At 71.6% G+C, this 114,602-nt stretch carries 96 protein-coding genes and 4 pseudogenes; 47 read left to right on the forward strand and 53 right to left on the reverse strand.

Going from position 1 to position 114,602, the window contains the following annotated elements; genetic code table 11:
* Window positions 1-102 precede the first annotated feature (102 nt).
* The gene (locus tag ACH4S8_RS30980; RefSeq protein WP_398399857.1) at window positions 103-1,266 is read left to right on the forward strand and encodes an ATP-binding protein; all 1,164 of its coding nucleotides are present in this window, start codon (window positions 103-105) and stop codon (window positions 1,264-1,266) included.
* Window positions 1,267-1,515: 249 nt separating this feature from the next.
* On the opposite strand, the gene ACH4S8_RS30985 is transcribed toward ACH4S8_RS30980, so the two are convergent.
* Window positions 1,516-1,731: a hypothetical protein gene (locus ACH4S8_RS30985; RefSeq protein WP_398399859.1), complete on the reverse strand. Its 216-nt coding sequence runs from the start codon at window positions 1,729-1,731 to the stop codon at window positions 1,516-1,518.
* A 464-nt stretch (window positions 1,732-2,195) separates the two neighbouring features.
* Window positions 2,196-2,573 carry a hypothetical protein gene (locus tag ACH4S8_RS30990; RefSeq protein WP_398399861.1) on the reverse strand — a complete coding sequence of 126 codons (378 nt, stop codon included), beginning with the start codon at window positions 2,571-2,573 and terminating at the stop codon, window positions 2,196-2,198.
* Window positions 2,574-2,759: 186 nt separating this feature from the next.
* Here ACH4S8_RS30990 and ACH4S8_RS30995 point away from each other — a divergent pair, with 186 nt between their 5' ends.
* Complete coding sequence (locus tag ACH4S8_RS30995; protein ID WP_398399863.1) at window positions 2,760-3,440, forward strand: NADPH-dependent F420 reductase; 681 nt, start codon at window positions 2,760-2,762, stop codon at window positions 3,438-3,440.
* Window positions 3,441-3,458: 18 nt separating this feature from the next.
* On the opposite strand, the gene ACH4S8_RS31000 is transcribed toward ACH4S8_RS30995, so the two are convergent.
* Entirely contained in the window at window positions 3,459-4,244 is a 786-nt protein-coding gene (locus ACH4S8_RS31000) for a hypothetical protein (protein WP_398399865.1), read from the reverse strand.
* A 359-nt stretch (window positions 4,245-4,603) separates the two neighbouring features.
* Here ACH4S8_RS31000 and ACH4S8_RS31005 point away from each other — a divergent pair, with 359 nt between their 5' ends.
* Window positions 4,604-5,524 (forward strand): zinc metalloprotease, encoded by a 921-nt coding sequence (locus tag ACH4S8_RS31005; RefSeq protein WP_398399867.1) that lies wholly within the window; start codon window positions 4,604-4,606, stop codon window positions 5,522-5,524.
* 26 nt (window positions 5,525-5,550) lie between these two features.
* Here ACH4S8_RS31005 and ACH4S8_RS31010 read toward each other — a convergent pair whose 3' ends face one another.
* From ACH4S8_RS31010 to ACH4S8_RS31020, 3 genes are all read right to left on the reverse strand, one after another.
* Window positions 5,551-5,937 (reverse strand): GntR family transcriptional regulator, encoded by a 387-nt coding sequence (locus tag ACH4S8_RS31010; RefSeq protein WP_398399869.1) that lies wholly within the window; start codon window positions 5,935-5,937, stop codon window positions 5,551-5,553.
* Window positions 5,930-6,721 (reverse strand): hypothetical protein, encoded by a 792-nt coding sequence (locus ACH4S8_RS31015; protein WP_398399871.1) that lies wholly within the window; start codon window positions 6,719-6,721, stop codon window positions 5,930-5,932. Before ACH4S8_RS31015 ends, ACH4S8_RS31010 begins: the two co-directional genes overlap by 8 nt.
* Before the next feature lie 319 nt (window positions 6,722-7,040).
* Window positions 7,041-7,862 (reverse strand): alpha/beta fold hydrolase, encoded by an 822-nt coding sequence (locus tag ACH4S8_RS31020; RefSeq protein ID WP_398399873.1) that lies wholly within the window; start codon window positions 7,860-7,862, stop codon window positions 7,041-7,043.
* Between the two features lie 258 nt (window positions 7,863-8,120).
* Here ACH4S8_RS31020 and ACH4S8_RS31025 point away from each other — a divergent pair, with 258 nt between their 5' ends.
* Window positions 8,121-8,522 (forward strand): MarR family winged helix-turn-helix transcriptional regulator, encoded by a 402-nt coding sequence (locus ACH4S8_RS31025; protein WP_398400251.1) that lies wholly within the window; start codon window positions 8,121-8,123, stop codon window positions 8,520-8,522.
* A gap of 305 nt (window positions 8,523-8,827) precedes the next feature.
* Here the strand turns inward: ACH4S8_RS31025 and ACH4S8_RS31030 are convergent, their stop codons facing one another.
* Window positions 8,828-9,391, reverse strand: a complete 564-nt coding sequence (locus ACH4S8_RS31030) for a GNAT family N-acetyltransferase (RefSeq protein ID WP_398399875.1) — start codon at window positions 9,389-9,391, stop codon at window positions 8,828-8,830.
* Between the two features lie 298 nt (window positions 9,392-9,689).
* A pseudogene (locus ACH4S8_RS31035) lies at window positions 9,690-10,007 on the reverse strand (DUF4345 domain-containing protein); the annotation flags it as partial.
* On the opposite strand from ACH4S8_RS31035, the pseudogene ACH4S8_RS31040 reads away from it, so the two are divergent.
* Window positions 9,986-10,507: pseudogene (locus tag ACH4S8_RS31040) on the forward strand (TetR/AcrR family transcriptional regulator); the annotation flags it as partial. The pseudogenes ACH4S8_RS31035 and ACH4S8_RS31040 overlap by 22 nt on opposite strands.
* Before the next feature lie 51 nt (window positions 10,508-10,558).
* Window positions 10,559-10,945 carry a signal peptidase I gene (locus ACH4S8_RS31045; RefSeq protein WP_398399877.1) on the forward strand — a complete coding sequence of 129 codons (387 nt, stop codon included), beginning with the start codon at window positions 10,559-10,561 and terminating at the stop codon, window positions 10,943-10,945.
* Window positions 10,946-11,075: 130 nt separating this feature from the next.
* On the opposite strand, the gene ACH4S8_RS31050 is transcribed toward ACH4S8_RS31045, so the two are convergent.
* The 3 genes from ACH4S8_RS31050 to ACH4S8_RS31060 all read right to left on the reverse strand — a co-directional run bounded on the left by ACH4S8_RS31050 (window position 11,076) and on the right by ACH4S8_RS31060 (window position 14,960).
* Entirely contained in the window at window positions 11,076-11,849 is a 774-nt protein-coding gene (locus tag ACH4S8_RS31050; protein WP_398399879.1) for a YqjF family protein, read from the reverse strand.
* A 151-nt stretch (window positions 11,850-12,000) separates the two neighbouring features.
* Entirely contained in the window at window positions 12,001-12,903 is a 903-nt protein-coding gene (locus ACH4S8_RS31055) for a hypothetical protein (protein WP_398399881.1), read from the reverse strand.
* Window positions 12,904-13,400: 497 nt separating this feature from the next.
* Window positions 13,401-14,960 carry a hypothetical protein gene (locus ACH4S8_RS31060; RefSeq protein WP_398399883.1) on the reverse strand — a complete coding sequence of 520 codons (1,560 nt, stop codon included), beginning with the start codon at window positions 14,958-14,960 and terminating at the stop codon, window positions 13,401-13,403.
* Between the two features lie 89 nt (window positions 14,961-15,049).
* Here ACH4S8_RS31060 and ACH4S8_RS31065 point away from each other — a divergent pair, with 89 nt between their 5' ends.
* The 3 genes from ACH4S8_RS31065 to ACH4S8_RS31075 are packed head-to-tail and all read left to right on the forward strand — an operon-like array spanning window position 15,050 to window position 20,338.
* Window positions 15,050-16,807 carry an FHA domain-containing protein gene (locus ACH4S8_RS31065; protein ID WP_398399885.1) on the forward strand — a complete coding sequence of 586 codons (1,758 nt, stop codon included), beginning with the start codon at window positions 15,050-15,052 and terminating at the stop codon, window positions 16,805-16,807.
* The gene (locus ACH4S8_RS31070; RefSeq protein WP_398399887.1) at window positions 16,804-18,372 is read left to right on the forward strand and encodes a protein kinase; all 1,569 of its coding nucleotides are present in this window, start codon (window positions 16,804-16,806) and stop codon (window positions 18,370-18,372) included. Before ACH4S8_RS31065 ends, ACH4S8_RS31070 begins: the two co-directional genes overlap by 4 nt.
* 34 nt (window positions 18,373-18,406) lie before the next feature.
* Entirely contained in the window at window positions 18,407-20,338 is a 1,932-nt protein-coding gene (locus ACH4S8_RS31075) for a hypothetical protein (protein ID WP_398399889.1), read from the forward strand.
* A gap of 48 nt (window positions 20,339-20,386) precedes the next feature.
* Here ACH4S8_RS31075 and ACH4S8_RS31080 read toward each other — a convergent pair whose 3' ends face one another.
* The 4 genes from ACH4S8_RS31080 to ACH4S8_RS31095 form a co-directional block, all read right to left on the reverse strand.
* Window positions 20,387-20,611: a hypothetical protein gene (locus tag ACH4S8_RS31080; RefSeq protein ID WP_398399891.1), complete on the reverse strand. Its 225-nt coding sequence runs from the start codon at window positions 20,609-20,611 to the stop codon at window positions 20,387-20,389.
* 98 nt (window positions 20,612-20,709) lie between these two features.
* Window positions 20,710-21,078, reverse strand: a complete 369-nt coding sequence (locus ACH4S8_RS31085; protein ID WP_398399893.1) for a peptidase inhibitor family I36 protein — start codon at window positions 21,076-21,078, stop codon at window positions 20,710-20,712.
* A gap of 168 nt (window positions 21,079-21,246) precedes the next feature.
* Entirely contained in the window at window positions 21,247-21,480 is a 234-nt protein-coding gene (locus tag ACH4S8_RS31090; RefSeq protein ID WP_398399895.1) for a cold-shock protein, read from the reverse strand.
* 147 nt (window positions 21,481-21,627) lie between these two features.
* Window positions 21,628-22,341, reverse strand: coding sequence for an SDR family oxidoreductase (locus ACH4S8_RS31095; RefSeq protein WP_398399897.1), 714 nt, complete (start codon window positions 22,339-22,341; stop codon window positions 21,628-21,630).
* A 111-nt stretch (window positions 22,342-22,452) separates the two neighbouring features.
* On the opposite strand from ACH4S8_RS31095, the gene ACH4S8_RS31100 reads away from it, so the two are divergent.
* A complete protein-coding gene (locus tag ACH4S8_RS31100; RefSeq protein WP_398400253.1) occupies window positions 22,453-23,280 on the forward strand; it encodes a helix-turn-helix domain-containing protein in 828 nt (275 codons plus the stop codon).
* Between the two features lie 355 nt (window positions 23,281-23,635).
* Here ACH4S8_RS31100 and ACH4S8_RS31105 read toward each other — a convergent pair whose 3' ends face one another.
* Together ACH4S8_RS31105 and ACH4S8_RS31110 are read right to left on the reverse strand one after the other, a co-directional pair.
* Window positions 23,636-24,145, reverse strand: a complete 510-nt coding sequence (locus ACH4S8_RS31105; RefSeq protein ID WP_398399899.1) for a DUF2867 domain-containing protein — start codon at window positions 24,143-24,145, stop codon at window positions 23,636-23,638.
* A 221-nt stretch (window positions 24,146-24,366) separates the two neighbouring features.
* Window positions 24,367-24,471 (reverse strand): hypothetical protein, encoded by a 105-nt coding sequence (locus ACH4S8_RS31110; protein WP_398399901.1) that lies wholly within the window; start codon window positions 24,469-24,471, stop codon window positions 24,367-24,369.
* A gap of 173 nt (window positions 24,472-24,644) precedes the next feature.
* Here ACH4S8_RS31110 and ACH4S8_RS31115 point away from each other — a divergent pair, with 173 nt between their 5' ends.
* The gene (locus ACH4S8_RS31115; RefSeq protein ID WP_398399903.1) at window positions 24,645-25,574 is read left to right on the forward strand and encodes an ADP-ribosylglycohydrolase family protein; all 930 of its coding nucleotides are present in this window, start codon (window positions 24,645-24,647) and stop codon (window positions 25,572-25,574) included.
* Window positions 25,575-25,807: 233 nt separating this feature from the next.
* Here ACH4S8_RS31115 and ACH4S8_RS31120 read toward each other — a convergent pair whose 3' ends face one another.
* Window positions 25,808-26,917: an FAD-dependent oxidoreductase gene (locus ACH4S8_RS31120; protein WP_398399905.1), complete on the reverse strand. Its 1,110-nt coding sequence runs from the start codon at window positions 26,915-26,917 to the stop codon at window positions 25,808-25,810.
* Window positions 26,918-26,989: 72 nt separating this feature from the next.
* On the opposite strand from ACH4S8_RS31120, the gene ACH4S8_RS31125 reads away from it, so the two are divergent.
* Window positions 26,990-27,670: a TetR/AcrR family transcriptional regulator gene (locus ACH4S8_RS31125; RefSeq protein ID WP_398399907.1), complete on the forward strand. Its 681-nt coding sequence runs from the start codon at window positions 26,990-26,992 to the stop codon at window positions 27,668-27,670.
* 154 nt (window positions 27,671-27,824) lie between these two features.
* On the opposite strand, the gene ACH4S8_RS31130 is transcribed toward ACH4S8_RS31125, so the two are convergent.
* The gene (locus ACH4S8_RS31130) at window positions 27,825-28,706 is read right to left on the reverse strand and encodes an alpha/beta fold hydrolase (protein ID WP_398399909.1); all 882 of its coding nucleotides are present in this window, start codon (window positions 28,704-28,706) and stop codon (window positions 27,825-27,827) included.
* Window positions 28,707-28,801: 95 nt separating this feature from the next.
* Between ACH4S8_RS31130 and ACH4S8_RS31135 the strand changes: the two genes are divergently transcribed.
* Window positions 28,802-29,629, forward strand: coding sequence for a helix-turn-helix transcriptional regulator (locus tag ACH4S8_RS31135; RefSeq protein ID WP_398399911.1), 828 nt, complete (start codon window positions 28,802-28,804; stop codon window positions 29,627-29,629).
* 147 nt (window positions 29,630-29,776) lie between these two features.
* Window positions 29,777-32,473, forward strand: coding sequence for a lysylphosphatidylglycerol synthase domain-containing protein (locus ACH4S8_RS31140; protein WP_398399913.1), 2,697 nt, complete (start codon window positions 29,777-29,779; stop codon window positions 32,471-32,473).
* 142 nt (window positions 32,474-32,615) lie between these two features.
* Here the strand turns inward: ACH4S8_RS31140 and ACH4S8_RS31145 are convergent, their stop codons facing one another.
* Both ACH4S8_RS31145 and ACH4S8_RS31150 read right to left on the reverse strand, forming a co-directional pair.
* Complete coding sequence (locus tag ACH4S8_RS31145) at window positions 32,616-33,362, reverse strand: IMP cyclohydrolase (protein WP_398400256.1); 747 nt, start codon at window positions 33,360-33,362, stop codon at window positions 32,616-32,618.
* Window positions 33,266-34,489, reverse strand: a complete 1,224-nt coding sequence (locus ACH4S8_RS31150; RefSeq protein ID WP_398399915.1) for an RNA-guided endonuclease InsQ/TnpB family protein — start codon at window positions 34,487-34,489, stop codon at window positions 33,266-33,268. Before ACH4S8_RS31150 ends, ACH4S8_RS31145 begins: the two co-directional genes overlap by 97 nt.
* A 530-nt stretch (window positions 34,490-35,019) precedes the next feature.
* Here ACH4S8_RS31150 and ACH4S8_RS31155 point away from each other — a divergent pair.
* Entirely contained in the window at window positions 35,020-35,772 is a 753-nt protein-coding gene (locus tag ACH4S8_RS31155) for a hypothetical protein (RefSeq protein ID WP_398399917.1), read from the forward strand.
* A 114-nt stretch (window positions 35,773-35,886) separates the two neighbouring features.
* Here the strand turns inward: ACH4S8_RS31155 and ACH4S8_RS31160 are convergent, their stop codons facing one another.
* Window positions 35,887-36,486: a CGNR zinc finger domain-containing protein gene (locus tag ACH4S8_RS31160; RefSeq protein WP_398399919.1), complete on the reverse strand. Its 600-nt coding sequence runs from the start codon at window positions 36,484-36,486 to the stop codon at window positions 35,887-35,889.
* A gap of 115 nt (window positions 36,487-36,601) precedes the next feature.
* Between ACH4S8_RS31160 and ACH4S8_RS31165 the strand changes: the two genes are divergently transcribed.
* Window positions 36,602-37,945 (forward strand): MFS transporter, encoded by a 1,344-nt coding sequence (locus ACH4S8_RS31165; protein ID WP_398399921.1) that lies wholly within the window; start codon window positions 36,602-36,604, stop codon window positions 37,943-37,945.
* Between the two features lie 368 nt (window positions 37,946-38,313).
* Here the strand turns inward: ACH4S8_RS31165 and ACH4S8_RS31170 are convergent, their stop codons facing one another.
* On the reverse strand, window positions 38,314-39,219 hold the full coding sequence (locus tag ACH4S8_RS31170; protein ID WP_398399923.1) for a LysR family transcriptional regulator: 906 nt from the start codon (window positions 39,217-39,219) through the stop codon (window positions 38,314-38,316).
* A gap of 333 nt (window positions 39,220-39,552) precedes the next feature.
* Between ACH4S8_RS31170 and ACH4S8_RS31175 the strand changes: the two genes are divergently transcribed.
* The 4 genes from ACH4S8_RS31175 to ACH4S8_RS31190 all read left to right on the forward strand — a co-directional run bounded on the left by ACH4S8_RS31175 (window position 39,553) and on the right by ACH4S8_RS31190 (window position 44,397).
* Window positions 39,553-40,257, forward strand: a complete 705-nt coding sequence (locus ACH4S8_RS31175) for a type 1 glutamine amidotransferase domain-containing protein (RefSeq protein WP_398399925.1) — start codon at window positions 39,553-39,555, stop codon at window positions 40,255-40,257.
* A 246-nt stretch (window positions 40,258-40,503) separates the two neighbouring features.
* A complete protein-coding gene (locus ACH4S8_RS31180; protein WP_398399927.1) occupies window positions 40,504-41,487 on the forward strand; it encodes a TIGR01777 family oxidoreductase in 984 nt (327 codons plus the stop codon).
* 287 nt (window positions 41,488-41,774) lie between these two features.
* Complete coding sequence (locus tag ACH4S8_RS31185) at window positions 41,775-42,119, forward strand: hypothetical protein (RefSeq protein WP_398399929.1); 345 nt, start codon at window positions 41,775-41,777, stop codon at window positions 42,117-42,119.
* 1,174 nt (window positions 42,120-43,293) lie between these two features.
* On the forward strand, window positions 43,294-44,397 hold the full coding sequence (locus tag ACH4S8_RS31190; RefSeq protein ID WP_398399931.1) for a phosphatidylinositol-specific phospholipase C domain-containing protein: 1,104 nt from the start codon (window positions 43,294-43,296) through the stop codon (window positions 44,395-44,397).
* 125 nt (window positions 44,398-44,522) lie between these two features.
* Here ACH4S8_RS31190 and ACH4S8_RS31195 read toward each other — a convergent pair whose 3' ends face one another.
* Window positions 44,523-45,338 (reverse strand): endo alpha-1,4 polygalactosaminidase, encoded by an 816-nt coding sequence (locus tag ACH4S8_RS31195; protein WP_398399933.1) that lies wholly within the window; start codon window positions 45,336-45,338, stop codon window positions 44,523-44,525.
* Window positions 45,339-45,873: 535 nt separating this feature from the next.
* On the opposite strand from ACH4S8_RS31195, the gene ACH4S8_RS31200 reads away from it, so the two are divergent.
* Window positions 45,874-46,620 (forward strand): phosphotransferase family protein, encoded by a 747-nt coding sequence (locus tag ACH4S8_RS31200; protein WP_398399935.1) that lies wholly within the window; start codon window positions 45,874-45,876, stop codon window positions 46,618-46,620.
* A 345-nt stretch (window positions 46,621-46,965) separates the two neighbouring features.
* Here the strand turns inward: ACH4S8_RS31200 and ACH4S8_RS31205 are convergent, their stop codons facing one another.
* A complete protein-coding gene (locus ACH4S8_RS31205; protein WP_398399937.1) occupies window positions 46,966-47,961 on the reverse strand; it encodes a zinc-binding alcohol dehydrogenase family protein in 996 nt (331 codons plus the stop codon).
* Between the two features lie 120 nt (window positions 47,962-48,081).
* Window positions 48,082-48,516 carry a pentapeptide repeat-containing protein gene (locus ACH4S8_RS31210; RefSeq protein WP_398399939.1) on the reverse strand — a complete coding sequence of 145 codons (435 nt, stop codon included), beginning with the start codon at window positions 48,514-48,516 and terminating at the stop codon, window positions 48,082-48,084.
* An 812-nt stretch (window positions 48,517-49,328) separates the two neighbouring features.
* Here ACH4S8_RS31210 and ACH4S8_RS31215 point away from each other — a divergent pair.
* The 4 genes from ACH4S8_RS31215 (at window position 49,329) to ACH4S8_RS31230 (ending at window position 52,556) form a co-directional block, all read left to right on the forward strand.
* Window positions 49,329-49,730, forward strand: a complete 402-nt coding sequence (locus ACH4S8_RS31215; RefSeq protein WP_398400258.1) for a hypothetical protein — start codon at window positions 49,329-49,331, stop codon at window positions 49,728-49,730.
* A gap of 289 nt (window positions 49,731-50,019) precedes the next feature.
* A complete protein-coding gene (locus ACH4S8_RS31220; RefSeq protein WP_398399941.1) occupies window positions 50,020-50,556 on the forward strand; it encodes a GNAT family N-acetyltransferase in 537 nt (178 codons plus the stop codon).
* A gap of 129 nt (window positions 50,557-50,685) precedes the next feature.
* Complete coding sequence (locus tag ACH4S8_RS31225) at window positions 50,686-51,231, forward strand: YcxB family protein (protein WP_398399943.1); 546 nt, start codon at window positions 50,686-50,688, stop codon at window positions 51,229-51,231.
* A 602-nt stretch (window positions 51,232-51,833) separates the two neighbouring features.
* The gene (locus ACH4S8_RS31230) at window positions 51,834-52,556 is read left to right on the forward strand and encodes a dienelactone hydrolase family protein (RefSeq protein WP_398399945.1); all 723 of its coding nucleotides are present in this window, start codon (window positions 51,834-51,836) and stop codon (window positions 52,554-52,556) included.
* 628 nt (window positions 52,557-53,184) lie between these two features.
* Here the strand turns inward: ACH4S8_RS31230 and ACH4S8_RS31235 are convergent.
* The 5 genes from ACH4S8_RS31235 to ACH4S8_RS31255 form a co-directional block, all read right to left on the reverse strand.
* A complete protein-coding gene (locus tag ACH4S8_RS31235) occupies window positions 53,185-53,964 on the reverse strand; it encodes an alpha/beta hydrolase (protein WP_398399947.1) in 780 nt (259 codons plus the stop codon).
* Between the two features lie 103 nt (window positions 53,965-54,067).
* Window positions 54,068-55,204, reverse strand: coding sequence for an alpha/beta hydrolase (locus ACH4S8_RS31240; protein WP_398399949.1), 1,137 nt, complete (start codon window positions 55,202-55,204; stop codon window positions 54,068-54,070).
* On the reverse strand, window positions 55,201-57,993 hold the full coding sequence (locus tag ACH4S8_RS31245) for a thioester reductase domain-containing protein (protein WP_398399951.1): 2,793 nt from the start codon (window positions 57,991-57,993) through the stop codon (window positions 55,201-55,203). Before ACH4S8_RS31245 ends, ACH4S8_RS31240 begins: the two co-directional genes overlap by 4 nt.
* 66 nt (window positions 57,994-58,059) lie before the next feature.
* The gene (locus tag ACH4S8_RS31250; RefSeq protein ID WP_398399953.1) at window positions 58,060-72,705 is read right to left on the reverse strand and encodes an SDR family NAD(P)-dependent oxidoreductase; all 14,646 of its coding nucleotides are present in this window, start codon (window positions 72,703-72,705) and stop codon (window positions 58,060-58,062) included.
* A 309-nt stretch (window positions 72,706-73,014) separates the two neighbouring features.
* Window positions 73,015-74,766: a fatty acyl-AMP ligase gene (locus ACH4S8_RS31255; protein ID WP_398399955.1), complete on the reverse strand. Its 1,752-nt coding sequence runs from the start codon at window positions 74,764-74,766 to the stop codon at window positions 73,015-73,017.
* Window positions 74,767-75,493: 727 nt separating this feature from the next.
* Here ACH4S8_RS31255 and ACH4S8_RS31260 point away from each other — a divergent pair.
* Window positions 75,494-75,901, forward strand: a complete 408-nt coding sequence (locus ACH4S8_RS31260) for a hypothetical protein (protein WP_398399957.1) — start codon at window positions 75,494-75,496, stop codon at window positions 75,899-75,901.
* A 291-nt stretch (window positions 75,902-76,192) separates the two neighbouring features.
* Here the strand turns inward: ACH4S8_RS31260 and ACH4S8_RS31265 are convergent, their stop codons facing one another.
* The 3 genes from ACH4S8_RS31265 to ACH4S8_RS31275 all read right to left on the reverse strand — a co-directional run bounded on the left by ACH4S8_RS31265 (window position 76,193) and on the right by ACH4S8_RS31275 (window position 78,555).
* Window positions 76,193-76,864 (reverse strand): hypothetical protein, encoded by a 672-nt coding sequence (locus ACH4S8_RS31265; protein ID WP_398399959.1) that lies wholly within the window; start codon window positions 76,862-76,864, stop codon window positions 76,193-76,195.
* Between the two features lie 95 nt (window positions 76,865-76,959).
* Window positions 76,960-78,099, reverse strand: a complete 1,140-nt coding sequence (locus ACH4S8_RS31270) for a WD40 repeat domain-containing protein (protein WP_398399961.1) — start codon at window positions 78,097-78,099, stop codon at window positions 76,960-76,962.
* 120 nt (window positions 78,100-78,219) lie between these two features.
* Window positions 78,220-78,555, reverse strand: coding sequence for an SMI1/KNR4 family protein (locus ACH4S8_RS31275; RefSeq protein WP_398399963.1), 336 nt, complete (start codon window positions 78,553-78,555; stop codon window positions 78,220-78,222).
* Between the two features lie 545 nt (window positions 78,556-79,100).
* Here ACH4S8_RS31275 and ACH4S8_RS31280 point away from each other — a divergent pair.
* Window positions 79,101-80,495 (forward strand): MFS transporter, encoded by a 1,395-nt coding sequence (locus ACH4S8_RS31280; protein WP_398399965.1) that lies wholly within the window; start codon window positions 79,101-79,103, stop codon window positions 80,493-80,495.
* Between the two features lie 405 nt (window positions 80,496-80,900).
* On the opposite strand, the gene ACH4S8_RS31285 is transcribed toward ACH4S8_RS31280, so the two are convergent.
* Together ACH4S8_RS31285 and ACH4S8_RS31290 are read right to left on the reverse strand one after the other, a co-directional pair.
* Complete coding sequence (locus ACH4S8_RS31285; RefSeq protein ID WP_398399967.1) at window positions 80,901-81,710, reverse strand: tetratricopeptide repeat protein; 810 nt, start codon at window positions 81,708-81,710, stop codon at window positions 80,901-80,903.
* A gap of 212 nt (window positions 81,711-81,922) precedes the next feature.
* On the reverse strand, window positions 81,923-82,105 hold the full coding sequence (locus ACH4S8_RS31290) for a hypothetical protein (protein WP_398399969.1): 183 nt from the start codon (window positions 82,103-82,105) through the stop codon (window positions 81,923-81,925).
* Window positions 82,106-82,365: 260 nt separating this feature from the next.
* Here ACH4S8_RS31290 and ACH4S8_RS31295 point away from each other — a divergent pair.
* Window positions 82,366-82,491, forward strand: a pseudogene (locus ACH4S8_RS31295) (IS5/IS1182 family transposase); the annotation flags it as partial.
* Between the two features lie 124 nt (window positions 82,492-82,615).
* On the opposite strand, the gene ACH4S8_RS31300 reads toward ACH4S8_RS31295, so the two are convergent.
* From ACH4S8_RS31300 to ACH4S8_RS31310, 3 genes are all read right to left on the reverse strand, one after another.
* The gene (locus ACH4S8_RS31300) at window positions 82,616-82,954 is read right to left on the reverse strand and encodes a hypothetical protein (RefSeq protein ID WP_398400270.1); all 339 of its coding nucleotides are present in this window, start codon (window positions 82,952-82,954) and stop codon (window positions 82,616-82,618) included.
* A gap of 133 nt (window positions 82,955-83,087) precedes the next feature.
* Window positions 83,088-83,456, reverse strand: coding sequence for a hypothetical protein (locus ACH4S8_RS31305; protein ID WP_398400260.1), 369 nt, complete (start codon window positions 83,454-83,456; stop codon window positions 83,088-83,090).
* Window positions 83,457-83,659: 203 nt separating this feature from the next.
* Window positions 83,660-84,349 (reverse strand): HAD family hydrolase, encoded by a 690-nt coding sequence (locus ACH4S8_RS31310; RefSeq protein ID WP_398399971.1) that lies wholly within the window; start codon window positions 84,347-84,349, stop codon window positions 83,660-83,662.
* Between the two features lie 114 nt (window positions 84,350-84,463).
* Here ACH4S8_RS31310 and ACH4S8_RS31315 point away from each other — a divergent pair, with 114 nt between their 5' ends.
* Complete coding sequence (locus tag ACH4S8_RS31315) at window positions 84,464-84,694, forward strand: hypothetical protein (RefSeq protein ID WP_398399973.1); 231 nt, start codon at window positions 84,464-84,466, stop codon at window positions 84,692-84,694.
* Between the two features lie 196 nt (window positions 84,695-84,890).
* On the opposite strand, the gene ACH4S8_RS31320 is transcribed toward ACH4S8_RS31315, so the two are convergent.
* A complete protein-coding gene (locus ACH4S8_RS31320; protein WP_398399975.1) occupies window positions 84,891-85,502 on the reverse strand; it encodes a hypothetical protein in 612 nt (203 codons plus the stop codon).
* Between the two features lie 398 nt (window positions 85,503-85,900).
* Window positions 85,901-86,146 carry a hypothetical protein gene (locus ACH4S8_RS31325; protein ID WP_398399977.1) on the reverse strand — a complete coding sequence of 82 codons (246 nt, stop codon included), beginning with the start codon at window positions 86,144-86,146 and terminating at the stop codon, window positions 85,901-85,903.
* 143 nt (window positions 86,147-86,289) lie between these two features.
* On the opposite strand from ACH4S8_RS31325, the gene ACH4S8_RS31330 reads away from it, so the two are divergent.
* The 3 genes from ACH4S8_RS31330 (at window position 86,290) to ACH4S8_RS31340 (ending at window position 88,356) form a co-directional block, all read left to right on the forward strand.
* Window positions 86,290-86,679: a hypothetical protein gene (locus ACH4S8_RS31330; RefSeq protein WP_398399979.1), complete on the forward strand. Its 390-nt coding sequence runs from the start codon at window positions 86,290-86,292 to the stop codon at window positions 86,677-86,679.
* Between the two features lie 14 nt (window positions 86,680-86,693).
* Window positions 86,694-87,170, forward strand: a complete 477-nt coding sequence (locus ACH4S8_RS31335) for an HIT family protein (protein ID WP_398399981.1) — start codon at window positions 86,694-86,696, stop codon at window positions 87,168-87,170.
* Between the two features lie 61 nt (window positions 87,171-87,231).
* The gene (locus ACH4S8_RS31340; protein WP_398399983.1) at window positions 87,232-88,356 is read left to right on the forward strand and encodes a DUF6183 family protein; all 1,125 of its coding nucleotides are present in this window, start codon (window positions 87,232-87,234) and stop codon (window positions 88,354-88,356) included.
* Window positions 88,357-88,438: 82 nt separating this feature from the next.
* Here the strand turns inward: ACH4S8_RS31340 and ACH4S8_RS31345 are convergent.
* A pseudogene (locus ACH4S8_RS31345) lies at window positions 88,439-88,512 on the reverse strand.
* A gap of 72 nt (window positions 88,513-88,584) precedes the next feature.
* On the opposite strand from ACH4S8_RS31345, the gene ACH4S8_RS31350 reads away from it, so the two are divergent.
* The gene (locus tag ACH4S8_RS31350; RefSeq protein WP_398399985.1) at window positions 88,585-89,946 is read left to right on the forward strand and encodes a hypothetical protein; all 1,362 of its coding nucleotides are present in this window, start codon (window positions 88,585-88,587) and stop codon (window positions 89,944-89,946) included.
* Window positions 89,947-89,987: 41 nt separating this feature from the next.
* Here ACH4S8_RS31350 and ACH4S8_RS31355 read toward each other — a convergent pair whose 3' ends face one another.
* The gene (locus tag ACH4S8_RS31355; protein ID WP_398399987.1) at window positions 89,988-90,815 is read right to left on the reverse strand and encodes an SAM-dependent methyltransferase; all 828 of its coding nucleotides are present in this window, start codon (window positions 90,813-90,815) and stop codon (window positions 89,988-89,990) included.
* 304 nt (window positions 90,816-91,119) lie between these two features.
* On the reverse strand, window positions 91,120-91,656 hold the full coding sequence (locus ACH4S8_RS31360; RefSeq protein WP_398399989.1) for an ArsR/SmtB family transcription factor: 537 nt from the start codon (window positions 91,654-91,656) through the stop codon (window positions 91,120-91,122).
* Between the two features lie 98 nt (window positions 91,657-91,754).
* Between ACH4S8_RS31360 and ACH4S8_RS31365 the strand changes: the two genes are divergently transcribed.
* From ACH4S8_RS31365 to ACH4S8_RS31380, 4 genes are all read left to right on the forward strand, one after another.
* Window positions 91,755-92,996, forward strand: coding sequence for an MFS transporter (locus ACH4S8_RS31365; protein ID WP_398399991.1), 1,242 nt, complete (start codon window positions 91,755-91,757; stop codon window positions 92,994-92,996).
* A 247-nt stretch (window positions 92,997-93,243) separates the two neighbouring features.
* Window positions 93,244-93,747, forward strand: coding sequence for an AAA family ATPase (locus ACH4S8_RS31370; RefSeq protein WP_398399993.1), 504 nt, complete (start codon window positions 93,244-93,246; stop codon window positions 93,745-93,747).
* A 70-nt stretch (window positions 93,748-93,817) separates the two neighbouring features.
* Window positions 93,818-94,630: a class I SAM-dependent methyltransferase gene (locus tag ACH4S8_RS31375; protein WP_398399995.1), complete on the forward strand. Its 813-nt coding sequence runs from the start codon at window positions 93,818-93,820 to the stop codon at window positions 94,628-94,630.
* Between the two features lie 564 nt (window positions 94,631-95,194).
* Entirely contained in the window at window positions 95,195-96,865 is a 1,671-nt protein-coding gene (locus tag ACH4S8_RS31380; protein WP_398399997.1) for a beta-1,3-glucanase family protein, read from the forward strand.
* A gap of 151 nt (window positions 96,866-97,016) precedes the next feature.
* Here the strand turns inward: ACH4S8_RS31380 and ACH4S8_RS31385 are convergent, their stop codons facing one another.
* The 3 genes from ACH4S8_RS31385 to ACH4S8_RS31395 all read right to left on the reverse strand — a co-directional run bounded on the left by ACH4S8_RS31385 (window position 97,017) and on the right by ACH4S8_RS31395 (window position 100,129).
* Window positions 97,017-98,177 carry an NAD-dependent formate dehydrogenase gene (locus ACH4S8_RS31385; RefSeq protein ID WP_398399999.1) on the reverse strand — a complete coding sequence of 387 codons (1,161 nt, stop codon included), beginning with the start codon at window positions 98,175-98,177 and terminating at the stop codon, window positions 97,017-97,019.
* Window positions 98,178-98,278: 101 nt separating this feature from the next.
* Window positions 98,279-99,214, reverse strand: a complete 936-nt coding sequence (locus ACH4S8_RS31390) for a LysR substrate-binding domain-containing protein (RefSeq protein ID WP_398400001.1) — start codon at window positions 99,212-99,214, stop codon at window positions 98,279-98,281.
* 69 nt (window positions 99,215-99,283) lie between these two features.
* Entirely contained in the window at window positions 99,284-100,129 is an 846-nt protein-coding gene (locus tag ACH4S8_RS31395; RefSeq protein ID WP_398400003.1) for an MOSC domain-containing protein, read from the reverse strand.
* 213 nt (window positions 100,130-100,342) lie between these two features.
* Between ACH4S8_RS31395 and ACH4S8_RS31400 the strand changes: the two genes are divergently transcribed.
* Entirely contained in the window at window positions 100,343-100,987 is a 645-nt protein-coding gene (locus tag ACH4S8_RS31400) for a molybdopterin-dependent oxidoreductase (RefSeq protein WP_398400005.1), read from the forward strand.
* A gap of 224 nt (window positions 100,988-101,211) precedes the next feature.
* On the forward strand, window positions 101,212-102,003 hold the full coding sequence (locus ACH4S8_RS31405) for a hypothetical protein (RefSeq protein WP_398400007.1): 792 nt from the start codon (window positions 101,212-101,214) through the stop codon (window positions 102,001-102,003).
* Between the two features lie 234 nt (window positions 102,004-102,237).
* Here the strand turns inward: ACH4S8_RS31405 and ACH4S8_RS31410 are convergent, their stop codons facing one another.
* From ACH4S8_RS31410 to ACH4S8_RS31425, 4 genes are all read right to left on the reverse strand, one after another.
* Window positions 102,238-103,113 (reverse strand): PhzF family phenazine biosynthesis protein, encoded by an 876-nt coding sequence (locus ACH4S8_RS31410; RefSeq protein WP_398400009.1) that lies wholly within the window; start codon window positions 103,111-103,113, stop codon window positions 102,238-102,240.
* A 381-nt stretch (window positions 103,114-103,494) separates the two neighbouring features.
* Window positions 103,495-104,085: a chloramphenicol phosphotransferase CPT family protein gene (locus tag ACH4S8_RS31415; RefSeq protein WP_398400011.1), complete on the reverse strand. Its 591-nt coding sequence runs from the start codon at window positions 104,083-104,085 to the stop codon at window positions 103,495-103,497.
* A gap of 63 nt (window positions 104,086-104,148) precedes the next feature.
* A complete protein-coding gene (locus tag ACH4S8_RS31420) occupies window positions 104,149-105,300 on the reverse strand; it encodes a CU044_5270 family protein (protein WP_398400013.1) in 1,152 nt (383 codons plus the stop codon).
* Window positions 105,297-105,929 carry an RNA polymerase sigma factor gene (locus ACH4S8_RS31425; RefSeq protein ID WP_398400015.1) on the reverse strand — a complete coding sequence of 211 codons (633 nt, stop codon included), beginning with the start codon at window positions 105,927-105,929 and terminating at the stop codon, window positions 105,297-105,299. The genes ACH4S8_RS31420 and ACH4S8_RS31425 overlap by 4 nt, the downstream gene beginning before the upstream one ends.
* 392 nt (window positions 105,930-106,321) lie before the next feature.
* Here ACH4S8_RS31425 and ACH4S8_RS31430 point away from each other — a divergent pair, with 392 nt between their 5' ends.
* The 6 genes from ACH4S8_RS31430 (at window position 106,322) to ACH4S8_RS31455 (ending at window position 111,311) form a co-directional block, all read left to right on the forward strand.
* Entirely contained in the window at window positions 106,322-107,125 is an 804-nt protein-coding gene (locus tag ACH4S8_RS31430; protein ID WP_398400017.1) for a hypothetical protein, read from the forward strand.
* 166 nt (window positions 107,126-107,291) lie between these two features.
* Entirely contained in the window at window positions 107,292-107,933 is a 642-nt protein-coding gene (locus ACH4S8_RS31435) for a TetR/AcrR family transcriptional regulator (protein WP_398400019.1), read from the forward strand.
* Between the two features lie 89 nt (window positions 107,934-108,022).
* Window positions 108,023-108,661 (forward strand): TIGR03086 family metal-binding protein, encoded by a 639-nt coding sequence (locus tag ACH4S8_RS31440; protein WP_398400021.1) that lies wholly within the window; start codon window positions 108,023-108,025, stop codon window positions 108,659-108,661.
* 77 nt (window positions 108,662-108,738) lie between these two features.
* Window positions 108,739-109,410, forward strand: coding sequence for a HEAT repeat domain-containing protein (locus tag ACH4S8_RS31445; RefSeq protein WP_398400023.1), 672 nt, complete (start codon window positions 108,739-108,741; stop codon window positions 109,408-109,410).
* Window positions 109,411-109,413: 3 nt separating this feature from the next.
* A complete protein-coding gene (locus tag ACH4S8_RS31450; RefSeq protein WP_398400025.1) occupies window positions 109,414-110,418 on the forward strand; it encodes a HEAT repeat domain-containing protein in 1,005 nt (334 codons plus the stop codon).
* 392 nt (window positions 110,419-110,810) lie between these two features.
* Window positions 110,811-111,311: a GNAT family N-acetyltransferase gene (locus ACH4S8_RS31455; RefSeq protein ID WP_398400027.1), complete on the forward strand. Its 501-nt coding sequence runs from the start codon at window positions 110,811-110,813 to the stop codon at window positions 111,309-111,311.
* 46 nt (window positions 111,312-111,357) lie between these two features.
* Here the strand turns inward: ACH4S8_RS31455 and ACH4S8_RS31460 are convergent, their stop codons facing one another.
* Window positions 111,358-111,711, reverse strand: a complete 354-nt coding sequence (locus tag ACH4S8_RS31460) for a winged helix-turn-helix transcriptional regulator (protein ID WP_398400029.1) — start codon at window positions 111,709-111,711, stop codon at window positions 111,358-111,360.
* A 112-nt stretch (window positions 111,712-111,823) separates the two neighbouring features.
* On the opposite strand from ACH4S8_RS31460, the gene ACH4S8_RS31465 reads away from it, so the two are divergent.
* Both ACH4S8_RS31465 and ACH4S8_RS31470 read left to right on the forward strand, forming a co-directional pair.
* Window positions 111,824-112,489, forward strand: coding sequence for an NADPH-dependent F420 reductase (locus ACH4S8_RS31465; RefSeq protein WP_398400031.1), 666 nt, complete (start codon window positions 111,824-111,826; stop codon window positions 112,487-112,489).
* A 427-nt stretch (window positions 112,490-112,916) separates the two neighbouring features.
* The gene (locus ACH4S8_RS31470; RefSeq protein ID WP_398400033.1) at window positions 112,917-113,606 is read left to right on the forward strand and encodes a DUF4232 domain-containing protein; all 690 of its coding nucleotides are present in this window, start codon (window positions 112,917-112,919) and stop codon (window positions 113,604-113,606) included.
* Window positions 113,607-113,663: 57 nt separating this feature from the next.
* Here ACH4S8_RS31470 and ACH4S8_RS31475 read toward each other — a convergent pair whose 3' ends face one another.
* Window positions 113,664-114,566, reverse strand: coding sequence for a hypothetical protein (locus tag ACH4S8_RS31475; protein WP_398400035.1), 903 nt, complete (start codon window positions 114,564-114,566; stop codon window positions 113,664-113,666).
* Window positions 114,567-114,602: the final 36 nt, after the last annotated feature.

A 114,602-nucleotide genomic window follows, 5' to 3' on the forward strand; every position in this document is an offset into this window, starting at 1 on the left:
CAGCCGCCCGCCCACGGCATCGATAAAATGGCTCTGACCTGGTGCTTTCCTGGGATTCGCCTAGTCTGGGACGTGTTGTCGGCCACCACCGGAGGGGACATTGTGACCGAGGAAGCCACCAGGTACGACGCCAGCCACATCCAGGTGCTGGAGGGGTGGGAAGCCGTTCGGAAGCGGCCCGGGATGTACATCGGCTCGACAGGTGAACGCGGCCTGAACCAGCTGGTGTTCGAGGCGGCTGATCGGGCGGTGAACGAGACCCTGGCCCGTGGTTCCGGGTCCATTGACATCACCCTCATGCCCGACGGAGGCGTATGTGTCGCCGACGACGGGCCGGGCGTTCCCCCGGACGAGCCGGAAGGCGCCAACGGCCCCGGGCTCGAAGCCCTGCTGACCCGTATGCAGGCCGGGGCGGGACCCGGTGGCCGCCACGACGTGATGCTCGGCTTCTGCGGCGTGGGGCCCGCCGGCGTCAACGCCCTGTCGCGCCGGATGACGGCCGAGGTGCGGCGCGATGGAGTCCGCTGGGTCCAGGAGTACGCGCGCGGCGTGGCCGTCACACCGCCCACCGAGGCAGGGGCGGCGAACGGAAGCGGGACCACCCTTGCCTTCTGGCCCGACGCCGACATCTTCGGAACCGCGGAGTGCTCGTTCGACGGGCTGGCGGAGCGCTTCAGGGAACTGGCCTTCCTGAACCAGGGTCTGGAGGTCTCGCTGACCGACCGGCGCGGTCCGGGTGAGCCCCTTTCGGCGCGGTTCCGGTTCCCGGGCGGGGTGCGGGACTTCGCCGTCTTCCTCGACAGCCACATGCCGGAGCCCGCACCCGCGGACATCATCGCCTTCGAGCACGAGGACCCGCGGATGGCGGGAGTGATGGAGGTGGCGTTCCGTTGGTGCGGCTCCCATGAGGAGCGGGTCCGGAGCTTCGCCAACAGTCGGCCCACCGAGGGAGGCACGCACGAGCTGGGCTTCCGCGACGGGGTGGTGGCCGCGGTCACCGCGTACGCGCGGCAGCAGCAGTCGTCGGCGGCAACGGACCCTGGCCTCGGCGCCGATCGGATCGGCGCGGGCCTCACGGCGGTCGTGTCGGTGAAACTGGACCGCCCCGAGTTCGTGGGTCCCACGCGCGGCGTGCTCGGCAACTCCGAAGTGCGCGACTGCGTCGGGCAGGCCGTCCAGGACCACCTCGGCAGGTGGCTGAAGGAACAACAGGGGCGGGCCGCAGCGGTCATCGACCGGATCGTCCAGGGCGCCTCTCGAAACTGACCGGCGATCAACCGCCCCTGTCGGCTCCGGAAGACGGAACCGGCAGGGGCTGTCGGCAGCCCGCGAACATTCGACGAGGCCGAGCAGTCCACAGAGGACGAGTGGACCGACGGAACATGTCGCCGACTTCGCCGACAATGCCGTCCCGGCCGCTCTCGCCGATCAGTTCCGTGCTGTCGGTGAACAACTCCATGTCCTGATCCAGGCAGTCGGGTGACGACCGGCGCCCCACCCGACCAGGCAACGGTGTCAGCTCTCCTCGACCAGTTCGTCGAGGCCCTCCACCAGGCTGTTCACCAGTTCCTGATGCTGCCGCCGTTCGACACTTCGTGACGAGCTGCAGAGGACGATGCTCTTTGCCTCTCCCAGGGACCGAGGGCCGGCGCCCAGCAACTCTCGTGTGACCAGAATCGAATCCATCACGGACACCTGACGGCTGCTGAGCAGCTCCTGAACGGCGTCCATCCCCGTCTCCCCAGCGAGTACTGGACGGCACTCTGCGACAAGGCACGAGAGCCGCTCGACACGCTCCGCATCCAGCCCCTGAAACCCCATCAACCTCACGCCCTCTCTCGATGTGCGGGCCGAACCATCTTCCCTGAGCAGCCCGCAAGCTTCGAGTGGAGCCCAAAAAACGGCACCTCGAACGGTGCACGACGTCCCGTCCGCGACCCGGCACGAGGTGCTGGACCAACACGGCGCCGAGTTGCTGTGTTCCAGGCCCCGACCAAGCGCAAGGTCTCTTCTCCGGGGGGCAGAGGAGCGTGTTCCGGCGTGCGTGAGCGAGCGTCGACGGCCTCCACTCGTACGAGGTCCGGGGAAGGAACGGAAGTTCCTGCAGAGATACGCCCTGGCGGGCATGTCCGGCCCCGTATCGCTCGTCCGGCCCTGCAGCGGGCATGAGGTGTCCTCCAGCCGCGGCGGGGTGCCTACGTGGAGGGACGTCCACCACCGTCGAGGGGCTGCTTGCGCATCCTGGAGCGGTACCGGACGGCCCAGACCGGATCGAACAGGCCCCGTGTGGAGGGATCGCCGCTGCGCATCAGGGGCGGCACTCCCAGCTCCCTGCGCCGATCGAAGTCCTCGATCATCCTGAAGCGCGTTTCCTCCAGGAGGAAACCCCAGCTCATCAGGAACGCGAACCCTACGGGCCCCCATACGTGAGTGAGCAGCAGGCCCGCCGCGACGACGATCGCTGCGAGCGGTGCGAGGGCCCACTGACGAAGACGTCGGGCGGGCAGCGGTGGGCGCAGGAGGTGGGGCAGGGCAGCGGCTCCGAGCGCTGCCGTGATCGTCCACAGACTCACCGAGGACCTCCCCGTCCGATTCCGGTAGCCACCCCTGATGCGTACCGGAAGGGATGCTGCCGACGGGCGCCCCATCCTAGAGACGCGCTGCCGAGAGACTGCCGGTGGGGCGCGGGAGGGGCGCGGGGTGCACGCGCCGGAGTAAGAACGCGGAATGCGTGGCCGCGGTGCGAGGTTGTGACTTTCATGGCGACTCTCGGACTCATCGGCAGTGGAAACATCGGCGGCACGCTGGCCCGGCTGGCGGTGGACGCCGGCCTGGACGTGGTGCTCAGCAATTCGCGCGGCCCGGAGACGCTCGGCGACCTGGTCGCGGATCTCGGCCCGCGTGCCCGTGCGGCGACCCCTGCGGAGGCCGGAGCGGCGGGCGACTGGGTGGTGGTGACCGTGCCGCTCAAGGCGTTCGACCGGATCCCGGCGGCCCCGCTGTCCGGGAAGACGGTCATCGACACCGGCAACTACTACCCGGAGCGGGACGGCGAGATCACCGCGCTGAAGGACGGCTCCGCCACGGAGAGCCAACTGCTCCAGAGCCATCTGCCGGACGCGCATGTGGTGAAGGGGTTCAACAACATCTTCTTCCGCCACCTGGGCGCGCTGGCCCGTCCGAAGGGGGCGCCGGACCGCACCACGCTGCCCCTCGCGGGCGACGACCCGGCGGCGGTGGAGCACGCCGCCGAACTGCTCGATCTGCTCGGCTTCGACGCGCTGGCGTACGGCACCCTGGCCGACAGCTGGCGCTCCCAGCCCGGTACCCCCGTGTACGGGCTGCCGTACTCGGGAGACTCCACCGACCTCGTGAACGCCGAGGCCACCCCGGCCGGAGCCGACCTCGTCCGCGCCCGCGTCGAGGCCGCCACCCGCTGACAACAGCCTCCGCCGCTGTCAGTACCGCCAGGCGAAGGCGACGCTCTCCCGGAGGTCACCCGGGCAGACGACGTCGGCGACCCGGCGCGCGAAGCGCCGGTAGGCCGCCTCCTGCTCGTCGGTCAGCACCCGGGGCGCCCGTTCGTCGGCGTCCGCCCGCACAGGCGGTACGAGCAGCGGGCGCAGCAGTGCCAGGTCCTCCGGCGCCGGCTCGGGACGGAGGGTGTCCAGCAGGATCCGCAGGTGGCCGCACAGGCTCGAAGCGGTGGACGGGCCGAGCGGGTACGGGTGGCGTTCGGCGATCCGGTCCAGCAGCGCGGCGCCGTGCAGTCGCCCGGCGAGGACCTGCGTCAAGCGGTCGAGCAGGGCCGCGAGCGTGTCCAGGTCGCGCACGGCGAGCTCCACCAGGTGCACGGGTATGTGTTCGCGTCCGTCGGGTCCTCGCAGGCCGCTGCCCCGGGCGGCCCGGTCGCGTTCGGCCACGGACTGCCGGTACACGCGGTCGACCACCGATTCCGTGGTGTCCGCACGCTCCGCGGGCTCGGAGAAGTCACCGACGGGCTCGGGGACGTGCGTACGCAACGCTTCGGGGAGGGCCGTGCACAAAACCTCCCACGCCGCCAGGGCCGCCACCGGGTCGATGCCGTCCGGCAGCTGCGCCGGATCACGTTCGGCAGCGGCCGCGAGCGGGGCGAGGAGCATGGAACGCGCCCTGTGGAAGTCCCAGAGCCACGCGGGGTCGCCGGGTACGAGCCGTTCGCAGCGGACGGCCACCGCGCCGGGGGTGTCTTCACCGAGTGTCACAGGATCCTCCGAAGTCAGCCGGTTCCAGGGAAGGGCGGACGGGCCACACGTACGGGCGCATACAGGCGTACGTGCCTGCGTGCGCACGGGCCCGCTCGACGCCGGCATCATATCGTCACATTGACGATATAGGGGAGGTTCCCCGGTTCCCTGCCCTCTTCCCGGCCATGGCCGGGAAGGAGCGCCGGGCACGCTTCAACGCAGGGTTCCGATCGATCCCGCAGCGCGGCCGTCGGGGCCGTGCGAGTGATCTCGACCCCCGGGAGTACGCCGTCCCGCCGTGTGACTTGGCTGCGGGGATCCGGGGCTGTCCACTGTTCGTGATCTTGGATGCCCGCGCGGATGCGAGGAGTGGTGGCATGTCCGGTTCTTCCCGCCGGTGGTGGTCCCGCACGGCGATGGCCTTCATGGTGACGACGGCCTGTACGACCGCCCTGCCCGTCTCGACGGCCGGGGCGATGGGCGCGTCCTGCGTCCGTCCGGAGCGAGCGGCGACGACCGTCTCGGCGAACGCGCTCAGCCCTGCCGCCGCCGCAGCCGTGGAGGAAGGCCTGTCCGAGCACACGGCCGGCTCCGCTCCCGCCGCGAAGCGAGTCCCGGTGAGCATTCCCGTGCACTGGCACGTGATCGGCAAGGACACCACCGTGCAGGGCGGCTCCGTCCCGGACTCCGCCGTCCAGGAGCAGCTCGGCGTTCTCAACCAGGCGTTCTCCGACACGGGCCTGTCGTTCGTGCTCGTCGGCATCGACCGCAGCGTGAACCCCGGATGGTTCGACGCGCCGGTCCAGTCACCGGCCCGCTCGGACATGGCCCGCACGCTCCGGCTGGGCGGTCCGGCGGACTTGAACGTCTACTCCCTGGGGGCGACCAGCCCCGACGGCAAGGGACCGTACGGCGACGCGACCTTCCCGTGGAACTACGCCCAGGATCCGACCGTGGACGGCATCTACGTGCGCCCCGGAACACTCCCCGGCGGCGACCAGAGCGACCGGAACCTGGGGAAGACCGCGGTGCGCATGGCCGGGCACTGGACGGGTCTGTTCCACACGTTCCAGGGCGGGTGCACCGACCCCGACGGTGACTACGTGAGTGACACCCCGGCCGAGGCGTACGCGTCGACCGGCTGCCCCGAGGACCGTGACACCTGCCCGAACGAGGGCAAGGACCCGATCCACAACTACATGGACATCAGCGCCGACTCCTGCACGACCGAATTCACCCCGGGCCAGATCACACGCCTTCGGCAGATGCTCCACGCCTACCGGGGCCTCGAAGCCTGACCCAGGCCTGCCCCGGAGAGAGGAGGTCAGGGACGGCCCGGGTCCAGGGCGTCGCGGACGGCGGCCAGGATGGCCTCGGTGTCGGCCCCCAGTGCGCGCGCGGAAGAGGTGAAGTCACGGGCGAGGGTGGCAAGTTGGGAGGCATGGGGGCGGGTCGGGCCGGCCGGGGGCGCCGCGACCCGGGAGCCCGCTCCGCGGCGGGTGCGGATCAGCTCGGCGGCCTCCAGCTCGCGATAGGCGCGGGCCACGGTGCCCGGCGCGAGGCCGAGGTCGGTGGCCAGCTGCCGCACCGTCGGCAGCCGGTCGCCCTCGACGAGCCGTCCGGTGATGATCAGCGCGCCGAGCTGGGCGCGGATCTGCGCGTACGGCGGTACCTGGCTGGTGGTGTCGACGCGGACGGCGGGTTCACGCATGGTCGGGGGACCCCTCCGCCGCATGGTCGTCGACGGCCCGGGGGGCCACCAAGGTGACCAGGGACCAGACGACGGTGAACAGGTTCAGCAGGGCCAGAGGGTAGAACACCCAGAAGGTGAGCGCGCCCATCGCACCGGCGCAGCCCGTGTCCGTCAGCGAGACGGAGACCATCAGTACGGCGTAGAGCTGCTGGCTCGACACCAGCAGGCCCCAGGCCCCGGTCACCGCCCATGCGCGGTCGCGCCGCTGCTGCTCCCCGCCCGGTCCGTGGGCGATGCGGCGCAGGGCCCACACGCAGGTGGGAGTGGCTATGGCGAGCGCGCCGAACATCGGGAGGCTGTAGTACAGGCCGGGCCAGGGGCCCAGGGGTGCCCGCATCCCGTTGCAGGTGACGACGACGACCTTCCCCGTACTGAGGATGCGGTCGGGGTCGACGGAGGCCGTGGCGGCCGCGATCGTCAGCAGGACGGTGAGCGAGAGGCCCTGAAGGGCGATCAGGGGGCCCATGCGCGGTGGCACATGATCTCTGACCAGGCGTGGGGCGAGGCTTGCGGTGCGTACGACGTCCTGGGGGACCAGGGTCAGCGCGTCGGCGAGGAGGACGCCCGCCACCGCACACAGGCCGAAGGCCGTGATGCAGAACACGACGCGCTGCTCGAACTCGGCGTGCCCCAGGGTGGACAGCGTCTGCGCGACGATGATGCCGATGGCCAGACCTGACCAACGGGCGTAGTGGTCGGCGTGCTCGAGGAAGCGGCGCTGGAACGGGGCGGCGTCGAGCATGGAGAGATCCCCTCAGATCATCTTGTACCAAGCAGCAAGTACAAGATGCCGCGGATGGGATCTTGTGTCAAATGCTCGATACAAGGTGACGCAGAGAGAGATGGATTCTGGCGCAAGGGGGTTCCCCACGCCCGGCGGGTATGTGCTGCCGCCGATCGACGGCTCAAGGGAACACCGCTTCGCCGCCTCGGACTTCACTCGGCCACCCGGGCGGACACCCACTCCCGGCAATGCCCCGACGTTCCCGCTCCAGGGCACCCCCTTCGGCCTCGACGTCACCGCCGACCCGCTCGCCGACGACACGGACGAACGACAGGCCCTAACTCCGCCGAGCGGGAGCGCTTCCGGCGTCGATGTGTGCGTCCAGTGCGGCGAACGCCGCTTCGGGGCGCTCGATGTGCGGCAGATGACCGGCTTCCGCGATCAGCTCGAACCGCCCTCGCGCGAAAGCCTCCGCGTAGGCCCGTCCGTACGCGGGCGTGACGATGCGGTCGCTCTCGCCCCACAGCACGAGGGCCGGGATCCGCACCCGGCCGAGCCGGTTCAGGAGCTTCGGGTCGTGCATGTACGGGTCGCCGGCCAGGAGGCGCAGAGTGGCCATGTTCGCCCGCTGGACCGCGATCCGCTCCTCGGTCAGGGTGGCCGGGTCCACGGCGAAACGGGCCGGGTCGTGGAACGAGTACGCGGCGATCTCGTCCGGCCGGAGTCCGAAGATCTCGCGGACGGGCTCCCCCGGAACGGCCACGCCCGCCGCGTTGACCAGCACCAGCGAGCCGATCACCGCACCGTCGTCGCGGAAGGCCATCTCGGCCGCGGTCCAGCCGCCGATCGAGGAGCCGACGACGAGGACGTCACGGTGACCCTCGTCCCTGAGCCAGTGCAGATAGGCGATCGCCAGGTCGTCGACGCCGGTGAACCAGTCGGGGCGCTCGGTCCCGTTCCAGCCCGGGTGCGTGGGGACGACGGCGCGCATGCCGTGCCGATCGGCCAGATGCGCGGCGATGCCCTGGACGGTGGCGGGTCCGCCACCGCCGTGCAGGACGAGTGCGAGACGGCCGTCGGCGGGTCCGGTCTCGGTGAGAGCGAGGGGAAGGTCGGGGCGAGGGTGGACGGTACGGGTACGCGTCTCGATGTCGGTCATGCGCCCCACGGTATCTACGCATACGTATATACGCAAGCTTAGATTCTGGATTAGGATGCCGCCATGACCGCGAACCATGAGGAACCCCGGGCCCGAGCCGCAGCCGACGGGGCCGGGACCGGGACACCTGCCGGCACTGGCACCGGTGCGGCCTCCGGCCCCGTGCACGGCCTCACCGCTTCGGCCACCGCGGCCCCGGGCTCGCCCCCTGCTCCCACCGCTCCCCCCTCTTCACCCGCTTCCACCGATCTCGAAGAGCTGGGGCGCGCCGTGAAGGAAGCGCAGTACCGGCACCACCGCGCACTCGACACCCGTCTCGCGGCGGTCGGCACGACTCTGGCGCAGTGGGACGCGCTGCGGGCGATCGCCCGTACGCCCGGAGCGTCCGCGCACGAGTTGGCGGTCGCGACCTTCCAGGGCGACCAGTCCTTCGGCACCCTGGCCTCGCGGCTCGCGGCCCAGCACCTCATCGAGCGCCGGCCCGGTCGAGGCCGGCGCATCGAGCACCATCTGACGGAGACCGGCGAGCACGTCCTGACGGCGGGGCGCGCCGTCACCCGCGATGTCCTCGCCGCGTCCTTCGACCCGCTGGACGAGAGCGAACGGGCCACGCTGCTCGGCCTGTTGCGCCGCATCGGCGCTCCCGGTGAGGGGCTCTAGAGATCTTCAATGGCTGAGGTCACGGCGGTCGGAGGTCGCCCCCGGTCTTGGCGATGACGCCCTGGACGAGCCGGGGGCGGTACCACATCCGTTCCAGCCGTGCCTTCACCAGCGCGGTGAGTGGTCGAGGCTGCGGGCGGTGAGGTTGGCCGGCGACCTCTTCAGGTGTGACCACACGCCCTCGATCAGGTCGGCGGCCGCGAGCCGGACCTGCTCACGCCGCGCCCACCCCTCGGCCGTCAGCCCATTGCCATCGGGATACCTCGTGCTCCCGGCACAGCGCGGCCCACGGCAGCCGTCACGGGTCATGCCCCCGTCGCGCGGTGCAGGCCGTGAGCGTCTCTGCGGAAGATCCGGTACAGCACACACCGGCGAAGCGGCCCCTCGGGCACGCTCGGATCCTTGAAGTCGTCGGCCGGATCCCGGGTCATGCCGATCCGGCGCATCACCGCCCGGGAACGAAGGTTGTGGACGGTCGTCGACGCCACCACTTCCGGCAGCCCGAGGGCCTCGAAGCCGAAAGTCAGGCAGGCCAGGGCGGCCTCTGTGGCGTAACCGTGACCCCATGCCGAACGCCTCAACCGCCACCCGATGTCCACCCCCGCGAACGGCATGTCCTCGCCCACCTCGTCCAAGCCGGCGCGGCCGACGAACTCGCCGGTCTCCCGCGTCTCGAGCGCCCACCACCCAAAACCTCGCTCGTCGAACTCGGCCTGCATGAGTGCCACCGCGGCATCGCTCTGCTCCCGCGTCAGCAGTTCCCCCAGGTGTTCTCGGACTTCGGGGTCGGCGTTCATGGCCGCCCACGGTTCGAGGTCGGACTCCCGCCACCGGCGGAGCAGAAGACGATCGGTTCGCAGCTCTGGCATGCCACCCAGCCAACCTGGTCAAGACCAGGGCGTCGATCGGTTATGTCGAGCCCCACGATGCTGGTTCACGCCAGACCCGCTGCGCAGATCCTCACTGCCCACGCCACCCGGCGGCACGCCCCGACGCGACTCGCACCGTCAAAGATCTCTGGCGTCCCGCGCCGGAGATCCGTAGACAGAAGCGGACGAGTGAGTCGAGGATCCCTTCGGCCGTCTTGGTCCAGGTGAACGGGGTCGGGTTCTCGTTCCGTTCCCTGACCCGGGCGCGGATGTCGACTCCCGACGAGCTCGCGCCCATTCACCGCCCGGCGGGCACGGCCTCCGCGTCGCCGCGCAGGGCCCGCCCCTCCGAGTCGGCCAGCCAGAAGAAGACCGGCGGCAGGCTGAGCTCGATCACCGCCAACGCGATCTGGAACCACTGCGGCCGGCCGTGCACGGCGAGCGAGAGCAGCCGGCCCACGCAGCCCAGCAGGAAAACGCCGGCCAGCCACCGCACCGCCCGAGCCGGGATCGGGCGCTGCCGCGCGCCCCGGAGCCAGGCCAGCCCGTAGCCGACGAAGCCGGCGCCCATGAACCGGCCCCAGCTGTCGACCGTCGCGCCGCCTGCTCTACCGCCACTTCCCCGACAAGCACGCCCTCTTCGCGGCCGTCTACCAGCAGGCGGCCGACCAACTGCTCGCCGAGACGCGGCTCGACCCCGCCGACTCCCTGGTGGAACAGCTCGTCCAGGGAATGGACGTCCATCTCGACTACTTCGTGGCGAACCGCAACGCCGTCCTCGCCGCGAACCGGGTCCTCGCGGGCGATCCGGTGATCCAGACGATCATGACGAACGAGCTGGACGCGCTCCGCGCGCGGCTGATGGGCGTACTCCCGCTCGCGGACGAGAGTGCCCGCGAGGCCGTGTCCGGCGTCCTGAAAAGCTGGCTGCTCTTCGTCCAGGTCCTCTGCGTCGACTGGCTCACCCACGAGACGTGCACCCGCACCCGGTTGCGCGGCGTCTGCATCGGCGCGGTCCTCGGCGCCCTCCGGCCGCTGCTCGCCGAGGACCCCGCCCCCGACCGGCCGCAGCAAGGGTCCGACCCGGACAACTCCCAGGGCCTGTCGCGGAAGTGACGGTAGTCGCTGCATGAGTGCCGACGCAGCCGACTGCTACCTTCCGGAGCCATGACCGACAGCGTGTACGTGGGCAATGCCGGCAGGGACGCGGCACTGGACCGGGGGTGGCTGCTAGGACATTTCAAGGACACCTCCGATCCCCGGCACAGCGAGGACGTGGAGATCAAATGGGGCGTCCACCCGAAGGGCGACGAGCGGGCTCAGTGGGTGACCGGCGAAGAGCGCACCGCCCTGCTGGTCCTCGTCAGCGGACGCTTCCGGGTGGAACTGCCCGGGCGCAGTGTTCTCCTGGCCGAACAGGGGGACTACGTCGTGTGGGGCCAAGGCGTCGATCACTCCTGGTCCGCGGAGGAAGAGTCCGTGGTCCTGACGGTTCGCTGGCCCTCCGTCCCCGGCTACAAGGCGGCTGACGAGGACGATCCCAGCTGGTCATAGCCGTTCGTTCAGGACCGCGACCGGCACGGGCGGGACGTGCCGGAGCGGTACGGGCCCTGGACCCGGGTGTACGACCCGTTCCGCCGCCGGCAGCGGAACGGCACCTGCCCGTGCCGGCGTCAGGCCGGGGTCAGGGCTCCTTCGGCTCCGGCGGCGGGACATGGCTCCGGGGTGTCAGGTCGGTGGGTCTGCCGAGACGTACCGGGACTCCGGGTGAATACAGGACGCTGACGGGTGGCCCGTCGGGAGCCGGGAGCCCGGCCGCCTCGAGGAGGTTCTCCTCGCAGGTGATCAGCTCCGCGCGGTGGAGCGGCCAGCGCGGGTGGTCGTTGGCGAGGTAGCCGGTGCCGCCGGAGAAGGCGTTGTGCATGCCCCAGCGGGCCGTGAGGAAGTGCTCCAACCCTGTTGGTTCCGGGACGGGTCGGCCGACCCTGACGGCAATGCGGCTCCGCACCCGGGAGGTTCCGGGCCCGCGCCGGGAACTCCTGTACGTGACGGTGTCGCCGTCCGCTCGTACGTCCATGCGTGACCACACGTACGGGAGCCGGAAGCCGAGGCGCCTCAGGAGCACCGGCACGAGCCGCGACGCGTCCATGGACCGGAAGACGACCCCGCGGCGGCCGTGCGCGTCGACCGAGTAGAGGCGCACGTTGGTCTCCGGGAAGGAGCCGAAATACGGCACCCCGGGGAACCGGAGCCAGCCCACCTTGTCCATCCGGAAGGCGACGAGGCCGACGTAGGTGACCCCGTCGTACGTGTCCGCGGTGAGCCCGTGCGGCAGCAGCGGGGCGACGGCCGCGGGATCGACGGCCCAGTGGACGAAGGTGAGGTCGAGCCACCGCTGGGTGAGGAGCGGACTGCGCACCGCGGCCGGCGCCTCGGGCGTGATGGGCGTGGGGTGCACCCCACAAGGGTGCCAGACCGCGTACGGGAAGCGGCGGCCGGGCGTGCGGCGGCCAGTAACGACTGAGGGGCGGCTTGGGGGGCGACCGGGGTGGTGGCGGTGGCTGTCACCCGCCTCGTCCGTACCGCCCGGTGCACCACGGCAGCCGGCTTCAGCCGTGCAGCGGGACCGTGCGGCGGCGGGCCGGAGAGGGCGGCCACCGCAGGTGTACGCCCGTCGTACGGGCGATGAGGCGCAGATGGGCGCCCGTGTTGCCGACGTACCAGAGCGAGCGCTCCGCCCTGGTCCAGACGTACGCCGGCACGCCTGCGTCCAGGAGGGTCGTCAGGCGGGGTTCCTCGAGCGTCGCGGCCCCGACCGCGTACAGCGCCGGCAACCTGGGCGCGATCACCCCGTAGTCCAGCATCCGGGCCAGGGCGTGTTCGTCGAGGATGGTGTCCTCGGTGGGCAGCGTGACGGGGTACACCGACGGGAAGGACCGGCCGAGGTCGAGGAACCACTTCACGGTCCCGTAGCGGGGGTCCACCAGCCGGGGCCCGAGCGGGGCCAGCCGCCCCAGCATGAGGCGCGGCCGCACGAGCATGGCGTGGGTGAAGAGCACGCGGAGCAGGGCGACGTTCATCATGAACCGCTCCACCTGCGATTCCTTCGCGCCCAGGTCCTCGTGGCGCAGGTAGCCGGCGACGATGCTGGCGTTGTGGGCGCGGTACCAGGCGGCCGGCGACGGCTTGCGGATGCAGTCCACCCAGTACTCGACGCTTCTGGCGCTCGCCGCCCCGGGGGCACCGGCGCACAGCAGACCCGCCTCCACCTTGTCCCTGAGAAGGCCCTCGTTCACGGAACGCCACCATGGGCTGCCCGGGCGCGCACCGGACTCCGCGGCGAGCACTCCGCGTGCGGCGGACCACCGCAGAAAGCTCAGCTCGGCGCGACCGTACCGGCGCAGGGGCTCGGAGGAGTGCGTGTAGAACTCCTGTGCCAGCGCGAGGCGTGCGGCCACGTCGTCCCGGACCAGCGCGATCCGTCGCTCGGCTCGGGAGGCTGCATCGGGCATGAGGATCCCATCGGGCTGCTGTCATAGGAGGAGCCGAGGAACCCGGAGCCCGGAGCCTTCCCGGACGGGTCACCGGCGGGTGCCCCTGCCCGGGCCGCTCGTGGCGACGGCAGCGCTCACGTCCGTTCGGGGAGACGTGCACGGCATACGGCTTCCTCCGCGGGGAGTGAGGCAGCAGCCGCTCCCCTCTCCTCAGGATCCGTGGTGGCGCCGCGTTCTGCCAGTCATCCCGGACCGGTCGCCCGTCCCCAGGGCTCCCGGTCCCGGCGCCCCGCGGCTGCTGCGCAGGTGCGCAGGTGTGCAGGACCGCTCCGGGATTCGGCACGTCGGCGCCGTGCGTGCCTCGACGGCGGGATGTCCCCCGGCCTGTGAAGCCGTCCAGGCCGCCTCGCCGATGGCCGTATCCGATCGGTGCGCGACCGAGAGGTCCGCTCCTTCCAGAGGCATATTCACCGGCGTGCGCTGTTCCCGGCCTTGCGCGCACCCTGTCATGCCCCTTATAACCATCGGTGCAGCATCGGTGGGGATGGCCGGAAATGGCAGTAGCCGCCGGCCAGGGGGATCCTCAGCTCCGCCGGTATCAGACAGCAGCGCACGCAGACCGACGGAGACCCGAGAACATGACCGACGACGCCTTTCGCGATGCCATGACCCGTCTTGCTGTCGACCCGGCTTTCAGGGCCGAACTCGACGGTGACACCGAGGAGGTGGCCCGAAGACTCGGCCTGACACCCGCGCAGGTGGGCGAGCTCCGCGCCCTGCGGGTCGAGTCCGGCACCGTCGGGGGGCCGGCCGCGCTCGACCCGCGGCTGTCCAAGTCGTCCCTGTTCTTCGGGAGCGCGGCGCACGCGCTGGCACACCATGACGTTCCGGATCTCCCCGCCGACCACGTGTCCGGTGATCATGCTTCCCTCGATCACGCGCCCGGCCCGGCGCTTCCCTCCGACGGCCACGAGGGCTCCGCCGGCGGCTTCGACGTCTCTGCCACCGGCGCTCAGAGCCTGCTCGGTGGGGGACTCTCCCAGGAGTCGCCGGCCGACGTGAGCGGCGGATTCGGTGAGTTCGGTGACTTCGGGGGGTTCGGGAACGCGGCCGGGACGGACCTCGGCGGGCTCGGGGACCATGTCGGTGGGGGCGCCGAAGGCGGCCCCGACGGCGGCCTGGGTGACTTCGGCGGGTTCGGTGACGGCGGGTTCGGTGGCGGCGGTGCCGACGGCGGGTTCGGTGACGGCGGGCTCGGTTCCGGTGGGCTCGGTGACGGTGGCTCGGGTGACGGTGGCGACCTCGGCGGGTTCGGCGGCCTCGGGGGTCACGGCGGTGGCTTCGGTGACGGCGGGCTCGGTGGCGGGTTCGGTGACGGTGGTACCGGTGGCGGTTTCGGTGACGGTGGTACCGGAGCCGGTGGCGGGTTCGGGGGGCACGGCGGTGGCTTCGGTGGCGAGGGCGGCGGCGACGCCGGTCACTTCGGGCACGGCGGCATCTACGACCGCGGCGAGGACGGTGGCGGCGGCGGGGACAGCGGTGGCGGCGAGGGCGGCGGAGACAGCGGTGACGGTGGCGGTGGCGGTGGCGGCGACCAGGAGAACACCGGACGTCGACCCGGCGGCGGCGAGGGCGGCGGCGAAGGCGGAGGCGGCGGTGGCGGGACCGGTGACGGTGGCTCCGGTCACGACGGCGGCTCCGGCGGTGGTGAGGGCGGCGGCCACGGCGGGTCCGGCGGTGGCGACGGCGGAGGTTCCGGCGGTGGCGACGGCGGGGGTGGCGAAGAAGGCGGCAGTCACGGTCATGACGGCGGCTCCGGCGGAACCGGTGGCGGCGAAGGCGGCGGCGGTGGTGACCAGGAGAACACCGGGCGCCGACCCGGCGGCGGTGGCGGTGGACCCGGTGGTGGCGACGACGGCAGCGGCGGCGGCAGCCAGGAGAACACGGGCCGACGTCCCGGCGGCGGTGGCGGAGAACCCGGCGAAGGCGGCGGTGGCGGCCGTGCGGGCGTCCTCGGCGGTGCCGAGCGCGTGCGCGGCGGTGTGAGCAGCCCCGGCGGGGGAATCTCCACCCACCTCTCCCCCTCCGCGCCCGGAACCGAGACCGGTGGCGGCTTCTCCGGTGGAACGTCCATCAGCGGCTCCGGCGCGGGCTGAGCCGACGCATGCTCTGCCACGCCTGCCGCGTCCACGTGCGGCGCGACTTCCCGTACTGCCTGCACTGCGGCACCCTGCGCCGCGGCGCGGCACCGACGTCGTACGCCGCGCCGCACCTGCGTGGCCTCGACGACCCCGCGCTGCTCGTCCCGCTCACCGGCCCGGTCACCACGCTGGGCCGGGGCGCGGACAGCGACGTCGTGCTGTCCGACGCCAGCGTGTCGCGCCGTCACGCCCGGATCGTCCGTACGGAGTCGGGCTTCCGGGTCGAGGACCTGGACTCGTTCAACGGCACGGCCGTCGCGGGCGTCGACCTGCACGGCGGAGCCGCCCACCTCGCCGACGGCACCGAGCTGTCCGTCGGCGACGTACGCCTGGTGTTCGAACAGCCCCGCGACGCCCACATCGGCCAGCGCACCCAGGTCGTCGGCACCCAGCTCACCCAACTCCCCACCGCGGCGGAGGAGTCGGTGCCGGAGGCGAACGGACCGCTGACCGCACGTCCCCGCCGCCGCTCCGGCTGGGCGCTCAAGCAGGTGCCCACCGACCGCGGCGGACCCCGCTGGGTGCTGAACAACACCCGGACCGGCGTGTATCTGGAGCTGGACGAGCGCGAGGTCTTCCTCTGGCACGCCGTCGACGGCGAGAACACGGTACGGGACCTGCTGTTCGCCTACGCCGACCGTTTCGGGGAGCTCGCCCTCCCGCGCATCGAGGCGGCGCTCGCCGCGTTCGCGGGCGCGGGACTGCTGCGCGGACTGCCCGGCCGCGCCGAGGAGGCGGAACGGAAGGGCTGGCGCCGCGCCGGACAGGCCGTGTACCGGGCCCTGTTGAAACTGGAGATCTCGGTCCCCGGCCTCGACCGGGCCGTGACCCGCCTCTACCAGGCCGTCGGCTGGCGGTTGTTCTCCCGGACCGGCGTGGCGCTGGTCTGGCTGTCGGTGATCGGCGGGCTGGTCGCGTTCTTCGTCGCCCAGGGGCGGCAGCACCTGCTGGACTTCGGCGGGGCGGGCGTCCTGGGCCCGGTGCTCCTCGCCGCCGGATACGTGTCCGCCCTGGTCGTCCACGAGTTGACGCACGCGCTGGCCGTGAAGTCGTACGGCCGCAAGGTGCGGCGCGGTGGGTTCCTGCTCATGATGGGCATGCCGTTCGCGTTCGTGGACACCAGCGACATGTGGTTCGGCACCCGCTGGTCGCGGGTCGTCGTGGCGCTGTCCGGGCCGCTGTCGACGGCGGTGCTGGCCGGCTGGTGCGCGGCGGGCGCGGCCTTCCTGCCCGCCGGACCGGTCTCGGCCGTCCTCTTCCAACTGGCCTTCGGGCTCTATCTGAACACGCTCTACAACTTCAACCCCCTGATGCCGCTGGACGGTTACCAGGCCCTGACCGACGCACTGCGGGTGCCGCGGCTGCGCGAGGAGGCGAGCGCGTACTTCCGCAAGGGGCTCTGGCAGGACCTGCGCGCGGGCAGCAGGCCCGGCCCGCGGCAGGCGGGCATGGCCGCGTACGGCCTGGCGGTCGTCGTCGGGACGTACGGCTTCCTGGTCCTCGCCCTGCTGGCCTGGCGCTCCCGGATCGGCGACCTGCTGGACGGGTGGCTGCCCCCGCCGTGGACCACGCTGACCGAGGCGGTCGTGGTCGCCCTGGTGGCCTTCCCCGTGTGGTCCGCGCCGGTGCGGTGGCTGGCCCGGCGGGTACGTCTCCGGCGTGACGCGCGGGGTGCCGCACCCGCTCCGGCGATGGGCGCGACCGTGGAGGGAACAGCGTGAACGAGGACACCGGCGGACCCGGCCCGTGGACCGTACCCGGTTACGAAGAGGTGCGTACGCTCGGCGAGGGCTCCGGCGGACGGGTCGTACTGGCCCGGCACACCGCGACCGGCGTGCCCGTGGCGATCAAGTACCTCGGCGAACACCTGCGCGGAGACAGGGAGTTCCTCGCCCGCTTCCGCGCCGAGGCCCGGCTGCTGGGCGACCTGCGGCACCCGTGCGTGGTGCGGCTGTACGAGTACGTCGAGGCGCGCGGCGGCGCCGCGATCGTGATGGAGGCGGTGGACGGCGTCAGTCTGCGCCAACTGCTGCGCCGGCACGGGGCGACCGGCCCCGAGGCCGCCCTGGTCCTGCTCAAGGGCTCGCTGCTGGGCCTCGGCGCGGCCCACGCGGCCGGGGTGGTCCACCGCGACTACAAGCCGGAGAACGTACTGGTCCGCGCCGACGGCACGAGCGCGCTCGCCGACTTCGGCATCGCCGTACGCAGCGGACGCGAGACCGAGGCCGCCGGCACGCCCGCCTACATGGCGCCCGAGCAGTGGCGGGGCGAACCGGCGGGTCCGGCGGGCGACGTGTACGCCGCGGCGGCCGTGTTCCACGAGTGCCTGACCGGGCGCCGCCCGTTCACCGGCGACGACGTGAGCGCGCTGCGGCTGCAGCACCTGCGGGCTCCCGTCCCCCTGGACGACGTACCCGGCCCGTTGCGCGGGCTGCTGCGCCGGGGACTGGCCAAGGAGCCGGCGGAGCGGCCGGGTATCGAGGCGTTCCTCGCCGACCTGGAACGGTCCGCCGTCGAGGGGTACGGCGCCGGGTGGGAGGAGCGTGGACGCCGACGACTCGCCGAACTCACCGCATTGCTCGCCTTGTTGTTCCCCTTCACCGCGACGGCGACCCTCGAGGCACCGGCCCGGGCCCTGACCTTGCTCGACCGGGTCAGGCGCGGCGGCTGGAAGGCCGCCGCCGGGGCGGCCGCGCTCGTGGTCGTCGCGGGCGGGGCGACGGCCGTGGCGGCCCGTCCGCACGACACGTCGACGACGGTGGCCAGTTCGGTGCCCTCAAAAGCCGACTCCCCGACGCCGTCGGCCTCTTCGCCGTCCGCGTCCGTGTCCGCGTCCGGCGCCTCCCCGACGGCCGACACCACCCCGACCGGAACCCCCTCGGACAGCCCGTCCGCCTCCCCCACCCCCACGGTGGGCACCGCCGCGCCGGTCGGCTCCCCCACGCCGACGACCGCGAGCCCGGCCCCGCCCGCACCCGGCACGGTCACGATCACCATCGGCTCCTGGCAGCGGGGGCAGGCCCCCGGCACGCTGGTCGCCGACGTCATCGTCGACACGACCGGCACCGGTCCCGTGACCGTCACGGCCGACTACTACGTGGACACGCCCGCAGACCCCTACGGCCACCAGACCCGGGAGCTGTCCGGCGGCACGCACTACCCCGTGACCTTCGTGGCGGACTTCTCCAACCACCCGTGCCGGGGCACCTGGACGGTCACGCTCACCAGCACTCCGGCCGCCGCGAACGGACCGCAGACCGGCACCCTGGACGCGCCGCCGTGCTGAGCGCCGTACCGGGCGAGAACGAGAACGGATCGCCATGACGACAACCACCACGGTCGCCGGGCGGCCTCTGTCGGGCTGGACGCGGGACGCACGGCACGGCACCTGGCACGCGCTGCTCCCGGTCCGGTCCGGCGAGCCGGTGCTCGGCGCGCTGCGCGTCGACCGTGCCCTGCTCGCGCCGGAGGGCACACGCGAGCGGCTCGCGGCGGCCGTGCTCGCCGTCGCGAGGCTCCGGTTGCCCGGGGTGCTCGGCACGGTCGACCTCGTCACGGAGGCCGGGGAGGTGTGGCTGATCACCGCCCGGCCGCCGGCTCCCACCCTCACGGACCTGCCGACCCGCGGGGGTTCGGGCCCCGACGCGGGCAGCGCGGCCAGCGTCCTGAACGAGACCGCGCAGAGCCTGCTCGCCCTGCACGCGGCCGGCCTCTCCCACGGGACGCTGGGCGCGGACACCGTCGTCCTCGCCCCGGACGGCGTCGCCCTGCTCGCCGAGGCCGCGCTGGGCACGGTGCTGGGCGACGTACCGGGCTCCGTGACGGACTCCGCGCGCCGCGAGGCCGACGTCACGGCCTGGGCCGGCCTGGCCCGCACTCTCGGCGAGGCCTGGGCGGTCCCCGGCACCCCCGCGGCCGCTCTGTTCGCGCGCTGTTCCACCACCGCCGATTCGCAGGGGCTCGCGGCGGCCCGGGCGGCACTGGTCGCCGGGCGCACAGTGCTCCCGGCGGGTTTCCTGCGGCGCACGGAGCTTCGCGCGGCGGTGGCCGCGACCGCTTCGGGGATCACTTGGGCGCCGGCGGCGGACGGGACGAGGGTGGACGCCCGGGGCGTGCACCCGCGGGACGACAGAGGCGAAGGTTCCGGCCCGGCAACCCCCCAACCCGGAGCCGCCGACTCAGGAGCCGCCGGTCTCAGCGTCGCCGGTCTCGAGAGCGAAGAGGTCGAGGACGCTCGTGCCCAGGCCGCGGCTGCCGATGGCGGCAGTACTGGGGGCTCTGGTGCGGCGGACTCGGGTGCCGACGGCGCGAGTATCGGGGACTCAGGCGCCGAGGGCGCGGGTCCCGACAGCGCAGGTACCAGGGACTCAGGCATGGCGGACTCGGGTGCCGGCGGTGCGAGTGCCGACAACGGCGCAGGTGCTGAGGATGTGGAGGTCGAAGGCGAGGATTCCAAGGGTTCCCTAGGCACACGTCTCGGGAGCTCGGCCCTGGAAGGGGGCGGGTCCGGGCACACCCTGCCGGACGAACAGCTCACCATGCCCAGCCGCACCCGCTCCCGCCGGCATCAACCCCACTCGGCCGCCGCCTCGGACGACCAGGCCACCATCCTCGGCAAGCGCAACCGCACCCCCGCCGCGTCCTCGGCCGCGACTCCTGTCGGCCCCCTGCCCAAAACACCTGCCGGACCTCTGGCGGCGGCGCCCGCCCAGGCGACGGCGCCGTCGTCGGTGGGTGAGGACGACGGCGGGATCCTGCTGCGCTTCGGCCCGGGCGTCCCGCTGGAGGCCCAGGACGTCCTGCGTGCCCAGTGGCGCACCGCGTCCGCGACACCGGACAGCCGCCGCCCGTACCGTCGCAGGCGGCGGGCCTGGATCGCCACAACGGCCTTCCTTGCCGCCGCGGCCGTCCTGCTCTGGCTGTTGCTGCGCCCGTCCCCCGCTCCGACGGTCACCGCCGTCGAAGTCCGGGCGCCCGCCGGGCGGTTGCACTGCGGACAGACCGCCGATCTGGTCGGCGTCGTGACCACGGACGGCAGCGGCGGCGCGGTGACGTACCACTGGCTGCGCAGCGACGGCCACGACTCCGGCGAGCTGGTGCGTATGGCCCCCAAGGGCGAGCGCAGGGTCACCGTGCACCTGCGCTGGACCGTGCGCGGCCCCGGCAGCTTCCGGGGAACGGCACGCCTGCGGATCACACACCAGGGCAAGCCGTCCGAGGCGGAAGCGACCTTCAGCTACGCCTGTTCGTGACGGACCCGGCCACCGGCGCGGCAGTCGGAACGGGCGTCGGACGCCGGTCTATTGGCCGGCGACGCCCATCCCTGCGTAGACGCGCAGGTCGGGTTTCCGGGTCGGTACCTTCCACCGACGCAGCGTGTCCGTCGCGGTACAGAGCCACGCCGTCTCGTCCTGGTCGGCGACGAAGCACTCGGGGTCGTAGCCGTTCGGCAGATGGTTGTTGTCCAGTCCGATCGCGACCGCGACCGCGACCGCGACCGCGACCGCGACCAGCAGGCGAACCACACGCCCTTGCACAGGACATGGACGATGCCACGCGGGACGCCATCCCGCCGTCCTCCCTGGAAGCGCGGGTGGATGGCGGGTTCGGTCGACCAGCCGGATCAGCCTCCGCAGCCGCTGACCGAGAAGGAGGACACCGCGTTGTCGTAGAGGAACAGAAGTTCCTGCTTCGCGCCCGCCGGAATGCTGAAGTAGTACCCGTCGTAGTCGGCATTGGTCCAGATGCAGACTTGATCGCCGCTGCGGTTCCACACCGAGCCGGCCCGATCGTTCCACGTCCAACCGATGTTGGGGGTGTCCACCGGATAGAGCTGCAGCATGTCCCCGGTGTCGTTGTGGCCGTCGAAGAAGCAGACCATGCCGTTCATACAGGCGTCTTGGGGGTCAGCCGACGCGGTTCCCGGAGCCGCCAGTGCGACGGTGGAGGCGATGGCTGCCGCCACCGCCGCTGTTTTGACTGTCAGTTTCATGAATGTCCTCTCCCGTTGTTGATCGTGGAAGCGCGGTCATGGTCGCCGCGTCCAGCTGTCGTTCCTCGAGGGCATCCGGTCGCGAAACGGGCCCCGCGCACATGTGGTTCACGGAGATGGCATTGGTCGCAATCTCCGGAAAAGGTGGGGCCGTGGCGTTCTCGCGGCTTACGGCCAGACCGACACCGCGCGCCGCCGGTACCCGTCCTGTTCGGCCTGTTCCGCCGAGAACGTGACGCTCTGACCGGCGGTCAGTTCGCGATAGCCTTCGGCCTGGACGACCGAGAAGTGGGCCCACACCGGGTCCGGGAGGTCCTCGGAGACGAGAACTCCCCAGCCCATCTCGCTGTGCCACTCCAGCACGCGGCCGGTGAACACCTCTGCGGACGTGGTGTCGGACATTGCCTGCTCCCTCGTGCGGTGTCGGTGAGCGGGGGAGCGCCGTCCCCGGCCTGCGGAGCCCTCTCCCCCGCCCCGGGCTCCCGCTCCCGGCTCTCCCCCACCGTCGCGTCCCACCACCGACTCGGGTGCCGGGTCCGCGGTACCGGATCAGGTTATGCGGTGTCCCCCGTCCACGTGCAGCACGGTTCCGGTGATGAATCCGTTGTGCATCAGCGCGGAGAACGCCTGCGCGATGTCGTCGGGGGCCCCGACGCGGCGGGCCGGGAGCCGCTCGGCCAGTTCGGCGAAGGCGGCCTGCTTGTCCATGGCGAGCTGGTCCCAGATGGGGGTGTCCACCCAGCCCGGAGAGACCACGTTCACCCGTACCGGGGCCAGTTCGATGGCCAGGCCGTACGCCAGTGACGCGAGCGCGCCGTTGGCCGCGGCCATGATCGTGTTCGCCCCGTTCGGGCGGTACGCGTTGATGCCCGAGGTGTAGGTGATCGAGCCGGTGACCCGTCCGGCCGCGTACTTGGCGACCAACCAGGCACCGAGCAACTTGGTTTCGATGAGAGTCCGTGCGGTCGCGGTGGCGAGGTCGGCGGTCGGGCCGTACACGCCGGTCGCGTCGGCCGCGGTGACCACGACGTGCTCCACTTTCTCGACCCGGGCGAAGAGTTCGGCCACGTCCTCCTCCCGTCCCATGTCGGCCGTGATCGTGCCGATCCTCCCGTGTCCGGGACGCTCCAGTTCCGTCCGGGCCTTCGCGAGCCGGTCCGCCGAGCGGCCGACGATGGTCACATCCGTGCCTTGGGCCAGCAGTGTCCGGGCCAGGGCGAGGCCCATGCCGGAGCCGCCGCCGATGATGATCGTGTCAGTCATGTTCCGAGGCTGCACCGGCGGACCGGTCGCGGGGAGGCCGGATGGTTCCTGGGTGTGCCACGGCCACCCAGGAGCGGGCCGGTCGGTGGCAGACTCGGCTCCGTGAACGCGATGGCGGAGTTCCTCAGGATCCGGCGCGGGCGGATCGGCCCGGCCGACGTCGGACTGCCGACCGGGCCGGGCATCCGGCGCACCCCCGGGCTGCGCCGCGAGGAACTGGCCGCACTGGCCGGGGTGAGCGTGGACTACTACATCCGGATCGAGCAGGGGCGGGAGAGCGCTCCGAGCGACGCGGTACTGGGCGCGCTGGCCCGGGTCCTGCGGCTCACCGCCGACGAGCACGCCCATCTGCTCGGCCTCGCCGACCACGTGGCCGGGCGCACACCACGCCGCCGACCGACCGACCCGCGACCGGCCGGCCCCGGCCTGCGGCTGCTGCTGGAGTCGGTCCGGCCCAGCCCCGCGTACGTACTCGACGAGGTCAACGACGTGCTGGCCGCGAACCCGGAGGGCTTTGCGCTGATGCCCGGGCTCGAAGACTGGCCGCCCGGAGCGCGCAACACGGTCCGGTACACCTTCCTGGACGCGGCCGCGCGGACACTTTTCGCCGACTGGGACCGGGTGACCCGCAACAGCGTCGCGCACCTGCGCACCGCCGAGCTGTCCGCCCCGGGGCGGACGGCCGCGCTGGTCGACGAACTGTCGGCGGCCAGTGGCGAGTTCGCCGCCCTGTGGCGCCGGCACGAGGTGGGGGTCAAGCGGGGCGGCGAGACCGCGTTCCGGCACCCGGTGATCGGTTCGGTCACGCTCGCCAACGAGGTGCTCGGTACCGCCGGTGACGGTCAGCGCCTGCTGGTCTACCAGGCCCCGCCCGGCACGGCCGAGCACGACGCCCTGGTCCTGCTGTCGATGACCGCCGAGGACGTGGGAGCGTCGTGAGCGCGTGGTCGGCGTCCCGATCGGAGTCTGCGCACGACGTTCCCGTACCTCACCGGGCCCCGTCCGGCGTTACCGAAGCCTCGGGGACGCAGGGGGCTATTGGCATGGCCGCTCGCGCTGTCCCTGGCGCGGTGATGGATACGGGGGCGGTGCCTGCGTGCCCCACCACGAGCGGTGCCTGCGTGCCTCACCGCAGGACGGGCGCCTGCGCTGAGCGTGGGCGCGTGCTGCGCCACGCTCCGGGATCCCGGCCGCCGCCCGAGCCGCACTTGCGACGGTCGGAACCTGATCGGCCTCGCCGGGGCGGCGCGGCAGACGCACCGCGCGCCGCGGGTTCGAAACGGCGCCGCTCCGGCTACGCGCAGGCGCGGGCGACGACCCTCGGGATGATGAGATTGTGGAAGGGCTGGATGGCCTTGAAGTACACGTTTCCGGCCCGCCGGTGGTAGAGCACGACCGTGGTGCAGACGCCTTCCAGGCCAGCGGCCCCCTCCCGTACGGCGAATGAGGTGCGAAAGTCCAGGTGCTTGTCGTCGTCGCCGACCAGTACCTCGTCCTCGGAGACCGTCAGGACCCGGAAGGGGCCCAGCCGCGTACCGGGTTCGATCCTGATCTCGTCGCGGGCGACCCGCTCCTGGACGTGCAGCCCGAACGGCGCCATGAGCTTGTCCCGCACGCTCAGCAGCCCGTGCACCCATCCCGGTGTCCCTGCCAGTACCGTGCGGGCGAAGTCCACGGCGGTGGTTCCCGGGGCCAGGTCCACCGCGACCGCGTCCGCGTGATCGCAGCCGCCCAGGCTCGCCACCGCCGCGTCCTTGACCGGCGCGGCGCCCCGGCGCACACGCGCTCCGCTCCCGTGTCCCATGACTCGTCCCCGTCCCTCGCACGCACGGCCACGACTCCTCCGCATGGCCACACCGCCTGCAACCAACCGTACCGCCCGTTCCCGCTCATCCTTTGACCTTATGGACGTGACGTGACAGACAGGGCGTGGACACATCCGTGGCACGGGGGACACCGCGAACGTCCCGCGGCAACAGGCCGGCACAGGGTTGCTCCCGCCGCCCGCATGGCCGGCGGCGAAGGTCATGGGCCGGGAAGGGATTGACGGACGCTCTGGCAACGCGCGCAGACGGATTGCTCCTTCGGGTCCTTCACGGGACCGCTGGGCGCATATCCGCACAGGGCCACGACGGTCTCGCCGAGGTGTCGGCACAGCCGGTAGTCCGTTTCAAGGTCCCGGTCGGCCGCCCGGCGTCATGCCCGGATCGCCGGCAGGTGCACCCGAATCGATCGGAGTGCGGGAGCGTCGTCCCGTAGACGATCGGGACGCGGGAACGCCGTCCCGTTGCCATACTGCTCTGATGATCACCGTGCCCACCGCTGTGCTGGATTCGTTGTACGGGCTCGCGTTCGGCGACGCCTTTGGTGACCGTTGGTTCGGCATTCTGCGCCGGGACGGTCAGGCCGCCCTGGACGCGCGAGTGTTGCCCCCGGAGCCGCTGTGGCAGTGGAGCGACGACACCGCCCAGGCGCTCGTGCTCGTGCGCGAACTCGCCGAGGGCGGCGGGACCGTCGACCAGGACCGTCTCGCCCTGCGCTTCGCCGAGGCCTACGCCGAGGACACGCACCGCGGCTACGGGGCCTCGATGCATGACGTGCTCCGCCGGATCGGCGCGGGCGAGCCCTGGCAGGAGGTGGTCACCGGACAGTTCGGCGGCCAGGGCTCCTGGGGCAACGGCGCGGCCATGCGCGTCGCCCCGCTCGGCGCCTGGCACGCCGCCGACCTCGACGCGGTCGCCGAGCAGGCAGCCCGCCAGAGCGCGGTCTCGCACCACCACCCGGAGGCGGTCGCCGGTGCCATGGCGGTCGCGCTCGCCGCGGCACTGGCCACCCGCAGCCGGGGCGGGCCCGCCCCGGCCCGGCCGGACTTCCTGCGGGCCGTCGCCGAACAACTCCCCGACAGCGACGTCCGCTCGGGGGTGCGCATCGCGGCCCGGATGCCGGAGCGCACCTCGGTCCGGCACGCCGCCGAGGTCCTGGGTTCCGGTTACCGGATGTCGGGTCCCGACACCGTCCCGTACGCCCTGTGGTGCGCGGCGGGGCACCTCGACGACCTGCACGAGGGGCTGTGGTTCACGGTCGCCGGGCGGGGCGACATCGACACCACCTGCGCCATCGCGGGTGGGGTGATCGCCGCCCGCACGGGTGTCGCCGCGCTCCCGCCCGCTTGGCACGCGGCCTGTGAGCCGCTGCCCTCGATCGTGGCGGAGCGGGAACTCCCGGCGCAGTGACGGGGGTTGGAGCGTGGGTCTTGGGGCGGGAGTCTTGGGGCGGGAGTGGCACGGCCCGGGGCCGTAGGCGGCGTTGCCGATGCCGGCCGGGCATCGGCGCGACACCGGCCGCGCCCGCTCTGCGGCCTCCGCCGACCGGCTGACCGATCGGATTCCGCAACCTCCGCCGGCCGGCTGCCCGGTCGGATTCCGTGGCCTCCGCCGGCCGGCTGCCCGGTCGTCTGCGGTTGCGTTCAGCCGGGCTGGAAGAACGCGAGCACCTTCCGGGCGGCGCCCGGAGACGTCAGCAGGTCGTGCATGCGCGCGGACATCCGGGCGGCGGCGCCGGCACGTTCGAACATCTCGCGTTCGTATTCCTTGACGGCGGCGGGGAAGTCGTCCGGGTGCGCGGCCAGCGCGAGAGCGAGCAGGGCGCCGTCGAGCAGAGCCATGTTGGCGCCCTCTCCCACCGGCGGCATCAGGTGCGCGGCATCGCCCACCAGCGTGACGTCGGGCGTCGACGGCCAGGTCAGGCCGGCCGGGAGCGTGGTGATCGCCCGCGGCACGACCGTGTCGTCGCAGGCCGCGATCAGTGCGGTGAACCGTGCGTCCCAGCCGGGGAGCAGGTCGATCAGCCGGGCGCGGGCGGCGGCCGGGTCGTCGAACGGGATCCCGCTGGTGGCGAGCCAGTCCTCGGCGGTGCCGTAGAAGCTCAGGCCGATACGGACGCGGCCGTCGCCGTTGCGCTGCGCCGCCAGGGATATACCGTCGCCGAGGACCCAGTAGGTGCCGCGGCCGACCATCGCGGCGAGGTCGGGGTGCGTGCGGTCGATGTCGGGGATGCCGATCTCGACGGTGTTGTGGCCGAGATGGACCGGGCGTGCGTCGGTGAGCAGCACGCGGACCCGGGACTGCGCGCCGTCCGCGCCGACCAGCAGGTCGTACGTCGCGCTGCGGCCGTCGGCGAAACGGATCAGGCCGTCCTCGGCGGAGGCGAACGCGTGGCCCCAGCGCACCACGCCTTCGGGGAGGGAGTCCAGCAGCAGGTCACGCAGATCGGAGCGGTCGACCTCGGGCCGCAGCAGCGGGGCGTCGTCGGGCGTGTCCTCCTGGAGCAGCAGGGTGCCGTCCGGCTCGAGAAGGCGCATGTCCTGGCCTTCGCCGCGGGCGATCGCGTGGAACCCGTCGATCAGACCGGCCTCGCGCAGCGCGCGTTGGCCGGAGTGGATGTCGAGCATGCCGCCCTGGCCGCGCGCGTCGCGTGACGCTTCACGTTCGTACACGACGCAGTCCATGCCGTTCACGTGCAGCACGCGGGCGAGAGCCAGGCCGCCGAGGCCGGCTCCGACGATGGCAATGGTCATGACTGCCTCCCCTTCGATACACCGTATTGAGCGATACACTGTATCGCCTCGATGCGATGTACTGTAGGCGCCATGTTGGTGTGGGAGAGGCCGGAGCCGCAGGAACGCCCCGCCCCGGTACCGCTGAGCCGGGAGCGGATCGTGCGAGCGGCGGTCGAACTGGCCGACGCGGACGGCCTCGACGCGGTGTCGCTGCGCAAGGTCGCCGCCGCACTGGACGTCCGCCCGATGCGCCTGTACAGCTACATCGCCGGCAAGGAGGAGCTGCTCGACCTCATGGTCGACGCCGCCCACGCCGAGATCCTCCCGACCGGGGACACGTGGCGCGAGGTCCTCCGGTCCAAGGCCGACGCCACCCGGCACACCGTTCACGAACACGAATGGCTCGCCGATCTCCTCGGCGGCCGGCCCCAACTCGGGCCGCACGCACTGGCCAGCGGGGAGGCCGTGGTCGCCGCGATGAAGGGCGTCGACCTGGACGCCGTCATGCCCATGGTCTCCGCGGTCAACGCGTACGTGATCGGCGCGGTGCGCCGGGAGATCGCCGAGCGGCGTGCCGAGCGGGCCACCGGCATGGACGAGAAGCGGTGGCAGGCTGCTCTCGGGCCCTACCTGCAGCGGATGTTCGCCACCGGCCGGTTCCCCGCGCTGGCCACGGTGGTGCGCGATGCCGCCCACCTGGACGCCGACCAGACCTTCCGGACGGGCCTCGACTGCCTGCTCGACGGCATCGAGGCACGCATCTCACGGTGACGCGGGGCCGAACGGTGGCGCCTGCCGGGCCGGGTACGAGATCCACCGCCCCCGGGACGGGTCCGCGGGTGCTCTCGGCGGCAGGACCTGCGCCGGGGCTCCGAGCGGCCCCGGCGGGCGATGCCGTCCGATACGGGCGCCCGCCCACGGAGCGTCAGGGGCGCAGGAACTCCGCGGCGTCCGTGCCCCAGGCGCGCAGGTCGTCGATGTGGTGGGCGACCTTCGTCTGCGCGCCGGGGATGAGAGAAGCCAGCGTTTCGGCGGTCGACAGCGGGTGGCCGGGGTCGCCCGCCCAGGGGAGGATCAGGACCGGCAGCCGCAGCCGCGCCAGTGAGTCCTTGGGGGGCAGGTCCGAGGCGGCGGCCCCGCGCAGGACCGAGGGGAGCAGGTGCTCGTCGACCTCGACCGGGAACGGGAAGCCCGGAGCGTCTCTGTAGGGGGCCGGGACGGGGGCCGCGGCCAGCGCGGTGTCGATGACCGAGGCCCCGTGTTCCTCCACCAGGTCGGCGAGCTGGGTGTAGGCGGCGGCCTGCTGGGGCCGGGTCTCCCAGGCCGTGGGGGGTGCCGTGAGAACGAGGCGGTCGAAGCGGTGAGGGGCCAGTACCGCAGCGTGGAGCAGGGTGGCGGTGCCCAGGGAGAGTCCGATCCCGGCGACCGGCGCATGGGGGGAGATCACGTCGAGGAGGGCGAGCAGGTCGCGGGCGAGGACGGGGAAGCGGAAGTCCTCCGGAGTGGGCGCTCCGGTGGAACGTCCGTGGCCACGCGCGTCGTAACGGACCAGACTCCGACCGGCGGCGGCCACGGGGCTCCAGTCGAAGGCGCCGGAGGACTCGGGGGTCAGGCTGCTGCTGCACAGCGGGTGGGCCCATACGGCGGCCGGTCCGCCGCCTGTCCGGTTCCAGGCGAGACGGGCGCCGGGGACGGCGGTCTCGCTCCGGTCGGGACGGGCGCCGGGGACGGTGGTGTCGCCCCGGAGGGGACGGGCGCCGGGAACGGTGGTCTCGTGCGAGGTGCGCGTGCTGGTTTCATCGAGCATGCGTCGATCATGTGCCCGGTGGGCGGTCGCGTGGCAGGCCGGGTCTCTCCCGGGGAGAGGTTCTCCCCGGCAGAAATCGTGGCAGGGTGAGAGGTGTGGATGGTGATCAGTTGGCGCAGTTTCTGCGCACGAGGCGCGCGGCGGTCCAACCGGCCGATGCCGTAGGGGGTTTGCGCAGGGTGTCGGGGCTGCGCCGTGAGGAGGTCGCCGAGCGCGCCGGCATTTCGCTGGACTACTACACGCGTCTGGAGCAGAACCGCACCAGCAGGCCCTCCGCGCAGGTCGTCGCCGCGCTCGCGACGGCGCTGGAGATGACCGAGCCCCAGCGTGCCCATCTCCACCGTCTCACGGACCATCCCGTGCAGCCGTCACCGTCCCAAGCCCCCGAGGCCGAGCCCGCGTTGCTGCGGGTGCTGGACCAACTGACCTCCGCTCCGGCGCACATCATGACCGACCTGGGCGAAACCCTCGCGCAGAACCCTCTTTCCGTCGCCCTCTTCAAGGACGCGTCGCTGTACACCGGTGCGAGCCGCAGTACGTACTACCGCTGGTTCACCGACCCCACCGCACGCGAGGTGTTCACCGAGGAGACCCGCGAGCAGGAGACCCGTGCCCGCGTGGCCGATCTGCGGGCCACACTGGTGCGCCGGTCCGATGCGGCAGCCCGGGAACTGGTCGCGCTGCTGCGGCGGGAGAGCGGGGAGTTCGAGGACCTGTGGGCCGCGCACGAGGTGTCGGCACGTTTCACGCAACGCAAGCGGGTCATCGGACCTACCGGTGTGCTCGAGCTGTACGCGCAGTTCCTCAGCGCCGGATCGCCCCATCAGATCCTCGTGGTGTTCACTCCGGTCGACGGCACGGACGCGGCCGAACAGCTGGGACGTATCGGCGAATTGTTCGGATCCGTGGCGCGTACGGGCTGACACGTCGGGCGTCTCCTGGCGGCCTGAGCGGGCCCGCGAGCGTGAAGGGCCTTGTGGGTCCGGCTGTTGACGTCCGTGGGGCCGAACTCGGCGGCACGAGCGCCGGGCTGGCTCTTCGCCGCCGTCACGGCGTCGGCGGAGTCGCACATGGCTTCGAGGAGGGCGGCGGGTAGGGTACCTCGGGCAGTTGAGGACGGTTTGGTGAGGACAAAACCGTACGGAAGAAGAAGGCACCGAACCGTTGAGGCAGAGCCGTTGAACGTACCAGGCGTGAAACCGACCGTGACGCATCGTGCCGAGGTGCGCCCTGCCGATGCTCACCCTGCCGAGGCGCACCCCGACGACGCGCATCGTGCCGCGGCGCGCCCTGCCGAGGGACTCGGTGGGAACGAGCCGCCGCTCGCCGCCCGTTGCCGCCGTCCGGCCGACCTGCTGCGCCTGCTCACCGGTGTGCTCGGCATCGCCCTGCTCCTGGCCGTGGCCTGGGGCGCGCACGCCACCACGTCCGGTGTCGAGCACGACGTCTCCCGCAGCACCGCCGCCCACACCTCCCGCCACCTGATCGACTTCCTCGGCTCCCCCGCCAACCTGGCCGTACTCCTCGTTCCGGTCCTGTTCGCCGTCGAACGGCTGGTCAGACGGGACGCCGCGCGGGTGGCGGACGGCGTGCTGGCGGCCGTCCTCGCGCACGGCGCCGCACTCGGCACCGGTCTGTGGGTGACACAGTGCGCGCCTTTCGCCGTCCACGACGCGCTCACCCGGGCCGCGCCCGGCGGCGGCGCCACCGACCCGGTGCACGGCTATGTCGCCCCGGTCATCGCCTTCATGACCGCGGTGGGTACGGCGCGACGCCCTCGCTGGCGGGCGACGTTGTGGACCGTGCTCGCGCTGAACGCGTTCACGACGCTGGCCGGCGGATACACCACGCTGTCCTCCGTCGTACTCACCCTGCTGATCGGCTGGAGCGTGGGCTGCGGCACGCTCTACGCCGTCGGCGCGCCGAACGTACAGCCCACCGCCCTCTCGCTCATGGCAGCACTGCGACGGGCCGGCTTCACGCCGGTCACCGCCCGGCGGTTGGACGCCCCCGAGTCCTCCCCCGCCGAGCGCGGCCGCCGCTACCGCGTCACGTGCCAGGACGGCTCCCCGCTCGACGTCACCGTCGTCGACCGGGAGCAGCAGACGCAGGCCTTCATGCACCATGCCTGGCGCCAGGTACTGATGCGCCCGATCAGCGAGCGCGGCAGCCTGCAGTCCCTGCGTCAGAGGCTGGAGCAGGAGACGCTGCTGGCGTACGCGGCCGTCGCGGCGGGGGCGCGTACCCCGCGGCTGATCGGTGCCTTCGAGCTCGGCCCCGACGCGGTGATGCTCGTGCACGAGCACGTCGAGGCGCGCACCCTGGACCTGCTGGCCGACGAGGAGATCGACGACGGGGTCCTGGACGGGGTCTGGGAGCAGGTGCGCGTCCTCCACGCACGGCGTATCGCGCACCGGCTGCTGACCGGGGACGCGCTGCTGGTGGACGGCTCCGGCACCGTCCTCGTCACCGGGCTGGGCCGCGGCGAGATCGCCGCCGGGGACATCCTGCTGCGGATCGACACGGCCCAGCTGCTGACGACGCTCGCCCTGCGGGTGGGTCCCGAGCGCGCGGTCGCCTCCGCGACGCGGGTGCTGGGCCCCGACGCCGTCGCAGGAAGCCTGCCGATACTCCAGCCGATCGCGCTCAGCCGCTCCACCCGTACAACCCTGCGCCGGCTCGCCGAGGAACGCGCGGAGCGCGAACGCCAGACGCCGACGCGGGCCGCCGGGGCCGTGGACGACGGCACCCCGGAGTACACCCCCGAGGACGATCCCCTCTCCCTCATCCGCCGGCAGGTCCTGCTCGTACGCCCGCTGGCCCCCCTCGCCCCGGCCCGGCTGGAGCGGATCAGACCGCGCACTCTGGTCACGCTCGTCGGCGGGGTCACCGTCGCCTGCTATCTGCTCTCCCAGCTGGTCACACTCGACTTCGGCGCCCTGATCGAGCAGGCGAACTGGACCTGGGCCGTTCTCGCGCTGGCGTTCTCCGCGCTGACCTATGTGGCGGCGGCGATGAGCCTGCTCGGCTTCGTCCCCGAGAAGGTTCCCTTCGGGCAGACCGTCCTGGCCCAGCTCGCCTCGTCGTTCGCGCTGGCCCCTGCGGCCGTCGGCGGCATCGCCCTCAACACTCGTTTCCTGCAGCGCAACCGGGTCAGGCCGGGGTTCGCGGTGGCGAGCGTGGGCGCCTCCCAGCTGGCCGGAGGCGTCGGCCATGTGGTGCTCCTGCTCGCCTTCGGTTATGTGACGGGCACTCAGGACACCGCCCTGCTCTCCCCTTCGAGCGCGACCACGGTGATCGGCGGCCTGCTCGCCGCCACCGTCCTGGCCCTGGCGGTCGCCGCCGTTCCGCAGCTGCGCAGATTCGTCACCACGCGGGTACGGGCCCTGTTCTCGGGGGTCCTGCCGCGCCTGCTCGATCTGCTGCAGCGGCCCGCCAAGCTGATCACCGGCTTCGGCGGCATCCTGCTGCTCAATCTCGCCTACATCGCCTGCCTGGACGCCTCGGTAAGGGCGTTCGGCCACTCGATCGGCTTCGCGCCCCTGGCCTTCGCCTATCTCGTGGGCAGCGCCGCCGGTTCGGCCATCCCCACGCCCGGCGGGATCGGCGGCGTCGAGACGGCACTCGCCAGCGCCCTCACCCTGGCAGGGCTGCCGGCGTCGGCCGCGTTCTCCGCGGTACTGCTCCACCGTCTGCTCACGTTCTGGCTTCCGGTGCTCCCGGGCTGGGTCGCCTTCAGCCACCTGGTCCGCAAGCAGTTGCTCTAGCCCGGGTGTCCGGCATCACGCCGGACCGGCTGGTGACCCGGCCTCTCGTCAGCGCCTGCGACGGCGCCCCTCCGGCCCGGAGCGCAGTGGGGCACCGCGACCTCCTCCGGTCCCCCGCCGAAGGAGGCGCAGATGCCGAACGTCAGGAAGACCGCTGGATCGCCGAGCTCGGTCCCTGTACGGGATCGATCACAGTGGCGGCGATGCGGAACCGTTCGTCCAGGGCGCTCCAGATCTCGTTCAGCAACTCCTCCGCGTCGTCGGCTTTGACGGTGGTCTCGGTGAAGGGCGCGGCGACCGACACGAGCTCACCGTCGGAGGTGTACGTGGTGAGCAGGACGGCTTCGCCGGGCTCCAGGTCCTGGACGGCGAGGGTCATCACGTTGCTGGTCAGGCGCGCCGCACGACTGGGGCGCGCGGCGCCGAACACCGTGGCCCTTCCCCCGTCACGGCTGATCAGGGCTGTGATGCGCGAGGTGCGGATCGGGGGGTCGGGTTCGTACTGGAGGCCGCTGAGCGCGTCCGTGGCGGAGGCTCCACCGCGAAGCCGTTCGGCTACCTGGGACGCCTGCTCGCCGTTGCCGAGCACCAGCCATTCGTCCGTGGCCGTGGCAGCGGCGTAGTGGCGCAGCGGATCGTGCTCACCGGGGGCCAGAGGACCCACCACGAGATCACCGCCGATGAGTCGCATGGCCCGGTCCCGTGAGGCGGGCGAACGCCCTGTGAGGAATTGACGTGCTCCTCGCCCTGAGGGGCGAGGATTCTGGCCTTCCTTGACTGGTTGCCGTGCCGCTACGCGGCACGGTTTCCGGTCGGGAATCCGTGGCTTCCTGTTTCTTCGCGCTGTGCCAGAACGGGTTCTGGTCTTACCGGCACTCCGCAGGCCGATGCCGCCAGTCCGGCGGCCTGTTTGATGTTGAGTGCGGCATTGTGGTCCCGGTCGTGGACAGTGCCGCAGGCGGTGCAGGTCCATTCCCGCACGTTGAGGGGTTTGGGTCCGTCCTTGACGCCGCAGGTGGAGCAGGTCTGGGAGGTCGGTTCGAACCGGCCGATCTTCACCAGGGTGCGCCCGTACCGGGCGGCCTTGTACGCCAGCATGTCCACGAACTGTGCCCAGCCCGCGTCATGCACGCTCTTGGCCAGCCGGGTGCGCGCGAGTCCCTTGACCGCCAGGTCCTCCACACCGATCGCTTGGTTCTCGCGGATCAGCTTCGTGGAAAGTTGGTGGTGGAACTCGCGGCGGGCATCGGCCACCTTGGCGTGGGCGCGGGCGACCTTCAGGCGGGCCTTGGCCCGGTTCTTTGATCCCTTCTGCTTTCGGGACAGCTCCCGCTGGGCCTTCTTCAGCTTCTTCTCCGCCCGGCGCAGGAAGCGCGGGGAGTCGATCTTCGTTCCGTCGGAGAGGACCGCGAAGTGCGTCAGGCCGAGGTCGATGCCGACCGTCTGGCCGGTGTCGGGCATCCGGGCGGCGTCGGCTGCGGGGTCGGTGTCGACGACGAAGGAGGCGAAGTACCGTCCCGCGCTGTCCTTGATCACGGTGACCGAGGTGGGGACGGCGGGCAGGGTGCGAGACCACTTCACCCTCACCGCGCCGATCTTCGGCAGGATCAGCCGCCCACTGCCGGTGATCTTCCAGCGGGCATTGGCGGTGAACCGGATCGACTGCCGGGCGTCCTTGCGGGACTTGAAGCGGGGCGCACCCAGCCTGGGGCCCTTGCGGGCTCCCTTGAGGGAAGCGAAGAAGTTGCGGTAGGCGGCCTCGGCGTCCCGCAGGGACTGCTGCAGCACCACTGCGGACACCTCGCCCAGCCAGCACCGCTCCTTTGTCCGTTTCGCCTCGGTGATCAGCTTCCGGGACAGCTCACCCGCCGCCGGGAACGCCAGCCCCGCCTTCCGGGCGTCCTCACGGACGCTGACCGCGTCGTTGAACACGACCCGCGCGCACCCGAACGCCCTCGCCAACGCGGTCCGCTGACCGGCGTCCGGGTACAGACGAAAGCTGTACCGAAGCTGCACGGTGATCACACTAGGCATATCGAACCTGCGACGTCACCGGGAACACACAAACGATCCGTCACCGTCACCGTCACCGTCACCGTCACCGTCACCGTCACCGTCACCGTCACCGTCACCGGGCAGAGTCCGGCTCCGCCGGAACGCCACCGCGACGCTCCGCGTCGCCACCACAAGATTCGCTTCACCCCCGGCCTGAAGGCCGGAGCACTGTGAATGAATCCCTGTAGCGGCGAACTGCCCTTTAGAATCTGCCCGTTGACCCCTCCTTGTACCGGTGCCTGGCTTCTCGTCCGGAATCCGGCGCCTGTTCCACCGACTTGACCGCACGTCCGACGATCAAGGAGCACAGGATGCAGGACCGGCCCGAGGACGGCCCGGCGCAGCCCCAGGCGCAGACGCCGTCTCCATCCGGACCCACCGCCCCACCCGCACCCACACCCCAACCACAGGGACATCAGCAGCCGTTACCGGCGCCAAGACCCGAACCCGCTCCGGAACCGGCCCCGGGTCCGAACCAGGTGCCGACGTCGGTGTCGACACCGGCACCGGCACCGGCGAGCGGCTACGGGGCGCCCTCGCCTGTCTATCCTCCGGCGCAGCAGTACGCGTACGGGCAGCCGCCGGGCTTCCCCCCGCCGACCGTCGGCAAGGGCGCCGCGGGGCGTGCGGTGCTGTGGGCGGTGGTCGGTGCGGTGGCCGCCTCCGCGCTGTGGGCCGCGGGCATCCTCCTGCTCGGCCCCCTGGACGACAGAGCGGACCTCGCGGGGTACCGGGCCAAGGCCAATCTCTGTTCCTCGGTCGACTACAGCGCCCTGCGCACCGAGTACACGGAGCAGGACAGCTCTCCCACGCACAACTCGCTGAAGCACAAGGCGATCGACCAGAGTTCCTGCAGCATCTCCCTGAAGACGGGGTCCAGTTCCTCCTACGCCGACGCGTACCTCTCGGTGGAGATGGATCTGCACAAGAAGACCGATCCCGCCCCCGAGTTCACGGCCGTGTGGTCCCAGTACGACCAGCGCTACCAGGACTACGAGGTGCAGAAGGTGTCCGGGTTCGGCGATGAGGCCTATCTCGTGACCGAGGACACCACGTCCGGCACGGGAACCAGCGGCAGCCGGGCGGTGACCCTCGCGGTGCGCGACGGCTGGATGACGTACCAGATGAGCTGGAGCGTCTACACGTCCTCCTACGAGACGACCACTCCGCCCGAGGTCAGCGAGGTTTCACGGTGGGTGAAGACCGACACCCGCTCGACGCTGGAGAACCTCCGGTCCGACTGACCCTTCGGTGAGGCCGGGCCCTGCCGGTGCGTCGTCCCGGCAGGGCTCGGAAGGCCCCGGCAACTGATCCCTTCGAGGCGGAGCGCGGGTGTCGGCGCCGCCCTGTGACAGGGATCAGGCGCCAGTGGTGTGCTTGGTGCGCCAGGTGTTCTTCTTGGACGCGTTTCCGCATGTCTCCATGGAGCACCAGCGCCGGTTGCCGGGACGGGACGTGTCCAGGAACCAGGCGGCGCACCGGGGTCCGGAGCAGGCGCGTACCTGGGCCAGGGCGGGGGACGTGGCCAGCGTGACGGCGTCGCGGGCGATGTCCGCCAGGACCGCGCCGACCGGGTCCTTCGCCCCGTGGACCGCCGTGCCCGTCGCGTCGAGACGCACGGTGGGAGTCGCTTCCGCGGCGATGGTGTTCAGCAGTTCGCGTTCGCGCGGGGGGCAGGCGGCCGACCCGCCGTCGCCGCGAGCGGCCGTGAGCAGGGTATGGACTGCTTCACGCAGGGCCCGCGCCCGCCGGAGGACAGCCGGTGCCGGAACCGGGACGACCATGTCGGCCGGATAGGGCCCCAGTTGAGCCACCCAGTCGGCCAGGTCCTGAGCGGTGGCCAGTTCCTCGGTGGCTTCGTCGGTGCCGCGCAGCCGCAGGGTGCGCATGAAGTCGAGGCACAGCCGGCCCGCGCCGCTGCGGAACCGCGCCGTCGCCGGTTCGGGGGTGGGTGCCATGAGAACCACCTTACCCCGGAACCGGTTTGACTGGTACGTTCAAGGAACCGGTTTAACCAGTTCCTCGTGGCGGCACTCCGCCCCGCCCCGATTCCCTTTCCCTTCCGCCCCCTTCATGGCCGAGGTGCGCGTGATACCCGACAGTTCTGCTCCTTCCTCCCCCTCTCCCCCGGTCCCGGGCCGGCCGCTGCTCCTGCTTCTGGCCGTCACCTGCGGCGTCACGGTGGCCAACGTCTACTTCCCGCAGGCAGTCAGCCCGCTGATCGCCGACGGCCTGCACGTGCCCTCCTCCTCAGCGGCCCTGGTGGTCACCTGCGCCCAACTCGGCTACGCGGCGGGCATCTTCCTGCTGGTGCCGCTCGGCGACCGGATGCGCCCCCGCAGCCTCGTCACCACCCTGCTGCTCATCACCTGCGCGGGACTCCTCCTGGCCGCGACAGCCACCCGCCTGCCCGTCCTGGCCGCCGCCGGCGCTCTGGTCGGCCTGACCACCGTGGTCCCGCAGATCCTCATCCCCATGGCCGCGGGCCTGAGTTCGCCGCAACGGCGCGGCGCCGTGACCGGCACGCTGCTCTCCGGCCTGATCGGCGGCATCCTGCTCGCCCGCACGTTCTCCGGCGTCCTCGGACAGTGGCTCGGCTGGCGCGCTCCCTACCTGGCCGCCGCCGCCCTGGCCCTGCTCCTGGCCCCCGTGATGGCGGTGGCACTGCCTCGCACCGCACCGAGCACCGATCAGCCCTACCCGAAGCTTCTCGCGGCCCCTGTCCGCCTGCTGCGCACCGAGCCGCTGCTGCGGCGCTCCTGCCAGTACCAGGTGCTCGTGTTCGCCGCGTTCAGCGCCGCCTGGACCGCGCTGGCGCTGTTCGTCACCGGCCCGCGGTACCACCTGGGCACTCCGGCGGTCGGCGTCATCGCGCTCGTCGGCGCGGCCGGCATGCTCGCCACCCCGATCGCGGGCCGGCGCACCGACCGGGACGGCCCCGACGCCGTCAGCCTCGTCTGCCTGACCGGCACCGTCACGGCCGGGGTGCTCCTGATGGCCGGGAACCTGGGCGGACCCGTCGGACTCGTCGGCCTGGCAGCGGGCATGCTGCTGCTCGACGTGGCCATGCAGTCGGGCCAGGTGGCCAACCAGGCCCGCATCTTCGCCCTGCGCCCCGAGGCCCGCGCCCGCCTCAACACCGCGTACATGACCTGCGCGTTCCTGGGCGGCAGTGCCGGCTCATGGCTCGGCGTCCGCGCCTACTCCGCCTTCGGCTGGGACGGAGTGTGTGCGCTGGTCACGGTCCTCGCCGGCCTGGCCCTGCTCCGCCACGTCCTGCGCGACCGGCCCGGCCGGGTATCCACCGCGAACACGGCCCAGCGGACCTCGGAGCCGTCCGGGGACACGGCCCCACAGACCTCCCCGCCGTCCGGGGGCACGGACCGCGGGGAGGTGGAAGCCGGCCGCGGGCGGTGACCGCGGCCGGCGCCGGGGCCGTCCGGCACGTCGGGGGACGGACACGACGGGAATCGGTCCTGCACCAGCGTCACGGCCCCGGCCCGGCCGGCACCGTGGCCCGTCGGCTTCCCGCGGACGCGGGAGACGGTGCGGTCGACCAGGCCGCACTCCAGCAGGTCGAAGCCGCGTCACTCATCCGGGCCGGACGACAGCCCGCGGCTTCGGCGATCGGCCACCCGGCATACGTCCGTGGGCCGGGATCCGCCGACCACGACGTGCTCCGCGACCCCCTGGACGCCTCACGGCTCCCGACGCCGCCCGTCGACCATGCCGTCCGCGCCCCGCACCCCACACCCCGCCGACCGCTCACCGCGAGCTGCGAGACATCACAGGCTCTTCCACTCCTGCGCCGCCCGGGCCAGGTGTTCCCATACGGCGGCAAGGGCCGGGCTCGCCGGCGTGTCGCGGCGGGACGCCAGGTACAGCGTGTTCAACGGCTCGACCTCCGGCCGGTGCATCTGCACCACCTGGCCCGCGGCCAGGGCCGGAGCGGCGACATAGCGGGGCAGCACGGAGATGCCCATGCCGGACACCACCGCGGTCAGTACGGCGCGCAGGTCCGGGACGACGACCGCGACCTGGTTGGGCGGCCGCCGCCCGAACTCGCTGAGCCAGTACCGCCGGATGATCGGAAGATCGGCCGCGTAGGCCACCAGCGGCATGGGGGCCAGCGCGGCGACCGGGTCGGTGGCCAGCCGCTCCTGGTCCACGGCGTGCGCCAGCGCGGGCGGCCCCACGAGCACGAACTCCTCGTCCACCAGCGGCGTCACCGACAGCTCCTCCTGCCGGGGGCGGACGGCGGAGACCACCAGGTCCAGCCGTGCCGCCGTCAGCGCCGTCAGGAGTTCGCCGGCCAGACCCAGCGTCACCCGGATCCGCAGTCCACGGGCCGACAGCGGCGCCAGAGCGGGAAGCACCTGCAGGGACATCACCTCGGCCGCTCCGCCGAGATGGACCGTGCCCTGCAGCATGCGCTCCTCCCCCGAAGGAGCGAGCGCGGTGCGCAGCCCGTCGACGTGCAGCCCGACACGGGCGGCCAGCGCCGCCGCCCGGGGCGTCGGCCGGGCTCCTTTGCTCGACCGGACGAACAGGGGCTCGCCGAGTTGCTCCTCGAGGCGGGCCAGCTGCCCGGTGACCGCCGGCTGGCTCACCCCCAGCCGCTCGGCCGCCGCGGACAGCGACCCGGTGCGGTAGATCTCCAGGAACGTCGCCAGCAGGTCCAGGCCGGGCAAGGTCGCCTCCGTCCATCACGGAGCTTATGGGGTGCTCCGATCGGTCGAATCCTAGTGATGGACCCGGGCGACAGTGCGCAGCCACCGGCCCGGCGACGCCGCTCAAGGCCGTACGACGCAGTACAACGCCATGCGACACCGTACTGCGCTGTTCTGCCACATCCACGGGCTGCGGGCCACTCCCGATCCATAAGCCTTCTTATGGCCTGGAGAGGCGGCAGGGCATTCCTGTGATGAATCCTGAGGTTGTCCCGAGTACGGCGGTCCTGCGGTTCCACGGGCCGCGAGCACCGCCTTCCCACGTCGTCCCACAGATAAGAACAGGCCATTTCGATGCCGAAGATCCTGATGATCGTCTCTGCCGCCGACCACTTGACCCTGGCCGACGGATCCACCCATCCGACCGGCTTCTGGGCCGAAGAGGTCGCCGCCTCCCACAAGGTGCTGCGCGCCGCCGGAGCGCAGGTGGACTTCGCCACCCCCGGCGCCGTCCGCCCCACGGTCGACGCCCTGAGCCTCGACGCCCGCGGCGGCGTGTCCGAGGCCGACGCCCAGGAGTTCCGCACCTACCTCGACGGCATCGACGACCAGCTCTCCAACCCGCTGCCGCTGGCGGAAGTACAGCTGAGCGACTACGACGCGATCTACCTCCCCGGCGGCCACGCGCCGATGGCCGACCTCGCCACCGACGCGGATCTCGGCCGGCTCCTGAACGAGGCCGACGCCCAGGGCACGATCGTCGCCGCCCTGTGCCACGGCGTCGCCGCCCTGCTGAGCGCCACCACCGCCGACGGCGGCTTCACGTTCGCGGGCCGCTCCCTCACCTCCTTCGCCGACGAGGAGGAGCGCCAGGGAGGCCTCGGCGACAACACCCCCTTCTACCTGGAGAGCCTGCTGCGCGAGCGCGGGGCCGAGGTCGAGACCGGGGCGCCGTGGAGCAGCACGGTCGTCGTGGACGGCCCTCTGGTCACCGGGCAGAACCCCCAGTCCAGCACCGCCACCGCCGAAGCCACGCTGAAGGCACTGGCCGACCGCTGAGCCGTACCGGGACACCGGGACACCGGCCGAACCCGCCGGAGCCGACGACCGCCGCAGGGACGCGACACGCCCCTGCGGCGGTCCTCCCGTTCCGGCGACGGTTCGGGACGGACACGCCGCACCACGACCTTTCACGACCGTCCGGACACACGCCCGAGCACGCCCTCCCGCCCCCACCGAACCCAGAGTTGAACATGTTCAAAAAATAGGGCTAGGGTGATGCCAGGCTGATCCGAGGGGGATTCGATGAAGGTTGTGCTGCCCGGAGGAACCGGACAGGTGGGCACGATCCTCGACCGCGCGCTGACGGCCGCCGGGCACGAGGTCACGGTGGTCACCCGGCACCCCGTACGAGCGCATCACATCGAATGGGACGGCGCCACGCCCGGCCGGTGGGCCGAGGCGATCGACGGCTGCGACGCCGTGATCAACCTGGCCGGACGCAGCGTCTCCTGCCGTTACACCGCCGAGAACCTGCGCGCCATGATGGATTCCCGGGTGGATTCGACCCGGGTCGTCGGCGAGGCGATCGCCGCCGCCGCGCGGCCACCGCGCGTCTGGCTGCAGATGAGCACGGCGACCGTCTACGCCCACCGCTTCGACGCGGCACACGACGAGGCGACCGGCGTGATCGGCGGCTCGGAGGCCGGCGTACCCGACTACTGGGCCTACAGCGTCGAGATCGCGAAGAACTGGGAGCGGGCGCAGGCCGAGGCGCCGACTCCGGCAACCCGCAAGGTGGCCCTGCGCTCGGCCATGGTCATGAGCCCGGACCGGGGCGGCGTGTTCGACGTGCTGTCGTCGCTGGCGCGGTTGGGGCTGGGCGGCCCGGTGGCCGGCGGGGCGCAGTACGTCTCCTGGATCCACGACGAGGACTTCGTGCGGGCGGTGGAGTTCCTGATCGCCCGGGACGACCTCGACGGGCCGGTGAACCTCGCCGCCCCCGGCCCTCTGCCGCAGCGCGCTTTCATGCGGGCGCTGCGCACCGCCTGGCGTGTTCCGGTGGGGCTGCCGGCGACACGCCGCATGGCCGAGCTCGGAGCGTTCGCGCTGCGCTCGGACACCGAACTGCTGCTCAAAAGCCGCCGCGTGGTGCCGGGCCGGCTGCACGCGGCCGGGTTCGACTTCACCCACCCCGAGTGGGACGACGCCGCCGCATCCCTCGTACGGCGAGCCAGGGAGGCCCGTGCGACATCGGGGCGGACCCGCGAACGGGACCGCATCGGGTAAAGCCCTGCCCACGGACGACGGTTGGACGAACCGATGGCTGGACGGACCGATCGCCGGGTGGACGGATGACTGGGCGAACGGATGGATGCCCGGACGGACAGCTGTATGGACGGGCAGCCGGGCAGCCTGTTGGGCGAAAGCGCCCTCCAAGTCCGCTTCCGTGGAGGAGTGTTGACGATCGTTCAAGGCGGAACAAGGGACCGCGAAGAGGATCGTCCGGTGTCGCGTCCGGCCAGTCGGCGCGGCGCCGACGGAGCGTTGTCAGTGGCGATCGTCATCATGAGCAGATGGCCAACCCGAACCTCACCGACGGCAGTGTCTGGCGACTCCACCACGACGGGCGGGAGATCGCCCGACTGACCGTGACCGGCGCAGACATGCCCTGGACGCACGCCGCATTCGAAGCGCTTCCCGGCTTCGAAGAGTTCCGCCCCCTGTTCGCCGAGCAGGAGCGGGCCGTCGACGAGGAGGACTGGGACCGGGTCGACGCCTGCTGCACCCGGATCCGCGATGCGCTCACCCTGACGTTTCCGGACGGCGGCCCGGTCGCCGAGTTCACCCTGCACATCCACGACGACGGCACCGCCGGCTGGCGCTGGTACGACAAACCCTTCGACGAGGCGGACCGGTGAGGCGCCGCCTCCGCCGCCTCTCCTCCGGGACAAGGAACCCGAACCCGCCTGGTTCTGCTTCGAGTTCGGCAGCGAAGGGTGCGCCGTCGGCAGGGCGAGTCGCCGGAGTCCGAAAGCGCCGGCACAGTCGTGCGCCGCACCTCGTGGGCCGGGCGCGGCCCTGCCGAGCAGTGGAATGAGGGCGGACACTCGGGATACGAACGCGCCCTTGCGGCCCGTCAGCCCAGCCAACCCCGCCAGCGGGCGTGGATCGGCGCGCACTCCCCCGACGCCCTCGCCTTCTCCGCCCGCCGATCCAGGTATGCCTTGCCCGCAGGCGTGATCGCACCAGATCCACTGACGTACTTGCTCGGCCCCATCAGGAGAACCGGATCGGCGCACGGCGGCACCACCGGACGAGTGGCCCACCAGCCGAACCCCGCCACCAGCACCACGACAGCCCCTGCCACGGCACGCCGACGCGGGCGCCGCCTGCGCGGTGGCCACTCGGTCCAATGGACAATCATGCGGCGAGGGCAGCCCTCGTACGGCACCGGCCCCCTGCCGGGAAGCCGACGGTGCGAGAAGGCGCTCCATGACGACTTGAAGAGCACCGGCCGGGCAGCAGAACTGGCGCAAGGTCGGGGGTGGTTGGTCCGTTCCTGACGGCGAGCGACGGATCTGTGCCACCTGCGGTACGCCGGTCCGCTCGTACAGGTATCGGTTCCATCCGCCCGAGTCCTCCCTCTACGAGCGCTGCGTCGGGCTCGCCTGGTGCTCCGGCTGCCGGATCTACTCCGGCAACATGGTGCATGTACCGCGGAAGCGAGTTCTGCACGACACCCTTGTCGGTCTCCCCCCTGAGCAACGGGAGTGGCTTCGTGGCAGGGAAGCGGAATTGGTGGACTTCCTTGACCGCCGGGCTCGAGGCGGCTCGCGTTAGCGGTCACAACTGTGCTGTCACGGCGTGGCGTTCGTCGCCCTCGGCCGTGTCACACGACCCTGCGGTGGTCGGTCCGCGTCATCCATGGCTGTCTGTCCGCCCCGCGAAGGCACCGGCATCCCAGGCCGAAAAAGATCGGCCGGAATCGTAGCTGACAGCAGGATTCTCGATCGCGTTACGTGTCATGTCTCCGTCGATTAAGGAACAGCCGTCACTGTCCGGACGGAGAGTCACCCCCACGATGGAGGAACCGTGCCCGGCCCGATGAACCGCCGTAGATTTGCCCTCCGCCCGCTCGCGGCACCGCGTACCGCGCTGCTCGGCACACTGAGTCTGTTCCTGGCGCTCGGCGCCACCGGAGCCGGAGGCACCACCGCCTCCGCCGCCGACACGGACGGGCTGCAGCTGTCCGGCACCACCACGTCCGGAATCCACAACACGTACGATCCCAGCGCGTTCACCTATCTCGCGCAGGGTCTCGACACCGGTACCTCGATGATCGAGCTGGACGTCTGGGACGACTTCTTCACCCAGGAGTGGAAGGTCAGTCACAGCAGTCTGACCAGCAACGGCAACAACTGCGTCAACGCCTCCACGGCCGCCGACCTGTACACCGGCAGCGCCAACAAGGACCTGGAGAGCTGCCTGGACGACGTGCGGGTGTGGCTCGGCGCGCACCCCGGCCACGGGCCGCTGATCATCAAGCTGGAGATGAAGGCCGGTTTCCAGGCCAACCTCGGGATGAGCCCGGCCAAGTTGGACCAGTCGATCTCCGCACACCTGGGCAGCCTGGTCTACAAGCCGAACGACCTGCTGAACAAGCCCGGCGGTGGGCAGTACGCCACCCTGGACGACGCCGCCAGGGCCGGCAACTGGCCGACCCGGGCGCAGTTGGCGGGCAAGGTGCTGCTGGAGGTCATCCCCGGCACGGTCGAGGAGGGCAATCCGACCGACACCCTGTGGACGGACAAGGAGTACGCGACCTACCTGCGCAACCTGCACACCGCGGGCACCACCTCGCAGGCGAACATCTTCCCCTCGGTGCACAACGCCGCGTCGGGCGACCCCCGTACCCGCTACTCCGACACGACGCTGCGGCCCTGGTTCGTGGCCTTCGACGGTGACGCGGCCACCTACATCAACAACGGCATCGACACGAGCTGGTACGACACCAACCACTACCTGCTCTTCATGACGGACTCGCAGAACGTGTCGCCGGCCCTCGACGACGTCAGCCCGTCGGCGTCCGACGCGTCGGCACGGGTCGCGCAGCTGGCCAAGGCGCATGCCACGGTCGCGTCGAACGACTGGCGGAGCCTGCCGACCGTACAGTCGTTGGTCCTGCCGCGCGGCTGATCCTCGGACTCGTCCACGGAAAGGTGCGTGGGGCGGCGGAAGCCGTGCCGGCCTGCGACGGCGCCCAGCCGTCGCAGGCCGGCACCCGGCTCGGGTCGGCCCGCGGTCCGGCAGGTCTAGCAGGTCTAGCAGGTCTTGCGGACGTAACCGCTGCTGCCCGCCGGTTTGACGTCCACATCTCGTTGGACGATGCTCAGCGTGCCGCCCCATCCGTTGCAGGCCTTCGACCTGCCGGAGTTGGTGTACTCGATCACGATCACGTTGTTCCCGAAGGCGCTGGTGTAGTCACCGCACTCGTCGTACTGGCCGCACTCCTCGGCCACGGCGAAGTCCAGACCGTTGGCGGTGTGATTGCCCGCCAGCTCGGGAGTGTTCTTCTGGGCGATGGCCAGACCGTCCGCGTGGGCACGGGCGGAGAGCAGCTTGACGAACGCCTGCGCGTTGGCGGCCGTCAGACGGTTCCCGGAACGGGTGTAGCTGTCGTAGTTGTCGGGCTCGATCGCCTGGAAGCCCTTGGCCTTGCAGCTGTCGATCACGCTTCCGATCTTGCCGGCGATCCGCTGCCGCTTGCCGTCGGTGCCGACGTCGAGGAAGGCCTCGCCCCAGTCCTCGTCGTAGACGACCTTGCCGGACGCGTCGCGCAGCAGCAGGTCGGCGTCCCACTCGTTCTCGGCACCCGGCTGGGCCTGGAAGGCGTTGACGTAACAGATGTTGTACAGGCCCCCCGCCGGGGAGGCGGTGTTGTCCCGGGTGACGACCTTCACCCCGGCCGGCGGGGTGTAGGCACCGCCGATCTGATAGTCGAAGCCGACGTGCGGGGGCGGCAGGGGCACGGACGCGGCCTGCGCCGATGCCGTCGGGGCGACCAGGGCACCGATCAGCGCCGTCGCGCCGACGGCGGTGCCCATGAGCTTGCGGGGAGTTCGACTGAAACGGCCCATGTGAATGAGCTCCAAGGGGGAAGAGGGCACGTCCCCGCCTCGGACGCGCAAGGGCGTCCTGGCGACTTGGGCCGGGCTCGTGGCGCGAGGCCTGCATACCGGCTGGGCGTGTCTCTGGACACGGAGCAGGGCTCCGGTGTCGTCCGGGAGTAAAGCGATTGCCTCGAGAGATGTCAATGCTGGAACGCCGCGCCGACGAACTCCGCATTTCGTCGGCGCGGCAACCCGACCGAACCTCGCCCGCCCGCGCCCGTGAACGTGAACTCCGCCCGTACGTCGGGGTGTTGTGGGTGACTGGTCGCTGAGGGCGGGTCCCGTGCCCGCCCGCGCAGGGTCCGACTCCGGTCGGTGGGCCGACACATGAACAATGACTCCTGACAAAAGTGGTGGGCGTGACATGGACAGAGGTCGGTGTCGTGTACGAGGCCGCCGGGTGGCGGGTGGCGGGTGGCGGGTGGCGGGACACGGTCGGCCGCGTCATCGCACGCGACAAACCCGGCGACGTCGGCGATCAACCCCGGGATACTGGTCGCCCATGGATGAGGTCGAAGTCGTCGTCGCCCATTCCGAGCGCGCGACGCTGCGCGTCGGTGACGTGTTCTTGAAGGTGGACGCCGATCAGGCGCGCATCGACGTCGAGGTCGAGGCGATGTCCCTCGCGCCGGTCCCGACCCCGGAGGTCCTGTGGCGCAAGCCGCCCGTGCTCGCGATCGCCGCGCTCCCGGGGACGACGCTCGGGCGCCTCGGCGGGCCGTCGACCGGGGCGCCGGCGGCGTGGGCCGCGGCGGGCGCCGCCATCCGGCAGCTGCACGACGCGCCCCTGCCGCCCCGGCCGGGCAGGGCCGGGCGGAGCGTCGCCGCGCTGACGGCGGAACTCGACGACGAGTGCGCGTTGCTCGTGACGAACCGTGTCCTGCCCGCCGACCTGGTCACCCGCAACCGCCAGGTCGCCGAGGCCGCGCTCCGGCCGTGGACTCCGGCGTTCACGCACGGCGACCTGCAGATCGCGCACGTCTTCGTCGACGGCGACGAGGTCACCGGCATCATCGACTGGTCCGAGGCGGGCCAGGGTGATGCCCTGTACGACCTCGCCACCTTCACGCTCGGACACGAGGAGCACCTCGACGACGTCGTCGCCGGCTATGGCACCGACATCGACCTCGACGTGATCCACGCGTGGTGGTCGTTGCGAAGCCTGCTGGTGGTTCGCTGGCTGAGCGAGCACGGCTTCGACCCGTTCGCGCCGGGCTGTGAGGTCGACGTGCTGAGATCCCGGATGTGAGGCTGCGCGGGCCCGACTGCCACGTATGCGTTCTGACGCATCGAGCGGGCCGTCTCCTGGGCGATCGCCCGCCCTTGCTCCCGACGACGTGCGGTGTGCAGTCGTCGCCGGCGGATGACGGCGCGGCCGAGGGTGACGGACGCGTGGTGGATGTCGTCGCGGATCTCCCGGCGGATGCGCAGGCGCCGGCTCCTGGGGCAGGGACTCCCGGCGGATCCCGGTGTACGGCACGAACAGGATCCCGCACGGCATCCTGCGACCGTCCGGACGCCGAGGTCCGGACGCCTCTTTTCGTCAGGAGTCGTCAGGAGTCGTCAGTCGGTGTGTCCGTGGGACGACGTGAGGTCAGCCGAGCGAGAGAAGGAACTTGCCTCGGCCCGTACCCGTCTCCAGGAACTCGTGTGCCTTCGCCGCCTCGGCCAGCGGCAGGGTCTGCGTCACCCCGGACCGGACCCGTCCGGCCGCGAGCAGCCGGAGGGCTTCGGCAAGGTGGTCGCCGATCCGCTCGGGAGCGCGACGGGCGAGGTCGCCGATGTTGAACCCGGCGATGGTCCGGTTGCCCTTCCACAGGTCCCACACCGAGGCCGTCCACTGCTCGTGCCGGCCGAGGTCTCCGTAGGCCACCACGCGGCCGAACGGCGCCAGCACGGACAGGCTCTGCTCCCGCACCGGCCCGCCGACGGGGTCGAGAACCAGGTCCACACCCCGGCCGTCGGTCACATCGGCCAGGTGCTCCGCGAAGTCTTCGCGCGGGAACACCTGGTCGTAGCCGAGTCCAGTCGCGTACGGAATCTTCTCGGCCGAGCCGACCGTGCCGTACACCCGGCCGGCCCCCAGCTCCCGGGCCAGTTGCACTGCGGCGGAGCCGACACCTCCTGCCGCTGAATGGACGAGTACGTCCTCGCCCTCCCTCAGCCGGCCGGCGTCCTTGAGTACGCCGAAGGCCGTCGGATAGACGCACGACAGCCCCGCCGCCGCGGCCGGATCCGCTTCTCCCGCTCCCGTGCGCAGTGACCTGACGAACCGCGGGTCCGCGGTCACCACCTCGGCGTAGCCGCCGAAGTCGGGCAGGTACGCCGCGACCGGCTCGCCGACCTCCAGCCCGCTCACTCCGGCGCCGAGTGCGGCGACCGTTCCGGCGACCTCGAGGCCCGGCACGTCCACCCCGCCGGGCCCGTCCGGGGCGCCGAACTCACCCCGCCGATGCTGGACTTCGGCGAAGTTGACACCCGCGAAAGCGACTCGCACCGTGACCTGGCCGGCCGTCGGCACGGGCTCGGGCAGATCCAGTTCCTCGAGTACCTCGACGCCTCCGTTGACCCGGAACCCGACCGCCCGCATCCGACACCCCCCGGTATCACGGTCTCCTGGTGAGAGCCGTACGAGTGCAGCAGCTCAAACAGCGATCTTGTTATTCCCGCCGCCGCCCAGGGCCCGGGGCCGACCCGACATCAGGCCATGTCAGGTCATGCCGTCAACCGCAGAGTGCCAGCCGATGACATCGTCGTGTCGGACGTCGCGCAGGATCGCCCCTTCGAGGCGGGCTCCGGTGATGTCGGTGAGGCCGTACCGCGGTCTGCCGGTGTTCACTCGGCCGAAGTCCGCGTCGGTGAGATCGGCGTCGCGCAGATCCGCGCCGCGGAGATCGCAGCCGGACAGACGTGCTCCACGCAGCGAGGCTCCCCGCAGGTCCGCACGGCTCAGATCGCAGAACGTGAAGGAACAGCCGTCCAGGGCGGCGTGACGCAGGTCGGCCTTCACGAACGAGCAACGGGTGAAGCGCAGTTCCCGGGGCCTGGCAGAGACCAGGTCCTGGCCGGTGAAGTTCTCCCCGCTCAGGGGCGAGTAGCGCTGGAGTGCGGCGAGTCGCTGCCGGGGATTCAGGGGTGTGGCCATGGACACCAGAGTGCCGGACGAGCCGGACGTCGGCTCGCCGATTTTCCAGGGCCAGGACCCCGAGGACAGGCCGGTCACCACTGGTCATCGGCGTGCGGGCCTGCTTCCGTGCTCGGCGGTGGCGGCGCCGTCGTGGGCCGATCTCGCCGGACACCGTCGAGACCACGCAGGCGAAAGCCGCGCATGCCGCCCAGCCGCGCGGTTCGTCGGCCACCTTCCCCGGCGACCAGAACGCCGACATGGCCGGCCCATGCCGCAAGCCGGGTATCACCGCCTCGGGACCGGTCGTCCGGACGCAAAGGGCTCTGCCGTCGATCATGGCCGAGGTGGCTGGAGGGGTCCGAGCCGGACGAGGAAGGCCGTGTTGCGGTCCTCTCCCCGTGGCAGACTCCGCGGCATGACGTACTTCTGGGTGAGCGATCAGGGCGACAAGTACCACGGCCGGGAAAGCTGTTGGGCCCTTGCAGCCGGGCAGGCCTCCGCCGATTCACGCGAGAGCTACGAGCGGCGCGACGTGACGCGGTACGACAGCGAGGATGCCGCTCGGGCCGCAGCCTTGCAGCACGCCCGGTGCGAGGCTCATGGATGCTTCGCCTAGAGGCGCGGTACAGGACTCGCCCGACTGTCGGAGCAGGTCCTCAAGGGTCTGGACGATCCGGATCGGCCCGGCGCGGAGCAAGTGGTCTCCGCCGGTGAACGACCAGGCCGCGAGCATCGGGCAGTTGGCCGTGCCCGGTACCCCGCGCGCGGCTCCCTGCGCATCTTCGCCGTAGCCGTCGGTCGATCATCGACCTGTGTCGGTGCTCTGCGGCATGATGACCGGCGTGAACACCGAGATGCTGATAGACGTCTGGCAGCGGCTTCTCACCGACCCTCGCAAGTCGTGGGTGCTGTTCGAGCACGGCACGTGTGTCGTACTGACCGCTCCGGAAGGGGAACTCGCCGAACAGGCCACCGACCTCCTGGAGAGGTTCGGCCCGGCGCATGCCGGATCTTCGGCAGGAGACTTCGGGGTGATCGACCTCAAAGACGTCGAGGGATGGGTCGTCACCGGGCATCACAACGACGTTCTCACCTATGTCGGTCCTGATGAGCCTCAGGATCGGTCGGAGATCGCTGTCGGGCTGTTCGGACGTTCCAAGCGCCACCGGGACGGCACCGAGCTTCACGTCATCCACGTCGAGGACGGACGAGGCTCAGCGGACCCGGCGTGAGTATCGCGCTTCATCGCTGATGGTCGCCGAGGGCGTATCGGCTCCATGTTCTCCGGCTTCGGTGACCAGGCGGGAGGAACTGCCGGCCCGCCGTGCGTGAACACGGCAGCATCGCCATGGTGCCGCGGCCCACCCATGCGCTGGACGGGCCTGTACGGCGGATCTTTCCGGACGGCCGCCGCAGGGCTTCCTGACGGGGCGTGACTTGATGTGTGGAAGAGTCTGACGCCGTTGCCCGTGCCGGCCATGTGCGGTCGAACCCCGTGGCCGAGAAGTCAGGAGCCGTTTCATGGCTGATGAGATCACGCTGCGCCCGGTGACCGCGGACGATCTGGGCCTGTTCGAGCGCGAGTTCAACGGGCCGGAGGGGGCCGGCCCGTACCAGTGGTTCGGCTTCGGTTCACCGGCCGGGCTGCGCCGGCAGTTCGCGGAGAACGGCCTGCTCGGTCCCGACGGCGGTGTGCTCTGCGTCGCGGAGGCGGGCCGGACGGTGGGCCGGGTCGAGTGGTTCGCCGGCACCTGGGGTCGGCCCGCCACCTCCACCTGCTGGACGCTGGCGATCGGCCTGGTGCCGGACGCGCGCGGCCGCGGCACAGGCACACGGGCCCAACGGCTGCTGGCCGAGTACCTCTTCGACCACACCAGGGCCGAACGGCTCCAGGCCTGGACGGACTGCGCCAACCTCGCCGAGCAGCGTGCGCTGGAGAAGGCGGGTTTCGTCAGGGAGGGTGTGCTGCGCTCGGCCCAGTGGCGCGGCGGCCGGTGGCACGACCAGGTGATCTTCTCGATGCTCCGCGCCGAACGCTCCGGCAGCGAATCGAGCTGAGCGCAGAACGCCGATCGGGCGCCCTCGCCCTCGTCCGGTTCGCGGCAGCGGACGAGGGGTTGGGAAGGCAGCCTTCCACGGCGAGGGCAGGTGATCCGTCTGTTCGACAGTGCGTTAACCTGCCCCGCCATGAACAGAGATGAGGCCGGGTCCGCTGACATCGTGGCTCGGGACACCGCGCGGTTCGACTACATCCCCGAGGCCGCGCACTACGACCGGGCACTGTGGCGATTCACCCTGGGGACCTGGCCGGGGCGTACCGGTTCCCTTCTGCTTCCCGCCGCGTTCGGGGCAGCGGCCTTCTTCGTACGGGTACTGGTCTGGCACCTGGACGAGATCCAGATCATCGCCGCCGGCGCGTGCTGCGTCATCGCGTTGTTCGCGGTACGCCAACGGTTCCGCAAGCACCGGGTGCGGCAGCAGTACGAGGGCTGGGCGGCCTACGGTTCCTGTCACACGCTGCTCACCGAGGACGGGCTGACGACGACCGGCGACGACGGGAAGAGCGACCGTGCCGATTGGCACGCGTACCCGTGGTGGTTCGAGACCTCCGAACTCTTCGTCCTCACCGGAAGTCTGGGCTACTTCCTCGTACTCCCCAAGCACGGTGCGGCCTCACCGGAGGACCTCGTCCGGACTCGCGCCTTGTTCTCACAGCACCTTCGCCGCATCTGAACTCTTTCCCTGCCCACCACGATCCGAGGTCGGCCTGCCGCAGGTAGGGCGCGATGCAGGGTGTGAACAACCGTGTGGCCCAGTACGAAGGTCACGACCATCATCATGGTCGCCGCGACGCCGGGGACTCCCACGGTCTGCCGGGTGGTCGCTTTCGGCGCGGTCACCGCCTCCAGGCGGCCGGACGCGGGGACGGACCGGACGATCCAGGCGATGACGGCGAGCTGGAAACAGCATCGGGTCCGGCCCTCGGCGATCAGTCCGGAGCCCGTGAGGGCGAGCTCTCGGCTGGGCGGCGCTCATGCTCCTGTCCGAGTCGGCTGCAGGTCCGGCGGGCGGGCCTCGGCGGGGACAGCGAGTCGTGACGGGGACACCGAGTCGTGAATGTTCCGTTCAGCGTCATGGCATCCGGCCCCGGACCTCCGCGAAAACCCGATTGGCGGACCACGGCGACCACTGCTACCTTTCCGGAGGCCGTGCGAGAGAACGAGGAGGTGGTACCCGTGAACACAGTTTCGACATGGGTGCTCTCCTCCGGGGTCACGGTCGGGCGATAGGTCGTCCGGGAGCGCCGTTCCAGTGCACTCCTGAAAGGCACGACCATGCATTTCACTTCCGAGCAGCGCCTCGACGACGGCGTCCTCGAACGCGAATTCACCCTCGGCGAGATCCCCGGCACCCTGTGGACGCCCGGATCCACGCCGGCCCCGTTGGTCCTGATGGCCCACAACAACGGCCTGCCCAAGGCGGATCCCCGACTGGTGGCCCGGGCCCGGTACACCGCGGCGCGCGGTTACACGGTGGCCACCATCGATGCCGCCGGGTGCGGTGACCGGCCCCGGTCCGCCACCGAGGAGCAGGCCCGCGCCGACCTCCGCCGGGCGATGCAGGCCGGCGAACCGGTCGACGAGATCTTCGAGTCGTTCATCGGCCCGCTGGTCGAGAAGGCGGTCCCGGACTGGCAGACCACTCTGGACGCCCTCCTCGAACTGCCCGGGACGAGCGGTCCTGTCGGGTACTCCGGGGGGTGGACCGCCCTCGGCATTCGGCTGGCGGTGGTCGAGCCGCGCATCACGGCGGCGGGCTTCTTCGCCGGGGGGTACGTACCCCGAGCCCAGCGCGAGGAGGCCCGGCAGGTCACCGTTCCGCTGCTGTTCCTGCTGCAGTGGGACGACGAAGGCAACCCCCGGCAACGAGCCCTGGACCTGTTCGACTCCTTCGGCAGCAAGGAGAAGACGCTGCACGCCAACCTGGGCGGGCACACCGGCACTCCGTGGTTCGAGCTGGAGGACGGGTGCCGGTTCTTCGACCGACACCTGAAGTAGGGCCGGACCGTCAGACCGGCGGCAGGCGCCGTCAGGCGGACAGCGGACGCCGGTAGGCCGCGGTGGGGAAGCCGCTCGTCGAGGACAGGTCCCTGACCTTCTCGACGGCGGTGACCGGCAGACGCACCACCGCCTCACCGGGTCGGCGAAGCGCGTACGGTCGGCGACAGCCGCGATGCTGCGGGCCTCGGCCTGGGTGTGCCGGCGGTCGTCGGCACGGTTCTGCTGCCGGCCGACGGCACCGGCGAGCACGGCCGGAGCCGGCAGCAAGGACAGGGCGGCGACCAGTCCGCGCAGCCGTCGGCGTTCACGGACGCGGCCGGCGGTGCCGGTGGCGAGGAAGGAACGCTCCAGCGCTGTGAGTTCCTCGGTCCTGCCGTCCTCCGCGAAGTGCTCCTCCGCCGTGGCCGGCCGGCTGCCCCGGTACGGACCACTCGGATCACGGCCGAGATCGTGGTGGATGTACTTGGGCTTTCGGCCGGTGTGGAGAGAGTGCGTGCCGGGCGTCACGACGGGGCGAACGTTGCCTGTCGCGGCACCAGGGACCCGCCCGACCCGCGGCAAGGGACGTCGGCGCCTCCCGCCTCCCCGGCCCTGTCCGGGGAGGCGGAGAGCTTCGCTTCCTCCCTTACGGCCTGCTGGTCACGAACCGGTCGAGCACGGCGGTGAGTTCCTCCGGCTTCTCCACGGGCAGTTCGTGGCCGGCGTCCACGATCCGCACCACGGCGTCCGGGTAGGCCTTCGCCATCCGCAGCATCTGTGAGACGGGCAGCTGGATGTCGTGGTAGCCGTGGACCAGGAGGGTGGGCGTGCGGATCTCCCCGAGCCGGTCGAGGACGTCGAAGGACCGCATGGCGCCGTAGCAGGTCATGACCACCTCCTGGGACGTGCCCGCCGAGGCCCGGACGTACTCGCGGATCTTCTCGCGCGGGTAGCCGGGGGCGAAGGCGCGCTGGATGTTGGCGGCCACGAACAGCTTGAACGGCACCAGGGTCGAGACCGCCATCAGCAGGCCCCTCCCCCGGCTGTACGCCATCCTGCTGATCGAGTTCACGAGCACCAGCCGCTCGACCCGCTCGGGGTGGGCGAGCGTCAGGGTCTGCGCGATCATGCCGCCCATCGAGTGGCCGACGAGGACGAACCGGTCGACGTCCAGGTGGTCGAGGACGGCGAGAACGTCACCGGTCAGCTCCGCCACCGTCCGCCGCCCCGAGCCTTCGCTCTCGCCGTGTCCGCGCAGGTCCATGCGGATGACCCGCCGCTTCTGGGCGAAGTGGTCCATCTGGTGGTCCCAGCGGTGCCGGTTGGCCGTCCAGCCGTGGATGAACACCAGGGGCGCGCCGTCTCCGGCGCGGGGGCCCTCGTCGTCGTACGTCAGCGCGGCGCCATCGACTTCGAGCTGGGGCATGAGGCCTCCGTGATGTGTCGGCCGGCCCGGGAGGGCCGGAGGTGGCTTGTGGGACCACAGCCTGGTTACTGGTCGGTACGGTAACCGCTCACGGGGTCCGCCGTCACCGTCGGTCGTCGAGGAATTCGAGGATGTGCCCGAAGACGTCGAGGGCGGCGCCCCGGCCCAGGAACGTGTCCAGGTGACCGTAGGCGGGGATCTCGGTGTACGACACGTCCAGCTGGGGCTGGCGGCGCGCCAGTACCTCGTGGCAGAGCTTCTGCGAGTCCAGCCACAGTCCGTTCTCGCTTCCCGCGAGCAGCAGGACCGGGGTGTCGATGCGGGCGGCCGCGTCCAGCGCGTTGGGCGGCAGGGCCCGGTAGCGGTGGTCGGTGTCGTGCCAGCGGACGACGGTGCGGGCCAGTTCGATCCGGCGCAGGTGCGGCAGGATCCACAGGGGCGCGGGCCCGAGGAGCTCGGCGAGCCGGTCGTGGGTGGCGTCGGAGAGGTTCTCGTGCCGGAACAGCGAAGCACCCGATCCCCAGGCCGAGTTGTGGAGGATCTGGCAGGTCGGGTCCGGGCAGTCCGCCCCGCGGGAGGCCAGTGCGAACAGGGGTGTGTACCTCGACCGCAGCCCCACCTTGCGGAAGTCGACCGGGATGTGGTCGATCCGGTTCTTCAGCAGCTCGCCCGCCACCGTCATCCGCAGCGAGGTGCGTCCCGCGAGCTTCGGTGTCAGGAACACGCCCTGGGAGACGACACCCGCGAGGCCGGGCACCAGCCCCGCCGTCATGCTCAGCGACAGGGTCAGGGAGCCGATGCAGTGGGCGACCACGAACAGCGGCCGGTCGCCTATGCGTTCGCGGATGTACGAGACGGCTTCGGGGATGTCGTGGAGGGCGACGTCGTCGTAGGTGTACCTCTGGCCGGTCTCGTTGTACGGAAGCCGGCAACTGCCCCGCCAGTCGAGCAGCCAGGGCTCGTAGCCGCCGTCGAGCAGGACGTCGACCAGGTTGCGGGTCTCGGGGAGCAGGAACATGTCGGCGGACGCGGTGTGGCCGTGCAACAGCAGCACGGCGGGCCGGTCCCGCTCCCCGCTGTCGACGCGGGTGAGACCGAGACGTACGCCGTCCCCGGCTCTGAAGGGGATCTCCTCGACCCGTGCCGGGTCGAGGCGGTGGCGCAGCGGCCGCAGGGCCGTGCCCGTCCTGACCTTGCGGATCGTCGGCCTGGTACGGGAGTTGGCGGTTCTGAAGATCATCGGTGGCGCTCCGAGGGGGTCCGGGCAGGGCGCAGGTCAAGGAGGTCGGCGGCGGCGCGGGCGAAGGGGTTGAGCAGGCCGCGGCCCATCTCCGCGCCGAACCAGGCGAGCCAGGTCAGCTTGGCGGCGCGCTTCTCCCTGCCGGTCAGGCGCGGGTCCACCTTGATGCCGTCGATCTGGTCACGTACGTAGCTGTCGGCGGGGACGACGAGTTCGCCGGCGAGGCTCGCCGGTTCGCCCTCGCGGCCGATCTCGACGCTCAGGGCGCGGGTCTGCCGCCACAGGTCACGGCGGGCGCGGGCGTGCTTGTGGCCCTCCAGCCACCAGCGGCCTCCGTCGGCGTCGCGCAACGTCAGCCGGTAGCGCAGGAGTTGACCGCGCGTCCCGTGCTGCTGCGGGATGCCCTCCTCGGGGCGGATCCAGGCGTCGCCGCGTTCCACGCGCAGGGGCAGAGCGTGGACCGCGGCGCACATCAGCTCACCGCCGACGTCCACCCGGCGCTCCTTGACCAGTTGGTACATGCTCGCGATGGAGAGGGTGAGCGCCATGGAGCACGGGGTGTCGGCGCCGGTGCCGACCAGGCCCATGGTGTCGACCGGACCCACCGTGCCCTCGGTCGTCTCGGAGAACCACAGGTACGGCTGGTCGTCCTTGTGCGGCAGCCGGGCCAGGCCGTCCTCGGCGAGCCGCTCGAACGTCCTCAGTTGGGCCCGGGCGTCGTAGCGGGCCGCGGGGGGCAGTCCGAGCGCCGCGACGAGCGCGGCGGTGCGTTCGTCGGTGGCCGCGGGGCCCTTCAGGGTCGCCTCGCACAGCTTGAGGGCGGTGGGGCTTTGCAACACCCTCTCGAGGAAGGCGAGTTCGGGAACGGGTTCGGCCTCCAGCCGGGCCAGGGCGTCGGCGCGCCACTCGTCCCAGTCCTGTACGCGCACGTGCATCCCGCCGAACGCCATGTCCCGGACGACGTCGTCGAGGGTGTTGGGGACGCCGGTCAGGTTGTAGTCGAATCCCCAGGCGTCGGGTTCGCAGACGACGGCGGCCGCGACCCGGCTCACCCAGTCCACCGGGGCCGCGTTCAGACGGTGGAAGGCGGGCACGGTGCGGAAGCGGCCGAAGGCCGAGATGAGGCCGCTGCTGAGGTCCTGCGGGTTGTGGACGCCCGTGCGGGTGTGGCCTCCGATGCCTCCCGGGCGCATCGCGGTGACGATCAGGCCGTGGTCGCGGGCTCGTCGCAGGGCGACCTCGGCGGCCCATTTCGACTGGTCGTAGCCCGCGACGAGACGGTCGGCATGGGCGAGCGGGTCGTCCTCGCCCATGGAGGCGATACCGACCTCGTTGAAGACCGCGATCGAGGAGATGTGGTGCAGCGGCTTGGGCGGTCCGGTCGCCGCCAGCTCGGCCAGGGTCAGCGCGCCGATGACATTGCTCCGGCGCAGCGACTGGTAGCCGCGCAGGAAGTCCACGGCCGCCGCGACACCCACGATGCTGTCCAGTTCGTGGGCGAGCTTGTTCCAGACGTCGTCGGACAGGCCCAGGTGCGGACGCCTGATGTCGCCCGGGAGCACCGTCACCCGGCGGCGGATCTCCGACGACCAGGGCAGCCGGTGGCTCTTCAGCGCCTCGCCGAGACGGGCCGTGGCGGCTTCCTCGTCGGCCGCGCGGACGAGGCAGTGGACGTGCGCGTCGCTGTGCCGGAGCAGATCGAGGAGCAGATGACTGCCGAGGAAGCCGGTGGCACCGGTGAGCAGGATCCGGCGGGGCGCCACGGGCTCGGGCGAGCCGGTCCAGGGCAGGCGGTCGGCCAGGGCGAGGTCGGCCAGGATCTGGTCGAGGTCTTCGGGACGGGCCGTGGCGTACGGGGTGCCGTCACCCGTCGTCGGGGCCTTGGCCGTCGCCCCGGGCGGGACGCGGGGCGACAAGGTGCTCGAGGTGTCCGCGGCGGGGGCAGGACCGGCCCCTGGGACAGGAGTCGGCCTCGTACCCCGTGTGAACGCCGGGAGAGGAACAGGGTTCACGCCCGGGGTGGGGGCCGGGGCGGTGAACGGGACGGTGTCCGGGACCCGTGGGGTACCGGTCGTGTCGGTCGCCGGTGCTGCGGTCCGCGTGACCGCCGAGGTCGCCGGCACACCCGGGACCGAGACGGCCGCCGTGGCACCCGCGGTCGCCAGCCAGCGCCGGGCGAGGCTGCGGGGCCGGGCGTCGGCGAACACCTCGTCGAGGTCGATCTCCATGCCCAGTTCGTCCTCCAGCGCCGCGGCGAGTTCCACGGCGCCCACGGAGGTGCCCCCGGCGTCGAAGAAGTCGGTGTCGGGCGACAGATGCCCTCCGGGTACGAGGGGCCCGGCCGCCGCGGCGATGACGGCCGCCAAGGCGTCCGCGTCGGGGGCGGCGGAGACGGTCGCGCCGTCCGCGGCGGGGGCGGTCCGGACGTCCGTGTGGGGGGCGGCGGGCGCGGTCCGGATGTTCGTGTCGGGGGCGGCGGGCGCGGCGGGCAGGCCGTCCGCAGCCGCCGCGGGCGAGGCGGGCGCGGGCGGGGAGGTGTCCGTGCCCACGCCGTCACCAGCAGCATCACCACCATCGGCACCGGCAGGAGACGCGGAGGTGTCCGCACCCGAGTCCGTGCCGGTTCCGGACCTCGCGGGTGTGCCCGGTCCGGGTCCCGCGGGTGTGGCGGCCTGCCCGATCCTGGCCAGCAGGGCCTCCACGCTCGGCCCGCCGTCACCCCGCTCGATCGCCTCACCGATCGCCCGCTGTCCGGCGTAGGCCGTCGCGTCCTCGTTCACTTCACTCATGGGAGCCCTTCACCCTGTGCACTGTCCTTTCCGAACTGCCTCGGCGGTCCGCGCCGCGGACCCCGCTCACTGCCGCCGCCAGGAGCGGAAGGCCCGCAGGTGTTCCGGCGTGACCACGCTCTCCAGGTGCGCGTCCTCCTGGTCACCGCCGCCGAGCGCGGCCACCAGTCGCCGGGCCGGTACGTTGCGGTCGGTGCGCTCCGCCGTCAGCCGGACCTTCGCGCAGCCGAGCTGGTCGGCGCGGTCCGCCAGCCACTGCAACAGCCGCTCCTCGACGCCTCGGCCGAGCGCGCGACAGCTCAGCGACCAGGCGAGGACGTCGAGTCGGTCGCCGTCCACGCGCAGGGCGAGCAGGCCGATCTGGCCGTAGTCGCCGAAACGGTCCCGTGCCGCGGCCGTCCACACCTCGCCGTGCTCCCGCCACCGCGACAGATCACCGCCGTCGGCGGACCGGGGACGGAGGGTGAACTGATTGGTGCGGCGGACGAGTTGTTCGGCCCGCTCGACGTCGGCGCCGGACAGGGCCCGGATGTCGACCTCCAGCCGCAGCTGGGCGAGGAACTCCTCGAACCCCGTCTGTTCGCGCACCGCGTCCCGCTGCCGCTCCTGTGCGTAGAACCCCGCCCGCAGCGCGTCCTCGGCGGTCGCCGCCGCCGGAACGAGCGGCCACAGCCGGTGGAGGAATTCGTCCAGTCCGGCCGCCGGAGGGCAGGTCACGGACAGGACTTCCGGCAACACCGACCGCATTCCGCCGATTTCGACCGTGTTGTCGTCGAGGAACAGGAAGCTGTCCAGTCCCAGGTTGAGGGTGCGCGCCGCCTCCGTGAGGCGGTCCGGCTTCGGGGCCCAGCCGGCGGACAGCACACTGAAGTGTTCCGCTTTCAGCGTGCTGTCCGGACGGTCGAGGACGGCCCGGACGGTGTCCTCGTCGTTGTTGCTGACCAGGACGAGCAGCGCGCCCGCGGCACGCCATCGCAGCAGTGTCCGTGCCAGCCGGGCGCGCGGTCCGGTCAGATCCACCGACCCGGGGCCGATCTCCCCGGCGATCCCGCCCCACAGGGTCTCGTCGCCGTCCACCGCGATCACCTTCGGCGCGGGACGCAGTACCGCTCGCACCGCCTGGGCCAGCCGCAGGGCCACCGCCGCCTGGAAGTGCGGGGTGAAGGGAAGATGGGCCAGCCGCTCGGTCCGCTGGTCGAAGTGCTCCGCGACGGCGTGGTGGCGCGTCCATTCGTCCGGGCCCAGCACCGCGATGCCGGGGGCGTCGGTCAGCTCGGCGACGAGGCCGCTCTCCCATCGCGCGAGGCGGTCGTCCTGTCGCGCCGAGGGGAGGATGCCGACGATCAGCGGCCTGCGGGTCCGCTCGGACAGGGCTCGCAGCGCGGCCGGGTAGGCGGTGCCCAGTTCGGTCAGCACCGTGTCGGTCACCGGGCCGAAGCGTTCCAGGTCCGTGGCCCGCAGCAGCACCACGCCCACCGCCGTCGTGGGATCGGCGAGGACGCCCGAGGGGTCGCGCAGAGCGGTGAGCACCTGGTGGTACGGCGCTTCCGTCACCGTCAGGCCCTCGTTCCGCGCCCGCTCCCCCGCTGCTTCCCCGGTGCTCTCGTCGAGCGCCGCTTCGCACAGCAGCGGCAGATTGCCGAGCGCGAAGGTGGCGGCCAGGGCGAGCGAGCGGCGCGGGCGGTCAACGGCAGTCTGCGTGACCGGAGTTGCCGTCACGCCCGAAGACGCCGCAGCGCCTGCCGCGACCGCGCCCGGAGTTGCCGTCACGCCCGTCACGACCGGAGCTGCCGTCGTACCGCCCGTCACCGGAACCGCCGTCGTACCCGCCGCGCGAACCCCCGTGGTCGGGTCGTCGGCTGCCACGGCGAGCAGGCGCAGGAATTCCTCCGCCAGTTCGGTGGAGGTCGCGGCGTCGAGGATGTCGAGATTGTGGTCGAGCCGGACGCGGCCCGCGTCCGGGGTCATGGTGACCATGAGGTCGAGGTCGGAATATCCCGTGCCGGCCGGGAGCACCTCCAGTCGGCCGAGACGGGCGGCCGAGGAGCGTACGTAGTTGAAGTACACCTCCACCAGCGGGGCGTTCGCCCGGTGCAGTCCCTGCCCGGCCAGGGTCGACAGGACGCCCGTGAACATGGCGCCCTGCGCGAGGACCCGGTCCAGGCGCGCGTCCGTCCGGCGCACCACCTCCTCGATCCGCTCCCCCGCCGCCGCCTCGGCCGGGAACGGCACCGGTACGCCGAAGAAGCCCACCGCGTCGTACGCGTCGGCGTGGATGCGGGTGTCGACGGGCACGGCGAGCACGAAGCGCTCGCGTTCGCGCATCCTGGCCAGCAGTACGGTCAGGGTGCCGAGGCAGAAGGCCGCGGGTGTGACGGCGAGCCCGGCGGCGGCCGCCGCCACCCGCTCCGTCAGCCCGTCGGGGATCGCCACGGTCACGCTCCCGGCCCGATACGAACGCGTCGCCGGGCGGGGCCCGGCGAGCGTGAGGTCGAGGCGTTCGCTGCCGTGGAAGGCCTCCCGCCACTCGGTGTCGGCGGCGCCGGAGGCACCACCGCTCCGCTGGGCCTCGATCAGCAGGTCGATGTCACGGTTGGTGACGGCGTCGCCGAGCGAGGTGCCGGACAGCTCGGCGTCGATCTCCCCGGCGACGAGCAGAAGCGACTGCAGGTCGCTCACCGCGTGGTGCGCGCCGAACAGCAGGATCTGGCCGCGTGGACCGGCGTCCAGCAGCTCGAACCGCCACAGCGGGGCCTTCGCCAGGTCGAACGGCGGCTCCAGCAGCCGGGACAGCCGGTCGGCGGCGGCGTCGTCGATGTCGGGTACGGCATCGACGGTCACGTCCGTCCAGCGCAGCAACGGCTCGGCCAACTCCCTCTCCACGCACAGCTGCCGGCCCTGTCCGCCGCCTCCGGGCAGCGCCGTGCGCAGGGCCGCGTGCCGGCCGGCGAGCCGGGTGACGATGTCGGTGAGTTCCTCGCGGGTGGTCGGCCCGGTGAGCCGGACGGCCAGGCCGACGGTGTGCGCCGCGTCCGGCATGCCCGGCTGGGCGCTGCGCAGCAGCCGTACGACATCGCGGGTCGCGGGCCGCAGTTCGCTCTCGGGCACCTCGGAGGTGACGTCGGGCTGTGGTTCCTGTCTGTGCGCCGTGGTGTCGCGTTCGGGCAGCACCTCGACCAGGGCGCGTGCGAGACCCCGGATGTCGGACGCCGAGAAGACGGCGGCGGCCGGGAGTTCGGCGCCCAGCTCCCGGGTGAAGGCGTTGCGCAGCCGGACCAGCATGAGCGAGTCCAGGCCCAGTTCCTTGAGGGCCGTGGTCGCGGACACGTCCACGGACCCGCCGGAGACCTGGCCGACCTTGGCCCGTACGTACGCTTCGAGGCGCCCGGTCCGGTCCTGGTCCGTGCTCGCCGCGAAGACCTGTGCGACGAGGTCGTCCATGCCCTTCGGATCCGCGGCGACGGTGATGAGGTCGCCCAGGATCTGGCGGGTACGGGCCGCGTCCTGGTCGAGTTCGAGTGCCTCCGGGTCCAGGACGAGGGGGGCGAGCTGACGGCGGGCGGTGGCGAGCACCCGCTCGAACATCTCGCCGCCTTCCGCGGGAGTGAAGGCGATGAGACCCGAACGGCTGGTCTCGGCGGCCCGGTCGGCGGAACCCGCGACCATGCCGACCTCCGTCCAGGCGCCCCAGTCCAGGCTCAGTGCCCGGCGGTCGGTGCGGGAGAGGTGGTGCGCCCAGGCGTCGAGGAAGGCGTTGGCCGCCGCGTACGGGCTCTGGCCGGCCGAGCCGAGGACACCGGCCACCGAGGCGAAGAGGACGAACTTCTGTGCCTCCGGGGCGAGTTCGGTGAGCAGGGTGGTACCCAGGACCTTGGGGGCGAGGACGCGCAGGACGCGTTCGTCGGTCAGGTTCGCCACGGTGGCGTCGTCGAGGACACCGGCCGCGTGGACGACGGTGGCGATCGGGCCGGCCTCGCGGCGTACGGCGTCCAGGGCGGCCGTGAGCGCGGCGCGGTCGGCGACGTCCGCGCGGGCGAGGTGCACGGTGACACCGCGTGCTTCGATCTCCTCGATCCAGCTCCGCGCCGCCGTACCGGGCTCGCTCCGGCTCATCAGGGCAAGCCGGCGGGCGCCCCGGCGGACCAGCCGTTCGGCGGCCACCCGGCCGAGGCCGCCCAGGCCGCCCGTGATCAGGTGCACGCCGTCCGCGGTGATCCCGTCGTGGCCGCCGTCGTCGGGGCGGGTGCGGGCCAACCGTGGCACGAGCCGGCCCGATTCCCGCAGTGCGACGAGCCGTTCGTCGTCCGCGTGCCACAACTGCGTCCACAGACCGTCGTCGTTCGTGGCCGGCAGGTCGATCAGCGTGGTGGACAGCTCCGGGTACTCCTGGGCCACGGACAGTCCGAAGCCCCAGGCGAGCGCCTGCTGAGGGTTGGTCACCTGGGCGCTGTCACCGGCGGCTTGGCTGCCCCGTACGACCACGAACAGGCGCGGGGAGCGGCCCCCTGGCCGGTCGGTGAGCGCCCGCACCAGGTGCAGGGTGCTCAAGCAGCAGTGCCGTGCGGCCTGTTCGGCCGTGGCGGCGTCCTCGACGGCCGGGGCGTCGAGTGCGGACAGCTGCACCACCCGCTCCGGCGGTCCGTCGGCGAAGGCCTCGCCGAGCAGACGGGTCAACTGCCGCGGATCGGTGGGATCGAGGACATAGCGGCCTGGTCCCTCGATTCCGAACGCCGTGCCCCGGCGCACGATCGCATGGGGCACGGCGGCGGAGGCCAGCCGCTGTGCGAGCGCGTCGGCCACCCCGGTCTCGTCGGCCAGGACGAGCCAGCCGCCGTCGACGGGCCGTTCCTGTGCGGCCGGGCGCGGCTGCCAGCGGGTCTCGTAGAGCGCGCCGTCCAGCGGTGAGAGCGCGGCGAGTTCGAACTCCGTCGCTTCCAGGACCAGTTGCTCCTTCTCGTCCCAGAGCCGCAGATCCAGGAGCGCGGTGTCACCGTCCACGGAGCGCAGTCGGCAGGTCGCCCAGGCGGGCGCGGAGCGCAGGCCGGTGAAGCGCAGCCGTCCGACACCCGCCGGCACGAAGGCGCGGCCCGCGGGCGCGTCGGCCGGCAGGGCCGCGGTGTGGAAGGCGGCGTCGAGGACCGCGGGGTGCAGCAGATGACCGGCGGCGGGCTGCCGGGACAGTCGGCCGACGGCCGCGGTGTCCGCGCGGTGGCCCTGCTCCAGGCCCCGGAAGGCGGGGCCGTAGTCGATGCCCAGGGCCTTGAGCCCGGCGTAGACGGCGGGCAGGTCGGCTTCTTCGTCGCACCGCTCGCGCAGCACGGCGAGCTCCGGGTCCGCGTCGGTCGGGACGACGGGCTCCGAGCCGAAGCCGGTCGTGTCGGGCGCGGGTTCGGCGGCGCCGTCGACGATCCGTCCGGTGACGTGCTGTTCCCACGGCGTGCGCCGCTCCCCGGTGGCGGTCGAGGCGATGGTGAAGTCCTGTGAGCCGTCCTCCCCGGCGGGATGCAGAACCAGTTGCAGCCGTGCGGGCCTCAGCGGGTCCAGGGCCAGGGGCCGTACGAACCGCACGTCGGCCAGGCGCACTTCGTCGCCGTCCCGCAGCGTGGCCGCGGCCTCCAGCGCCAGGTCGAGGAAGGCGGCGCCGGGCAGCCAGACCTCGCCGGTGACCTTGTGGTCGGCGAGGTAGGCGAAGCGGCTGTCGCGCAGGTCGATGTCGCTCTGGAAGAGGTGCCGGCCGGGTGTGTCACTGGCCTCGACATGGGTGCCGAGGAGTGGTGAACCCCCGGCCGTCGCGGCGGCCGGGGCGGGTGTGCGCCAGTGGCGTTCGCGGGCGAAGGCGTACGTGGGCAGGTCGATCCGGCGGCCCTGCGGGAGCAGCACCGGCCAGTCGGGCGTGTGTCCGGCCTCGTACAACTCGGCGAGCCGGGCCAGCAGATCGTCCCGTCCGTCCCGCCCGCGGCGCAGCGACGCGACGGCGACCGCGTCGATCCCCGCCTCGGCCGCCACCGCCTCGACCGACGCGGTGAGCGAGGGGTGCGGGCTCAGCTCGACGAAGTAGCGGTAGCCGTCGTCGAGCATCCGCCGGATCGTGTCCGCGAAACGGACGGGGCGTCCGAGGTTCGCGTACCAGTGGTCGGCGTCCAGCCGGTCGCCGGGCACCGGTTCGGCCGCCACGGTCGAGTACAGCGGGGTCGGCGCCAGGGTGCCGCGGACGCCGGAGAGCCGGTCCAGCAGTTCCGCGCGGACCGGGTCCATCCAGGGGGTGTGGGAGGCGAACGGCGTCGACAGCCGCCGTACCGGGATGTTCCGCGCTTCGAGGTGCGCGCGCAGTTCGGCCAGCGCTTCGGTGTCGCCGGATACGGCGGTGGAGTGCGCGCTGTTGACCGCGGCGACGAACAGCCGGTCCGGATAGGGCGCGAGCAGCTTCTCGGCCTGCGCGCACGGGAGTTCGAGGGACAGCATGCCGCCCTGTCCGACCAGGGGGGCGACCGCCCGGGCCCGCGCGGTCACCACGGTCACGGCGTCGTCCAGGGTGAGGGCGCCCGCACTGTAGGCGGCGGCGATCTCGCCCAGGCTGTGTCCGGTCACGGCGTCCGGACGGACGCCGAGCGCGCGCCAGGCGGCGGCCAGGGCCGCGTTGACCGCGAACAGCACGGGCTGCAGGAATTCAGTGCGGTCGAACGGGACACGTTCCTCGGGCGCCCGCAGCACGTCGAGCACCGACCAGCCGACGTGGCGGCGCACCGCCTCGTCGATACGGGTCAGCTCCTCGCGGAAGGCTTCCGACTCGGCCGCCAACCCTGTTCCCATGCCGGGCCATTGGCCGCCGTGCCCGGCGAAGACGAAGGCCACCTTGCCCGTCCGCTCCGCGTGGGGCGGGGGCAGGGGGGTCCGGCCGGTCGCCAACGCGTCGAGCCGTGCGCGCAGTTCGGTCCGGTCACCGGCCACGATCCCCACGCGCTGTTCGAAGTGGCTGCGGTGCCGGGCCAGGGTGTGGGCGACGTCGGGCAGGGCGATGTCCTCGTCCAGATGCCGTGCCAGTCGTGCGGCCTGTCCGCGCAGGGCGGCATCACTCCGCCCGGACAGCGCGAAGAGCCGTGTGCCCGGGGCGGTTTCCTCCTTCGGCGGGGCCTCGGCCGGCCCGGCCTCCTCCACGATCAGGTGCGCGTTGGTTCCGCTGATCCCGAAGGCGCTGACACCGGCCCGCCGCACGCGTCCGTCCGACGCCGGCCAGGCGACCGTCTCCCGCAGCAGGTGCAGTCCGCTGTCGTCCCACTCGACATGGCGACTGGGCGTCCCGGCGTGCAGGGTGCGCGGCAGGGTCCGGTGCCGCAGGGATTGCACGACCTTGATCAGACCGGCCACGCCCGAAGCCGCCTGCGCGTGACCGATGTTGGACTTGAGCGAACCGAGGTACAGGGGGCGGCCCGCGGGGCGCGAGGCACCGAAGACCTCCGCGAGGGCGTTCGCCTCGATCGGGTCGCCGAGCGTGGTGCCGGTCCCGTGCGCCTCGACGTAGTCGATGTCGGCCGGTTCCAGCCCGGACAGCTCCAGTGCCCGCCGGACCACCTGTTCCTGGGCCGGACCGTTCGGCGCGGAAAGGCCCTGGCTGCGCCCGTCCTGGTTGACGGCCGTACCGCGCAGAACGGCCAGCACCTCGTCACCGTCGCGCCGCGCGTCGCTCAGCCGCTTCAGTACGACCATGCCCGCGCCCTCGGCCCAGATGGCGCCGTCGGCGTCGTCGGAGAAGGAGCGGCAGCGGCCGGTCGGGGACAGCCCGCGCAGACGGCTGAACTCGACGAACGTTCCCGGCGTCACCATCAGGGTCACCCCGCCGGCGAGGGCCAGGTCGCACTCGCCCGACCGCAGGGCCTGGGCGGCCAGGTGCAGCGCCACCAGGGAGGAGGAGCACGCGGTGTCCACGGTCAGCGCCGGTCCGTTCAGGCCCAGCGTGTACGCGATCCGGCCCGAGGCCACGCTCGGCGCCGATCCCGTGCCGACGTACCCGTCCAACTGGTCGAGCCGGGAGCCCGCGAGGTAGTCGCTGCCGAACATGCCGACGTACACACCGGTGCTGCTGCCCGCCAGCTCGCCCGGCACGATCCCGGCGCGCTCCAGCGCCTCCCACGCCGTCTCCAGCAGCATCCGCTGCTGCGGGTCCATGGCCGCCGCTTCCTTCGGGGTGATGCCGAAGAAGCCCGCGTCGAAGGACTCCAGGTCGTCGAGGAAACCGCCTTCCGCGGCGTACGAGGTGCCCAGGGCCTCCGGGTCGGGGTCGTGCAGCGACTCCACGTCCCAGCGGTCCGCCGGGAACGGGCCCACCGCGTCACGGCCCTCGGCGACGAGGTGCCAGAGGCTCTCGGGGTCGTCCACGCCACCGGGCAGCCGGCAGGCCATGGCCACCAGGGCCAGCGGCTCGTCCGACACCGGCACCGGGGTGCGCGGGGACCGTGGGCCGGGGGCGTCGCGCCCGGGGGTGCGGCCGTCCGTGGCGAGCGCGGTGGCCAGCAGGTGGGCGGAGAGCCGGGCCGCGGTGGGGTGGTCGAACAGCAGGGTGGCGGGAAGCCGGGCGCCGATCCGGGTGCCGATGCGGTTGCGGAGCTCCACCGCCGTCACCGAGTCCATGCCGAGTTCACGCAGCGGCTGGTCGGGGCGGACGGATTCCGCGGAGCGCAGGCCGAGCGCCCGGGACGTCTCCTCACGGACCAGGGCCAGGACGCGTTCGGCGCGGTCGGCCTCCGGGAGCCGGGCCAGCCGGTCCGCCAGCGCGGTACCGCCGTCCTGACCGGTACGGGGCGCGGGCAGCAGCGAGCGCCACAGGGCCGCCGTACCGTCGTCCCGGGCAGCCGCGCTCTCGCGCAGGCGGGGCAGGTCCAGGGACCAGGCGATCAGGTGCGGTGCGCCCCGGCGCAGGGCGAGTTCGACGAGTTCGCGGCCCTGGCCGGGGGTGAGGGCGCGGTGGCCCAGCCGGGCCATCCGCTCCAGGTCGGCGTGTTCGGCGGCGAGACCTTCGCCCGACCAGGCGCCGAAGGAGACCGAGACCGCGGGCAGGCCCAGGGCCCGCCGGTGGTGGGCCAGTTGGTCGAGGAAGACGTTGGCCGCCGCGTAGTTGCCCTGGCCCGGGCTGCCGAGCACGCCGGCCGCCGAGGAGATCAGCAGGAACAGGTCGAGCGGCATGCCGGCGGTGAGCCGATGCAGATGGGCGGCGCCGTCCGCCTTGGGGCGCAGCACCCGTGCGAGGCGTTCGGGCGTCAGCTCGGCGATCGCCCCGTCGTCGAGGATTCCGGCGCAGTGCACGACACCGCGCAGCGGCAACGTGTCGCCGACGCGGGCGAGTACACCGGCCAGGGCCGCCGCGTCCGCGACGTCGCACTCCGCGATCTCGACCTCGGTTCCGAGCGGGGCCAGTTCGGCGGTGACCTCGGCCGCGCGCGGATCCGCCGCACCCTGACGCGACGTCAGAAGCAGACGGGGAACACCGTGTTCGGCGAGGAGCCGGGCGATGTGCCGGCCGACGGCGCCGAGGCCGCCGGTGATCAGCACCGTGCCGTCGGTGGGCGCGAGGGCGCCCCGGCCGACGAGGTCGAGGACGACCGGGGCGTCGGACACACTGCCTCGCCGTATCGCCTCGGGTGCGGCGGTGACGGGCAGGACCTGGGGACGGGCCCGACGCGCCCGGTCGACGACGGCCTCGTGCAGTGCTCGGGCCGCCGCTTCGGTACCGGTGGTGCCGTCGGACGCGCAGGGCAGGGCGGCCGCGGTGGTGAACGGCACGTCGTCCGGGAGCACCGCGACCAGCCCTGCGTCGGCGATCGCCGTGGAGCCGGGCGGGGTGTCGGCGAGGGCGACGACCCGCAGGCCGGGGCTCAGGTCCGTCACGTCGGCGGCGGTCTCGGTGACCACACCGGCACAGGCGGTACGCGGCCGCTCCCCGCCGGGCCCGGGAACCGCCACGGCGTGCACCTGGATCCTCACCCGGCCCGGTGTCAGGGCCGGGGGCACCACCGCGCGCAGGACCGGATCGGTCGCGGGCCCGGCCAGTTCGTAGGCGTCACCGGCCGGAATCCGCAGCCCCTCGGCCGCGCGGGCACGCACCAGTCGCGGAGCGAGCAGGGAACCGTCACGGAAGGCGAGTTCGGGCTCACCGGAATGGGCGACGGCCGTCGGCAGAACGCCTGCGGTGTCAAAGTCCCCGAGGTCCAGCAGGGTCAGCCCGAGGTGCGGGTGTTCGGTCCGGGCGCTGCGGGCCAGGCCCCACAGCACCGACTGGGCGAGGCCGGGCACGGTGTCCCCGGCACCGGTCGCGACCGCGCCACGGGTCACCCACACGGTCCGGGCGGACGGCGGGTCGTCCGCGGATGCGATCAGGGCGCGCAGTTCGGCCAGTGCCGACGCCGCCAACTCCTGTGCGGCAGCGGCTGGTTCGGCATCGGCCGCCGGGCGCGGCCAGAATCGTACGACGATGTCGGCGCCCGTCTCGCGCACCTGGACGCCCGACGCGGCCAGGTCCCGCAGGGCGGCCGCGACCTCCGGGGCCGAACGGTCGCCGTGGACGGCCCACACGGCGGGCGTCGCCACCTCGGGCTGTTCGGCCCCGGAGGTCACGGCCGTCCACGCCACTTCGTACAGGTGACGGCCGTTCTCCGAGGCGCCGTTCAGGTCCGCCGGGTCGGCCGCCCGCAGCCGTACGTCCTCCAGCCGGCCCGCCAAAAGGCCGTCGGCGTCCCACAGGGTCACGTCGAGGACGAGGTCCGTCCCCGAGCCGCCCGTCCGCCGTACCAGCGCCGTGAGGTCGCTCGCGACGCCGGGCGGCAGGACGCAGCGGCCCACCGCGACCGGCAGCAGCACCCGGCCTTCGGAGGCGTCCAGAGCGGCGGCGACGTGCAGTGCGGCGTCCAGCAGCGCCGGGTGGACGGGGTAGGGATCGGCCGCGTCGCGGGCCGGGGCCGGCAGTGACAGGCGGGCCAGCAGCCCGCCCTCGGAGGCGGTCGCGACCGCCGAGCGCACGCATCGGAAGGAGGGTCCGTAGCCGAGACCGAGCGTGGCCAGCCGTTCGTAGGTGTCCGGGCTCCAGGCGGACTCGGCGGCCTCCGGCCACACCGGCGGAGGCGTCGCCGTCACCGGGGCGGGGGCGGCCGCCGACGCGGTGGCGTGCAGGGTCCAGCCCTGGGGCTCCGGGCCGCGCGGGCGGCTGTGCACGGTGATCTCCGGCACGGATCCGCTGGTGATCACCTCGACCGACACCTCGACCGTGCCGGTCCCCGGCAGCACGAGAGGCGCGAGCAGAAGCAGATCGGTCACGTCACCGGGCCGGTCCGGGCGGGCCACGGCGAGCGCCGCACGGCACAGTTCCATGACGGTCGTGCCCGACACCACGGTCCGCCCGAACACGGCGTGGTCGGGGAGCCAGTCGGCGGTGGCCGGGGACCATTCGTTGCGGAAGGTCCAGCGGGTCTCGTCCGCCGACTGCAGGTGAACGCCCAGCAACGGGTGCGCCGCGCGGTCGAAGAGACCGGAGTCCACGGCGCCGGACCCGGGTTCGGGGTCGATCCAGTAGGACTGCGGGTCCCAGGCGTACGTGGGCAGGTCGGCCGTCCCCGGGTCGGGGACGACGCGGCGCCAGTCGATCAGCCGTCCGTGGACGTGGAGTTCGGCGGCGGCCCGGTCCAGACAGGCGGGCCCGTCCTCGTCGCGGCGCAGCGATCCGACCGCGACCAGGTCCTCGTACCCGTGGTCCTCGGCGACCGTGCGCAGGGCCGTGACGAGGGAGGGATGGGGGCTGAGTTCGACGAAGTGGCGGTAGCCGTCGGCCGCCATGCGTTCCACGGCGGGCGCGAAGCGCACGGGTTCACGCAGGTTCGAGTACCAGTAGTCCGCCTCCAGTTCCTCGGTGACCGGCTCGCCGGTGACCGTGGAGTACCAGGCGACGGTGGTCGGGGAGGTGGTGACGCCGTCGAGCTCGTCGAGGATCGTGGCGCGCAGTGGCTCGACCCGGGCGCTGTGGGAGGCGTAGTCCACGTCGAGGCGGCGGACGAACACCTGCTCGCGGGCGAGGTCGGCGAGCAGGGCGTCGAGTGGCTCCACGTCACCGGCGATCACCGTCGAGCGGCCGCTGTTCACGGCGGCGACGGACACCCGGCCGCCGAGGCCCGCGAGGCGCGCCTCGACCTCGGCATGCGGCAGGGCGACGACGGCCATGGTCCCGGTCCCGGACACCTCGGTCAGGGCCTGGCTGCGCAGGGCGACCACCGCCGCGGCGTCGCTCAGGCTCAGCGCCCCGGCGACGCAGGCCGCGGCTACCTCGCCCTGGCTGTGCCCGATCACCGCGTCCGGCCGTACGCCACGGGCCCGCCACACCGCGGCCAGGGAGACCATCACCGCGAAGAGGACGGGCTGGACGACGTCCACCCGGTCCAGGGCGGGAGCACCCTCGTCGCCGCGCAGGACGGCCGCCACCGACCATTCGGTGAACGGGCGCAGCGCGGCGTCGCAGCGGTCGAGTTCGTCGGCGAACACCGGTGACCGGTCGAGGAGTTCGCGGGCCATGCCGGACCACTGGGCGCCCTGGCCCGGGAAGACGAACGCCAGCTTGCCTGCCGGGAGGGTCTGTTGCGGGCCCACGACGAGGTCGGGGTCCGGCTTTCCCTCGGCCAGACCGCGGAGCGCGGTGAGCAGTTCGTCGTGGTCCTGGGCCCGGACGACGGCGCGGTGCTCGAAGTGGGTGCGGTGGTGGGTGAGCGTTCCGGCCACGCCGGGCAGTTCCGGCCGCGGTTGAGCGGCGAGCGCGTCGAGCAGGCGGGCCGCCTGGCCCCGGAGCGCCGGGAGGGTGCGGGCGGACAGCGGGAAGAGGGCCGGCTCTCCGGTGCGGGGGCGCGGGGCGGGGGGTGGTTCGGCGGCCGATGTCGGTTTCTCGGCCTGCGTCGAAAGCGCGGCCTCCGTAGGCGCCGCGTCCTGCGCCGAAGCAGCGGCCGACGCCGGTGTCACCACCTGCGTCGGAAGAGCAGTCGGCGTCGTTTCCGGTGTCGGTGTCGGTGTCGGTGTGGGTGTGGGTGTGGATGTCTCTGTCGGTCGTGCCAGGTCCTGTGGCGACTCCTCCAGCACGACATGCGCGTTGGTGCCGCTGATCCCGAACGCGCTCACCCCGGCCCGCCGCACCCGGCCGGCACGCCGTGGCCATGCCTCGGCGTGGCTGTGCACGCGCAGGCCGCCGTCCGCCCAGTCGACGTGCTCGGTCGGGGTCTCGGCGTGCAGGGACGCCGGGAGCCGCTCGTGCCCCAGGGACAGGATCGTTTTGATGACACCGCCGATGCCCGCCGCGGCCTGGGTGTGACCGATGTTGGACTTCAGGGAGCCGACGCCCAGGGGCCGCTCCGCCGGACGCCCGGGTCCGAAGACCGACGCGAGCGCCCGGCCCTCGATGGGGTCGCCGAGCCGCGTGCCCGTGCCGTGTGCCTCGACATAGTCCAGGTCGTCGGGCCGGAGCCCGGCGTCGTCGAGGGCGGCGCGCAGCACCCGCTCCTGCGCCGGGCCGTTCGGCGCGCTCAGGCCCTGGCTGCGTCCGTCCTGGTTGATCGCCGACCCCTTGACGACCGCGAGCACCCGGTCGCCGTCCCGGCGCGCGTCCGCGAGCCGCTTGAGGAGCACCAGACCGCAGCCCTCGGCCCACACCACCCCGTCCGCCTCGGTGGAGAACGGGCTGCACCGCCCGGACGGCGACAGCCCGCGCAGCCTGCTGAACTCGACGTGTCCGCGCGGTGTCACGAGGAGCGTCGCGCCACCGGCCAGCGCGAGGTCGCACTCGCCGCCGGCCAGCGCCCGCGCCGCCAGGTGCAGGGACACGAGGGAGGAGGAGCAGGCGGTGTCGACCGTGACGGCCGGCCCCTGGAGCCCGAGGGTGTAGGCGATGCGCCCCGACGCCACGCTGGACGCCGAGCCGGTGCCGACGTGCCCGTCGAGCCGGTCCAGCGGGGCCGAGGCGAGATATCCGCTGTCGTACAGGCCGACGTAGACGCCCGTCAGGCTGCCGTTCAGCGTCTCCGGGACGATCCCGGCACGCTCGATCGCCTCCCAGCCGGTCTGCAGCAGCAGCCGTTGCTGCGGGTCCATGGCCGCGGCCTCGCGCGGCGAGATCCCGAAGAAGGCCGCGTCGAACCGGTCGATGCCGGTCAGGAAGCCGCCGCGCAGGGTGTACGCCTTGCCGGTGGCCTCCGGGTCGGGGTCGTAGAGCTCCTGGGTGTCCCAACGGCCCGCGGGCACCGGGCCGACGGCGTTCTCGCCCGCGTCCAGCAGCCGCCAGAGGGACTCCGGGTCGTCGGCGCCGCCAGGGAACCGGCAGGCCATGGAGATGATCGCGATGTCGTCGGCGCCCCTCCGCACGGACGGACCGTCCGGCACGCCGGCCGGACCCGGGGCCGGATCGGCTGTGCCCAGGGCCCGTTCGCCGAAGACGGCCTCGGCGATCCCCTCGATCGTGGGGTGGTCGAAGACGAAGGACGGCTCGAGGGGCCGCCCGGTCCACTCGGACAGGCCCGCGACCAACGACACCAACTTCACCGATCCCAGACCGAATTCGGCGATCGGGCGCTCCGGTGCGACGGCCGACGGGGCAAGCCCGGCCGCATCGGCGACGGCCGACGTCAACCAGGCCCGCACCCCCTCACGGGTCGTCGGTGACATCTCGGGGAACTGCTTCGGGGACTCGTTCGCAGGCATCTGGGCTGGTGTCCTCGGGAACTTGGGCTCAGGTGGAATCCGTACGGCCGACGAGCCGGGCGCGCACGGAGTACGGCGCACGGCTCACGCCGACGACGCACGGCAGACGGCAGACGGCAGACGGCAGACGGCAGACGGCAGACGGTGAATTCGGGTGGCGTGCGGCGGATTCCGGTGGCCGTACACGCGGTACGACCGCGTGCGCCGTCGCACGACCGCCGTACGGACGGCCCGCGACGGAGCAACCGGCTTACTCGAGAGTGCTGTTGAGCCGCCGACAGCGCGTCGGCACGCTGTCGGCGGGGCAGGTCACCTCGTCGCGGGCCCGCCGACCAGGGAGAGAGTTCCGTCGAGATACGCCGCCCGGGAGGCACGGCGCTGGATCTTCCCGCTGGACGTCTTGGGGATGGTTCCGGGGTGGACGAGCACGACGTCGCGCACCGGCACGCCGTGCGCCTCGCTGATCGCGCCCCGGATCAGATCGATGATCTTCTCGGACTCACCCACCGCCTCCGGTGCCGTCTCGGCGACGACCACGGGCTGCTCGCCCTCCCCTCCACCGTCCACGGAGAAGGCGGCGGTGCAGCCGGGCCGTAGCGCCCAGTGGGACATCTCGGCGGCCAGTTCCAGGTCCTGCGGGTAGTGGTTGCGTCCCTCGATGACGATCAGGTCCTTGAGACGACCGGTGACGAACAGTTCGCCGTCCCGCAGGAATCCGAGGTCGCCGGTGCGCAGGAAACGGCCTTCGCGACCCGCGAGGGTGGCCCGGAAGGCCTGCCGGGTGGCGAGCGCGTTGCGCCAATACCCCTTGGCGACACTCGCGCCGGAGACCCAGATCTCACCCACCTCGCCCTCGGGCAGTTCTTCCTGCCGTTCGGGGTCGGCGATCACCACGGTGACGCCGGGGCCGGGCCGACCGGAACCGACCGCTGCCGCGTCCACCGATCTGGCGTCTGCCGCACCGGCGAACGACCAGGTGCCGTCAGCGGCGGTTGCGGGAGCGGCACTGGCACTGGCACTGGCGTTGGTGTTGGCCAGCACGGGTGGGGCCTGCACCGAACCGCCGGTGACGATCAGCGTGGCCTCGGCCAGGCCGTAGCACGGGTACAAGGCCTCACGGCGGAAGCCGGCCGCGCCGAAGGTGTCGGTGAACCGGCGCAGGGTCGCGGCCCGCACCGGTTCGGCGCCGTTGAAGGCGACCTTCCACCGGCTCAGGTCGAGGGTTTCGAGGAGGTCCGGAGTGACGTGCTTCAGGCACAGCTCGTAGGCGAAATTGGGGCCGCCGCTGGTGTGCGGACGGTACCGGCTGATGGCTGTCAGCCAGCGCTCGGGCCGCTGCAGGAAGTGCAGCGGGGAGAAGAGCGTGGCGGTCACACCGAGGTAGGCCGCGTTCAGGACCGGGCCGATGAGGCCCATGTCGTGGTAGACGGGCAGCCAGCTGACGAAGAGTTCATGGCCGTACTCCTCGATCACGTCGGGAGTGTGGCCCATCCGTTCCGTGATGACCCGCTCGTTGTCCAGCAGGTTCCCGTGGGTCACCATCACCCCGCGCGGGGCGGAGGTGGATCCGGAGGTGTACTGGAGGAAGGCGACCGAGTCGGCGGTGAGGTCGGGTTCGCGCCAGGAAGCGGCCGCCTCGTCGGGGATGTCCTCGGTGGCGACGCAGGTGATGTCGGCCAGTTCGGGCAGGTCTTCCGACATCGTGGCGAGGGCCGCGATCACCTCGCGGCCGCCCAGGATCACCCTGGCGTCCGCGTCGGCGATCATGCGCTTCATCCGGAGCAGGGCACGGTGGTTCTGCGACCGCCCGTGCGGGGGCAGGCTCGGCACGGCGACGACCCCGGCCGAAAGGCAGCCGAGGTAACCGCAGATGAACTCGATGCCGGGCGGATACAGCAGCATGACGCGGGAACCGGCCAGACCGCGCTCCTGCAGCCAGGCCGCGACGGCCCGGGACCGCTCGGCGAGCCGCCCGTAGGAGATGTCCTGGATCTCTCCGTCGCAGTCACCCGTGACGAGGTACCGATAGGCAGTCCGGTCGGGCTGCCGGGAAGCGTGCATGGTTAAGAAATCGACCAGGGAACGAGCCATAAGAGGAGTCTCACCTGTTCGGATGAGTGAGCGAAAAGACTGGAGTTCGAAGGCCGCGTCATGGGTACGCGCAGATGCCGTGTCCGCCTGGCCCCCTTGCCAGAACGTCCGTCTCGACCAATCCGCCCGGGAAACGGCTGCGATGTCCGCGCCGGCTCCCCGGGGCCCCCTACGGATTGCTACCAACGAGTAACACAATAGCAAGTTCGGCCGACTCCACAGATGTAACCCCGGGTACTAAATGCGGAATTGGGCCACCTGACGGTCGGTCACGAGAGATGAACAGGGTGAAGTCGCTGGTGAGCGACATGCGTTGGATGACCATGTGTACCGCGTCACGCACTCCGAACAGCGTTCGAGCCACTCGACCGCTCCCCCGCTCTCCGAGGGATGGGGCGCGACGGCAAGCACTCCCGAACCCGAGGACCCCGTTCCGCGCCTTCTCGGCTGCGGTGCGACACCCGGACTTCCTGACGCCGGAGCCGCATCAACACGCCCCATCCGTCCGACCGGCTCCTCACTCCGCCCGTGAGGCACATCGCACCACCGAGTCACGAACCAGGCCTATCGGGCCTTCCAGGCGATCGGTGAGCAGGGAAGGGCCGGAAAGCGCCCGGAGGGCATCCGAAGATCACGAGGGTGTCACCACGACACACCAGCCTTCACCAGGACTTCACCAAGAAGTCATACTGTGCCCATGAGCACATCAGGCAACCCGCAGGCCTCCGCACCGGCCTTTCCGTCACCTTCGCCGATCGCGGCCGAAACCCTCACCGCCGCCCCGGCACAGCCCCGGCGCGCGTGGTGGATCGCCCCTCTGGTCGGTGTGCTGGTGGCGGTACCGGTGCAGCTCGCCACCGCCTTCATGCTGCTGATATCCCCCATGGCGTTGGACTCGTGCAGCGCCGCCAACCCGTGCGGACGCACGGAGACCGCCATAGGCGCGAGCCTGGTCCTGCTCCTGTTGGCGCTGATCTCCCTGGGCGTGCCGTGGTACCCGGCGAAGAGGAAGAGCCTCGGTGTGGGAATCGGGGTCAGCCTGATCCCGCTGGGTCTCACGCTGGCGTCCATCGGCACACTGCTCTTCGGGATCGGATTCGGCTGACGGACGGTGCCGCGCCCTTCATGGGCGGCCGGCACCTGTCACCCGAGGGGACAGCCCCCTCTTGCCCGGCAGAACCGTCGGCCTCGTGCGGCGGCAACCGGGTCCGCCCTTTCCGGGGCCACCGGAGGGCGCATACGCAGGACACAGCACTGTCCGCCTTCCCGTCCCCCTCCCCCAGGTCCCCGGCGCGGGAACGGCTCTGCCCGTAGGGCGACGCGGATGGTGTCGATGCCCTACGGGCGGAACCGGCGGAGTTCCTCTACGGCACGGAAGTGATCCCGGGCGCCCGCGTCAGGAGCGGCGCAGGCGGCGGGACATGACGACCGCGCCGGCTCCGGCGACGGCGCCGGCCGCGGGGGTCGAGGGAGTGGTGGGGGCGGACTGCGACGGCGTGGGCGCGTCCGACGTGGCCGGGGTGCACGGCTTGCCGCCACCGTTCCAGGCGGCTACCAGGTGGTACGGGGTGGCGATGTTGTCGGGCTCGTAGGGAAGGGGGCCGTGGCCCTCCCAGCTCTTCCCGTCGTACGAGACGTCCTCGCCGTACAGGTCGATCTGGCCGTAGCAGTCGGGCGCCCGCACCGTCAGCTTCTGCCAGGTCTGCTTCGCGTCGGCCGAGTCGACGACGTCCGCGGCGGTGAGGTGGACGGTGGCCTCGTCGACCAGGCCCTGGTGGCCGGAGGTGAACCAGTTCGGTCCCTCGGTGGTGTACTCGGCCGGGGAAACGGGGTACTTGCAGCCGTCCCCGACGTTCCGGCCCGGGGCCGGCCGGACCTCCACCGTTCCGGGAACGGCGTCCCACTGGTGGAATCCGCCCTGGGAGGACCAGTCCGCGCCCACGACCTTTCCGTCGGCGTCGACGATGCGGTACTGGACCGTGGCGGACCGGCAGTCGCCGGTCGTGGCGGCACTTGCGGACCCGGCCGCGACGAGAGGGATCACGGCACCGGCGAAGGCCGTTGCCACCGCTTCGACGGGCGACCCTCCTCGGCCATGCGGCCTTGCCGTGTCGTTCCCGGTCACGGAGCTTCTTCGTCGCCCGGTCCGCCGACGGGCAGCCGTCAGCCGCGCGGACCGGCCTGCTCCTGGAGCAGGAGCCACAGCCTCACCGTCGTGTCCGCGCCGCAGCCGGCGAGTGTCCGTCCGTCCGGGCTGAACGCCAGCCCCCAAACGGCCTTGCGGTGGCCCTCGAGCTGGGCGGTGACCGTCAGGCGCGCGGGGTCGGTGACATCCCACAGGGTCACGGCCGCGTTCTCACACCCGGAGGCGAGCAGCCGGCCGTCGGGGCCGAACGCCACCGCGTACATCTGCCCCGTGTCCCCACGGCCGCCCAGGGGAAGGCTGCCGGTGGCCGTCCCGACGGGATGAGCCGGGTCGGTGACGTCCCACAGCATGACGGCCCCTCGCCGCCACGACGCGTACGTACCGGAGACGACGCCGAGATCACCGCTGGCGGTGGCCAGCAGCCGCCCGTCCGGGCTGAATCCCACCGCGTGGACGGCGGGCGCCCCGCCGGAGGACAACGCCTTCGACCGGCTTCGGGCCTGCGGTCGGACGGCGGCGGTTCGGACCGGACGGGTCGGCTCGCTGACGTCCCACAGGACTCCGGGGTCCCTGTCACCGGAGGAACCCGTGGCCAGCAACCGTCCGTCCGGGCTGAACATCACCGTGGTGACGGGCCCCGACAGCCAGAGGCGCCGGTGGTGGGTGACTGCGGCGCACCGGCTCGGACGCGTCAGGTCGCAGAGGTCCCAGACGGTCACGGTGCGGTCGCAGGCACAGGCGAGGAACCGTCCGTCGGGGCTGAAACCCACCGCGTGGACACCGCCTTGCCGCCAGCCGTCGCGGAACAACCAGCCAGGGCGCTCATGGACGAGGGTCGCCGCCCGGGTCGGGTTCGCCGGGTCCGTGACGTCCCAGAGGATGACGCTCCAGTCGGTGCTTCCGGTCGCGAGCAGCCGCCCGTCTGGGCTGAACGCCACCGCGTTCACCGCTCTTCGATGGCTTCCGAGGTCGGCGGAGCGGCTCGGGTGGAACACGTCCGTGACATCCCAGAGGACCACGGTCCTGTCTCTGCTTCCGGTCGCCAGCAGCCGCCCGTCCGGGCCGAACGCCACCGTGTTCACGGCTCTGCCGTGCCCGCTGAGCGTGGCGGCCAGTACCCACCGCTCGGACGGCGACGGCGTTCCCAGGGATGCCATGGTGCAGTCTCGCGCGATTCCGAATCCCGGGGAAGCCGGAGCGCAGGCTTCCGCCGTCCCGTGGCGCAACGGTCTTCGGACCCGACAGCGGCCCACACGCCACGGCGTCGAGGACGGCACCTATACGCGTCCCGGCTCACCGTCCGCGACGAAACGCGTCAGAGATCGCTCCAACAGTTCCAGGAACTCCCGCACGTCATCAGCCTCCTTGTCGAACTCCGCTTCGTCCAGCGACGCCGTCCGCGCCCGGTGGACCGACCCGTCGGGGCACGCGACACAGGACAGGCCACCGCCGTTCGAGCCGATGATCAGACCGTGAGCCTTCCGGTCCACGTCTACGGCGACAGGACCGTACTCCTGGAGCCGGAGCAGTACCTCTGTCGCCGGGGCGACGAAACAGCCGTTGCCGACGTCCGCCCAGGTGATGTCTCCGACGCCGGCGTAGAAGGTGGCCAAGTCGGCGGATATCAGGCCTCCTGGGCAAGCGCGCGAGCCGCTGCCTGATCGGCGGGGTCAGCCGGCCGGACCTCGTTCGGCCCCGGGGGAAAGCCATGACGACGCTCGAAGTCGTCCGTCATCGCGCTCAGGGCCGGGGAGACCCTGCTCATCCAGGAGGCCGGCCAGGCGGGCGAAAGGGCGCCGTCACTCATGCGGCCGGATCATGGCATGAGGCGCGGACATCGGCTCCACCGCTGTCCGCGCCCACCAGCATGCGAACGGTGTACGCATCGGTCCGCAGCAGGGCTCCGGAAGGAGACATGTACTATCGGAGCACTGGAAGTAGAAACGTGTGGCCTCGCCAGGCATCGACGCCGGCCGATGGAGTAGAGGACACACGCGCATACGCGGATCGGACGACCCGCCACTTCTTCACATCGAAGGAGTGCGCAGTGAAGGTCCGCCGTCATGAAACTGTCGAGGCCGTCGACGCCCCGGCCGAAGTCCCTCGTTCACCGCGATCCCTCCGCGAAGCGGGGACAGCCCTCGCGGGGCTGTCCGCGGTGTTTCTGTTCGAAATGCTCGACAACTCGGTCCTCAACGTCGCCTTGCCGACCATCGGCCGCGAGCTGTCGGCGTCGACGACCGTGCTGCAGTGGGTCACCGGGGTGTATGCCGTCGTGTTCGGCGGGCTGATGCTGGCCTTCGGCGCGCTGGCCGACCGGGTCGGCCGCCGCAGGATCATGCTGATCGGGCTCGTACTGCTGTGTGCGGCAAGTCTGGCAACGGCGTTCGTCACCACGGCGGAGCAACTCGTCGCGGTCCGTGCGGTGATGGGCGTCGCGGCCGCGATGACGACACCGGGCTCCCTCGCCCTGGCATTCCGGCTGTTCGACGAGGACGGGCTCCGCGTTCGCGCGACCACACTGATATCGACAGTGGGCCTGGTAGGACTCGCGATCGGACCCACGGCAGGTGGCTTCGTGCTCGCGTTCGCCCCATGGCAGGCACTGCTGCTGGTGAACGTGCCCATCGCCGCGCTCGCGTACATCGGCATTCGACGCGGTATCCCCGCCGACATGGCACACGAACTGCATCGCGACCCGATCGACGTCACCGGCGCCCTGCTCGGCACGGCCACGATCGTGCTCGCGCTGGTGGCACCGACACTGTTCGTCGACGCGGGCACCGGATCCCCTCTTCCGTGGCTGACCCTGGTGACGGCCATCGTGACGGCCGTGCTGTTCGTCGTGCGTGAGCGCACCGCCCGTTGTCCCCTGCTCGACCTCGAACTCGTCGCCCGCCCGCTCGTGTCGAGCGGACTCGCCTTCAAGGCCGCCGCCGGCCTCGCGACCGCCGGTCTCGGCTACCTCGTGACCCTGCAGTTCCAGCTCGACTGGGGCTGGACGCCCGCCCAGGCGGCCCTGGGCATGCTGCCCCAGGTCGTGGTGCTCATCGCGGGCGGAGCCCTCATCGGTCCTCTGGTGCGGCGTGCCGGTCTCGACGGAGCCGCCTGGCTCAGCGCCGCGTCTGTCGTGTGCGGACTCGCCGTCTACGGGCTGCTGGGGCGCTTCGGGTACGTGTGGGTCGCCCTCGCGCTCGTGCTCGTCGCCGCCGGTATGCGTGTCGTAGGTGTCGTCGCCGGAACGAACGTGATGCGTGGCCTTCCGGCCGACCGGACCACCATCGGAGCGGCCCTGGTGGACACCGCCGGCGAAGTCACCACCGGAATCGGCATCGCCGTCAGCGGGACCCTCCTAGCAACGCTCTTCCCCGGCGACATCGCCGCGCCGAACTGGAGCGCTCACCAGACCGCGGAGTTCCACGAGGCGGTCACCTGGGCCGGCCTCACACTCACGGTCCTGGCTGCGGCACTGGTGGGAGGGGGCATCCTCCGCGCCCGCCGCGGCACGGACAGCACGCCACCAGCGGCGGGGGCCGACGCGGGCGGCGAGTAGGCCCGAGGACCGAACCTCTGGCGCCGTACGGGCTCAGGCGCGCCGCGCCGGACCGGACCGGACCGGGCCGGGGCGAAGGCGCGCCGGGCCGCGGGCGGGGTGCACTGGGCCAGGTGCGTGGGAGCACCTGGCTTCGGGCCGCAGGAGCAGCCGTCCTTCGACTTGCCTGTTCCATCGCTCTCGACGGTCTTGACCGTGGTGCAGGTGTTGCTGTCCTTCGCGCGGAACCGGAGCAGGGGGCGCTGTCGGCGGGCTGTAACACCTGCGTGGGTGTGCAGCCGTCTGTGACCGGACAGCCCGGACACCGCCGCCCTGAGCTGTCCGGGCTGTTTGCGCAGTTCAGGACCGTAACCGGACAGTCGGACACCTGGGACACCCCTGTCCGGAGTCGTGGTGCGCGTCCGGTCAAGCGCCGTCTATTCGGTCGAGCAGAGCCTGAACCTCGACCGTGCGGCGATGGTCCGGGCCGAATGAGGCCAGACAGGCATCGTGCGCAGCTGCGGCCTGAAGGCGGGCTTCGGTGCCACGGTGCAGTCCCAGGAGGGCGGTGGCCACGGCCAGTTCGACGGCGCCGGTCATTGAGCGGTTCTCTCCTCCGGGCAGGCTGCGGTGCAGTTCACGGGCGCGCTCCGCCTCGGCGAGGGCCTCCTCGTGGCGGGCTTGGCCGTTGAGGCTGCGTGCCAGGCCGAGCCGCAGTGCCAGAGTCAGCCGGTCCGGTTCAGGATGGGCGGCCAGGGCCTCGCGGGCGCGTGCCTCGGCCTCCGGGTGGCGCTCCTGCGCGCCGAGAGCGAAGACCAGCCCGTTACCGGCGGCCCTTACTACGTTTTGCAGCTCCCCTGTACCGCCGCTCGCGGTCTGGACGACGGCCGCGCACTCCGCCTCGCACTCGGCGTACCGACCGAGCTCGGCCAGCGTCTGGGCGCGGTCGGAGCGCAGTTTCAGGGTCTGCCAGTGATCGGCTCCGAAAGTCTTTCCGACGGCCGGCAGTATTTCGTCGTATATGGCGAGAGCGTCGGCGTGGCGGCCCTGGGCGCCCGTCGCGTTTGCGGTGATGCTCAGTGCCAGCGGTGTGTACGTGTCATCGGGCGGCAGCGACCGGGCCACGGCACGGGCCTCGGTCACCGCCTCTGCGTAACGCCCGGCCGTGTACAGGTCCATGGCCCGCGCCACAGGGGGTTCAGTCGTGCGCTTGGCGCGCGGTCGGAAGAGTCTCATGGCTGGAGGATATGGATATTGGGCCTGGTGTTCGACCAAGGGGCGGGAACGGTCGGCAGCACCGGATGGGCCGGCTGACAGATCGCCACGGACCGGGCCTCACACGAGAACGCCGAGGGCCTGCCGGTCGGATATCCACCATCGGGACTCCAGCGGGGTTCTGCACTGCAGTTGGCCCCACGGACTCGCCGCCCAGGGCTCCGACACCCGTGTCAGCACCCCAGCTCCGCCGAGCGCTCGCACATCACCTCCACAGCGTCGGGCAGTCGAGGAAGCGGCCCTGGGTGGGCCTCCCGGATGAGCTTCACCGCGAGAAGCCGCCGACCACCCCTGATCAGCTCGTCCACCTCTTCCCGGACCACCGGCGGCAACGCATCCCAGATCGAGTTCTCCATGCGCCGATCCAAGCAACTCGCCCTCTCCCACCACCACCGAATTGAACGGTACGACCGCGCGAAGACCCGCTCAGTGAGCCCGGGGTATCAGTGGGCGATGTGTTTCTCGCTGGTGAGTGGCACGATCCGGGTGTGACGACCAGGGCCAGTCGGACAGTTCTCACGCATCGGGTGCTCACGGGGGCGTCCCGGGACCATCTCGCCTCCCTCGTTGCGGAGTTGGCCGGATCACGGCAGGCAGCGGTCGAGAGGGCGTCGGCATGAAGCTCGTGGCGGGAGCCGGTGCCCGGCATCGGCTGGTGTTCGTCGACCGGCTCGTGGCCACGCTGATTCACCTGCGGCACGACTTGCCGCATGCGGCGTCAGGGCTGCTTTTTGGTGTCGACCGTTCCACCATTACTCGTGCGGTCGGCGAAATCCGCGGGCTGCCGGCCGAGAGGGGATGCGCGGTCCCAGACAGGCCAGTTCGAGCAGACCCTGGTGACTGCCATGCTGCTGCAGGAAGGACCTTCAGACTTCCCCGGATCCTGCCGGGATCAGATGCGGGGCACGGGCTCCGAGGATGCCAAGCACCTCGTCCAGGGCCGTCCTGCGGAGCTCCGGGAAGAAGTCCCGGTCGATCCTGCCCTCGCGGGCCCAGATGCCGGCGAGTGACTCCGCGCAGTGCTGGGCCAGGACGCTCGCGAACCGCTCCCGCCGAAGGATCTTGAAGATTTCCTGTTCGAACCAGGCTCCCGAGTGGTCCTCCAGGTCCATGGCGGCGTCGAGCTGGTCTCCCTCGGGCGCGTCGGCGTCATTGAGGATGGCGAGCAACTGGACCGCGACGAAATCGTCCGGCTGTGACGTCATCGACGTAACTCTCCCTCTCCAACTGACCTTCGGCTCCGCGCCGATGCCCTCACCGAAACCGCTCCCCCTGACCAGTCAGTGCAGAGCACCGCGCCACACCCGAACCCGCGAACCTTCACGGTCAGAGCACTGGCTACGCGTCGAGGTAGCGGTAATCCCCGTCCGGGAGGCCGATCGCCAGGCCGCCGTTGCAGACCCTCCACTCGCTCATGCCGTCGACGTCGTGGCTGACCAGAAACAGCCCCCGGGGCCTCTCGTCGTACTCCTCATCCGGGCAGGAGGCCGGGATCCGGGCGATCTGACGCAACCTCTCCTCGAACCAGTCGAGGGACACCGCGCGGATATTGCCCCCGTAGAAGGCCCACTTGATGTTGTTGTACTGCCGAGGGGGGAAGGCCCAACCTCCGCTGTAGGTGCGCTCCGGATCGTCTGCTTCCACGATCTCCTTGATCTGGGCCAGCTGTTCGTCGTCACATTCCAGCCAGCCCCTGACCGAGACCATGATTCCCACGGCGGTTGCTCCTCGTTCGTGTGGCGCGCTGCCCGGTCGCACCGTTCCTGTTCCTGTGCGCTTGCACGCTAGGGGCGACCTGCTCAGTCACGCAAAGGGATTGACACGGGGATCAGCCGCCTCGGGCGAAAGCGCGCAATCCCCAGGTCGGCCCCCGCGGTTCAGAACGGCTAATGAGGTGTATCGAGCAATTGTCAGAACTTGTGGGTGGGCAGTGCCTGGTGAAGAGCCGACTGCCGTTCGGCGATGAGGTTCGGTAGCTGGCGCATGTCGTAGAAGACGACGGTGTCGGGGCCTTCGAGGCGTTCGGCCGGGGTGAGTCCGCCGGCATAGCCGAAGGCTCGCATGCCGGCGGCGCGGGCAGCGCGGACGCCGGGTCGGCTGTCCTCGACGACCACGCAGGCTTCAGGATCGACGCCCATCTGCTGGGCGGCGTGCAGGAACAGGTCAGGGGCGGGCTTGCCGCGGGAGACTTCGGTGGAACTGTAGATACGGCCTGCGAAGCGTTCGTAGAGCCCGGTACGGCCCAGGGTGTGCCGCATCTTGTCGTGGGAGCCGCTGGAGGCGACGCATGTCGGCAGAGTGAGCGCGTCGAGCGCTTCCGGCAAGCCGTCTACCGGGGCAAGCTCGGCGTCCACGGCCTCCCGGTGGAGCTGCTCGAACCTCGCCGACCAGACCGCGGCCGTGTCCGGGCCGAGCTGAACAGTGACCTGCTCGTGGATGGCGGCGTGTGAGCGCCCGATGAACCGGTCCACGACCTCGTCCTCGGTCAGCGGCCAACCCAGCTCGGCTCCGAGGGCGACCTGGACGCGAGCGGCGATGCGCTCGCTGTCGACCAGCACGCCGTCGCAGTCGAATATGACAAGTTCAATGGGCTTGATCATTTCCGCAGCATAGGCCCTGCTGTTCACGCTGCGGCGACCTCTTCGCGCTCGACCAGGACGCCCCGGGAATTCGGGTCTGCCGCCGCAGAACTTCGCCCCCGGCTGGAGGTGCCGGTGACAGAGGTGATGGCACTGTCGGCCCCGGGCGAGGACCTGGTGGCAGGGACTCGGGCAGCGGAAGCGATCATGAGCGAGCGGCATCCGGAGCTTGGCCCGGAGGCTATGGCCGCGCTCGGCTTCTACTACGGTTCCAGAACCGCCCGCATCGACGGCATCCGCCACCCCCACGGCAACTCGATCAGCAATGAGTCGAGGCTTCCGCGATGGCCGCAAGCCCATGTCTGACCAGCGGAATCCGCACACGAGGTTCGGCAAGAGGTGGCGAATCGCCGGATTGAAAATCTGCTGGGCGAGTACGAATGATCGATCGACGTGACCTACCTTGAGCCCTCTGAACGCGGCGGAGATCGAGAGGTGCCGTGACGCAGGACCGAAAGGCTTGCGGTGGTCTCATGGGCGAGGACACCGCAAGCCTTTACGGCTACTGCGAGTTGTATGCCTTGATGCTCACTGCTGGGCCATAGGAGTTGCGGGCCACCGCGGCAGCCGCCTTCCCGGTCACGTGAACGACTGCGGTGCCATGGGCTGGTACTCGCGTCAGGCCACCGATCGGAGTGACCTCGACGGCTTGCTGGGTGACGTCTTTGGGCGGCTGGTCCCAAAGAACGTAAGCGATCCGTACGGAGACGGGGATGTTGTCCTCGTTGGTCAGCCTGACTGCCGAGAATCGCTCGAACCTGGTGATCTCGCGCCCGTGGCTGTCCAGCGCCTGCGTCGTCACCGCGTGTCGGCCCGCGGGAATGGAAGCGATGGTCGTGCGCCGCACCGTCACACGGACGTCCGCCACGTCATGTTTGCCCGGACCTGAAAATCGCAGGATGTCGAAGCTCGTTCCATACGGAGCCACCAGTTTCCCCCGGTCGCTTCCGTAGATCGTGCTCACTTTCACTTGGCGCAGCACATGATCATGCTTGTCCAGCGCCTTGAACGACAGCACTGGGACCACAGAGGCGGGCACATCGTTCGTGATGTGCAGGGTCTGATTGATGGTCTCGTCTTCGCCGGAGTCGCCCACGTAGTCGAACGACAGCATCTTGGATCCGAAGTTCTCCTCGTCGGAACGCTCAGAGCTGCTTGCGTCTCGACCTTTCCCCGTGTCTGCGACCGGCCCACAAGCCGACATGAGTGCCATGCTCGCGGCCATTGCCACGCTCGCGGCAGCCAGTCTTCGCCAGCTCACCTTCACAGCCGGTCCCCTCCCTGTCGATCACTCTTGGCGGGACGGTATACGACCGTGGCCCGCCGGCCCGCGGCGCCCCCGACCTGGTCTTTCGGCTGATCCATGGGCGCCGCAGGTGACGGCCGCCCGTACCGAGCGGACGGCGGCCATCGGCCCGCGCAGCACTCGCAACGCCAGACAGGTCGCCGGCGTCAGGACGCCGGTCGGGATCGCGATACCGCCCGCGACCTGCCAGGACAGCCGGGGGGCGGTCACACCGCCACCGGCGAGGACACAGAACCGAGCAGGATCCAGCCCAGCCGGTACCCGGACTCCACCCCGTCGGCGTCACCGGCGAAGGTCAGCCGCCCCGCGTTGACCAGTCCGTACCCCAGAAAGCAGAGCAGACCGGCGGGGATCAGCCCGGCGAACATCAGCACCGGTATCGGTATCGGAATCGGCGGACCGTCGTGGTCGGCGGCCCATATCAGCGACTCGATCACCCTACCGGCCGGCACCGCCATCGCCCGCCCGCCCGCCCGCCCGCACCCAGAATCGGCCAACACCTGCCCGACGGACCGTCGTTCACAGCGAACACCGTCCGCAACCCCGACTCGCTGTGGGGCACGCACGGGCACGACGTACGAACTACGGTGACGGGATGGACGAACGGGCGCGACTGCTGACGCAGAGCTGCACGACCGGGTGGGGCGACTGGATTCATGGGGAGTTGTGGCTGCTTCCGCACCTCCTGGTCCGTCGGCGGCTCGGTTTCACCGCCACCCTGGCGAACGGCAAAGGCCCGACGGTGGTGACCCCGTTGCCGGAAGCCGATGCGAGCGCAGCCGCCGTCACGCAGATCCGGGCGGAGCACCGGACGAACAAGGTGATCCCTCTGGCCGACATCGCTTCCGCCCGACTCCGCCGCGGCGTCACCGCCGACCGGCTCGACCTGCTCATGCGGGACGGGTCCCAGCACAAACTTCTCTGGCTTCCCTCGGACCCCGCACATGACGTACTCGCCCACGAGCTCTCCCCCTGGCTCAACTGACCTAGGAGGCGCACTTGTCGCTCCCCCAGACTCCCGACTGCTACCCGTGCGGCAGGGAAGCGGAGTTCGACGACCTTCCACCCCGCGAGTGTGTGGCACACGACGACCACTGGCGGGTGGCCCACGTCTTCGACACCGCCGTGCCCGGCTGGCTGGTGCTCCTCCCCCGGCGCCACGTCACCGCGGTCCATGACCTCACGGACGCCGAGACCGCCGCCCTGGGGATGTGGCAGGTCAACCTCTCCCGGGCGCTCCGGAGCGTGACCGGTTGTGCCAAGACGTACGTTGTCCAATTCGCCGAAGCCGATGGATTCGCGCACGTGCACTTCCACATCGTTCCGCGCATGGCGGATCTGCGACCGGAGCATCGGGGGCCGGGCATTTTCGAACTGCTCGGGCGCCCCGAGCAGGAGCGAGTGACAGCCGACCGGGCAGACCGGACAGCCCTCTCCCTGCGGGCATGCCTGCTTGGCGGAGTCGCGCATCCGTAGGATCACGCCGTGGCGCTCCCATGTCTCGGGAGAGGACTGTCCGGTGCGTAGGCTCAGGACCGTGACTGATCAGATTCAGAAGATCGTGGCGGGACTGCCGGACCTGACGGAGGTCACCGGCGTGTGGGCGGCGGCCGACGGCCGGGTCGCGCAGGGGGACGCCGCCTTTGCCGCAGACCTCGGCATCGCTCTCGCCAGGACGTACGGCACCGGTGAGCGGATGTGGCAGTACAGAAGCGTCCTCGATCATCTGATGCGGCTGTTGGCCACCACACCGGGTCCGGAGAATGCCACCCAGGCGCTCCGGCTGGTCTCCGCGGCCGAGGTCACCAGCAGGAAGCTCGACCGCTACATGGCTTCCATTCTGGCTTCCAGCCACGACGCGGCGGACCTGGCCGTCGCTTTCACCGGCCGCGCCTCGGAGGAGCTCCGGGCCTGCCTGGTCCACGAGTTGGTGCTCAGGGGTGTGGTGGTCGAGGAGACGCCGAGGATCGCGGGCTGGGCAACGTCACCGCACTGGAGTCATCACCCGCTGGCCTGGCTTCCCCTGGCGCGGGCCGCCGTGGAGGAAGGTGCGGATCTGCCGAGCTACAGCAGCCGGGGCAGCAGCCACGAGATGCCTTACGGACCGCCGGAGGGCAGCCAACAGGCGGTGCTCTCCGGCACACGCGTTCCCCCGGCTCGGGAAACGACGACACAGGACATCGCCACGGCGATGGGCAGGGCTGTGGCGAACTGGGCCGAGGAGTCCAACGGGCGCATCGAGGCACGGGTGTTCCAGCCCGCCGAACCGCTGGACGCCGCGTCGGTCCCGAACGCGCTCCTGACGCTGGGGCTGGAGTGTCTGCACGGGGCGGGGAAGAAGACCGCTCTGTCGGTCACCCTCTGTCGGCCCGCCCAAGCATGGCGGGTCTTGTTCGCCGCAGCGTCCACGGGAGGGGCGTACAACTCGGGTTCCTACGGCGCCTACGGACGTCTGGCGGCCTGGCAGTCCCTGGCCTCGCTGGCCGGAAGCCCGGACGGCGCCAGTGCCGAAGAAGCTGAAGCACGTGTGTCGGCCTGCACGTGGCACGGCTTCGCCGCCGACACGAAGTGGTTCGAGCAGGTGGCCTGGGACATCGGCCTGGCCGCGCTGTCCCCGGACCGCGACCGCCTGGCCGTGCTGGCCGCGACCGACACCGACTGAGGCGGGAATCGGTCGACCGCGCCCTGCCGGGCAGACGTCGTCCTCGCGATCGCTCCGCGAGGGAGTGGCAGGCGGGACAGACAGGACCCGACCGGATTCGAACCGGCGTCCTCCTACATGCTGTGAAAGGCGCGACGACCTCTGCGCTACGAGCCCTGCCCCACAGGCGATCATACGAGCCTGGCCTCGAGCGAAGGACGGCAGCAGGCGCCCGGCTAGGTTGAGCGCATGACGAGCCTCACGCATCCGCAGCTGTCCGGACTGGCACGGAATCCGGCAGCCCCTCAGGACGTCCTGGTGCGCCTGGTCGCCCACCGGGCCGGCCGGCGCGGGATGACGCTGCGTCCCGGGCGGCTCGGGGACGCCGTTGTCGAGGCACTGCTGACGCACGGCGACGACATCTCGGCGGTGAGCCTCCGCGGCGACCGGATCTCTCCGGCCATGCGCCGCAGAATCGCCGAGCATCCCGATCCGGCGATCCGGGACGCGTTCGCCGACTTCGTCCGCGGCACGGTGGACCGCGAGGTGCCCCTGCCCATCGACGCCCTGGAGGAAGCCTACGGTCGGCCTCGGTCGGAACTCGTCCGCGCGCCGAGTCCGCTTCTGCGCGCCGCGGTCGCGCAGACCTGGTACGACCGGCCCCTCGCGGTGCAGGTGGAGTTGCTCGCCGACGCGGATCCGCGGGTCCGTGCGGCAGCCACCCTGCGCGCCACCCCGGGCGTGCCGCCCGAGTGGAGGGACCGCTGCCTCGCCGACCCTGCGACGCGCGGCAACATCGCGCGCCATGTCCCGCTCACGTCGGCCCAGTTCGCGCAGCTCATGGAGAGCGAGGACAGTGAGGTACGTCAAGCGGTCGCGGCCAACCCGCATCTGTCGGCGGAGATGACGGCCCGGCTCGTGGACATCGACGACCCGTTCGTGCGGGTTGCGGTGGCCCAGAGCCACCATGTGGACCACGCGACGCGAGCGAGGCTGTACGCGCGCGTCGAGGCCGAGTACGCCGACGGAAGTCTCGACGCCGACGTGGCCCTCAACTGGGGCTTCGCCGAACCGAATTGGCTGCGCGACGCACCGCTCGACGAGCGGATGCGTCACCTGGACAACCCCGACACCGGATTCCGGCGCGTCCTGGCCTCGTGCCACGACCTCCCGGAAGCGGCATGGCATCGCCTGGACAACGATCCGGATCTCACGGTCCGCCGCAATGCCGCCCGTCGCCCACAGGCACCAGCACCAGTCCTGGAGGAGCTGGTTCGCGCCCACGGCGATGTGTTCCACATCAAGCCGCTCCTCGTCGAGCACCCCAACTTCCCCCGCCAGGCGCTCCGCACGTTCGTCGACGAACCGAATCCGAACATACGTCGTCTCGCTCTGCACGACCCGGAGCTGCCCGTGACGTCCCTTCAGGAACTGGCGGCGGCTGCCGAGCCCGACCTGCGCCGTGGGGTCGCCCGTCACCCGGGCGTCACGGAGGCGTTGCTCGAGGATCTGCTCGCGGACCCGGACCCCCACGTCGCCGATGAGGCGGCTGCCAACGCCGCGTTGCGGCCCGCCCGGATGTACCGCATCCTCACCGCTGCGAGCCTGTAGCTCCGGGACGGGAGCGCCATGGCGAAGGGCGGGCTGCGTGATCAGGCCTTGCGGGCCATCCCGGCTGCGATGAGGTGTTCCCAGACGGTGAGTTCTCGTGCGGCGCCGCCGTTCCACGGCTTGCCGACCGGGGCCGGGCGCCACAAGGGGGCGGCGACGACTCCCGGGTCGAGGATCTCCAGACCGTCCAGCAGGGAGGCGATCTCCTCGTCGGTGCGCCAACGGCCACGGCCGAACGTCTGCTGGAGGACCTTCTCCGCCTCGGCCGTCTCCGGGTTGTTGCCGGAACGGAAGTGGCTGACGAAGAAGTAGCTTCCGGAGGGTACGCGGTCGCGCCAGTAGCGGACGATCCCGGCCGGGTCCTCCTCGTCGTTGACGTGATGCAGGATGGCGCTGAACACGACCGCCACCGGGCGTTCGAAGTCGATGAGTTCCCGGGTTTCGGGGTGGTTGTAGACGGCCTCGGGGTCGCGGACGTCGGCCTCGATGACCCGGGTCCGGTCGTTCTCCTCCAGCAAGGCCCGTCCGTGCACGAGCACTTGGGGGTCTATGTCGACGTACACCACGCGGGACTCCGGGGTGTGACGCTGCGCGACCTGGTGGACGTTGTCGGCGGTCGGCAGACCGCTGCCCAGGTCGATGAACTGGGTCACGTCGGTGGTCGTCGCTATCTCCGCGACCGCCCGGGTCAGCGCCGAGCGGTTGGCGAAGGCGATCGCCACCGAGCCGGGAAGGTCCCGTTTGAACACATCGCCGATCTCCCGGTCCACGGCGTAGTTGTCCTTGCCGCCCAGCAGATAGTCGTAAACGCGCGCGATGCTGGGCTTGGTGGCGTCGATCGAGGTGCCTTCGCTCGTCATGACGACCATCCTCCCTCGCGAGAGAACCCGCTGCCCAGCACTTCGGCGTATCGAACCGCAGCACGCACCCCGTCGGTACGTACAAACGTGCCGCGGCGGCGCACTGGTCGACGGGGTCGGCGTACCCCGAGTCCGCCTGCCCCTGACCTGCCGGCCCGTTCGACGCAGTGGAACGTGCCGGGCCCGAGGACTCCGACGTCGCCTCATGGGCGGTTTCCCGGGCTCGCGTCGGCCGGACTTCCGCTGCTCCTGGGGCAGTTGCCGGGACAGTCCACCCGGCCCGCGGCGGGGGCGGCGACCCGGACGGACGCCGTCAGCGCTCCCCCGGCGGATCATTCCTCTCGATCGTCACGTCGCGCAGCGGAAACGCCATCATGCTGACGCCCAGGGGGATGGTGCCCGGCGCGTGGGGCGGCCGGGCCGCTGCGTGGAGTTCGGCGGCGAGTTCCGCAAGGCGGTGGCGGACGGTCTGCCAGGTCCGGGGATCCACCCACAGCTCGGCGTCGACGGTCACACCCTCGCTGCCCGTCTCACGCCGTCTCGCACGTTCCCGAAGGGTGTGTGCCATGGTCTCGGCCAGCATCGGGGTCCCATCCTGCTGGTCGGACAGCGGCGTGCCCTGGACGGTGCGGTAGCGGCGCTCTCTGCCGCCGCGGCGGGTCCGCTCCTCCGCCAGCTCGACCAGGCCCACCGCGTCCAGGCGCCGCAGGTGCTGACTGGCGAGTGCGTGCGAGACGTCCAACTCGCGGGCGAGCTCGGCGGCCGACATGGGCCCCGGCCACATGAGGCTGAGCATCCTCAACCGCAAGGGGTGGGCGAGCGCGCGCAGCACGGGATCGGTATCGGTCACGCAGCCAGGGTAAAGCGCGGGCCGACACCCCAAAGCGACTACCGCCAAGCAAATGATTGGGGGTAGGTTGTGCGATCACACGCGAAGAAGGGGGCGGCATGAGCTGGAACACGCTGAAGGTCTTCCGGGACCGCAACGCGGGCCTCTATCTGGGTGGCGTGATCGTCTCCGGTTTCGGCGACTCCGCCATGTCACTGGCAGCCGGGATCTGGGTCAAGACACTGACCGGCTCCAGCAGCCTCGCCGCACTCGTCGGCTTCTGCCTCTGGCTGCCGACCTTCGCCGGACCCGTGATCGGCACCGTGGCGGACCGGTTACGCCGTCGTCCGCTCCTGGTCGCGACCAACCTGGCTCTGGCCGCCGTCATGACCGCGCCGCTCGTTGTGCGTTCGAGGGAACAGGTCTGGCTGCTGTTCGCCGTGCTGACCCTGGTCGGGGTGGGCATGGTCCTCACGGACGCGGCCGAGACCGCCCTGGTGGCAGCCGCGGTGCCGGACGGGCTGCGCGGTGACTTCAACGGTCTGGTGCTCACCGCCATCGAGAGCATGAAGCTCATCGCTCCGCTCGCCGGCGCGGGCCTGTTCACCGCGGCGGGCGGCCCGGCGGTGGCTCTGCTGGACGCGGCCACGTTCGTCCTGGCCGCGGCTGCCTTCAGACTGATCCGGGTGGAGGAAGCCTCGCCCGCGGCGCGTGTCGGCCGGGCGTGGACCGCCGAGACCGCCGAAGGGGCCCGCTACCTGCGCCGGCACCCGGTACTGCGCCCGCTCGTTCTCACCAGCGGGACGGCCATGGCGCTGGCCGGCATCAGCAGCACGGCCACGTACGCGATGCTCGACGCCGGACTCCACCGGTCCCCGGCCTTCGCCGGCGCGCTCACCTCGCTCCAGGGGCTCGGATCGATCGTCAGTGGGCTGGCGGCCGGGGCGCTGATGCGCCGGATGCCTGAACGCACCTTCGCGGCGGCCGGACTCGCCCTCTTCGCCATCGGCGTGCTGGCGCGGGCGACCCCCTGGCTGCCCGTCGTGCTCGGCGGCGGTCTGGCGATCGGGCTCGGCCTGCCCTGCCCGATCGTCGCGGCGCTGACAGCCGTCCAGAGGCACACCCCGGCCGAGTTGCTGGGCCGGGTCGCGGCGACGGCCAACACCTTGATGTACGCGCCCACCGGGCTCGCCCTCCTCCTGGGCACGGGGCTGGTCGCCTGCCTCGACTACCGGGTGCAGCTCCTCTCCGCCGGCGTCTGCGGCCTCGCCGCCGCGTCCGCGCTCACCATGACGGGCCGCACCACCCGGACCGCGGCTCAGGTCGATGGACAACCCGCGCCCGGGCCTTCCCGGCGATGACACGGACCACCACGGCGGTTGTCCGGGGTCCGACCGCGGCGTCGTGGACGAGTTCAAGGTGTCATGAGTCGTCCGGCCGGCCGACCATCAACAGATCGTGCAGGTCCGGCCTGCCCGCGCTCTCCGCGCGGGACAGCACGCCCAGCCCGAGCCCGCCGCCCCAGAACCGTTCCGCCGGGGCTCAGCCCGCGTCTCCCAGTCGGCGGACTGCGCAAGTACTTCGCGCCTGCGGGCCTAACCTGGCACCGTGACGCAGAAGGTGAGCACGGTGGTGCTGATGTGCGGTCTTCCGGGAGCGGGCAAGACCACTTACGCGTTGGACCTGGTGCGACGCGGTTACGTCCGGCTTTCGATCGACGAGGTGGTCTGGCAGCGACTCGGGCGGCGTGATGCCGGTTTGGTGCTGGAGGCCGAGGCGTTCGACCGGCTCAAGGAAGAGGTCCGCCGCGAGCAGCGGCAGGAACTGGTCGAGCTGATGCGGGCAGGGCGTGATGTCGTAGTGGACTACAGCTTCTGGAGCCGCGCCGCCCGCGATGACTACAAGTCGCTGATCGAGAACTGCGGACACCACTGGGAACTGATCCATCTCAAGGCCGACCGGACGATCTTGGAACGGCGCCTGGAAGCGAGGAACCGCGAGGCAGGCGCCAACTCCGTCACCGTGGACGAGACTCTGTTCAACCGCTACCTGGCCGTCTTCGAGGAGCCGGACGGAGAGGGCGAGCAGGTCTTCATCCAGTCCTCGGCCTGAAGACCGGATGGACCGGACGAACCGGGTAGGCCCGATATCGTGCGGCAGAGTGCGACTTGGGAGGGGACGAATGGTTGAGACGGCGTTCGATAAGTCCGAGCGGCGGACCTGGGCGGGGCAGGCCGAGGCCTATGCCGCCAGTTTCGCCAGGCTCTGCGCGCACGCGGCGCCGGGGCTCCTCGACGCCGCCGGGGTGACGCAGGGCGTACGGGTCCTAGATGTGGGGACGGGCACGGGCACCGTCGCCGCACTCGCGTGTGAGCGGGGAGCGAAGGTGACGGCGGTGGATGCCGAGCCCGGCATGGTCGCCCGGGCCGCGCTGACGGCTCCAGAGGCCGACGTACGGCTTGCCGCCCTGCCCCATCTGCCGTTCGCCGACGACGAGTTCGACGCCGTGGTCGCCAACTTCGTCCTCAACCATGTCGGGCGACCCCGGGAAACCCTGTCGGAACTGCGCCGGGTGACACGGCCGGGTGGACGGATGGCCGTCACCATCTGGGCCGTTCCCGCAGCCGCCGGGCAGGCCCTGCTGGGGAGGGCTGTCCAGGCAGCGGGCGCCACACGCCCGGCTCACCTGCCGGCCCTCGCTCCCGAGGACGACTTCCTGCGTACGGAACAGGGCCTCGCCGCGCTGCTGGCCGAGGCGGGTCTGACAGACGTCGTCTGCGACACCTTGACCTGGGACCACCGGACGACGGTTGAGGAGTGGTGGAGCGGACCGGCCGCCGGAGTGGCGACGATCGGCCGGATCGTGACGAGTCAGAGCCCGGCGGTCATTGCCCGGATCAAGAACCACTTCGAGTCGTTGTGCGCGGAGTTCGCCGGTCCGGGCGGTGTGCTGATGTTGCCCCACGCGGCTCTGCTGGCGCGTGGCCGGGCTTGAGTTGGAGCTGCCGAGCGGGTGGGCCAAGGCTTCCTTCGTGGGTGACGACGACCTGAGCTAGACCGACTCGCCGTCCGTGCCACCTTCCTCGCGCCGACGGGCGAACCGCACGGACCTCACAGACCGCAGGAACCTCACGGACCGGACTGCAACCCGCGGAGCATCGGCGTCGGACCGTATCCGATGCGGGTCCGGACGAAGAGCGAAGCGGGGGACTGCCGACGCGGCCACCAGAGGGCCGGCGTCGGCCCGGTCAGGCCCGGCCGCTCCCAGGACGACGCCTCGCGCACCGGGCAGCGCAACGTCCGTACGCCCCCGCACAAGTCCGCGACCGTCTTCGCGGCGACCGATCACGGCGCTTTCTCCCGGATCGCACCGCCATGACATGGCGCCTCCGGTGAGACGCGGGCATGTCACACGGAAGAAATAGTTCCGCAACCTTGACGCAATTGGTCCAGTCCAATAACGTCACCCCCGCACAGAACCCCACATGAAGCAACTCCCCCCAACTCCCCCCAACCGTCCCTGTGCTGACGGAACATCACCCCCTCCGGGAGGGCCCCCGTGGTTTCCCGACGTTCTTTCCTGTCCGGAGCCGCCGCCGTCGCTGGTACGGCCGCGCTCAGCCCGTTCTCACCGGTCTCACCGTTGACGTCCACCGCGACGGCAGCGGGAGTCTCGCTCCCCGTGAAACTGGCGAACAACTCCGGCCACGACACCGTCTACGCCTACATATCCGGTACCGACAGCAGCGGCTGGCCGGTCTTCGTCTCGGCGAACGGCGCCCTGAACCGGCTGCCCAACCCGTCGTCCGCGGTGACCCCCATCGCCGACTACTCCATCGCGCTGGGCGCATCCGGTTCGGCCGCCAAGACCATCACGCTGACCGACTACATCATCGGCGGCCGCGTCTGGTTCTCGGTCGACAAGAAACTGCAGTTCTTCGTCAACCCGGGCACCGTGCCCGGCGTGGTACAGCCGGCGCTGGTGAGCTCCGACCCCAACTGGGCCACCAACTGGACGTTCTGCGAGTTCACGTTCAACAGCGCCAACCTCTACGCCAACATCTCCTACGTCGACATGGTCGCGCTGCCCATCTCGATGTCCAGCACGGGCAGCGGGGGCACCCAGACGGTCAGCCCGCTGCCCGCCGGCGCCCTCGCCTCCATCGCCTCCGGCCTGCAGACGCAGCACGCCTCCGACGGAGCTCCCTGGGACCGGCTGGTCGTCACCGACTCCTCCGGCGCGGTGCTGCGCGTCATGGCGCCCGCGCACTCGCCGGTGGACTTCGGCGGCTACTGGAACGACTATCTGAACCGGGTCTGGAGCCACTACGCCTCCACTCCCCTGACCATCAACGGCCAGGGCAGCATCGGCAGTTACACCGGCACCGTCTCCGGCAACGCCATCGTCTTCTCCGGGCTCAACACCAACGGCGTGCCGTTCACCAAGCCGAGCGCCGTCGACATCTTCGGCTGTGCGTCCGGTCCCCTCTACAACTCCGGCGGGGACGCCCGCGGGGCGATCGCCGCCCGGCTCGCCGCCGCGATCAACCGCAGCTCGCTGCTGGTCCCGGGCGGGAACAACAACCCCGACGGCGTGACGCCCTCGCAGTACTACACGGACTCGATCACCAACCACTACGCACGGCTGGTCCACAAGTACGCGAGCATCGGTTACGCCTTCCCCTACGACGACGTCGGCCCCACCGGCTCGGCCCCCGTCGACGGGCACATCCAGGACGGGGCGCCCACCTCGTGGAACATCACCCTGGGCGCGGGCAGCGGTTCCGGCGGGGGATCCGGGGGCGGTTCGGGAACCGTCAGTGCCTACAGCACCATCCAGGCGGAGTCCTACTCGGCACAGAGCGGGACCACCACCGAGAGCTGCACGGACACCGGCGGCGGCAGCGACGTGGGCTACATCTCGAACGGAGACTGGCTGAAGTTCTCCTCCGTCGACTTCGGTTCGGCCTCCCCGGCCCAGTTCAAGGCCCGGCTGGCGTCGGGCGCGGCCGCCGGTGTCAGCGGTGCCGTCCAGGTACGGCTCGACAGCACCACCGGCACGAAGATCGCCGAGATCAACTTCGCCGGCAGCGGCGGCTGGCAGACCTGGCAGACCGTTCCCGCGAACATCGTCGCCTCCGCCACCGGAGTCCACGACGTCTACCTGGTCTTCTCGTCGGGCAGCGGCGCGGACTTCACCAACATCAACTGGTTCACCTTCACCAGCTGACCCACGGCGCCGCCACAGCGGCCCGAGGGCACGGTGTCCTCCGGCGGACCGCTGCACGACCGGGATAACGGCATCGCACGACGCCCTGGCCGATGTACGTCCGCCGACAGCGGTGCAACCACCCCACCAGGGTGGTTGCACCGCTCCACGATCACGTGCGCACCGAGTACGAGTGCGCGCCCGCGCCGGCCAGGGCTCCCCCGTCGACGATCAGGTACTCGTCACGGATGGGACGGCCCGCGAGCCAGGACTCCAGGATTTCCCTGGTGCCCGCCGCGTACCGCGCCTGCGCCGACAACGACGAGCCCGAGATGTGCGGGGTCATGCCGTGGTGCGGCATGGTCCGCCAGGGATGACCGGCGGGAGCCGGCTGCGGGTACCAGACGTCACCCGCGTATCCCGCCAGCCGCCCGCTGCGCAGCGCTCGGTCCACCGCGTCCCGGTCGACGATCTTCGCCCGTGCGGTGTTGACGAGGTAGGCGCCTCGCTTCATCGTCGCCAGCAGGTCGTCGCCGAACAGACCCTCGGTCTCCGGGTGCAGCGGTGCGTTGACGGTGACGACGTCGCAGTGCGGCACCATGTCGGCCGCGCTCTCGTGGAAGACCAGGCCCAGTTCCTCCTCCACCTCGCCCGGCAACCGGTGCCGGTCGGTGTAGTGGAGTTCCACGTCGAACGGGGCGAGGCGCCTGAGGACCGCGAGCCCGATCCGGCCGGCGGCGACGGTGCCGACGTGCATGCCCTCCAGGTCGTACGAACGGGCCACGCAGTCCGCGATGTTCCAGCCGCCGTCGAGAACGACCCGGTGGGAGGGGAGGTAGTTGCGCACGAGGGACAGCGTCATCATCACCACGTGTTCGGCGACGCTGATGCTGTTGCTGAAGGTCACCTCGGCCACCGTCACACCGTGCGCGACCGCCGCGTCCAGGTCGACATGGTCGGAGCCGATGCCCGCGGTGATCGCGAGCTTGAGGTTCTTCGCCGCGGCGATCCGCTCGGGGGTCAGGTAGGCAGGCCAGAACGGCTGCGAGATCACGACGTCCGCATCGGCCAGTTCACGGTCGAAGACCGACCCGCTCTCGTCCTTGTCGGAGGTGACGACCAGGGTGTGCCCCGCCTCCTCCAGGAAGCCGCGCAGGCCGAGTTCGCCCGAGACGCTGCCGAGGAGATGCCCGGGGGTGAAGTCGATCGCTTCGGGGGTCGGGGCGGTCTGGCCGCCGGGATAGCTGTCGATGGCGGGCACCTCGTCGCGGGCGTACGCGGTCGGATACCCGTCGGTGGGGTCGTCGTACAGGACACACAGCACCTTGGCCATGTCGCGGCTCCTCAACTGGCGTTCGGGAAGGTGCCGTTCACGATCCCCGGCCACGAAGAGCCCGGTCAAAGCGATCTTCGCTATATCCGTATAGCCGCGAACTATCGCCCGTGCTCCGCGAGATGGATACGCAGGAGTTCGTCCAGGGCATCCCGCACCCCCGCCTCCCGCGCCACAGTCAGCACAGCGCGGGCGAGCACGGACGGCGGCTCGTCCGGGCCGACGACCAACCCCACGCGCGGACCGTGCGCGGGACCCTCCAGCGGCACCACCCGCATGGCTTCCGGGACCCCGAACATGTGCAGCCAGGCGTGCGAGATCACGCTCGACCAGCGCCCGCCCGGAAGGTGCGCGTACAGCCCCGCGACGGTGTCCGACTCGATCGCGGGCGCCGCCTCGGCACCGTCGGCCGCGAAGCACTCGTCGACGATACGGCGGTTGCGCATGCGCGGACCGAGCAGGCACAGCGGCAGGGACGCGGCCCGGGCCCAGCGGACGCTGGACAGTCCCGCGAGCGGCCCGTCGACCGGGGTGAGCAGGACGTACCGCTCCTCGTACAGCGGCAGCCGCCCCAGGCCGGCCAGTGCCTCGTCGTCCAAGTAGGTCATCGCGGCGTCCAGTTCGAACTCGGTCAGTCCTCGCTTGATCTCGGCGGAGGACAGGGACTCGATGCTCACCCTGGCCAGCGGATACTTCTCGCAGAACGGGTTCGTCAGCAAGGAGGCGACGGGCAGCGCCGTCGGGACGACACCCAGCCGGAGCGTTCCGGTCAGTCCGTCCCGCAGCGCCGACAACTCCTGCCGCAGACCGTCGCGTTCGGCGAGTATGCGGTGCGCCCACGCCAGCACCACCTCGCCCTCCGGCGTCAGGCCCTCGTACTTCCTCCCTCTGCGCACGACGGGCACGCCCAGTTCGTGTTCGAGGCGGCGGATCGCGGCGGACAGCGACGGCTGGGAGACGTGACAGGCCGCTGCCGCGCGGACGAAGTGGCGCTCCCGGGCGAGCGCGACCAGGTATTCGAGCTGGCGCAGCAGCATGCGCGACCCCCCTGGGGATTCCGGTGTGCCGACGTACAGCTTGGGACGGACGGCCGTCCGCGGCACCGGTCAGGCGGCCTCCCGCAACGTGATCGCGTCACCCACCCTGACCGTCCCCGGTTCCAGCACGTCCAAGTAGACACCCAGGCAGGAGAGCCGGCCCAGGTCGAACACCGGTACGCGGTGATCGCGGGCCACCGCGCGCATGATGCCGGGGTCCACCGGGAGTTCGTCGTGGCCCAGCGTGGGAACCACACAGCGCGGGGTGGGCACCACGACCCGGAACAGCGCCTCCCCCACGCGCAGCCGTGCCCCCGGCCAGGCGTCCTCGGGGAAACCCGGGCCCGTGTCGGTGTCCACGACCAGATTCGGCCGGAAGCGGCGGGGGTCGAAGTCCCCGGCGGGGTACACCTCGCGCATCCGGGCCAGGGCCGAGGTGGTGACGAGATGGACCTGCCCGAAGTCGAAGAACGTGCCCGGAGCGACACTGCCCGTCGTGATGCTCGCCCCGGTGGCATCGACGGACGCCGACGCGCGCACGGCATCCGGTACCCCGCCCTCGTACTCGGGCACCGCACGTTCAAGCCGCCCGCGCTCCGGTGCGACCGCCGAGAGGAACACCGGCCGGCCGAGCAACTTGGACAGGAGCACGTCCAGTTCGGGGTCTGCCACCGGCAACGCGGTACCGTCCGGCAGTACGACCTGAACCATGCCTAAGTCGTCCCGACGGCTGCGGCAGCGCAGCAACGCGCCCCACTTGCGCGGGTGCTTGGCGCTGCCCACCGCGCCCGTCTCGTCGAGTACGGCGTGGGTCCGGTCCCCGAGGAACCCGGTTTCGGCCACCGCCACGGCCGACAGCGTCTCCCCCAGCATCGACTTCACCGGATAGCGGTACAGCGCCGCCACAGCCCCCATGAACCAAGTATGGACGGCGAACCGACCGCGTCATGTGCGCTGTCGACCGTCAGAGGGTGGGGAGTTCTCCACGGCCCCCTCAGTGACCGACCCGCCACCACTCGCTCGCACCGGGGCGGCGCGCCGACGGGGTGGGCGGTGTGCGGCGCCACGAGCGGTGGGCGCATACCCTGCACAGGAAAGTAGGACAGAAGGACCATACGAAAGGCGTGAGTGCAGGCCGTGGCCGACGAACACTCCTCTCGGACCGAAGTCTCCGGCCGGGTCCCCCCGGGACAGCACCACGTGCACGGCTGGCCCGTCTCGCACTACGGTCCGGTCCCGCGTTTTCGTCCCGAACGCTGGAACCTGCGTGTCTTCGGCGCCACCGCCTCCCGTGACACGCACGAGTGGAAGTTCGACGATCTCGCGGCGCTTCCGCACGTCACGGTCGTCGCCGACCTGCACTGCGCGAGCGGGCCCACCTCCACCGACCACGAGTGGTACGGCATCCCCGCCGCCACCGTCCTGGACGTGGTCCCGCCCGCTCCGGGCGTCACGCACGTCATGGCCTGGGCCGAGTACGGCTACTCCGCCAACCTGCGCCTGAGCGACTTCGCCTCGTCCCGGACCCTCATGGCCACCCACCACAACGGCGAACCCCTCACCGCCGAACACGGCTTCCCGCTGCGCCTGGTCGTCCCCCACCTCTTCGGCTACAAGAGCCCCAAATGGCTGCGCGGCATCGAGTACATGACGGGCGACCGGCGCGGCTTCTGGGAAGAGCGCGGCTATCACAACCTCGCCGACCCCTGGCTGCAGCAGCGCTACTCCTACCAGGAGGACGAAGAGGACATCGCACACCGGCCGGACTCCTGAGCCCGGTCACCCGGTTGCGCTCCCGCGGCGCCCTCGCCGGCTTGTGACCGTGCGCGGACCTCGCGTGCGGCGCGCCAGGTGATCACGCAGGTTGCCGGCAGGTGAAAACACAGTTTCGAATACCAGGGCAACCGCGACCGGCCCCTGAGGGTCTAGGCAGCGTGACCCATCATCGGGTTCGCCGCGAGGACACGGCGTTCCCGAAGATCCCGAAGGGGGATTTCATGCGCATCCGCCCGGCAACCGCCGCCGCGTTCCTCGCCACCGTCCTTTCCGCGTCGGTGATCCCGGCCGCCGCCCACGCGGCGGACCGGTCCGCGCCCAGCGACGCGACGTTCTCGAACGTCGTCGTCAACGGCGGCAAGGACATCGTGCTCGGCCTCACCACCAAGAAGACCGTCACGATCACGTGGACGGTGACGGAACCGGACGGACTTGCCGCTTCCTGGGCCTATCTGTGGCACGGACCCAACACCGACGACCAGGACGGCAGGCTGCCGCTCGCCGCGCCGGCGGGCACCTGCACGGTGTCACCCACCGACCGCACCACCCACAACTGCAAGGTGAGCTTCGTCGTGGACGCCGCCGCGGCCTTCGACCACAACGGGCTCGCCGGCACCTGGAAGGTGCTCGGCGAAGCACAGGACGTCAACGACGACTGGACGGCCGTCGACGTCGCCGGCACCGCGCAGATCAAGCGGTACGCCAAGATCACGGTGAACGCCGCACCCGAGCCGGTCAAGGCGGGCAAGACCATCACGGTCACCGGCAAGCTGAGCCGCGCCAACTGGGAGACCGGCACCTACACCGGCTACGAAGGACGTTCGGTCAAGCTGCAGTTCCGCAAGAAGGGCAGCACCACCTACACCACTTTGAAGACCATCACCAGTGGCGGCAGCGGAGCGCTGAAGACCACCACCAAGGCCACGAAGGACGGCTACTTCCGCTTCGTCTTCGCCGGCAGCACCACCACGGGACCGGCCACGGCGACCGGCGACTTCGTCGACGTCAGGTGACCGCACCGGGCCGGTCCGGCGGTGACTCCGCCGGTGACGGTGCCGCACGATCACCCGGCGCTGTCGTCGGCGGTGCCGCTCGACCGCCGGACCGGTCCGCTCCGCAGGCGCCGTGATCGCAGCACGGCGGCCGGTCGGACCTGGCGGCAAGGCCAGAACCTTGCCGCCAGGTCCGGCCGGTCGGCCGGAGCGTCCCGGTCGAGACGACTTCGGATCGCCCCCCGAGACGACGAGCTAGCCGATGCGTGTCCCTTCGCCGCTGACGCGGACGCGGGGGTCGCCGGCGCGCAGGGTCACCGTGAGCTCGCCGGGGCGGCCCAGGTCCTCGCCCTGGTGCAGGGTGAGGACGGCGTCCTCGGGGGCGAGGCCGAGTTCACGGACGTAGGCGCCGAACGCGGCCGCCGCGGCGCCGGTCGCCGGGTCCTCGACGACGCCGCCGACGGGGAACGGGTCACGCACGTGGAAGACGGCGGCCGACTCCCGCCAGACCAACTGGACCGTGGTCAGGTCCAGGCGGTGCATCAGGGCTTCGAGGCGTGCGAAGTCATAGGCGAGATCGGCGAGGCGAGCACGCGTCGCCGCCGCGAGGACGAGATGGCGGGCACCGGCGAACGCGATGCGGGGCGGGAAGGCCGGGTCGAGGTCGGAGTCCGGCCAGTCGAGCGCGGCGAGCGCCTCGTCGAGGTCGGCGTCGGCGATCTTCTCGATGTGCGGCTCGACGCTGGTGAGCGTTGCCCGGAGCGTCCCGCTCTCCTCGGTCACCTCCACCGGCACGGTGCCGGCGCGCGTCGTGAACACGAGCTTCCCCGGCCCTGTCCGCTCGGCGAGCGCGACGGCGGCGGCGACGGTGGCATGGCCACAGAACGGCACCTCGGCCTTCGGGCTGAAGTAGCGGATGCCGTACGCCCTCCCCTCCGGGTCACCGGGCTCCTCCGAGGACCGGGTCAGGAACGCGGACTCCGAATAGCCGAGGTCGGCGGCGATGGCGAGCATGTCCTTGTCGTCCAGGGCTGTGGCGTCCAGAACGACACCGGCGGGGTTCCCGCCCTCGGGGTCGCTGGAGAAGGCGGTGTAGCGCAGTACTTCGGACCTCGGTGTATGCGTCGTCATGCTTGTGACAATGCGAGAATGCCCGCCGGCTATTCCCGAGATCCACAGCAGCGGGACGCGTCGGCCATCGAGTCCCTTCGAAGAGCCGTCGACCGCCGGACGGCCGCACACCCCCGGCCGGCGATGGCGTCGGTGCCCCAGCTCCGGACAGACTCGGCGGCGGGAAGCCGACACCACGCCACGGTGTCGCCCGCCTTCGCTCCCTTCGCGGGGCTCAGGTGGAAGGCCTGGCGGATCCCGCGAGACGTACATGACGGAAGGGGCGACGAGTTTCACCTCGGCTCCCCCGGTTCGAGGAACATCTGGAGAGGAAGGCGGTCATCGCGGCCAGGGTGAGCGGGAAAACGACAGCGGCCCCGCACGCGGGGACGGGCCTGCGGCTCATGCCCGCCCCGAGGTGGTGTCCAGGGCTGCGATCTCCGACTGATACCGGTCCCGAAGTCGGGCGAAGGCGGTGCGACTTGGGCGCCGGGGAAGGAAGTCCCTGATCCTCTCGGCGCATTCACGCGGGCTCGACGTGCTGGTGTCGCACTCCAGGTCGTAGTCGCCGTGACGGTGGACCAGGGCGAACTGCTGCGCGGCCAGGCCCGGCGGGCGGTCCGCGCGCGCCCGTTCCCTCCGTACGAGTTCTTCCAACGGACAGTGGACGCCCACGAACAGCACGTCCTCGGCGCGAAGAACCGACAGGCAGTCGAGCAACCGCCAGCGTTCGCTGAGGACATGGTCGACGATGATGTCGTTGCCCACCTCGGCCATGGCCGCGATCGAGCGGTGGAAGCCCGTCCTGGTCCGCCGCAGCGCGGTGTCGAGTTCCTCGGCGCCGAGGGTTCTCTTGGTGCGCATGGCGTTGAATCCGTCCACCGCCAAGTGGAAGAAGACACCGTCGTCGAGCACGTCGAGCAGTTCCCGGGCGAGACTCGACTTTCCCGAACTGGACGTGCCGTTGAGGAAGATGATGCGGCCGGCTGTCATGGAGGGATGATCACACGGCTGTCGGTCTCCGGCCATGACGAAGCCGGCCGCCCGGCGCGGAGGTCAGTGGGACTTCTTCTGCGGTTCCTGGCCCAGGCGATCCACCACAACGCGCTGGAGTACCGCGGTGGTCTGGATCACGCTGCCGGCCTTGCCGATCACCGTGTCCTCCCGGGTGACTTCGCGGAATCCGAGGAAGGCGTACGTGGACTTGTCGAAGATCCATTCCTGGCGGTCCTGGGCTCCGCCGTCCAGGGTGATCGCGACACCGTGCCGGCCCGCGGCGTCCACCGCGTCGGGGACCACCGTGGTGCCCGGGATCTTCGCGGCGACACGGTAGAGGAACGCCGTGGTCCGCGGGTCGACGGATTCCTGGAGCATGCCGCCGAGATAGTCGAAGACCCACGGTGTGTTGTTCGAGGGGTGCGTGTTCCTGGCGTCCCCCTTGGTGTTCTCCTCGTTCTCCATCTGCTTGTTCAGGTCGGCTTCGATCGCCCGGAGCGCCGCGGCCGGATCGTGCGGAAGCGCGGCCAGGTCCTCGAAGGGGCTCAGTGTGTGCCCGGGACCTCCGACCGTCCCCTCCCCGGGGCCGGGGAGGTCGAGGCGTTCGAAGGCCTTGTCGCCGTACGCCTGGGCGGCGCCCCGGCTCCGCGACCAGGGGATCCACTCCCGAAGAGTCTCCGGCTTCGTGAGCTTCGACGGGGTCTTGGAGTACTCCTTGTGCACCGTGCCGTGCTTGTCGGTCCACTGCCCCCGCAAGGGGTTGTCCCGTCCGGCGGACACGCTGCGGACGTACACGTACTGATCGCGGCCGACCGTGACGGCCGGGGCGCGGGAGACCACGGCGGCGGCGTTCTCCAGCAGCAGCGACGCCTTGGAGGGGGCCTGCCTCGTGGCGTCGGCGGGCCTGCTGTGATGGTCGGCACCGGTGGTGAGCGCCACCACCACCACGGCGGCCGCGGCCAGCGGAGCGACGAGCGGCACCCAGCGCCTCGGTCGGCGTCTCGGCGCGGCGACGGCATCCGTGGCGGGGGTCTCGGGTCCGGCCGCGGGTACGGACCGATGGATCTCGCTCATCAGGTGCTCCTTGAGGACGCGCAGGCGGTCGTCGGGCAGATCCCGGGCGGCCGGGGACGGCAACAGCCGGGCCGCGTCCGCGCGTTCGGCGGAATCGGTTGCGTCGAAGCCGTCGGGGTGAGGCGTCTTGGCGTTCATCGGATCTGCTCCTGGATCGACCGGGCCGCGATCGCGCGGCCACCCTGTTGCTGTCCGGAACGGGAGACCGGTTCCGTCCTGTCGGAGGCGAGTTCCTCGTCCGTCAGCTCGCGCAGCCGGCGCCGGGCGCGGGACAGGCGGGAGCGGATCGTTCCGATCGGCACGTCCAGCGCCTCGGCCGCCGCCGCGTAGTCGAGGCCGGTCCACACGCAGAGCGCGAACACCTCCCGCTCGCCGCGCCGCAGCCGCCGCAACGCCCGCTGGGCAGCGGCCAGTCGCCCGGCGTCCTCCATCCGTTCGACGACCTCGTCCGCGAAGTCCGGCGCGGTGTCGTGCGGCGGGACGCGGCTGAGGGCGGCTTCGTAGCGGCGGGCGGCCCGCGTGGTGTTGCGCAGCACGTTGGTGGCGATGCCCAGCAGCCACGGCAGCAGGCCGTCGCCCTCGGGCCGCACCGTCCCGCGCAGTCGCCACGCCTCCAAGAAGGTCAGCGACACCACGTCCTCGGCCGTCGCCCAGTTCCCGGTGACCCGGACCGCGTACCGGTGCACCGTGCGGGCATGTTCGTCGAATATCGAGCCGAATGCCTCCGGATCACCGGAGCGCAGCCTGGCGCGCAAGGAAAGTTCCACGCCTGATCCTGTCCGCACGCGGCACCGGGTTCCGCGATGTCTCCGTGGCTCAGGTCACACCTGCCCGTCGGCGGTGAGAGGTTCGGTACGACTCCGAGCCCGGCCTGCCGGAGTCGGTCACCGCACGAGCCGGGCCCCACCGGCTGTCGTCCCGTCCGGCACGGGCCCTCGACACTCCCATGTCCCGCAGCCCGGCCGAGGACCACCTCCGGTCAAATGGCCCGAGAACGCCGGGCGTTGGCACTCCACAGACGTGACCGCTGACATGACCGCCGATATGACCCCTGACACGGCCCACGGACAGGCGCCGTACATACTCAAGCCTCCGCACGCGGCGAGGGTGAGTACCGCTACTCATGTCAGGTTCCGACCGCCGGCCAAATGATGCGTGCATGCGATCGATCTTCCTCACGAAGTCCCTCCTCGCCGTCACACTCGGTTGCGCGGTCCTGTCCGCCTGCGGCACCCAGAGGCCCGCGGCCACCGCCGGCCACGCCCGCTCGACCGCCGCCGCTTCCCCGGCCGGTCGGCCCGACGCATCCACCGGTGATCCGGAGACACGCTTCCTCGACCTGATCGCCCTCGTCACCCACACGTGCGCCACGGACGCCCCCAAGGACAAGTCCGCCGGGACCAACACCCCTGCGGACAAGGGTGGTTCCAAGGCTCCCCAGCCCGAGGACATCCCGGGAGCAGAGGACTCGCAGACCCCGAGATACGGGCCCGGCCAGACCCCGCCGGGAGTCCGGGACGACCAGGGCGACATCGCGGTTCCGCTCTCCTCGGACGTTCCCACGCCGCCGGCGCCGACCACCAGCACCCGCCCCGGGGCGCCCCGAGAGGTGCCGCTCACCGGTTTCGAGACGTGCGCCGGCACCGAGCACGCGCGGCGGATCACCGAAGCGTTCCAGAACACGCCGGCCGACAGCTACGCGGCCGTGCGCGCCAGGCTGAAGGGTCTGGACTACCCCGGCTCACGGATCCACCGCATGCCGGAGCACGCGGGCGCGCCCCGGGCCCGTCTCGACCTGCGCTTCATGGGCGGCCACCTGGCCCTGGAGGTCACCGGCACGGGCACCGACAGCACAGGCGCAGGCACCAGTAGCGTCACCGTCGAGTCGTTCGGGGCGCCGGAGACGGAGGACGTGCAGGTGACCGACGTCGAGCGCAAGCCGCAGCCGAGCGGGCGGACTTGAGATCCCGGCCCGCCGCGGAGGGAGGAGCCGGGATCCGGCTCATCGGCTCCGGACTCCTAGAGTGGTCCGACGTGACCCACGATTCGGCATTCCCCGGTGGCGGCCCGCTGCCCCACGAACCCGGCCCGCGAGACGGCGCGTTCCCGTTGCGTGCGGGAGTGCGGAGATGACGCGGTCCGACGGGCGGGTCGAACGGGGCAACCGCACACGGCAGTTGGTACTCGGCCGGACAGTCGGCATCGCATCGGTCGAGGGGCTGGAGGCGCTGTCCGTCGGGCGGCTCGCGACCGAGCTGGGGCTCAGCAAGAGTGGGGTGTTCGCACTCTTCGGGTCCAAGCAGGAGCTTCAGCTCGCCACCGTGCGCGAAGCCGGCCGGATCTTCACCGAGCGGGTGATCCGGCCCGCCGAACAGGTCCCGCCGGGGGTCGCACGGGTGTGGCGGCTGTGCGAGTTGTGGCTCGAATACTCGCGTGACCGGGTCTTCCCGGGCGGCTGCTTCTTCTACGGGGTCATCGCCGAGTTCGACGCCCGGACCGGGCCGGTGCACGACGCGGTGGTGTCGGCGCACCGGGCGTGGACGGACCTGATGGAACGCACGATCGACGAGGCCCGAACGGGCGGCGAGCTGCGCTCGGGCACCGATGTGCCCCAACTCGCCTTCGAGCTGGTGGCGTTGATGGAGACGGCCAATGCCGTTTCCGTGCTGCACGACGAGGAGAGCGCCTATCACCGGGCCCGGGTGGGCATCGCCGACCGGTTGCGGGCCGCCTCGGCGGACGGGGCACCGCCCGTGCCTCTGGAGGACTGATCCCCCCAGGGCATTTCGCCACAGCCCGAGAAGGCCCTGTGACCGAAAAACAAATTGCACGACCGTTCGCACAGTTTTACCGTCCGGTCATGACTGTCAGCGGAGCGGACATCGTGGAGCTCGACCGGATCGCCGTGCACGAGGCCCTGCGGGTGGTGGAACTGGCAAAGGACGCGGACTGGGGCCGGGACACCCCCTGCGCGGGCTGGGACCTTCGACGTCTCGTGGCCCACATGACCGCACAGCACCTCGGGTTCGCGGCGGCCGCACGCGGAACGGGGCACGAGGCGGCGCACTGGCAGGAGCCGGCGGACATGAGCGAGCCGGCCCGGGTCCACCGGGCCGCCGCGACGGACGTGCTCGCCGCCTTCGCCGAACCCGGGTTGACAGAGCGGGAGTTCGCCCTCCCCGAGCTGGGCGGAAGCTTTCCCGGACGGCAAGCGGTCCGCTTCCACCTCGTCGACTACGTCGTTCACGCCTGGGACGTCGCCGCGACCCTGGGCGTGAGCCTGGAACTCCCCGACGACGTCCTCGGCGCGGCGCTCGCCGTGGCCCGACGGGTCCCGGCCGATCCGGGCACCCGCGGCCCCGGAAACGCCTTCGCCCCGGCGCTGGGCGTGCCCGGCGGGTCGGGATCCCTGGACGAGACGCTGCGTCTGCTGGGCCGGGATCCGCACCGGTGGAACCCGGGTATCGGCGGACGGGGAGAAGGAGAGACCACCCCCTGACACCCGCCCACACCGGTCACCCGTTTGACCTTGACACGGTGGCAAGGCCTTCACTGCGTGCCAAGGAGGTGGTCTCGATGACGATCACGAAACAGGACGCGGACGCCGTACGGCTTCTCCACGCACTGGAGGCCGACAGCTCGTCCGTGCGGCTGCGGGCCGCTCTGGCGGTCGGCACGGCGCCCGACCCGCGTTATGTGGCCGGGCTCGTCCAGCGGTGCGCGGTCGAACCGGAGTTCTTCGTCCGCGACATGCTGACCTGGGCACTCACCCGCCACCCGGTCTCCCTGACGCTTCCCGCACTGCTCCGCGAAGTCGGCTCGGACCGTCCGCAGGCACGAAGCCAGGCACTGCACACGCTGTCCAAGGTCGGAGACCGGCAGGCCTGGCCGGCGATCACACCCGCACTCCTGTCCGACGCCGACGACGAGGTCGCGCGGAGCGCCTGGCGGACCGCGGTCGTGCTCGTACCCGAGGGCGAGGAGGCCGCGTTGGCCTCCGGGCTGGCGACGCAACTGGGCCGCGGTGAGCGGGAGACGCAGCTCAGTCTCAGCCAGGCCCTGGTCGCGCTGGGAGACGTGATCGAGCCGGTTCTGCGCTCCGCTACGGCGGCGCCCGACCCGCGCATACGGGCGCACGCACGCGCCACGCGGCGGCTGCTGCGCGATCCGGACGCCGGATTCGAGCTCGCGATCGAGGAGGCGAAGCGCGTCGCGGTTCTCGACGGTCCCGGCCAGGAGGGACCATAGGGCGTGTTGATCGGTGAGGTGGCGCGACGGTCCGGTGTCAGTGCCCGCATGCTGCGGCATTACGAGTCGCTCGGTCTGGTGCGCCCTTCGGGGCGTACGGGCTCGGGCTACCGGGAGTACTCCGGGGAGGACATCCGACGGATCTTCCACATCGAGAGCCTGCGGTCGCTGGGCCTGTCGCTGCGTGAGATCGGGCGCGCGCTCGACGATCCCGGATTCGCTCCTTCGTCCCTCGTCGAGAACCTGATCGGCCGGACGCGCGAACGCATCGCGGCGGAGCGGGAGTTGCTCACGCGACTGGACAGGATCCGGGCCGCGGAACCTGCCGGCTGGGAGGACGTCCTCCAGGTCGTCGCACTGCTGCAGGCACTGACCTCGACGAGTGCCGACGCGCGCCAGCGTGCGGCGCTCTCCTCGGCCGGCGAGGTCCCGGTCCCGGTGGAGGCGTTGGTGGACGCAGCGCTGAGCGAGACGGAGCCGAATGTCGCCGGGGCCCTTCGCTGGGCACTGGCGCGCTCCGGCGACCGCGGTCCGGCGCTGCTCGCGGAGGGCCTGGGCTCACCGACGGCCGCGGTGCGGGAACGCGCCGTCCGTTCCCTCGCCGAGATGCCCGGTGCCGAGGCCACCGCGTTCCTGCGGGCCGCCCTCACGAGCGCCGACGCCGTGGTCCGCGGGCATGCGGCCCTGGCGCTCGGGACACGCGGGCTGGCCGAGGCGGTCCCGACGCTCATCGACATGATCGCGGAGGGGCGCAACGACACCGACGCCGCGGACGCACTGAGCGTGCTGGCGAGCGACACCGCCACGGCGGACCGGCTCGCGACCGGGCTCCTCGACCGTGTCACCGACCACACCGCGGACGCACCCGCACGCGGACGGCTGACCCAGGCGCTGGCGGGCATCCCGGGGACGACGGCGTCGGACGCGCTGGTGGAACTGTCCGAGGACACGGACCGTGCCGTCGCGCTGACCGCGGCATATCTCCTCCGGCTGCGCGACGGGCAGTGACATCCGCCCCTTCTGTTTCCCGTCCCTCGCGGCGAGGTCCGCACACCCATGCCGAGTGCGTACGGACCTCGGACCACCGGTGGGCGGTCCGGCCCGACTCGTGCTCTTCGACGGCCGCGCACCGGCCGCCCGGTCGTCCGGGCGGCCCCCGAGGCCCGCTGTCGGGGAGTGGCGGAGCAGGGCTCGCCCTGGTCCGCGCTGGACCGATCCTGGTCGTACGCTCCGCAGGCCGCCACGGCCACGGGCTTCCGGCCCACCTGGCGCAGCAGGACAAGGGTCTTGTCGGCCGACGGCTGATCGGCGCCGGATGAAACGGTGTCACAGATGATCCCGGAGGCCCGCGCTCGCGCGATGCAACGCAACGCCTGCTCGTGTCATGTGATGCTGGCGGCATGACGCGTCAGCCCGAGGTCACCATCGTCCGCCGGCCGGACCGGGCTCCTTCCGCCGACGACGGGCTGGCCGGGTTGTTGGCGGCCTACCATCTGCGGACGGAGGCCGAGAAGGGCGAGGCCGTTGCCGACGTGGACGGGTTGCCCGACCGCTATCGGGCGGAAGTCCTGGACCCGTGGGCCGTGTTCGCCGACGCTGTCGTGCTGTTGGCCCTGAGCGGAGAGACCGCCGTGGGATGCCTGGTGGTGACCGCGCCCGCCGATGGGCTGTCGGAGATCAAGAGACTCTGGACGGACCCGGCGTTCCGGGGCCGGGGCGTCGCGTCCGACCTGCTCGGTGCCGCGCTCGCGCACGCTGCGGAGAGCGGCGCGAGCAAAGTACGGCTGTCGGTGTGGAAATGGCGGACCGGGGCCATCGCCCTGTACGGACGGCTCGGGTTCACGGTCACCGAGTCGTGGGACGAGCGGGACCACCTGGTCTGCATGCGGCGCGCGGTGTGAGTGGTCGCAGCTTGTCGGCGTCGAATTCCGCGGGTCATGGGGCTGTTCACGGGCCGGCGAGTTCGGCTTGATTGTCCGCCGCCCATCGCGCGAGCTGCGCCAAAGGCCCGTTCGCGAACGATTCGCCGAGTGGGGAGAGTCGGTAGACCGCACCAGAATGCTCCGACGGTCGCCCGGTATCGCGCACCTTGATGACGAGGCCACGGTCCTGCAGTCGTCGGAGCACCTGCGTGAGCACTTTGTCACTGACTCCCGCGACGCGCAGCAGCAGTTCGTTGCGCCGTGTCGGCCCCAGACGCAGGGCCGAGAGCACGACGGGATCCCACGTATGGCGGATGAGCTCCGCCGCCGCGCGCACATGACAGTCGGAGACGAACGTCTGACAGGACTCCTCGAGCACGAGGTCCAGTGTCCCATCTGCCTCCTACCGAACGGTAGGAGGAGCGCTCGTAGCGTTCTGGAGGACATCGCTTCCAGATTCAGCCCCCGACTTCCAGACAGAGGAGACAGTTGTGAACGTAGGCATCCTGGGCACCGGAAACCTGGCCGTGACGCTCGGCCGCGCCTGGGCCGCGTCCGGGCATTCGCTCCTGGTGACGGGGCGCAGTGCCCCGCACGCCGACGAGGCCGCCGGCCGGATCGGCCCCTCGGCAAAGGCGGTTGGCCCCGCCGACTTCGCGGGCGGGGCCGACGCGGTCGTGGTCGCGGTCTCGTGGGAAGGGCTGGAGGCCGCCCTGCGGCTCGTCGGCGGCTCCGACAGGGCGCTGGCCGGCAAGACCGTGATCGACTGCACCAACCCGGTCGACTACGGGACCGGTGAACTCAAGCCCGCTTCCGGCTCCGCGGCACAGCTCGTGGCCCGGTCCGCTCCCGGCGCCCACGTCGTCAAGGCGCTGCACCTGTTCGCGGGAGCCTCCTGGCCGTACCCGGGGCCGCGGGGAACGGCGCCGGTCGTGGCGATCTGCGGCGACGAGCACGCCGCTCTGGATCTCACCGTGAAGCTGATCGGCGACCTCGGCGGGCGGGCGGCCGTGATCGGCGGGCTCGACAGCGCCCGGCAGTTGGAGGAGACCGCCGGATTCGTCATGAGGGTCGTCGCCTCCGGTCACAATCCGAGGTTCGCGGTGCCCGATGTCGACCCGGCGCCGGTCAGCGAGGGTCGCACGGCGGCTCACTGAGCCGGGCAGCCCGTCAAGGGGCCGCGCCCCGCGGCAGGGGGCCGGTCGGGCGGCCCGAGCCATCGTTCGAGGTCAAGTTCCGTCAGGTCACGGATCCGTCCCAGCGGGCGGTGGCCGTGTACAGGTGCTGGAACGGCGGCGGTGGCCGCCGCCGTGACGCGTCGTCGGCGTGCCCCGCGCGGTGCGGCGAGCCGTGTTCGGCCCCGTCCCGCCCGCCCCACGGCAGCCTGGCGGGAGGTCGTACGACGAGCAGGGCGCGACGGGCTGCCCGGTCACGGCGGGCGTCCGGTCCGACTCCGTGTGTAACAGGGCTGTATTACAGGGTGGTCGGGCGGAACGAAGTACCGGGCCGGGCGGCTCTTGGTCGGCAGAAACGCTCGCTCGTACCGAGCAGCCGGCACCACCCACCGATACTGAGGAAGAAACAATGCGCGTTCACAAGCTCACGTTCGCCGCCCTGGCCGTCGCCGCGGGTCTGTCGCTCACGGCCTGCCAGAACGGGGATGACGGTACGGGACAGAGCGCACCGTCCTCGGCGTCCTCCAAGTCTTCCTCGGGCGGCGGTTCGGACTCGGGCAGTTCGGATCAGGGCGGCGGGACGGGCACCGCCGGAACCGGAAAGGGCTCTGCCGGAGCGGGCGCTTCCACCGGGACCGGGACCGGCTCCAGCGGGACCGGCTCCGGCGGGAGCGGCAAGGTCGAAAGGTGCCACACCGACGGACTGGAGATCACGGCGAAGGACGACACCATCAGCGGCGACCCCGACGGAACCGTCGCGGTGCAGTTGAAGAACCGCAGCAGCCGGGACTGCGCGATCTCCGGGTACGCGGGCGTCGATCTGAAGACCAGTGCGGGCTCGCTGTCCGCGAAGCGCACCGGCCAGAAGGCCGACCAGGCCGTCCTCAAGAGCGGGCAGTCGATCGCCTTCGGCATCACCTACCCGCTCAACAAGTCGGGCGGCTCCGGCGTCCGCATCACGGGCCTGCTGGTGACCCCGCCGAACGAGACCAAGACAGTCACCCTCGACTGGCCGGGCGCCGCCTCCCTTCCCGTCACGGACGGCACCGGCGACCCGGTGAAGGTCGGCCCGGTCGGCAGCGCCGGCCAGGGCGGCTGACCCGTACCCGCGGGAACTCGAAGTCCACCGGACCCCGCCCCTGCCGTTGCCGCACCGCTACGGGGCGGGGAAGACGAGGCGGAGGCCGTGTTTCTCGGCGGCCCGGTGGAGTGACGGGACGAGGGACGAGCGCAGCGTGCGGGCCTCGGCGGCGTGATCGGCGAGGAAGCGGGTGCGCAGCCGCAGGCGTGCCGGTTCGCGCACGGCCTCGACGGGGCGCATGCAGTCGGCGTACGCACTGCCGAGGGCGCGTTCGACGGCGGGCAGCTCGTCGGGGGCGGCGGTCTGCTCCTGGGTGTCGGCCAAAGCGAAGAAGCCGTTCTCGTCGCGGACCCGGATCCCGTGTCCGGCCAGGCAGTCCGGCAGGGTGTGCAGGGCCCGCAGTACGCCGCGATCGCGGCGCAGCGAAACCAGGGTGTCGAACCACTGCCCCTGGAGCGCGGCGTAGGAGTCGCGCAGGGCGGTGGCGGCGGCCGTCCCTTTGGCAAGGCACTCGCGCGCGACGGCCGTGGCACCGGAAGCACCGCTGTCGCCGGTTCCGCTCCCCTGCCCGTTGCCGTTCCCGCCGGCTGTCATGGTGCCGGCCGTCGTAGGCCCAAGGGCGGGGGCGGAAGTCGGGGTGGGAACCGTGGCGCTCTCGCTCAAGCCGTGCCGGGCGATGAAACCCAGGTCGGGGAGTTCGTAGTAGCGGATGAACGCGAGGGGAGCCTGTTCGGGCAGGACGGTCCCGTGATCGCGTGCGCACGCGGTCGCGGCGGCCCGTGCCTCCTGTCGTACGAAGACGTCCAGCCCCTGGGTCCAGCGGGTCTCGGCGCCGGTCGCGGGCAGGACCATGCGGACCGGGTCGTCCGGCAGGACGGCGCTGAGGCGGGCGGCGGCCACGTGAGCCGCCGAGGGCGGGTCCGACGGCGGGGCGGGGTCGGCCGAGCACGCGGCGGTGAGCAGAACGGCGGCGGCCACTACCGTGCCCCGCACTGCGGCCCGGCGCCGACGCCC

The organism is Streptomyces sp. NPDC021080 (assembly GCF_044333225.1).
Lineage (GTDB): Bacteria > Actinomycetota > Actinomycetes > Streptomycetales > Streptomycetaceae > Streptomyces.

Bases quoted from the DNA above. Each gene is read 5' to 3' on its own strand.
- ACH4S8_RS31330 (WP_398399979.1), top strand. From the start codon at position 86,290: ATGGACGAACGGGCGCGACTGCTGACGCAGAGCTGCACGACCGGGTGG.
- ACH4S8_RS31255 (WP_398399955.1), bottom strand. From the start codon at position 74,766: ATGCACGCTTCCCGGCAGCCCGACCGGACTGCCTATCGGTACCTCGTC.
- ACH4S8_RS31455 (WP_398400027.1), top strand. From the start codon at position 110,811: ATGACGCGTCAGCCCGAGGTCACCATCGTCCGCCGGCCGGACCGGGCT.
- ACH4S8_RS31270 (WP_398399961.1), bottom strand. From the start codon at position 78,099: ATGGCATCCCTGGGAACGCCGTCGCCGTCCGAGCGGTGGGTACTGGCC.
- ACH4S8_RS31200 (WP_398399935.1), top strand. From the start codon at position 45,874: ATGGATGAGGTCGAAGTCGTCGTCGCCCATTCCGAGCGCGCGACGCTG.
- ACH4S8_RS31245 (WP_398399951.1), bottom strand. From the start codon at position 57,993: ATGAGTGAAGTGAACGAGGACGCGACGGCCTACGCCGGACAGCGGGCG.
- ACH4S8_RS31300 (WP_398400270.1), bottom strand. From the start codon at position 82,954: ATGACGTCACAGCCGGACGATTTCGTCGCGGTCCAGTTGCTCGCCATC.
- ACH4S8_RS31350 (WP_398399985.1), top strand. From the start codon at position 88,585: ATGACGAGCCTCACGCATCCGCAGCTGTCCGGACTGGCACGGAATCCG.
- ACH4S8_RS31385 (WP_398399999.1), bottom strand. From the start codon at position 98,177: ATGGCCAAGGTGCTGTGTGTCCTGTACGACGACCCCACCGACGGGTAT.
- ACH4S8_RS31285 (WP_398399967.1), bottom strand. From the start codon at position 81,710: ATGAGACTCTTCCGACCGCGCGCCAAGCGCACGACTGAACCCCCTGTG.
- ACH4S8_RS31410 (WP_398400009.1), bottom strand. From the start codon at position 103,113: ATGACGACGCATACACCGAGGTCCGAAGTACTGCGCTACACCGCCTTC.
- ACH4S8_RS31390 (WP_398400001.1), bottom strand. From the start codon at position 99,214: ATGCTGCTGCGCCAGCTCGAATACCTGGTCGCGCTCGCCCGGGAGCGC.
- ACH4S8_RS31030 (WP_398399875.1), bottom strand. From the start codon at position 9,391: ATGCCAGAGCTGCGAACCGATCGTCTTCTGCTCCGCCGGTGGCGGGAG.
- ACH4S8_RS31065 (WP_398399885.1), top strand. From the start codon at position 15,050: ATGCTCTGCCACGCCTGCCGCGTCCACGTGCGGCGCGACTTCCCGTAC.
- ACH4S8_RS31085 (WP_398399893.1), bottom strand. From the start codon at position 21,078: ATGAAACTGACAGTCAAAACAGCGGCGGTGGCGGCAGCCATCGCCTCC.
- ACH4S8_RS31120 (WP_398399905.1), bottom strand. From the start codon at position 26,917: ATGACCATTGCCATCGTCGGAGCCGGCCTCGGCGGCCTGGCTCTCGCC.
- ACH4S8_RS31090 (WP_398399895.1), bottom strand. From the start codon at position 21,480: ATGTCCGACACCACGTCCGCAGAGGTGTTCACCGGCCGCGTGCTGGAG.
- ACH4S8_RS31240 (WP_398399949.1), bottom strand. From the start codon at position 55,204: ATGATCTTCAGAACCGCCAACTCCCGTACCAGGCCGACGATCCGCAAG.
- ACH4S8_RS30995 (WP_398399863.1), top strand. From the start codon at position 2,760: ATGGCGACTCTCGGACTCATCGGCAGTGGAAACATCGGCGGCACGCTG.
- ACH4S8_RS31180 (WP_398399927.1), top strand. From the start codon at position 40,504: ATGAAGGTTGTGCTGCCCGGAGGAACCGGACAGGTGGGCACGATCCTC.
- ACH4S8_RS31405 (WP_398400007.1), top strand. From the start codon at position 101,212: ATGCGCATCCGCCCGGCAACCGCCGCCGCGTTCCTCGCCACCGTCCTT.
- ACH4S8_RS31210 (WP_398399939.1), bottom strand. From the start codon at position 48,516: ATGGCCACACCCCTGAATCCCCGGCAGCGACTCGCCGCACTCCAGCGC.
- ACH4S8_RS31440 (WP_398400021.1), top strand. From the start codon at position 108,023: ATGACTGTCAGCGGAGCGGACATCGTGGAGCTCGACCGGATCGCCGTG.
- ACH4S8_RS31175 (WP_398399925.1), top strand. From the start codon at position 39,553: ATGCCGAAGATCCTGATGATCGTCTCTGCCGCCGACCACTTGACCCTG.
- ACH4S8_RS31125 (WP_398399907.1), top strand. From the start codon at position 26,990: ATGTTGGTGTGGGAGAGGCCGGAGCCGCAGGAACGCCCCGCCCCGGTA.
- ACH4S8_RS31205 (WP_398399937.1), bottom strand. From the start codon at position 47,961: ATGCGGGCGGTCGGGTTCCGGGTCAACGGAGGCGTCGAGGTACTCGAG.
- ACH4S8_RS31430 (WP_398400017.1), top strand. From the start codon at position 106,322: ATGCGATCGATCTTCCTCACGAAGTCCCTCCTCGCCGTCACACTCGGT.
- ACH4S8_RS30985 (WP_398399859.1), bottom strand. From the start codon at position 1,731: ATGGACGCCGTTCAGGAGCTGCTCAGCAGCCGTCAGGTGTCCGTGATG.
- ACH4S8_RS31115 (WP_398399903.1), top strand. From the start codon at position 24,645: ATGATCACCGTGCCCACCGCTGTGCTGGATTCGTTGTACGGGCTCGCG.
- ACH4S8_RS31235 (WP_398399947.1), bottom strand. From the start codon at position 53,964: ATGCCCCAGCTCGAAGTCGATGGCGCCGCGCTGACGTACGACGACGAG.
- ACH4S8_RS31100 (WP_398400253.1), top strand. From the start codon at position 22,453: ATGGCGGAGTTCCTCAGGATCCGGCGCGGGCGGATCGGCCCGGCCGAC.
- ACH4S8_RS31185 (WP_398399929.1), top strand. From the start codon at position 41,775: ATGGCCAACCCGAACCTCACCGACGGCAGTGTCTGGCGACTCCACCAC.
- ACH4S8_RS31215 (WP_398400258.1), top strand. From the start codon at position 49,329: ATGATGACCGGCGTGAACACCGAGATGCTGATAGACGTCTGGCAGCGG.
- ACH4S8_RS31020 (WP_398399873.1), bottom strand. From the start codon at position 7,862: ATGACCGACATCGAGACGCGTACCCGTACCGTCCACCCTCGCCCCGAC.
- ACH4S8_RS31435 (WP_398400019.1), top strand. From the start codon at position 107,292: ATGACGCGGTCCGACGGGCGGGTCGAACGGGGCAACCGCACACGGCAG.
- ACH4S8_RS31165 (WP_398399921.1), top strand. From the start codon at position 36,602: ATGGCCGAGGTGCGCGTGATACCCGACAGTTCTGCTCCTTCCTCCCCC.
- ACH4S8_RS31290 (WP_398399969.1), bottom strand. From the start codon at position 82,105: ATGGAGAACTCGATCTGGGATGCGTTGCCGCCGGTGGTCCGGGAAGAG.
- ACH4S8_RS31015 (WP_398399871.1), bottom strand. From the start codon at position 6,721: ATGCTCGACGCCGCCCCGTTCCAGCGCCGCTTCCTCGAGCACGCCGAC.
- ACH4S8_RS31470 (WP_398400033.1), top strand. From the start codon at position 112,917: ATGCGCGTTCACAAGCTCACGTTCGCCGCCCTGGCCGTCGCCGCGGGT.
- ACH4S8_RS31095 (WP_398399897.1), bottom strand. From the start codon at position 22,341: ATGACTGACACGATCATCATCGGCGGCGGCTCCGGCATGGGCCTCGCC.
- ACH4S8_RS31320 (WP_398399975.1), bottom strand. From the start codon at position 85,502: ATGCTGTCGTTCGACTACGTGGGCGACTCCGGCGAAGACGAGACCATC.
- ACH4S8_RS31230 (WP_398399945.1), top strand. From the start codon at position 51,834: ATGCATTTCACTTCCGAGCAGCGCCTCGACGACGGCGTCCTCGAACGC.
- ACH4S8_RS31355 (WP_398399987.1), bottom strand. From the start codon at position 90,815: ATGGTCGTCATGACGAGCGAAGGCACCTCGATCGACGCCACCAAGCCC.
- ACH4S8_RS31260 (WP_398399957.1), top strand. From the start codon at position 75,494: ATGAGCACATCAGGCAACCCGCAGGCCTCCGCACCGGCCTTTCCGTCA.
- ACH4S8_RS31160 (WP_398399919.1), bottom strand. From the start codon at position 36,486: ATGGCACCCACCCCCGAACCGGCGACGGCGCGGTTCCGCAGCGGCGCG.
- ACH4S8_RS31225 (WP_398399943.1), top strand. From the start codon at position 50,686: ATGAACAGAGATGAGGCCGGGTCCGCTGACATCGTGGCTCGGGACACC.
- ACH4S8_RS31010 (WP_398399869.1), bottom strand. From the start codon at position 5,937: ATGCGTGAACCCGCCGTCCGCGTCGACACCACCAGCCAGGTACCGCCG.
- ACH4S8_RS31195 (WP_398399933.1), bottom strand. From the start codon at position 45,338: ATGGGCCGTTTCAGTCGAACTCCCCGCAAGCTCATGGGCACCGCCGTC.
- ACH4S8_RS31220 (WP_398399941.1), top strand. From the start codon at position 50,020: ATGGCTGATGAGATCACGCTGCGCCCGGTGACCGCGGACGATCTGGGC.
- ACH4S8_RS31420 (WP_398400013.1), bottom strand. From the start codon at position 105,300: ATGAACGCCAAGACGCCTCACCCCGACGGCTTCGACGCAACCGATTCC.
- ACH4S8_RS31365 (WP_398399991.1), top strand. From the start codon at position 91,755: ATGAGCTGGAACACGCTGAAGGTCTTCCGGGACCGCAACGCGGGCCTC.
- ACH4S8_RS31305 (WP_398400260.1), bottom strand. From the start codon at position 83,456: ATGGTCTCGGTCAGGGGCTGGCTGGAATGTGACGACGAACAGCTGGCC.
- ACH4S8_RS31310 (WP_398399971.1), bottom strand. From the start codon at position 84,349: ATGATCAAGCCCATTGAACTTGTCATATTCGACTGCGACGGCGTGCTG.
- ACH4S8_RS31445 (WP_398400023.1), top strand. From the start codon at position 108,739: ATGACGATCACGAAACAGGACGCGGACGCCGTACGGCTTCTCCACGCA.
- ACH4S8_RS31140 (WP_398399913.1), top strand. From the start codon at position 29,777: ATGGCTTCGAGGAGGGCGGCGGGTAGGGTACCTCGGGCAGTTGAGGAC.
- ACH4S8_RS31105 (WP_398399899.1), bottom strand. From the start codon at position 24,145: ATGGGACACGGGAGCGGAGCGCGTGTGCGCCGGGGCGCCGCGCCGGTC.
- ACH4S8_RS31005 (WP_398399867.1), top strand. From the start codon at position 4,604: ATGTCCGGTTCTTCCCGCCGGTGGTGGTCCCGCACGGCGATGGCCTTC.
- ACH4S8_RS31045 (WP_398399877.1), top strand. From the start codon at position 10,559: ATGACCGACAGCGTGTACGTGGGCAATGCCGGCAGGGACGCGGCACTG.
- ACH4S8_RS31375 (WP_398399995.1), top strand. From the start codon at position 93,818: ATGGTTGAGACGGCGTTCGATAAGTCCGAGCGGCGGACCTGGGCGGGG.
- ACH4S8_RS31250 (WP_398399953.1), bottom strand. From the start codon at position 72,705: ATGCCTGCGAACGAGTCCCCGAAGCAGTTCCCCGAGATGTCACCGACG.
- ACH4S8_RS31395 (WP_398400003.1), bottom strand. From the start codon at position 100,129: ATGGGGGCTGTGGCGGCGCTGTACCGCTATCCGGTGAAGTCGATGCTG.
- ACH4S8_RS31415 (WP_398400011.1), bottom strand. From the start codon at position 104,085: ATGACAGCCGGCCGCATCATCTTCCTCAACGGCACGTCCAGTTCGGGA.
- ACH4S8_RS31055 (WP_398399881.1), bottom strand. From the start codon at position 12,903: ATGCCCGATGCAGCCTCCCGAGCCGAGCGACGGATCGCGCTGGTCCGG.
- ACH4S8_RS31075 (WP_398399889.1), top strand. From the start codon at position 18,407: ATGACGACAACCACCACGGTCGCCGGGCGGCCTCTGTCGGGCTGGACG.
- ACH4S8_RS31130 (WP_398399909.1), bottom strand. From the start codon at position 28,706: ATGCTCGATGAAACCAGCACGCGCACCTCGCACGAGACCACCGTTCCC.